A 93,044-nucleotide genomic window follows, 5' to 3' on the forward strand; every position below is an offset into this window, starting at 1 on the left:
AGCGACGAAGACGAGGAATTCACCGACGACATCCTCGATATGGTGACCGGCCTCGATTCGAAAATGGAGATCACCTACCTGCAGTGAATAAGGGGAATCGTTGAAGGAGCAATGCCATGCGTATCGTGATACCACTGTCCTGCCTGCTGCTGGCGGTTTCCGCACAGGCCGCGGGCGACCCCAAGCTCGGCAAGGCGCTGCATGACAAGCAGTGCGTGGCCTGCCACGTCAAGCTGCTGGGCGGCGACGGTTCCGCCATGTACACGCGCAAGCCGCGCCTGATCAACAACGCGGCGGCACTCAAGCAGCGCGTCGCGACCTGCAGCGCGCAGACCAGCGCCGGCTGGTTCCCCGAGGAAGAGGAGCACGTCGCCGCCTGGCTGAACCAGACTTACTACAAGTTCAAGTAGGAAGCACCGGCCGATGCGGCGGGAGGGCGCATCGCCACATATAGAGCGACAGGAAATCGAGATCACTGCGTTCAGCCAGGGATTTCGATACCCTGACTTCCGCAACTGCCTCGAAATCTCGCAACAACGCATGAATTTCGGTCGGAAATAGGCGATCCCGATTCGGGATTGGAACACCGCGCTGACTCGCTTTGCTATCCAGCTTGAAGATCGGATGACGCAGCATCAATCTCAAACCCGTTTGTACGAAATTTCGGACATTCTCCAACGCAGAAGGAATACGAACATTTCATGGCGGTGATACTTGGTCACATCGATAAGAGATTGAGACAGAACCTGCCAAAGCTGGAAGGTATTCTCTTTCCGTTAGGTCGAAGTACTAGTTATCGGCTTGCGATCGTGCTGTTTCTGGTGATAGTCGCATTTTTCGTGCGGCGTCTGATTGGCCCGCCCGAATTTGGGGCGCCGTTCCTGACCTTTTTCCCCGCCGCGGCGATCTCGGCGGTTTTCGGCGGATTCTGGGCCGGCATGCTGGCGACGGCGTTGGGTTCGGTAATGGCAACGTTTTTTTTCCTGCCGCCGTACTCCATGTTCTCGTTCGAGTTCCGTTACGAAACGGTGTTCAGCAACATCGTCTATATCCTCGACGAAATCGTGGTCTGTTCGGCAATCGCTGCCCTGCATCGTTTTTACCGAGTTAGCAAGGATCAGAACGCAGAACTGAAGACATTGATCCAAACCATTCCCGACCTGATCTGGTTGAAGAATCCCGAGGGTGTCTATCTGGAGTTCAATCCTGCCATGGAGCGGTTCTACGGATTGCGCAGGGATGTGGTCGTCGGCAGGAAAACGAGGGACTTGTTTCCAGGCGCGATGGCCGAGTCCATTCATCAGCAGGATCAGGCGGCACTATATGCGGATGGACCTTGCACCACCGAGGGCTGGGTTACCCACGCCAGTGATGGAGGCCGTGTACTGCTGGAGACCACCACGACTCCGATGCGTACCGTCGATGGCGCGCTGATCGGCGTGCTGGGTATTGCACGCGACATCACCGAGAGCCGGCTTCTGGAAGACCAGCTTCGTGCGCACGCTGTTGAACTGGAGCGGGAACGCACTTTTCTCGGGGCGATTTTCGAGCACACCGGCGACGGCATACTGGCGGTGGACGGCGCGGGCAATATCACTCTGGCGAACCAAAGTGCGCGGCGTTTGCTGGGCATGACCGAGGGCGACGAACGCCGCCTGGTCGAATTTTGGCCCGAGTGGCAGGCAATTGCAGACGACACCGCCGATGGTGCCGCAACACGTCGCGATCTGGATGCCGCCGGGCATGTTCTGGCACTATCGGTCACGCTCACCGGCGAACCACGGGATACCCGCTACGTGATCGTCGCCCGTGACGTTAGCGAGGAACACCGCCTCGCTGACGAGCGCCGCGAACTCGATCGCCAGATGTTCCAGATGGAGAATATGGCGACCCTGGGCGAACTGGCGATGGGTGTGGCCCATGAAATCGGCAATCCTCTCGCCGGCATGAAGGCGGTGGCTCAGTCATTGCAGTACGAGGACGATCTGCCAGCGGATGCGCGCGAAGCGCTGCGCAGGCTGGAGGCGGAGATCGACCGGCTCGGCGACTTCCTGCGCGGGTTTCATGGTTTTGCCGCTCCGCAACGCGCACATCCCGTCCCTTGCCGCTTGCACGACATCGTCCAAGACATCCTGTTCTGGATTCGCAAGGAGGCCGTATCCCACGATGTGGCCCTCGGTCTGAGCATCGACGAGCATCTGTCGGTGCGCGCCGATCCGAACCAGATCAAGCAGGTATTGCTGAACCTGGTCGTCAACGCCATCCACGCCATGCCTCTGGGCGGCACGCTGCGCATCGCCGCAACCCATGACAGCGATCTCGGCGTGCGCATCGAAGTCACCGATACCGGAGGCGGGATAGCCGCCGAAGTCCTGCCGAAAATTTTCGACCCCTTCTTTACCACTCGCGAGACAGGCTCAGGCCTCGGCCTGGCGGTCGTGAAAAAGATCGTCAGCGAGCATGGCGGACGCATCGAAGTGCAGAGTCAGCCAGGGCATGGATCCTGCTTCACTTTGCACTGGCCTGCTGCCTAGAGTCTTAAGGAGTTGTCTGCATGACCGCCATGCTGATCGTCGAGGATGACACTACCATTCGTGTCACCCTGGGCAAGTTTCTCGCTCGCCTGGGCTATACCGTTGACGTCGCGGAAGATGCCGCGGGCGCTCTCAGGCAGGCGCGCAGCAGGCGTTACCGGCTGATCTTGCTCGACTTGCACCTGCCTGACGGCAACGGCCTTGATCTGATCGGCAAGTTCCGCGAACTGGATGAAGACACGCTGGTGGTCATCATGACCGCGTTTCCCGAGGTGCGTACCGCCGTGGCGACGCTCAAGGCTGGTGCCTACGACTACATCATCAAGCCATTCGACCTCGAAGACGTGCGCGAACTGGTTGGCCGCGCCGTGGAAACCAGCCGCTTGCGCCATGAGGTTGCTTGGCGGCGGGCTCAGTCGAGCGTCTGCGAGGTGGAGGGTGTCGGCGGCGAGAGCCAGGCATGGCAGCGACTGACGGAGGTAACGCGCAAGATCGCCGGCGCCGAGCACGTTCCCGTGCTGATCTGCGGTGAATCCGGCTGCGGCAAGGAGCGCGTGGCCCGGACCATCCACTGTGGCTCACCGCGGGCAGCCGGTCCGTGGGTGACGATCAACTGCTCGGCGCTGCCGGAAAACCTGCTCGAGTCCGAAATGTTCGGTTACGAGAAGGGCGCCTTTACCGATGCGCGGCAGCTTAAACGTGGCTTGCTCGAACTGGCCGATGGCGGCACTCTTTTCCTCGATGAAATCGGCGATCTTGCCCTGACGCTGCAACCCAAGCTGCTGCGGGTGCTGGAAACTCAGACCTTCCGCAGACTGGGCGGCAATCGCGAGATCAGCGTCGACGTGCGTTTTGTCGCCGCGACGCACCGCAATCTGCCGGAAATGGTCAAGAACGGCCAGTTTCGCGAGGATCTCTACTATCGCCTCAATGTCGGCGCCATCGATGTGCCGCCCTTGCGCGCGCGGCGGGAAGATATTCTGCCTCTGGCGCGGCACTTTCTCGCCGAAGCGGCGCGGGCCGTCGGCTCGCCCTCATTGACGCTGGCTCCGGCGTTGGAGCCGATGCTGGAAAACTACGCATGGCCTGGCAACATACGCGAGTTGCGCAACGTACTGGAGCGTGCCGCCATACTCTGCATTGAAAGCAGCGTCACCAGTGTGCAGTTGCCGCACGAGATCGTTGGCCGCGCAGTCCCTGTCGTTTCGCCAGAAGAGCCCGACCAGTCCGTCGTGGACTTGGGCGAGATGGAACGCAGGTACATTCAGCGTGTTCTCGACTCGGTCAGCGGCAACAAGACGCGTGCCGCCGAACTCCTCGGCATCACCCGTTTGACCTTGCGCAACAAGCTCAAGCACCACGATCTCGACGACAACCCGGCCATTTCCTGACCGGTCTGATTTCGATCGAACGGTCATTTATTGACCGTATCAGCTTTACCAACCTCCCTGAAACCCGCCACTGCCTTGCGCAAGTGGTTCTTTTCGCGCTGGCATAAACCATGCTGAGAAAAGGGTGGAAGCATTTTGGTCAAATCAATTGTGCAAGGAGAGCTGAAATCATGAAAGCGTCGCGCAGGGAGTTTCTAAAGGCCACGGGTGCGTCATCGCTCAGTTTCATGCTGGGCGGCGCGTATTCGTTGCGGGTCCTGGCACAGAGCCAGGGGGCGATGGTGCAGCACGAATATGCGGGGTGGGAAAACTTCCACCGCAATCAATGGAGTTGGGACAAGAAGACGCGCGGCGCCCACCTTATCAACTGTACGGGCGCCTGCCCGCATCATGTCTATACGAAGGACGGCGTAGTCCTGCGCGAGGAAGCATCCAAGGACATGGCGCCGATGCCCGGCCTTCCCGAGTACAACCCGCGCGGATGCAACAAGGGCGTCTGTGGTGTGGACTACCAGTACGGACCGCATCGCATCAAGTACCCGCTGATTCGCGTCGGCGAGCGCGGCGAGGGCAAATGGCGTCGCGCCAGTTGGGACGAGGCCCTGGAAATGATCGCCGACAAGATCGTCGATACCATCAAGAACGAAGCGCCCGATTGCATCAGCGTCTTTTCGCCGGTTCCTGCCGTGGCGCCGGTCTCCTTCTCCGCCGGCCACCGCTTCGCCCACTACATCGGCGCCCACACGCACACCTTCTTCGACTGGTATGGCGACCACCCGACGGGCCAGACCCAGACCTGCGGTGTTCAGTTCGATACTGCTGAGACCGCCGACTGGTTCAACGCCAAGTTGATCGTTGTCTGGGGTGCCAACCCGTCGATCACGCGTATTCCGGACGCCCACTACCTGTCTGAAGCTGCCCTCAACGGAACGAAAATCGTCAGCATTGCGCCGGACTACAACGCCTCCTCCATCAAGGCCGACCAGTGGCTGCATCCGAAACCCGGCACGGACGGTGCACTAGCCTTGGCCATGGCCCACGTGATCATCAAGGAAAACCTCTTCGATGTTCATGGCATGAAGGAACAGACCGACCTGCCCTATCTGGTGCGCAAGGACAACAAGCGCTTCTTGCGCGAGTCCGACGTGGTGGCCAATGGCTCCACCGGCAAGTTCTACGCTTGGGACATGAAGACCGGCAAGGCGGTGATCATGAAGGGAAGTTGGGGCGACGAACCCGCTCAGAAGGGGCCGCCCGTGGCATTCATGGGTCGCAACACCCACACCTTCCCCAAGGGCTACATCGATCTCGGTAACCTGGATCCGGCCCTGGAGGGCACCTACAAGGTTCAGCTCAAGGATGGTTCCACGGTCGAGGTGCAGCCGGTCTTCGACATCCTCAAGCCACGCATCATGAGCCAGCACACGCCGGAGAAGGCCGCCGCGATCACCGGCGTTTCGGCCAAGGTCATCGTGCAACTGGCCAGGGATTTCGCTACCGCCAAGCCGGCCATGATCATCATGGGTGGCGCCGCCAACCACTGGTACTACAGCGATGTGATATTGCGCGACCTTCACCTGCTGACGGCTCTGACAGGGAACGAAGGAAAAAACGGCGGTGGACTCAATCACTACATCGGCCAGGCGAAGGTTCCCTTGCTGCCGGGCCTCGCCGCGCTCTCTTTTCCGGAAGGGGCGGGCAAGCACCGCTTCTGCCAGACCACCATCTGGACCTACGTGCATGCCGAGGTCAATGACGAGATGCTGAACGTCCAGATTGACACCAACAAGTATCTGCGGCAGAGCATCGCGACCAAGCAGATGCCTCTGCTGCCAGCTAATGGACGCGACCCCAAGGTGTTCATCGTTTATCGCGGCAACTGGCTGAATCAGGCGAAGGGACAGAAGTACGTGCTGCGCAACCTGTGGCCGAAGCTCGAGTTGATTGTCGACATCAACATTCGCATGGACTCGACGGCGCTCTACTCCGATATCGTCCTGCCCTCGGCTCACTGGTACGAGAAGACGGACCTCAATGTCACGGAAGAGCACACCTTCATCAACATGACCGAGCCGGCGATCAAGCCGATGTGGGAGTCCAAGACTGACTGGCAGATCTTCCAGGCATTGGCGAAGAAGGTCGAAGACGCGGCGCGGCGCAAGAAGTTCGAGAAGTACAACGACGAGCAGTTCAAGTGGGTGCGCGATCTGACCAACCTGTGGAACCAGATGACCATGGACGGCAAGCTGGCCGATGACGAGGCCGCCGCACAGTTCATCCTCGACTCCGCGCCCCAGTCGAAGGGCATCACGCTGCAGATGCTGCGTGAGAAGCCACAACGCTTCAAAGGCAACTGGACCTCGCCGATGAAGGAAGGGATTCCCTACACACCGTTCCAGAACTACGTGGTCGACAAGAAGCCGTGGCCCACCCTAACCGGGCGCCAGCAGTTCTATCTTGACCATGACACCTTCTTCGACATGGGTCTGGAACTGCCAACCTACAAGGCCCCGATCGACGCCGACAAGTTCCCGTTCCGTTTCAATACGCCGCACAGCCGCTACGCGATCCATTCGACCTTCAAGGACAACGTGCAGATGCTCAGGCTCCAGCGCGGCGGTCCGTCGGTCGAAATATCGCCGGCGGATGCCAAGGCACGCGGCATCAACGACAACGACTGGGTCGAGGTCTGGAACGACCACGGCAAGGTGATCTGCCGGGTCAAGGTGCGCAAGGGCGAGCAGAGCGGCCGCGTCTCGATGTGGCACACGCCCGAGCTCTACATGGACCTGATCGAAGGCAGCACCCAGAGCCTTTGCCCAGTACGTATCAATCCCACGAGTCTGGTCGGTAACTACGGGCACCTTGTGTTCCGGCCGAACTACTACGGGCCGGGCGGCGTTCAGCGCGATACGCGGGTGGACATCAAGCGCTACATCGGCGCCACCCCGATGCCCCTCTGATCGCCACCATCGGACAATAAGGAAGGAAATTAATCATGGCAACAGTTATGAAAGCGCCCAAGCGGCAACTCACGTTCGTGACCGATCTCAACAAGTGCATCGGTTGTCAGACCTGCACGGTGGCCTGCAAGAAGCTATGGACCAGCGGTCCCGGCCAGGATTTCATGTACTGGCGCAATGTGGAGACCGCACCGGGCATGGGCTATCCGCGTAACTGGGTCAGCAAGGGCGGCGGCTATAAGGACGGGCAACTGCAGAAGGGCAAGACTCCGGCGATGATCGATTACGGCGTTCCGTTCCAGTTCGATTATTCGGGCCGTCTGTTCGAGGGCAAGCCAGGCCGCGTGCGGCCCAGCCCGACGCCCAAATCGGCGCCGAACTGGGACGAGGACCAGGGCGCCGGCGATTACCCGAACAATTCGTACTTCTACCTGCCACGCATGTGCAACCATTGCGCCAAGCCCGCCTGCCTGGAAGCCTGCCCCAATGACGCCATTTACAAGCGCGAGCAGGACGGGATCGTGCTGATCCATCTCGACAAGTGCAAGGGATCGCAGAACTGCGTGTCGGCCTGCCCTTACGCCAAGCCCTACTTCAATCCCGTATCGAACAAGGCGAACAAATGCATAGGCTGCTTCCCGCGCATCGAGAAGGGGGTCGCCACCGCTTGCGTCGCTCAGTGTGTCGGTCGCGCCATGCACGTAGGCTTTGTCGACGACGTCAATAGTTCGGTTTACAAGTTGGTCAAGCAGTGGAAGGTGGCGCTGCCCTTGCACCCGGAATTCGGCACCGAGCCCAATGTCTTCTACGTGCCGCCGGTGCTTGGACCGCGCAAGGAGGATTCCCAGGGCAATGTCTTCGAGGACCCGAAGATCCCTCTTGCGCAACTCGAGGGCCTGTTCGGCAAAGGAGTGAAGGACGTGCTGAAGCTCCTGGCCATGGAGCGCGAGAAGAAGGTCAAGGGGCAGGCATCCGACTTGATGGACGTCCTGATCGGACGCCGCAGTGTCGACATGATGATATCGCCGATGACCTGAAGCCATGCGGGGGCGGCTGGCGCCACCCCCGCTATTTTCCTGAACCCAGATACTTTCCAAAATGAATATCAAGCTTCTCGTCATTGGTGGCTGGCTGTTGGCGGCCATCTCGTTTGCGACGCCCGTCGGTGCCCAGACTCCGGAATACACGGGCAATCGCGTTTGCACCAAATGCCATTTTTCGCAGGGCGACGCCTGGCGTACGAGCGCCCACGCCAAGGCATTCGACTCGCTCAAGCCCAATGTCAAGACTGCTGCAAAAACCAAGGCTGGACTCGATCCGGCCAAGGATTACAGCGTGGATCAGAATTGTGTCGCTTGCCACGTGACTGGTCACGGCGAAATCGGTGGTTACAAGACGGGCATGAATCCGGATGATGCCAAGTTGGTGGTCGGGGTGAGTTGCGAGTCGTGTCATGGCGCGGGAAGCATCTATCGCAAGGCGCACGGCGAGGCAGTCGATAAGCTGAAAAGCTCCGGTATCGCCACCGATCGCCAGCTACTGGTCGAGGCGAAGCAGAACTTCGACTACGAAAAGGCCTGTGCCCGGTGCCATCTCAATTACCAAGGTTCGAAATGGGCCGGGGCAAAGCCGCCCTATACCCCATTTACGCCAGCCGTCGATCCCAAGTACCAGTTCGACTTCGACAAGGCGGTGCGAGTCGTCGGCGACAAGAATCCAGCTCACACACATTACAAGCTGCGCGGCGTGTTCAAGGGCGGGACCGTTCCGGCGATCCGGGCCGAGATTCAGCAGAATGCGCTGGAGGAACCCGAGGAATGAGAGCCGGGAACTTCCTGACGCGGACCGACCAACGATGCAATCGAAAATTACCTGGACGGAATAATCATGAATGAAATGATCTCAGCGATCAACATCAGCCGAATCGAGAACACGATGGCACGAAACCGCATTTATGCGTTGCTTGCCATGGGCTTTCGTTATCCCGACGAGGAGAGCTTCTCGCAAATGGCGGATGGGTCGTATGCAGAAGCAATTGCCGCTGCTCTTGATGTGTGCGCGGCGGACTTGACTGTCTATTTCCGGGAAAGTCTGGCGCCTGTTCTGCAGGCAACAAGCTCCCGCGAGGAGCTGGAATCCGCCTACCTCAGCGCCTTCGAGACGAACATGCCGGAGCCGAGCCTGTCGCTGTATGAGGGAAGCCACCATCTGCAGGGCAACAAGCCAGGACTGCTGCTTGAACTCAAGGGCTTCTATCGAACTTTCGGCCTGTCCATGGCGGACTCGGAAAACGATCTGGAGGATGCGCTGACGGCCGAACTCGAATTCATGCAATTCCTGACCGCCAAGCAGGCACAGGCCGAGGAAGGTGCGCTGGACAAGTCGCCGTATCTGCGGGCGCAGCGGGATTTTCTGCAGCGCCATCTGGCCGTTTGGCTACCGGCATTGCAGGCGGAAGCGGAGGGAAAGCTGAAGCACGCCTTCTATCGGGCGCTCACCGTGCTGGCCAATGATTTTGTGGCTTTCGACGTCAAGGCGGTAGCGCGCGATGTCGCAAGTCTCGATGGGTAATTTGGCAAGTGATCAAGCTGACGACCAGGCTTGGATCCATGCCGCCAACATTTTTAGAAGATTATCGACAAACTGTAAAGGAGCTAGTTATGACCAGGAAATACATTAGGCGCTCGCGCGCGACCGTGGTGATTGGTGCGGCAATTGCCGCTCTGGCGGCCGGGATCCCTTCATTTGCAGCCGCCCAGCAGCCGGCCGGCGAGAACATGATGATCGAACGGGCCAAGATTCTCGTCCAGCCAGGCGTCTTCGGCGTCTTCACCATGTTCAAGCTGCGGCCGGAGTGGTTCAGCGTGCCCGCAAAAGAGCGTATGAAAGCAGCTGCCGAAGTCAAGCAACTGATCGAAAAGCACAAGAACAACGTGCTGGTCGATGCCTATCTGACCCGTGGCCTGGAGACTGGCTCCGACTTCTTTTTCCGCGTTCATGCCTATGATCTGGCCAAGGCCCAAACCTTCATGCGCCAGTTTCGCTCGACAGGGATCGGCAGGAATGCCGAGGTCTCCGAGACGCTGGTTGGTCTGACGAAGCCCTTGAACTACATCACCAAGAGCGATTCGCCCGGCCTTAATGCTGGCCTGAGTTCGGCCAGTTACACGGGACCGGCTCCTCGCTACACGGTGGTGGTTCCTGTGAAGAAGAGTGCCGAGTGGTGGAATATACCGGTCGACCAGCGGCTGCGGGAAATGGAAGCCCATACGGCGCCGACACTGGCCTATCTGGTGAATGTCAAACGCAAGCTCTATCACTCCACCGGGATCGACGACACCGATTTCATCACCTACTTCGAGACAAACGACCTTGCCGCCTTCAATAACCTGATGATCTCGCTGGCCTCGGTCCCGGAGAACAAGTATCACGTTCGCTGGGGTAGTCCTACGGTGCTGGGAACGATCCATAGCCCGGAAGACGTCTTCAAAGCCTTGGCGGAGTAACTTGGGCAATTCGTCGGACCACCCGGCTCCAGCGCAACTGGGGCCGGAGTGTGCATCGCATCCCGGAAGATTGAAATCTCCAAATGACAGATAACGACAACAGGCCGGGCGCACTAGCCGGACTGTGGGCAACATTGCGCCAACCCAGTTCGAAGTATTCCCTGCTGACCATCGTTGTGATCGCCTTTTTCGGTGGCATCACGTTTTGGGGCGGGTTCAACACCGGGATGGAAGCCACCAATTCCCTTGAATTCTGCATCGGCTGTCATGAGATGCGCGATAACGTCTATCAGGAATACAGGAAGACCATCCACTACACCAACCGCACCGGCGTGCGCGCCATCTGTTCCGACTGTCATGTGCCGAAGGACTGGACGCACAAGATGGTCCGCAAGATCCAGGCGAGCGGCGAGGTCTGGGGCAAGATCACCGGCAGCATCAGCACTCCCGAGAAGTTCGAGGCCAAGCGTCTGGAGCTGGCCGAGCATGAATGGGCGCGGATGAAGGCCAACGATTCGCGCGAATGCCGCAACTGCCACAGCTTCGAAGGCATGGATGTCGAGAAGCAGAAGTTGCGCGGTTCGAAGATGCACAAGATCGGCATTGCCGAGAAGAAGACCTGCATCGACTGCCACAAGGGTATCGCCCACACGAAACCCAAAGGGATGAAGGAAGATGACGACGAGTGAGTCATCGTTCCGATCGAGTCGAGTTCAATTTCCAAGCGCAATATTTCGAAGGGGCATCAAATGAGCAAGTCCATCGTTCCCGTGGCAGTCGCGGGCATCCTGTGCGCACTGGGTTCTCTGGCGGCGGTCGCAGCGCCCGACTGGAGCAAGGTGCCCAAGCGTGACCTCCACGTTTTCCATGCCGGCGTCACGCCGATTGAATGGGCGACCAAGAAGTCCGATCACAGCGGGTCGGCAGGTATGCGCAAGGGCGAAACCTGCGCCGGCTGCCACGAGGAAAAGGGCGCCCTGAATTTCAATTTCAAGCGCTTGGCCGACAAGGAACTGGAGCCCAAGGGCGCACCGAAGACCATGACCTTCCCGCTCGGGTTCCAGGCCGCTTATGACAAGGACAATCTCTATATCCGCCTCAGCTTCAAGGCCCCTTCCGGTGGCGCAGACAAGGGCGACAAGGACAACGAGGTCAAGGCGACCATCCTGTTCGCGGACGCCAAGGTTCCGCAAGCGGCGCAGTACGGCTGCTGGCAGACATGTCACACGGACGCCCGCAGCATGCCCGGCGCCGACGACAAGAAGACCAAGTACACGAAGGAAGGCGCCTATGAACTGGTGCAGTGGGCCAGCAAGGGCAACAAGGTGTCCGACGGCAGCGTCACCACGGAACGCAAGATGAGCGGCGGCGGCACCGGCGCCAAGGCCGAAGCCAGCAAGAGCGGCGATACCTACACCGTCACCTTCATGCGCAAGAACCCGGGTGAAGGCAAGGCGCTGCCTTTCGGCATTGCGATCCATGCTGACAACTCCCATGGGCGGTTTCACCACGTTTCGCTCGGTTACACGCTGGGCGTCGGTGTCAATGCCGATATTTCCGCGGCGAAGTTCTGAATTCAATGTTGGCCGCATTCTTCCGTCATTTGATGAAATTGAGCGGCTAGTGGGCTTATTTGCTCGCCTCGGCCCAAAACGAATCCGGTTGATTGGAGGTCGGCTGTTACTTACACAGGCGAAACCTTGCCATCCTAGCCAATGGCGATATGACGAAGAATTGTTGTGTCGACAAGGTCGCCCTGAAAGAGCGGCCCGACTGCTGTTGCGTCTTGATTGTCGTCGCATCGACGCCGACTTTTCCTGCCATGACCCGATTCCTTAGATTTATTCTCGTTCTGGGGTTGCTGAGCTTGAATGCGCTGGCTACCGCGGCCGACACCATCGTGCTGGGCATGGGTTGTTTTTGGGGTGCGGAAAAGCGCATGAGCGAGTTGTCCGGCGTCATTGATGTCGAGGCCGGCTACGCCAACGGCGACATCGGCGGCGAGTATGACGCTGTTTTGGCTCTCGAACGTGCCTTGCAGCGAGGCCAAACCAGCAAACGCAACCATGCCGAAGTGGTCAAGGTCACTTTTGAGCCGGCAAAAGTCGGTCTCGAGACCGTGCTGAAGCGTTTTTGGGAAAGCCATGATCCGACGCAGGGCAACCGACAGGGCAATGATATTGGCACGAACTACCGTAGCGCTATTTACACGAACAATGCGGCGCAACAGGCTATCGCCCTGAAGTCCCGAGACACCTATCAGGCGGCGTTGACGAAGGCCGGCTACAGGACCATCACCACCGAAATCGCGCCACTGAAACGATTCTTTTTGGCCGAAACCTATCACCAGGATTACCTGAAGAAAAACCCCAATGGTTACTGCGGTCTGGGCGGCACCGGTGTGCGTTATCCCGGTACGCCGCAAGCCGCGGCAGCAGTCTCTCTGGATATCCGGCCGCTGGATGCGAAGGCCTTGAATTCACGACGCCAGCTGATCGTATTCGAGGCGGCGGATTGCGCCTACTGCAAGCAATTCGAGACCGAGATTCTCGACCGCTGGAAATCGGAAGTCGCAGTGGCGCGCACTTTCAGCGCTCAGCCACCTGTAAGTTGGGCTTTGGAAAAGGCCCTGTTCGCCACACCCACCATAGTCCTGTTCGAAAACGGCAAGGAGGTCTCGCGCTTCACCGGATACAACGGCGACAAACCGCGCTTCTGGAAGTGGCTGGGCTTTCATCTGCTTACGCCGAAGCAACAGAAAATTGCCTTTGAGCGGGGCACCGAACGCCCGGGTACCGGTTCGCATCTCGACGAAAAGCGCGCAGGAACCTTCGTCGATCCGATCACCGGCGCGCCGCTGTTCCGCAGCGATGCCAAGTTCGACAGCGGCACGGGCTGGCCGAGTTTCTTCAACCCGTTGCCGGGTGCCCTGACCGAGCATGTTGATTCTTCCCATGGTACGCGTCGTGTCGAGGTCAGGAGCTCCAGTTCAGGGATCCATCTGGGCCATGTCTTCGACGACGGCCCGCCGCCGACCGGCAGGAGGTATTGCATCAACGGCAATGTGCTGAAGTTCGTGCCGGACTGACACGTCCTAGGTTTGGTCGCCCAAGTCTTCGTTCAAATCTGGCAATGTTGGCGAAACTTGAGGCGACGATAGCGCGTGCTTCCCATTGCACTCGTTCAATCGTGAGGTGCGCCCAATTTGGGTGATGGGCTGCATAATCGCCCGAATCATGAAGCAAACGCGACAACTCACTCCCGGCGCCTCCCTGTTGTTCGGCCTGCTGTTCGTCGCCAGCGGCATTTTCCCCATGCTGGCCGCATTCGACATCGGGCCGCTGGGCCGCGAAGACATACAGGGTCCGCCCTGGCTGGGCTTCGTCGCCGGCGGCATTTTCGTCGCGGCGGGCCTGGCGATCATCGCCGGGCCGCGGGCGCTCCTGGTGAACAGCCTGTTCGCCATCCTGGCGCTGGCGGGGCTGGCGGCGCTGGGCAACTGGGTGGCTTTCGGCGCCGGCGAGCGCGTCTGCTCGGGCAGCCTGGCGCTGCCCTGGCTGTGGGGCGAAGGCGATTTCTCCGGGCTGGCTTGCCGCATCCCGTTCGGCCTCGGCGCCGTCATTACCGATGCCTTCCTCTGCTGGATGATCGTCGCGACGCTGCAAAAAGCCCTCGGCGGCCCGCCGCGGCTGGCAGGGCTGTTGAAGGCGGCGCAATGGCTGATCCTGGCCAGCCTGCTGCCGATCCTGCTGCCGCTGCTCATATTCCTCCTCGCGGGAGTCGCCCTCGGGGCGGTCAAAACCCGCGTCACCACGGGCGCCTGGCCGCGCAACGAGGGCTTCGTCGCGCGGCAGAAGGCCAAGGGTCTGCTGCGCGGTTTCGGTCCGAAGCGTCCGATGGAATGAAGTGAGAGGCTCTATCATTCGCGCATGGACATCCTGACTCACGCCGTGATGGGCGCGGCGCTGGCGAGCGGCGTGGCGGCGTTGCGCCATCGCGGCGAAGAGTTGGCGTTGGCGACACGGCGCAGCGCGGCCATCGTCGGCGCCGCCGGCCTGCTGCCCGATGCCGACGCGCTGATCCAGAGCGGCAACGATGCGCTGCTGGTGCTCGATTACCACCGCCATTTCACCCACGCCCTGGCCTTCGTGCCGGCAGGCAGCCTGATCGCGGCGCTGCTGCTGTGGCCGCTGCTGCGGCGGCGCATGGGTTTCGGCGCGCTCTATCTGTATGCGCTTGCCGGTTACCTGCCGCATCCGCTGCTGGATGCCTGCACCAGTTACGGCACCCACCTGTGGCTGCCGTTTTCGGAACGCCGGGAAGCCTGGAATTTGATCGCGGTGGTCGATCCGCCGTTCACGCTGCTGCTGGCGCTGCCGCTGTTCTTCTTCCTGCGCCGGCCCGATTCGCAGGCGTTGCGCTGGGGGCTGGTGCTCGGACTGGCGTATTTCGGCCTGGGCTTTTTCCAGCAGCAGCGGGCGCAAACCGCGGCGACGGAACTGGCGCTGGCGCGCGGCCATCAGGCCACGCAGTTGTCGGTCAAGCCTTCGATGGCCAATCTGGTGTTGTGGCGTTCGCTCTATGTCCATGACGGGCGGGTGCAGGTCGACGCCTTTCATCTGGGATCGAGTCTGCGCCACTATCCCGGCGCTTCGGCGCCGCTGCTCGACGCGGCCGGCGCGCGGCAGGTCGCGGCGGGTGAGGCGCGGCGGCTGCAGGATATCGAGCGCTTCCGGGTGTTTTCCGACGGCTTCCTGGTGGTCGATCCGCGGCGTCCGGGCTTTGTCGGCGACGCGCGCTATGCCATGCAGCCCACCGCGATCGCGCCGATCTGGGGCATAGCATGGCGCGGCGCCGGGGCGGCGACGGAATTCGTCAGCCATCACGACTTTTCGCCCGCGATGCGCCGCGATTTTTTCGCTATGCTGCGGGGCCGCGAGCTTGCCGCGACCCGATAACCCATGCTGGCCTACATCATCCGCCGCCTGCTGTATGCGATCCCGATCCTGATCGGCGTGAATCTGTTGACCTTCGCCCTGTTCTTCGTCGTGAACACGCCCGACGACATGGCGCGCATGCAGCTCGGCGTCAAGCGCGTGACGCCCGAGGCGATCCAGAAGTGGAAGGCCGAGCGCGGCTACGACCAGCCGCTGGCGTGGAACTCGGCGGCGGCAGGCGGCGCCAAGCTGACCGAAACGATTTTCTTCAGCAAGTCGGTGCGCATGTTCGTCGGCGATTTCGGCCGCGCCGACGACGGCCGCGACATCGCGCGCGAGATTGCCACGCGCATGGGGCCGAGCCTGGCGATTGCCGTGCCGACCTTCGTCCTGGGACTCTTCGTGGCGATTTCCTTTGCGCTGCTGCTGGTGTTCTTCCGCGCCACGGCGCTGGATATTTCGGGCGTGGTGCTGTGCGTGGCGATGATGTCGATCTCCGGCCTGTTCTACATCATCGGCGGCCAGTGGCTGGTGTCCAAGGTCTGGCACCTGGTGCCGATCTCGGGCTACAGCGGCGGCTTCGACGCGGCGAAGTTCCTCATCCTGCCGGTGATCATCGGCGTGATCGGCGGCATCGGCGCATCGACGCGCTGGTATCGCACCATCTTCCTCGAAGAAATCAGCCGCGACTACGTGCGCACCGCGCGCGCCAAGGGCCTGCCCGAGCGCGTGGTGCTGTTCCGCCACGTGCTGAGGAATGCCCTGATCCCGATCCTGACCGGCGTCGTGGTGGTGATCCCGACCCTGTTCATGGGCAGCCTGCTGACCGAATCCTTCTTCGGCATTCCGGGCCTGGGCAGCTACACCATCGACGCCATCAACGCCCAGGATTTCGCCGTGGTGCGTTCGATGGTGTTCATCGGTTCGGTGCTCTACATCGTCGGCCTGTTGCTGACCGACCTGTCCTACACCCTGGCCGATCCGCGGGTGCGGCTGCAATGACTGCAAGACCGTTAGCCACAGAGGACACAGAGATCACAGAGGAAAAGCCCCAAGCCTTTCTCTGTGCCCTCTGTGTCCTCTGTGGCTCAAAAAGGTTTTCCGCGTGAGCGGCATGCCCATGCAGCCCGTGCTGCTCTGGTCCGACGCGCTGCTGTTCGTGCTGATCGCGGCGATAGTGGCGCTGACGCTCTGGGCGCGGCGCCAGGACGCCCTGCGCGCGGCCTGGGGGCGCGTGCTGAAGGACGGCATGGCGATGGCGGCGGCGACGGTGCTGGCGGTGTTCGTGCTGATCGGCCTGCTCGATTCGCTGCACTACCGGGCGCGCCTGCCGGCGCAGCCGGGGGCCGAAGCACGCTATGCGGTGGAAGTGCACTCGGCGCTCGATGCCTTGTTGTCGGACATGCGCCAGCGCAGCGAGAAGACTTATTCGGCGCCGCTGGCGACCCACTTGTTTGCCCGGGAGGCGCTGGAGAATTCGACGCAGCGCGAATTCCCGCGGCTCAAGCATGGTGGCGCGCATCTCGGCGCGGACCTGTCCGGTCATGAGTTCGACATCGCCGTGCGCGTCTCGCGCGGCTGCGCCGGCGGAATGCTGGTCTGGCTGCTGCTGGTACTGGCGGTTCGCTACCTGGGGCCTGTAGGGCCGACTTCAGCCGGCCAGGGTGGATGGCCTGTAGGGCCGGCTTCAGCCGGCCAGGGAGGATGGTCTGTAGGGCCGGCTTCAGCCGGCCAGGGAGGATGGCCGACTGAAGTCGGCCCTACGGTCGGCCCTACGGTCGGCCCTACGGTCGGCCCTACGGTCAGTCCCACGGTCAGTCCCACGGTCAGTCCCACGGTCAGTCCCACGGTCAGTCCCACGGTCGGCCACCGACGTTCACTGCAGCAATTATTGAAAGTTGGCGCTGGCGGTACGGCGACCGGCGCGGTGCTGGTCACGCTGCTGCCGATCCTGCTGCTGTTCGGCATCGCGATCGCGGTGGGCGGCGGCTACCACGTCTTCGGCACCGACAAGGTGGGCCAGGACGTGCTCTACCTCTCGCTCAAAAGCATACGCACCGGCTTGCTGATTGGCACGCTGACGACGCTGGTGATGCTGCCGCTGGCGGTGCTGCTCGGAATACTGGCCGGCTACGTCGGCGGCTGGGTCGATGATGTGATCCAGTATCTCTACACCACGCTCTCCTCGATCCCCGGCGTGCTGCTGATCGCGGCCGCGGTGCTGATGATGCAGGTGGTGATCGATACTCATCCCGAGTGGTTCGCCACTTCGGCCGAGCGCGCCGACGCGCGTCTTTTGGCGCTCTGTCTGATCCTCGGCATGACCAGTTGGACGGGTGTCGCGCGCCTGCTGCGCGGCGAGACGCTGAAGCTGCGCGAGCTGGAATTCGTCCAGGCGGCGCAGGCCTTCGGCGTCGGGCGGTTTGCCATCATGCGCCGCCACATCCTGCCCAACCTGATGCACATCGTGCTGATCGCACTGGTCATGGATTTCTCCGGCCTGGTGCTGGCCGAGGCCGTGCTGTCCTACGTCGGTGTCGGCGTCGATCCGAGCACGATATCGTTCGGCACCATGATCAACACCGCGCGCATGGAACTGGCGCGCGAACCCATGGTCTGGTGGTCGCTGGCGGCGGCCTTCAGCCTCATGTTCGCCCTGGTGCTGGCCGCCAACCTGTTCGCCGACGCGGTGCGCGACGCCTTCGACCCGAGGTCGTCGGCATGAGCATTCTCGAAGTACGGGATCTGGCCATCCACATCCGCGAAGCGCGCCCGGTCGATGGCATCAGCTTCGACATCGCCGCCGGCGAGTGCTTCACGCTGCTGGGCGAATCCGGCTGCGGCAAGTCGATGACGGCGCTCGGTCTGATGCGTCTCTTGCCGGCCGCGGCCCGGGTCGTCAGCGGCAGCGTGGGCTTCGAGGGCACGGATCTGCTGGCCCTGCCCGAAGCGGACATGCGCGACATCCGCGGCGGCGGCATCGGCATGATCTTCCAGGAACCGGCGACCAGCCTCAACCCGGTGCTGAGCGTCGGCCGCCAGATCGTCGAGGCGCTGGAACTGCACGCCGGCCTGCGCGGCGCCGCGGCGCGCGCACGCGCGGCCGAGCTGCTCGACCAGGTCGGCATTCCCGATCCGCGGCGGCGCCTCGACGAGTTCCCCTTCCAGCTCTCGGGCGGCCTGCGCCAGCGCGTGATGATCGCCTGTGCCCTGGCCGGCTCGCCCCGATTGCTGATCGCCGACGAGCCGACCACCGCGCTCGACGTGACGATACAGGCGCAGGTGCTGGACCTGCTCGACGAGCTGCGCCGCAAGCAGGACATGGCGCTGCTCTTGATCACCCACGACCTCGGCGTGGTGGCGCGCATGGCCGATCGCATCGGCGTCATGTATGCCGGACAACTGGTCGAGGAAGCGCCGCGCGCAGCCTTCTTTGCCCAGGCCGCGCATCCCTACTCGGTGCGCCTGTTCGCCGCGCTGCCCGATGCCGAACGGCGCGGCGGCCGCCTGGCGACGATACCCGGCAGCGTGCCGGCGGCCGAAGTGCGGCACGTCGGCTGCCGCTTCGCCGACCGCTGCAGCGAAGTCATGGCCGAATGCCGCAGCGCGCCGCCGCCCTGGCGCGAAATCGCCGGCGGCCAGCGCGTGCGCTGTTTCCTGCCGGGCGCCGCGCCGGCAGTCGCCGCAGGAGTTGGCGCTGGCGACACGGCGGCTCACGCCGAGACCAGGCCGCTGCTCTCGGTCCACGACCTGCAGGTGCATTTCCCGATCCGCCGCGGCCTGCTGCAGCGCGCCGTGGGCGCCGTGCGCGCAGTCGACGGCATGTCGCTGCAACTGATGCCGGGACGCACGCTGGCCCTGGTCGGCGAATCCGGCTGCGGCAAGACCACGGCCGGCAAGGCCATGCTGCAACTGATCCGGCCGACCGCCGGCAGCGTGCAACTGGACGGCGTCGAACTGACCACGCGCTCGACCGGCGCACTGCGGCCGCTGCGCGCAAAAATGCAAATGGTCTTCCAGGACCCGTTCGCCTCGCTCAACCCGCGCCTGCGCATCGGCGACATCATCGCCGAGGGCATGCAGGCCCTTGGTATCGGTGGCACCGGCGGCATGGGCGACAGTGGTGGCGTGGGCAGCGACCGCGACACGGCGGCGAAGGTCGGCCCGCTGCTGGAGCAGGTCGGCCTGCGCGCCGACATGGTGAGCCGCTATCCCCACGAATTTTCCGGCGGCCAGCGCCAGCGCATCGCCATCGCGCGCGCCCTGGCGGTCCATCCGCAATTGCTGATCTGCGACGAGCCGACCTCGGCGCTGGACGTCTCGGTGCAGGCGCAGATCCTCAACCTGCTCTCCGACCTGCAGCGCGAGCTGAAGCTGGCCTATCTGTTCATCACCCACAACATCGCCGTGGTGGACTACCTCGCGCACGAGGTGGCGGTGATGTATCTCGGCCGCGTGGTCGAGTACGGCTCGGCGGATGAAGTCCTGCGCTCGCCGCGCCATCCCTATACCAAGGCCTTGCTCGCCGCCGTGCCGCGCGTCGATGGCGCCAAGAGCGAGGTGCCGAAGCTGGCCGGCGACATGCCCTCGCCGGCCAATCCGCCCTCGGGCTGCCATTTCCATCCGCGCTGCCCGCTGGCCGACGAGGCCTGCCGGCAGAGCTATCCGGGCGAAACGCGCTTCGCTGCGACGCAGGTGGTGCGCTGCTTCAAGGCGCAGTAACCAACACGGCACAATGCCGAAATGCTACTTGCGTCGCATATTGGCGAGGTGATACGGTAGTACCCATTCATGCAGGATGGAATGGGTCGACGCCCTGAGTCGGCCGGTCATACGAAGGCGCAAGACTTTGGACCAATTTCGACAGATCGGCATGGCGGTGACCGTCGAAATCAAAACCGGCAAGCGGCGCGTGATCGAGTAATTCCTGAGTCCGCTGTTGCTTACCGGAACGAGGGTTTGAGAGAACGGTGAAGATCGCGAAGAATTCATTCCAAGTCAAATCGATGCCCCGTCCCCGGATCAAGTCCGGGGCAAGCTATTCTTGGCTCGACCCGCAAACTCGGCATTCCGGGCTTGACCCGGAATCCAGCGTTTTCCCTCTGGATACCTGCATGCGCCGGTATGACGAAGTCAAAGCGTGCCTTTCCGGATGCTCCACGTCAACGAGTCGGCGCTCGCCGGCCCGCGGTTTCGACACACCCGGGATTCCGCTTCGCGGCGGGCGAGCGGAATTCCCGACGGACAGAGTCCAGCACGGCGGCCGGGACATTCGTGGCGGCTCCAAATGCTTGTGCGGCCCTCGCGTGGCAATCTCAGGCGGCGTGCAATTCCTCGCGCAGCACCTGACGCAGAGTAGCGATTGTCACGGGCGCATTGCTTTGCGCCAGCGATGCGGAGAGCGCCTCGTTGATCAAAGTCTGGTAGCCCTTTCCTTCCTTCTCTGCGCGTTGGCGAAAGGCTTCCAGAATTGCATCGTTCAGGTAAATCGTGATGCGCGTTTTGCCGGCGGCAGGCAGCACGGCGCCACGTTTGGCCTTGGTCATGTCGTAATTAGCTTTCATAGCATTTCCTTTCGTGGGCAGTGGCCAGTCGTACCGAAATCAGGCGGATGGCCGGTCCGCGTTCCGTCCAGCACATCGCCAGAACCCGGCCAAGTGCGCCAGTACCCACCGTTACAAAGCGCCGCTCCGCAGCCACATCGGTGTCTTCTCGCGTCAACGCCCGCGGGTCAAAAAGCACCGGCTCGGCTTCCGCGAACGAAACGCCATGCTTGCGCAGATTGGCGGCCGCCTTCTTCGGGTCGAATTCGAAACTCACTCGCCGATGATACATATAATGTATGTATTTCTCAAGAAGAGAGTTCACTCGTGTCGAGAATTCACTCCGTGCGCACCGTCGGCGGCGTGGTCACCGCGGCGCAGGCACTGATGGTCAGCCTGCAGAAAGACGACGCACTGGAAGTTGAAGCCTTCCTGGAGGACAAGGACATCGGCTTCGTCAATGCCGGGCAGCAAGCGGAGGTCAAGATTGAGACCTTCCCCTTCACCAAGTACGGCATCATCCCAGCGAGCCTGATCCATGTCTCGCACGACGCCATCAACGACGAGAAGCGAGGGCTGATCTATTCTTCGTCTTGCAACCCCAGGGCACCATGTGTCGCCAATTGCCGCTCGTGCTGCGGGGGTAATGATGACAGGGTGAAGCGGAGAACAGGCTTTGGCCTGTCTTTCCTTATCACTCGGCGGTGCGACGCAGAGGTGCGCTGCTTCAAGGCCTAGCGTCGCTTCGGCTTGACTGCCGGTTTGGCGGCTGGTTTCCTGATCTTTACATTGATCGCGCGCGGCTTGCCGCCGGACTTGCCCTTCTTCCACTTGGTGGCCTTCGGCGGGCTGACCGGCGTTTGCGGCAGGCGGGCGGCGATCGAGTCGTAGCCGATGGCATCCTTGCCCGGTACCAGCAGGGCGAAGCCGGGGACGATCTTGGTCCGCGCGTTTATGCCGTTCAACTGCTTGAGGCGCGCCGCGCTGATGCCGTGGCGCTTGGCGACCGCGTCGAGCTTCTCGCCCTGCTTCAGCTTGTGCGTAAGCCAGGCCGACAGCGGCTTGTCCTGAGCCTCGTGGTTCTGCAGGTTGTCGAGGAAGGTCTGCACCTTGTCGGCCGGCAGCACCAGCGGGCTGTTGGCCGCGGTCGGCATCACCGGGCGGCTGTAGGCGGGATTCAGCGCAATGAACTCCTCCACCGGAATTTCCGCCAGGCGTGCCGCCAACGCGATGTCCATGTTGCCGTTGCGTTCCACCATGCCGAAGTAGGGCCGGTTCGGAATCGGCTCCAGGCGCAGGCCGAACAGATGCGGCTGCGCGATGATGTTCTTGATCGCCTGCAGCTTGGGCACGTAGTAGGCCGTCTCGGCCGGCATCTTGAGGCTGCGGTAATCGGTCGGCAAACCCTTGGCCTGGTTCTTCGCCACGGCGCGGCCGACGGCGTTTTCGCCCCAGTTGTAGGAGGCCAGCGCCAGATGCCAGTCGCCGTGCATTTCGTAGATGTATTGCAGGTAGTCGAGCGCGGCGCTGGTCGAGGCGACGATGTCGCGGCGCTGGTCCAGCCACCAGTTCTGCTCCAGCTTGTAGGTCTTGCCGGTGGCGGGTATGAACTGCCACATGCCCAGCGCGCGGGCCGAGGAGTAGGCCAGCGGGTTGTAGGAGCTTTCGACGATGGGCAGCAGGGCCAGTTCGGTCGGCATGCCGCGCTTTTCGAGTTCGTCGACGATGTGATGCAGATAGCGCCGGCTGCGTTCGAAGACGCGCTGCAGCAGATCCGGCCGGTTCAGGTACCAGGCCTGGCGGTCGGCCACCAGCGGGCTGTCCAGGTCCGGCATCGAGAAGCCGTTGCGCATGCGCTGCCACAGGTCGTCGGGCGGCGTGGTGAGGTCGATGGTCGGGATCGGCGGCAGCTCGTCCTGCACTTCGCGCGAGGGATCGGGCAGCAGGGCCACCGCGGGCGGCGATGCCGGGCTGTAATTCAAGGTCGGCGCGGGCGCCAATTCCGGCGACAACTGGAGTGCCTGCTCGGCGCGTGCGGAGCCGCTCAGCAGAATCAGCAGGATTGGAACGAGGCAGCGAAACAGGGACATTGGGCGGGGCAGGGTAGCAGGCAAGCTGCACGTGAAGGCGGCGCATCTTAGCACCTGCAGCGGCTTCACTTGAGCACCGGGGCGGATTCGGTGCGGCGGATTCCGCCGCTGCGCGCTTCGATCAGCCGGCAACCAGGGTCTGCTGGCGCAAGGCGACCAGTTCCTGCCTTTCGGTCTGGCGGAACTGCCCCTTCTTGTTGCGGACAACCTGTTCGCGCCGGATTGCGAAATTGATACCCGGCACCAGCCATAGCTTGACTTCGAGCCGCTGGTTCTGCGTCAGGTTCCAGCCCGTTCCTTCGATCCGGAAGCTGTCGAAGCTTCCTGCCGGCACGACTATGGTTTCCCTGCCGGTGATATGCATGTCGAAGTAGGCATTCGAAGTCTTGCCGCGCTGGGTGCGATGGAATGCCGCCGTCCATTTCTTGCCCACCTGAAACTCGGCCGGCGTGAATTGCACCGGGGTGTCGAACTCGGCCTGTCCCATCTTGATCGGGTTGCCCATGAGGTCCGTGATCGTGATGCCCTTGTTGTATTCGACGCGGTCGGCGTCGTAATCCACCTGCGTCACGATCACATGGCGGGTCTGTTCCTCGATGCCGGTCAGGATGTCCGAGATGCGGATGGTCGCGGCGTCGCCGACGGCAAATACGCGGCTGAGCGGATAGCGTCCGGCGGAATAGGGGTTGGCCGACGGCGCGATCAGCGTCGGCACGGCGACGCCGGCGCTGATTTCGAGCATCGGTGCGGTGGCTGACGCGGCAACTGGCGCGGCAGTTGGCGCGGTAGCCGGCGCGGTAGCCGGCGATGAAGCGGGGGCCGCCGCCGGCGGCGGCTCCGGCTTGACGCTTGCCGCCGCGGCAAGCTTTTCCCGTTCCAGGCGACGCTGGTCCTCTTCCAGTTGTCTTTGCGCAGCGGCGAGGCGCTCGGCTTCGGCGCTGCGCTGCCGCTCGCGCGCGATTCGTTCCTGCTCCTGGCGGCGCTGGAGTTCGAGGCTTTTCTGCTCGGCCAGACGCCGGCGCTGTTCCTGGGCCTGGAGTTCCGCCAGCTGCTTCTGCTCGGCCGCCTGACGCTGTTCTTCGGCAAGCCGCCGTTGCTCGGCCAGGCGTTGTTCCTCGGCGACGCGAATCCGTTCGCGTTCGATGCGTTCCTGCTCCAGGCGCTGCTGTTCCTCGCGGGCCTTTTGTTCTTCGCGGGCTCTCTGTTCCGCAAGCGCCTGCTGTTCCTCCCGGGCCTTCTGCTCTTCCTGCCGGCGCTTTTCCGCCGCAAGTTTCTCGGCCTCGGCCAGCAGGCGGTTCAGGCGCATCTGGGCAATTTCGGCGAAGCGGCCGTTGGGAAAATTGCGCAGGTAGCCGACCCAGTCTTCGATGGTCTTCGACGACTTGATGCGCGTCCATTCCGTCACGTCGGCTTCGAGCTGCTTTTCGATCTCGGTTTCGCTGAGCTGGCTCGGCCCGCCGTTGAAAATGAACACGTCGCTTTCCAGCGAGGTGGTTTCCCAGGGAATTTGCGCGCCGTGCGAGGCCAGCCGCACGTTCAGTCGCACGCGCTTCAGGGCATCCTCGATGCGGGTGCCGTGCCGTCCCAGTTCGCGCACCAGATGCTCGGTGTAGAGGCCGTTCTGTCCTTCGCCGTCCGAGGCGACGTTGCCCGGTGCCGTGGCATAGGCCAGCAGGCTGCCGACCGGGGCATCGAACTGCGACAGGCCCTTCTGCTCGGGCCGGTAGGCGGCGCCGAAGGGATTGTTGCGGCAAGCGTCGAGAATGATGACGAAGGTCTTGTCCTTGGCGGCATTCAACTGGCCCAGCAGCAGGCTCAGGTCGATGCAGCGCTGTTTCATGTGCTCCTGTTTTTCCACCACGGCGTCCACCGGCAGCAGATAGTTGCGCCAGTCGAGCTGGGCGCCGTGGCCGGCGTAATAGAACACCGCCAGCCGGGTGTCGGCGCGCTTGGCCGCCGCGCCGAAGCGCTCGATGGCCGCCATCATGTCGACGCGCGTGGCGTCGAGCTGCGAGTCCACGCTGAAACCGGCACTGGCAAACAGGCCGCCGACCGCTCGGGCGTCGTTGGTCGGATTGGTCAACGGCGCATTCGCGTAGGCGCTGTTGCCGATGATCAGCGCCAGACGCGAGGCATCGGGCGCGGGAGTGGCGCCCCAGCTGCGGCGCAAGGACAGCGCCGGCGGCAGCGCCGCGAGGGTCTTGATGAAGCTGCGGCGTGTCGTCACGGGGTGGATTCGGGTCGCGGCGGCGTCAGAAGCGGTTCTTCCACTCGCGGATGGCGGCGAAAGTCTCCACCGCGTCGGCCGGCATGTGGCCGAGGCGGCTGGCGGCGGCGGCGCGCACGGCCGGTGCATCCCAGCGCAGGAAGGGATTGGTATCAAGCTCGGTGCGGATGCACGTCGGGATCGTCGCGCGGCCTGCCGCGCGCTCCGCCGCGACGTCCTCGCTGCGTCGCTGCACGACGATGCTGTCGGGTTCGACGGCGACGGCGAAACGCAGGTTGCTTTGGGTGTATTCGTGGGCGCAGTACACGAGAGTTGGCGCTGGCAAGGCGGCGAGTTTGGCGAGCGATTCCTGCATCTGCGCCGGCGTGCCTTCGAACAGGCGTCCGCAGCCCGCGCCGAACAGCGTATCGCCGCAGAACAGCGCGCCGTCATCGCCAAGAGTTGGGCCATAATAGGCGATGTGGCCGCGGGTATGTCCGGGTACGTCGATGATCTCGAATTCGGTACCGATCTGCGGCAGTTCGATGCGTTCGCCGCCGGCCAGCGCCCGCGTCACGCCGGGGATGTCCTCCAGCAGCGGGCCGAAGACGGGAACGGGAAAGCGGGTGACAAGTTCCGCCAGGCCGCCGACGTGGTCGCCGTGGTGGTGGGTGGCGAGAATCGCACAGAGGCGGTCGCCGCTGGCTTCGAGATGGCGCAGCACCGGTGCTGCGTCGCCCGGGTCGACCACCGCGACATGGCCGCCGGCGCGCAGCAGCCAGATGTAGTTGTCGTCGAAAGCGTGCAGGGCGAGTATTTCAATCATGAATCAATTTTCTCCCAACGGGGCGCAATGTCAATTCAGGGTTTCGAGGACTGGTTGAACACCCCGGCCGGCCGGTATGTGCTCGACTGGGAACAACAGAAGCACGACCTGCTGGTGGCGGACATCTTCGGCTTCAACGCCGTGCAGCTGTCCCTGCCCAGCCATCCGTTCCTGCGCGCCAATCGCATGCCGCTGCGCTTTCGTTGCGACGACGGGCGTTACGACGGCGCCTCGGAAGTGCGCTCCGACCTGCATTATCTTCCCTTTGCGGCGAACAGCATCGATCTGGTGGTGATGCCGCATACCCTGGAGTTCGACGCCAACCCGCATCAGGTGCTGCGCGAAGTGGAGCGCGTGCTGGTGCCGGAAGGCCATGTGATCGTCACCGGTTTCAATCCCTTCAGCCTGTGGGGCGCCAAGCGCAGGTTGTCGCGGCGCCAGGCCATGCCGCCCTGGCGCGGGGCGTATCTGAGCGTGCCGCGCCTGAAGGACTGGTTCTCGCTGCTCGGCTTCGAGATGCAGGCCGGCGCCTTCGGCTGTTATGCGCCGGCCGTGACCCAGGAAAAATGGCTGCGCCGCTTTCAGTTCATGGATGTGGCCGGCGATCGCTGGTGGCCGATTGCCGGCGCCGTGTATATCGTCCAGGCGATCAAGCGCCAGCATGGCATGCGCCTGATCACCCCGACCTGGAGCGACCGCAAGGCGCGCGCCAAGGCCCTCGTAACCGTTACGCAAAGAGTGGATCAATGATAGAAATATTTACCGACGGCGCCTGCAGCGGCAATCCGGGCCCCGGTGGCTGGGGCGCCATATTGCGCAAGGGCGACACGGAAAAGGAACTGTTCGGCGGCGAACTGCTGACCACCAACAACCGTATGGAAATGATGGCCGTCATCGAGGCCCTGCGCGCCCTCAAGGGGCCGGTGCAGGCGCGCGTGCATACCGATTCGCAGTATGTGCAGAAGGGCATCAGCGAATGGATCCACGGCTGGAAACGGCGCGGCTGGAAAACTGCCGGCAAGCAGCCGGTGAAGAACGAGGACCTGTGGCGCGAACTCGACCGCCTCGCGGCACAGCACAAGATCGAATGGATCTGGGTCAAGGGCCATGCCGGCCACGTCGAGAACGAACGCGCCGACGTGCTGGCGCGGCGCGGCGTGGATCTCGCCCGCAACGGAGGCTGACCAATGCGCAAGGTCATACTCGACACCGAAACCACCGGGCTGGATTTCCGCACCGGCGACCGTGTCATCGAAATCGGCTGCGTCGAGCTGCGCGGCCGCCAGCTCACCGGCCAGCGCTTCCACGCCTACCTCAATCCCGAACGCGAAATCGATCCGGGCGCGATCGCGATCCACGGCCTGACCAACGAGTTTCTGGGCGACAAGCCGAAGTTCGCCGAGATCGCCGCCGACTTCATGGAGTTCATTCGCGGCGCCGACCTGGTGATACACAACGCGGCCTTCGACGTCGGCTTTCTCAACAACGAGCTCGGACTGCTCAAGCTGGATGGCATCGAGCAACTCTGCCACGAGGTGATCGACACGCTGCGCATGGCGCGTGAAATGCGGCCGGGCAAGAAGAACAACCTCAACGCGCTGTGCTCCGAGTTCGGTGTGGACAATTCCGGCCGCCAGTTGCACGGCGCGCTGCTCGATGCCGAACTGCTGGCCGAGGTTTATCTGGGCATGACGCGCGGCCAGAACTCGCTGGAGATCGAGTTCGACAGCCCGGTCATCGACTACACGGCCGGCGGCACGCGCCAGCGCCCGCCGCTGGTGGTGCTGCGCGCCAGCGCGGATGAGTTGGCCGAGCATGAGCGCGTGCTGGCCGAGATCGCCAAGGAGAGCAAGGGGCGCTGCCTCTGGCGCGATCTTGAGGTGACGCCGCCGGGTTGAGCCGCTGCGGCGGAGTGAGCGACCCAAGTGACCTGCCTGAGTCCTGAACGATGAACTCCGCCCCCGCCTCGCAGAAAGAAGAAGCCGCCGCCCCGCAGCGCAGGACGGCGTTCCGCTTCCGCCTGCTGCGCTATTTCACGATAGCCGGCCTGAGCTCCTTCCTCGTCATCGGCGCCATTCTTTCCTTCCTCCAGGCGCGGGAAGTTGCCTTCTTTGCCGACGTCCAGCGCAGCCAGTCGGCGTTCTTGCGCGAAGTTCAGTCGGATCTGTCCGGCAAGACCGAGCAGACTGCCAGGGGCAGCCTGGTGGCGACGCAGCAGGAGGCCAACGTCAATCTGACCAAGCTGTTTGCCAACATGCTCTGGGACTCCGACTTTGCCCCGTTTGCGACGCGCGTGCAGACGCTGCGGGCCGGAGACTGCCGGGCTGCCGCGCGGCGGGACTGCGCAGCCGAACTGGGCGGCAGGATCCGGGCGCTGCCCGGCTTCGCCGCGCTCGACCGGCGCACCGTCGCCGCCATGCAGGACAGCAGCGTGTTCAAGATCAAGGTCTACGACATGCGCGGGCTGACGATCTATTCCTCGGAACATGCCCAGATCGGGGAAGACAAGGCCGACAACGCCGGCTGGCGTAACGCCGCGGCGGGAAAGACGGCCAGCGAACTCACGCATCGCGACCAGTTCAGCGCCTTCGAGGGCCTGGTCGAGAACCGGGATCTGCTGTCGAGCTACAGCCCGGTGCGCCGTCCCGGCAGCAAAGAGGTGGTCGGCGTGTTCGAAGTTTATGCCGATGTCACTCCCTTCCTGCGCCAGGTGAATGCCAGCTCGGCGCAGATCGCCGGCATCGTGGCGGCCAACCAGGAAAAGATCGAGCAGAGCGCGAAGCGCAACGCGGATAAGGTTGCGGAAAGTTCCATCGAATTGCTCGGCATCGTCGGCGGCGTGCTCGCCATGCTGTTCCTGGCGCTGTTGTTCATCGTGCGCCGCGGTCAAGGCAACATCGACGCCCAGGCCCTGGCCCAGGAACAGGGCGCCGAGAAGGAGCGGCTCTGGCATCGCGAGAGGATGGTGAACATAGCGGCGGTGGCGGCGGCGCAGGAAGATGCCCTGCACCGCCTGCAGCGCATCGCCAGCCGGGTGCCGGGAGTCGTGTACGAATTGCGCCGGCGTCCCGACGGCCGTTCCTGCGTTCCTTACGCCAGCGACGCGCTGCGCGAGATCTACCGCATCGGCCCTGAAGACGTGCGCGACGACGCATCGCCGCTGTTCGCCGCGGTGCATCCGGACGACCTGGCGCAGCACCTGGCCTCGCTCGACGAGTCGGCGGCGAAGCTGACGCCGTGGCACAACGAGTACCGGCTCAGCTTCGCCGCCGAGGCGCCGCTGTGGTTGCTGGGCAACGCCATTCCGCAGCGCGAAGCCGACGGTTCGGTGCTCTGGCACGGATTCATCAGCGACATCACGGCACGCAAACTGGCCCAGGCCGAACTCGACCAGCATCGGCACCACCTCGAGCAACTGGTGTTCTCGCGCACCGCCGAACTGGCGCAGGCCAGGGATGCCGCCGAAGCCGCCAACCGTGCCAAGAGCGTGTTCCTGACCAACATGAGCCATGAACTGTACACGCCGATGAACGCGATCATGGGCATGACCGGCCTGGCCCTGCGCCGGGCGACAGATTCGCGGCAGATCGACCAGCTCGGCAAGAGCATGGCGGCGGCGCAGCACCTGCTCGCCGTGATCGACGACGTGCTCGACATTTCCAGGATCGAAGCCGACCACATGACGCTGGCGGAAAGAAACTTTTCCCTGCCGGACGTGATCGACGAGGTGCTGCGCATGCTGGAGGCGGCGGCGCAGGCAAAGGGACTGCGGCTCGCCAGGGAGATCGACCCCGCGCTGCCCGCGATGCTGCGTGGCGATGCCTTGCGTCTGCGCCAGGTGCTGCTCAATTATGTCGGCAATGCGCTCAAGTTCTCCGACCACGGCGAGATTCGGGTGCGCGCCGACGCCGTCGAGCAGGACAGCCTCAGTGTCCTGCTGCGGATCGAGGTCAGCGACCAGGGCATAGGCCTGAGTGCCGCGCAGCAGGAGCGGCTGTTCAGCGCCTTCAGCCAGGTCGATGATTCCTCCACCCGCAAGTACGGCGGCACCGGGCTCGGCCTGGCCATTTCGAAGCGGATTGCCCGACTGATGGGCGGCGACGCGGGCGTGGCCAGCGAGGAAGGCGTCGGCAGCCGCTTCTGGGCGACTGCGCGGCTGCGGCGTGGCGTCGACGAGGCCGGCACGGTCGCGGAGGATCTGCCGGCGCGGGAAATGTTGGCCCAGGGCTTTGCCGGCACGCGCGTCCTGGTGGTCGATGACGACCTGGTGAGCCGCGAAGTCGCGGTCTTCCTGCTGGAAGACGCAGGCCTGGCGGCGGACGTCGCCGGCAACGGGGCGGCGGCGGTCGAACTGGCGAGCCAGGCCGATTACGCGCTGATCCTGATGGACATGCAGTTGCCGGTCATGGACGGACTCGAAGCCACTCGCGCGATCCGGCTGTTGTCGGGACTTGCGGCGATTCCGATCCTCGCCATGTCCGCCGACGCCAGCGACGAGGATCGCCAGCGCTGTCTCAAGGCCGGCATGGACGACCACGTCGGCAAGCCACTGAAGCCGGAAGTGTTCTATGCAAGCGTGCTGCGCTGGCTGCAGGACACGGCCGCCGCCGATCCGGGCCGGCGCGCCGGCCCGCTTGGGCCATAATTGCCGCTTTCCTGCCTGCCCTGTGGTGCCCATGCAAACTCCCGCTTCCGATCGTGTGCTGGTTTTCCTCGCCCTCGCGCTGCTCGGGGTCGGTTGCATTCTGGTGCTGTGGCCCTTTCTCACCGCCCTGGTCTGGGCCGCCATCCTGGTCTCGACCAGTTGGCCCGGCTTCCTCTGGCTGGACCGCTTGGCGGGTGGGCGGCGCATCCTTGCCGCCCTGCTGATGACGCTGCTGGTGACCCTGGTGCTGCTCGGGCCCCTGGCGGCAGTCGCCCTGGCCCTGGCGGACAACGTCGCCGAACTCGGTCGCGCCGCCTCTGCGCTGTTCAAGGACGGCCTGCCCGACGCGCCGGGATGGCTGGCGGATCTGCCGCTGGTGGGGCAGTCGATGCACGACTACTGGCAAAGGTTTGCCCACAACGGGCAGCGCCTGATCGAGGAACTGGAAAAGCTGGCCAAGCCGGCCCAGGAGGTGGCCCTGTTGGCCGGGCGGGTGGTCGGGCGGGGTGTGCTCGATATCGCCATTTCGATCTTCCTGGCCTTCTTCTTCTTTGTACATGGCGAGGCCCTCGCGCGGCGCCTGATCGTCGCCCTGAAGCGCCTCACGGGAGAGCGTGCGTCCCATTTCATGGGTATTGCGCGCGGCACGGTGAGCGGGGTGATCTACGGCATCCTCGGCACCGCACTGGCGCAGGGGGTGCTGGCCACCGTCGGCTTCGCCGTCGCCGGCGTGCCGGGTGCCGTGCTGCTGGGCGTGGCGACCTTCTTCCTGTCGGTGGTGCCGGTGGGGCCGCCGCTGGTCTGGGGCGGCGCCGCGGTCTGGCTGTTCCAGCAGGGCCAGCCGGGCTGGGCGGCATTCGTCGCGGCCTGGGGTTTCTTTGTCGTCAGCATGGTCGATAACCTGATCAAGCCGCTGATCATCAGCCGCGGCGCCAGCCTGCCGTTTGCCATCGTGTTCCTCGGTGTGCTGGGCGGCGTGGTGGCCTTCGGCGTCATCGGCGCCTTCCTCGGGCCGACCCTGCTCGCCGTCGGCTACCGCCTTGTCATGGAATGGACCTCCGCCGAACTGGTGCCGCCGGCGCTGGCCGCGGAAAAGGAGGCCGCGACGTGAAGCGCCGGCAGCCAGGTCTTGCGTCCTGCGCGGGCGGACGCCGAATTTCTTGCATGCGAGCATCCTGATGCAGCCCGATCGCCAAGTCCGCCTCGGAGCCATCATCGACACGCTGGAATCCGGCATGATCGAGCGCTGCCAGAGCGTACGGCTCTGCCTGCTTGCCGCGCTGGCCGGCGAGCACACCCTGTTCATCGGCCCGCCCGGGACCGCCAAGAGCGAGTTGGCGCGCCGCCTGCACACGGCATTTCGCGATGCCGGCTATTTCGAGCGCCTGCTGACGCGCTTCTCGGTGCCCGAGGAGCTGTTCGGCCCGCTCTCGATCAAGGCGCTGGAGGAGGACCGCTACGAGCGGCACACCGCCGGCTTCCTGCCCGACGCCTCGATCGCCTTCATCGACGAGGTGTTCAAGGCCAACAGCGCGATCCTGAATGCCCTGCTGACCCTGCTCAACGAACGCGAATTCGACAACGGCGCCGGCCGCCAGCGCTGCCCGCTGATCAGCGCCGTCGGCGCCACCAACGACGTGCCGGAAGACGAGATCGCCGAGGCCTTCTTCGACCGCTTCCTGGTGCGCCTGCCGGTGGCCGCGGTCAGCGCCGACGGCTTCGCCGCGCTGTTGGAAGCCGGGCGCGGCAAGAGCTGGACGGCGCCGCCGCGCGAGCTGGCTCTGGCCCGCGAGGATCTTGCCCGGCTGGCGGCGGACGCCGCCGGTGTCGCCATCTCCGACGCATTCGTCGCCGTGCTGGCCGAACTGCGCGAGCGTTTCGCCGGGCAGCAGATTTACGTCTCGGACCGGCGCTGGGTCAAGATCGTCTGGCTGTTGCGCGTGGCCGCGGCGAGCGAGGACCGCCCGGCCGTGGCGCTGTGGGACCTGCTGCTGCTGCCCTGGCTGACCGCGCCCGATGCGCCGCGCCAGGCCGCCGTGGCCGACTGGCTGGCGGCCCGGCTCGGAGTGCGCGAGGCGTTTTCGCCGCAACGCCTGACGCGCGTGGTCGAGGCCTTCGAGGGTCAGCTCGACGTGGAACTCAAGGCGAATGATCTCGACTACGACGAGACCGGGCGCCTCAAATTCAGCGCCACCGAACTGGCCGACCAAGTCGGCGACGCCAAGGGCGGCGCCGCCGCGCCGCGTATGAGCTACAGCCGGCGCCGCCGCTACGGCGAGTCGCACATCGGCGCCCGCGTGCGCCAGGTCGATGCCCTGCTCGAACGCATCGGCGGCTATGCCGCGGAGATTGCCGCGCAGCGCGCGCAGCTCGCCGACTACGCCGCGCGCAGTCTCTGGCTCGATCGGAAGCTCACGGCGCGCGCCGCGATGAACCTGGCGGCCACGGCCGCCGCGATCGACGAACTCGCGGCGCGTGCCGCTGCGGCGCGCAGCGGCTTCCTCGACCTGCCGCGCCTGCCGCAGGACAACGGCGCCGTGCCGGAACCGGTGGCGCACGAAGTCCTCGACGCGCCATGAGCGCCCCGCACGGCCGCCCGAAGGGGCGCCAGTCATTACACGGAGCCGCGCCGCGGCGAACCGTTGTCACTCCCTCGCTTGGCGAGGGGGCTGGGGGGAGGGTCGTCCCGTGAGCGCGCCGCACGGCCGCCCGAAGGTGCGCCAGTCATTACACGGAGCCGCGCCGCGGCGAACCATGGTCACCCCCTCTCCTGGGGAGGGGGCTGGGGGGAGGGTCGTCCCGTGAGCGCGGCTGCGTTCGCTGCCTTGCCGGCGCCCATGCTGTTCGCCGCCGGGGAGGGCCGCCTGGCGGCGCTGGATGGCCTGGTGCGCGCGCTCTGGCTGGGCGGGCTGACCAATTCGCAGGGCAGCCTGGAGCCGCGCCTGGCCGCGTTGGCGACCTTGCGCCGCGAGCTGCTGGCCGGCGCCGCGCCGTCGGCAGAAGACTGGCCCTGGCCGCCGCCGCCGGTCGCGCAGGCGCTGGCCGAGGCCCTGGCCGGTCTGGGCCTGCAGCGCTATTGCAGCGGGCAGCAGGAACTGACCGACACGGTGCTGCTGAGCATCCTGTTCCATCTCGATTTCATCGTCGATTATGTCGATCGCGGCGCCGCCGAAGAAGCCGCGCTGCGCATGGCGATCGAGGCCTTTGCCGCCGACTGGCGGCAGCATTGCGGCCAGATCGACGAACTGGTCGAGGTCTTCGGCATGGTGCCGGACGACTGCGAGCACCAGCGCTGGGACCGCATGCGCGGCCTGCTGCAGTCCTCCGGCTGGCAAGAGGTGCTGCGCATCCGCCGCTTGCTGGAAGGCCTGCCGGAACTGGTGAAAATCATCCGCGCGCTGGGCCGCTCGCGCCCCTCCGAGGAGGGCGCCGCAGCCAGCCAGGCCGTCGTCGAGATCATGCAGCCGGCCACCGCCCAGCGCGCCGAGGCGCGCACCGTGCGCGTCCCCGACATGCCCGGCGAGACGCGCGGCATCCACCGCTCCGACCGCATCGCGCGCATGCTGCCGGCCGAGGCCATGCTGCTCGGCCATCCGCGCCTGCGCCTGGTGTGGCACGCGCGGCGTGCCGAGCGCACGCTGCTGAGCTACGAGGACGACGACCGCCTGACCGAGATCCGGCTGCATGAGGCGCCGGTGGTCGAACCGCGCCCCGGCCTGCAGCCCGGCAAGCGCCTCGAATTGGGGCCGATCCTGGTCTGCGTCGACACCTCGGGTTCGATGCAGGGCGGCGCCGAAGCCGTGGCCAAGGCCGTCGTGCTCGAAGCCATGCGCGCGGCCCATGCCCAGCGGCGGCCCTGCCATGTGTTCGCCTTCGGCGGTCCCGAGGAGCTGGTCGAGATGGAACTCGCCGTCGATGCCGATGGCATCGAGCGGGTGACGCAGTTTCTCGGCCAGGCGTTTCGCGGCGGCACCGACATCTGCGGCCCGCTGGAAAAAGTCATCGCCAAGCTGGAGCAGGAGCGCTGGCAACTGGCCGACCTGCTGATCGCCAGCGACGGCGAATTCGGCGCCACGCCGCAAATCGCCGCACGCCTGGCGGCCGTCAAGCGCGAGCTGGGCCTGCGCGTGCAGGGCGTGCTGATCGCCGACCGCGAAACCGTCGGCCTGCTCGAAGTGGCCGACAGCATCTATCCCGTGCGCGACTGGCGCCGCTATGGCGGTGCCAACGTCGATTCGCCGATCCATACCCACCGGCTCACCGCATTGTATTTTCCCGGCGCCTTGCGCAACGCGGCCAACCAGCAGGCGACCGTCTCCGGCGCCGCGGCCTCGGCGGCGCTGCTCGATGGCGAGCGTCGGGCCGATCCGGGCGCGCAGCGCAGGAACGGCGACGAACCAGACGGGAGCAAGAACCCGTGAGCGCCCCGCACGGCCGCCCGAAGGGGCGAAGGCGGGGTTTCGCGAAGCACTGCTTCGCGCCGCCGGAGCCGGCCGGCTGTGCAAAGCCGGCCGTGGAACGCCAGTCATCACACGAAGCCGCGCAGCGGCGCACCGCAGTCACCCCCTCGCCTGGCGAGGGGGGCGGGGGGAGTGCTGTCCCATGAGCTTCGCCGCCGACTATCTGGCGCAGCTCGAAACCTTCGCCGCGCATGGCCCGCTGCCGCGCGTGCGCGCCCTGCACCTGCCGCCGCCGAGGGTAAATGGTTGCGACGGCGACAATCGCGGCGAATTCTGCGCGCTGGAACTCGATGACGGATCGCTGGGCCTGTCCTACGTCCTGCTCGACGACACGCTGGCGCGCCTGCGCGACGGCGGGGAGGGTGCGGATCTGGCCGGCGCCGATGCGCTGGCCCTGGCGCGCCGTTACGCCAGCGCCAACTCTTGCGCCCGGACTCTGGGCTTCGCCGCGGCCAACGCGCTGACCCGCTGCCTGTTCGACCGTGCGGGCTTCCGTCCCGACGACAGCCGGGATTCGATCGGCCAGATGAACCCGCAGGCCGGCGAGCAGATCGGCATGATCGGCCTGTTCCGGCCGCTGCTGGGCCGCATACTCGCCAGCGGTGCGCGGCTCACCGTGGTCGAACTGAGGGCCGAACTGGCGGGCGAGGACGAGGGCTACCGCGTCACGCTCGACGCGGGCGAACTCGCCGCCTGCAGCAAGGTGGTGTCGACCAGCACGCTGCTGCTCAACGACACCCTCGATCGCATGCTCGACCATTGCCGCAATGCGCGCTGGTTCGCCATGGTCGGCCCCAGCGCCGGCTGCCTGCCCGACGCCCTCTTCGCGCGCGGTGTGACCTTGCTCGGCGGCAGTTGGATCAAGGACGGTCAGGGCTTTGTCGATGCGCTGCTGCGCGGCGAAACGCGCAGCGAATTCGCCGGCAAGTTCGCCCTCACCGCCGACAGCTATCCCGGCTTCACTGCCCTACTGGCGCGCGCCTGCGGCGTCGGCAACTGAAGCCGCGCTGCGAGCTGCAAAGGATTGAACGTCACCGAGGCCGGTCCTATCCGCATGCTGCGGGATGGGCCAAATGGATCAGCGCATGACCTTGAGCAATTCCACCTCGAAGTTCAGCGTTGCGTCCGGCGGCACCGCGGAACCGGCGCCGCGTGAGCCGTAGGCGATGCCGGGCGGACAGGTCAGTTTGGCTTTGCCGCCTTCCTTCATTTTGGAGACGCCTTCGGTCCAGCAGGGAATCACGCGATTGAGCGGGAAGGTCGCGGGCTGGCCGCGCTTGTAGGAGCTGTCGAACTCGGTGCCATTGACCAGGGTGCCGCGATAGTGCACCTGCACGCTGTCGGTCGGCGTCGGCTTGGCGCCGCTGCCGTCCTTGAGGGATTCGTAGATCAGCCCGGACGGGGTCTTTTCCGGCATCCCGGCTTGCACGCTTGCGGCGGCCAATCCTGCCAGTCCCGCCAGCCCGCTCAGGACGATTTTCTTCCACGGTTTCATTGTTTGCTCCGGCGCTTGCGCGCAACTGTTTGTCGAGCGCGGAAAGCTACAGGGAAGTCGCGCGCCGGGCAAGCCCGCCGCAGCTCGGCTATTGGCGCCGGCGTTCCGCCAGCAGGTCGCGCAGGCGCTTTCGCGCCGGGATCAGCGGCGTGCGGATGCCGGTCCAGGCGCCTTGCGTCCTGGGCGTCAGGCCGCGGCCGCGGCTCATGGCCCAGGTGACCAGGCGATAGAGCGCGGGGTGGCTGTAGACCGCGGCCCAGGCGCGGAAGATCGCGCTGACCAGGGCGCTGCGCGCCTCGCCGGCGCCGCGCAGCGAGCCGACAGCGGCGGGCCGGGCCTGGGCTTCGTTGCGCAGGCGGATCAGGATCTCGGTGATGGGGATGCGCACCGGGCAGACTTCGTTGCAGGCGCCGCACAGCGTCGAGGCCGTGGCCAGCGCGGCGGTGGCGCCGATGCCGAGCAGGTGCGGCGAGATGATGGCGCCGATCGGGCCCGGATAGGTGGTGCCGTAGGCGTGGCCGCCGATGCGCGCATACACGGGGCAGTGGTTCATGCAGGCGCCGCAGCGTATGCATTGCAGCGTGGCGCGCAACTGCAGGTCGGCATGGGCCTGGCTGCGACCGTTGTCGAGCAGGATCAGGTGCACCTCGTCCGGCCCGTCGAGTTCGTCCGCCTTGCGCGGACCGCTGATGAAGTTCTGGTAGGTCTCCACCGCCTGGCCGGTGGCCGAGCGCGGCAGCAGGGTGTTCAGTAGCGGCACGTGGTCGAGCCGGGCGATGACCTTCTCGATGCCGGTGATGGCGATGTGCACGCGCGGCACGGTGGTGCACATGCGGCCGTTGCCTTCGTTCTCGACCAGGCATAGCGTACCGGTGTCGGCGGCGGCGAAGTTCACGCCCGAGAGCCCGATGTCGGCCGCGGCAAACTTGCGCCGCAGCACCTCGCGGCCGATGCGGATCAGCTCATCGACGTTCTCGGTGTATTCGACGCCGGGCAGCCGGGCGGCGAACAGTTCGGCGATCTGCTGTTTGGTCTTGTGGATCGCCGGCATGATGATGTGCGATGGTCCCTCGCCGGCGAGCTGGACGATGTATTCGCCCATGTCGGTCTCCATCGCCTCGATGCCGGCGGCTTCCATGGCGTGGTTGAGGCCGACTTCCTCGCTGACCATGGACTTGCCCTTGACCATGCGTTTTGCATCGATGCGGTGCGCAATGTCGAGCACGATGGCATTGGCCTGGGTCGGCGTTTCGGCCCAATGCACCTGGACGCCGTTGGCGACCAGTTTGGCTTCGAGTTGTTCCAGCAGTTGCGGCAGGTTCTCCAGCGCGTGGCGGCGGATCGCCGCGCCGAGGTCGCGCAGGGTCGCCAGATCGCCGGCATCGGGAAACTGGGCCAGGCGCTTGGCCTGCAGGAAATCCATGGCGCCGCGGAAACCGCTGCGCAGCGCGGGGTCGCCGGCCGCGGCGCGAGCGCGTTCGGCGAAGCCGGTGGTCGGCCGGAAGTGGATGGTCTCACTCACGATGCTTCTCCCTCGCGGCACAGCAGCACGATCACTTCGCGCGGACCGTGGGCGCCGTAGGCCAGGGTCTGCTGGATGTCGGCGGTCTTCGACGGGCCGGAGATCACCAGCGCGTTGGTCGGCATGCCGGCGGCCCAGTTCTCGTCCGTCATCGCGGCGTGCAGGTCGGCATGGATCGCCCGCGCGGCTAGCAGCACGAAATGCACCGGCGGCACCAGCGACATCAGGCGCGGTTCCTGCGCGTTGGGCCAGAGGATCAGGCTGCCGGTGTCGGCGATGGCGCTTCTGGCGGTGGTCAGCGCGGCGTCGATGTCGTCGAACAATTCGTCGCACCAATTGGCGGCAGGCTGCTGGTAGCTGCGGATGTGCACCGCGTCCTGCGCCCGGTCGGCGAGCGCTGCGCCGTGGCGCGTGCCCTTGCCGACCAGCAGCGTGCGCAGGCCTTTGGCGGCGGCGAGGTTCAGCAGCAGCTCGGGCCATGTTGCCGCGTCGGTGTCATGCACTTCGGCGCGCGCGGCCCGGATGTGGGTCTTGAAGCGCTCGATCAGCGCCTCGCGGTCGTCGCTGCGGCGCGCGGCGAACCAGGCGCCGACATCGGGCAGCGGCGCCGGCGCGCCTGCCGGGCTTCGGCGCAGCCGCGCCAGGATGTTGTCGCGGGCGCTCATAGGCCCACCCCCCAGCCCCCGCCCCAAGGGCGGGGGTGACTTTGGTTCGGCCGCTGATGCGGCCTCCGGAATGGTGGCTGGCGCCGGCTTGGGGCGGCCCTGCGCACGGCGCTCATCCCTGTTCTCCCGCCGTGCGCCGCCAGAGGAAGCTGGCGAGATGCTCGCCGGGCAGCGAGGGCTCGCTGCGTCCGGCGGCGCGATCCAGGTGTTCGGCATGGCCGAGGATATTGAACAGGCAGCCGCAGTCGGCGCTGACGACACGGCCTGCGCCGCTGTCCTTGAGGCTGGCGACCTTGTCGCTGACGATGGCTTCGGAAATCGCCGGATGGCGGATCGCGAAGGTACCGCCGAAGCCGCAGCATTCCTCGGCGCGCGCCTGTTGCGCCACCGTCACCCCGGCCAGTCCGGCGAGCAGGGCGGCGCTGGTTTCGTGCGCGCCCATTTCGCGCCGCGCATGGCAGGAGGTATGCAGCGCGACGGTGCAGGGCTCGCCGCGGTCTTCGCGGCGGAAGCCGACGACATGGACGAGGAATTCCGTCAGTTCGAAAATCCGCTCGCCCAGCGCCCTGGCCCTGGGCTCCAGTACCGGGTCGCCGGCGAACAGCTTGGGGTAGTGGTGGCGCATCATCGCGGCGCAGGAGCCGGACGGCACGATCACCGGCCAGGCTTCGGGGAAGAGTTCGATCTGGCGCCGCGCCACGGCGCGCGCCTCGTCGGGATAGCCGCTGGTGTAGGCGGGCTGGCCGCAGCAGGTCTGTTCTTCGGGAAAGTGGATGGCGATGCCTTCGCGTTCCAGCAGGCGCACGGTATCGAGGCCGGCCTCGGGGGCGAACTGGTCGACCAGGCAGGTGGCGAACAGGTAGGCGTCGGCCGGTTTTTGCGGATAGCTGCGGGTGTCGTGCGTCATGAAGACTTTCCTCGGAGTTCGCTTAGGGATCGGTGCTCGCGGTAAAGAGGTAAGACCAAATAAAGACGGCGACTATAGGCAAACGGCCTCCCAATGTCAATTGATCAGGTATTGACGGATCTTCCGGTCGTCAATATCATACAAGTGGTCTTACCATAAATGACTCCAATGAATCAACGCCGTCCCGCAATTCCCCGGGTTTCCGACGTCGCCGCCGCTGAGCTGGAAGCCCGCATTCTCGAAGCCTCGCTGAAGCCGGGCGATCGCCTGGCGCCGGAGCGCGAGCTTGCCGTCGAACTCGGCGTGTCGCGCCCCTCCTTGCGCGAGGCGATCCGCAGCCTGGTCTCGAAAGGCCTGCTGACCACGCGCCACGGCGGCGGCACCTACGTGACCGACTGCCTGGAGGCGAGCTTTGTCGATCCCTGGCAGGAAATGCTGAACGGGCATCCGGGCCTGCAAAGCGATCTGCTCGAATTCCGCCACATGCTCGAAGGCCAGGCGGCCTGGTTCGCCGCCGAGCGGGCGACCGATGCCGACATCCTGCGCATCGATGCCGCCTTCGCGGCGCTCGATGCGGTGTATGCGAACCGGGATCTCGCGGCCGCCGTCGATACCGACGTGGCATTCCATCAGGCGATTGCCGAGGCCGCCCACAACGTGTTCATCGGCCAGCAGACGGCCAGCCTGCTGCGCGTCATCCATGGTCATATTTCACGCAATCTCGAACATCTGCATGCGCGCAAGCTGCGCTGGGACCAGTTGCAGCAGCAGCACCGTGCGATCTGGCTGGCGATCCGCGAGCGCCGGCCGGAGGCGGCGGCGCGCGCTGCGCGCGAGCACGTGGAGTTCGTGCGCCAGAGCATGGCCGACACCGCCCGGGAAACCGAACGCCGGCAAAGCGCCCTGCGCCGCCAGGGGACTTGAAGCACCGCAACAAAGAGTTGGCGCTGGCGATACGGCGATAGCCCGGGCGCATTCGGCCCGATTCGGCCCGATTCGGACCTATTCGGCTTTATTCGGACTGAACTTTGTGGCTGCAGCGGAAGTCGAAAAAGTTCGTCGTCCTGCACAATATGCGCGCTGCGCATCGAGCTGGACGCGGCACGAGCCACGGTGGCGGTCAGGGTTCGGCAGGTTTCCGCTGCAGGGGCGTCAATAATCCAAAGAAGCCAAGGAGACAATCATGAATAGCGCCTTCAAGAAGATGATGTGCCGTTTTCTCGCCGTTGCCTTGATTACGCTGCCCTTCCAGACCGGGCAGGCCAGCATGATCAGTACCGACCAGGTGAGTGCCGCCGCGACGGTGCAGGCGAATCGCAGCCTGGTGTTGAACCACCTCAACCGCGCGCAGACCGTCAACGAGTTTCAGGCCCTGGGACTGGACGCGCAGCAAGCCCGCGACCGCGTGGCGGCGATGACCGACGAGGAAGTCGGTAACCTTGCCGGCCAGATCAATGCGGTTCCGGCCGGTGGCGATGGCCTCGTTGCGCTTATCCTGGTCGTATTCTTCATCTGGTACTTCGCCTTCCGCCGCTAGTACGCAGACATGTTGAAACCGATGGATGTAGGAGCGAGCTTGCTCGCGATAGCGGCTTATCGCGAGCAAGCTCGCTCCTACAGGGAATGCGCCTTTTCCCTGTTGACTGACTACTAGCATCATGTCGACGGCATGCGGCGCAAGCGGCGCCGAGCGCGGGCGCTCGTGAGCCTGCGTTGGCCACCCTGGCAGCAAGGCGCCCGCCTCGTCGCGGGCGCTTTGCTGTTGCTCGCCGGCCTGGGCGGCTGTGCCTCGCTGGTGCCGCAGACCATGGCGTTGCGCGAGGCGTGGCCGGCGGGTGTCGCGCTCAGCAGCGAAAACGCCGGCGTACCCTTCTTTCCGCAGCAGGATTACCAATGCGGTCCCGCCGCACTGGCGACCGTGCTGGTCGCCGGCGGGGTAAAGCTCAGCCCCGACGATCTGGTCAAGAGCGTTTACCTGCCCGCGCGCCAGGGCAGCCTCCAGGTCGAAATGCTGGCTGCGCCGCGTCGCTACGGCCGGGTCTCCTATCCGCTCGCGCCGCGCTTCGACGCCTTGCTGCAGGAGGTCGCGGCCGGCAATCCGGTCGTCGTGCTGCAGGATACCGGGGTCGGGCCTCTAGTCAATTGGCATTACGCGGTGGTGGTCGGCTTCGACTATCCGGCGGGCGAACTCTACCTGCGTTCAGGGGAGACGCGGCGCCTGGCGCTTCCCTTCACGGTCTTCGAGTACACCTGGAAGCGCGGCGGCTATTGGGCGATGGTCGCGCTGCCGCCCGAGCGCATCCCGGCCAGCGCCGACGCAGCCGGCTACCTGGCGGCGGTTGCGGCCATGGAACGCGTCGCCGCGCCGGAGGCCGCCTTGCTGGCATATGCGACAGCCTTGCGGCGCTGGCCGGACAATGCCACCGCCAGCATCGGCCTGGCGAACCGGCAATATGCGCAGGGCGCGCTGGCGGCAGCCGAGGCCACCTTGCGCCATGCGCTTGCGCAGCATCCGGATGCCGTGCCGGTGCTGAACAATCTTGCGCAAGTGCTGTCGGACCTCGGACGCAACGACGAGGCGCTGGCGCTGCTCGAACGGGCGGTGCGCGCCGACGCGAGCCCCGAAGCGAGTCCCGAAGCTAGTTCTTTTGCCGCGGCCGTGCGCGAAACCCGGGCGCTGGTCCTGCAGCGCATGGGCAGGAGCAGGTAAGCGGTTTTTGTGGTCTGCTGCGCAAGTGCCGTGACCACTGTAGGCTCAGGGCTTCGGCGCCGGCCTGAACTGCATGGCCTTGTATTCGAGGAAATCCTCGAGGCCGTACTTGCCCAGTTCGCGGCCGTTGCCGGACTGCTTGTAGCCGCCGAAGGGGGCGTAGATGTTGAAGGGGCCGCCGTTGATTTCGACCTGGCCGGTGCGCAGGCGGCGCGCGACTTTTTCCGCGTGCTCGTCGCTGCCCGACCAGACGCCGCCGGCGAGGCCATAGACGGTACCGTTGGCAATGCGTACGGCATCGTCTTCATCCGTGTAGCTGATGATGGACAGCACCGGGCCGAAGATTTCTTCGCGGGCGATCGTGGCGTCCGCCTTGACCTTGCCGAAGATGGTCGGCGCGACGTAGTAGCCAGCGGGGTTCACGCCGGCCGGCAGTGCCGCGCCGCCGGTCAGCAACTCGCAGCCTTCGGCGATGCCCTTGGCGATGTAGTCGCGCACGCGGTCCTGCTGCATTTTCGAGGCCAGCGGGCCGAGCGTGATGCCCTCGGCCATCGGGTCGCCGGGGCGGTAGGCCTGCGCCGCCTCGACCGCGAGCTGCGCGGCTTCGGCGTAGCGCGAAGCAGGCACCAGCATGCGCGTATGCGCGGTGCAGGTCTGGCCCGAGTTGAGGTAGCAGTTGCCGACCACGCCCTTCACCGCCACGGCGAAGTCGGCGTCGTCGAGGATGATCGCGGCCGACTTGCCGCCGAGTTCCAGCGCGACGCGCTTGACCGTGGCCGAGGCGAGTTCCGAGACGCGGGTGCCGGCGCGGGTCGAGCCGGTGAAGGAAACCATATCGACCTCGGGGTGCGTCACCAGCGCTTCGCCGATCATCGGGCCGAAGCCGGTGACCAGGTTGAAGACGCCGGCCGGCACGCCCGCGGCGTGGATTATCTCGGCCAGCAGGAAGGCGTTGAGCGGCGCGACTTCCGAGGGCTTCAGCACCACCGTGCAGCCGGCGGCCAAGGCAGCTGCGACCTTGGCCGCGATCTGGTGCAGCGGGTAGTTCCAGGGCGTGATGGCGACCACGACGCCGACCGCCTCGCGCACCACTTTGGAATTGCCGACCTTTTCCTCGAATGGAAAATCGGCCAGCATTTTCGAATACATGCCGAAGCTGGCGGCCGGCGAGCCGACCTGGATGCGCTGCGAGAGCTTGTAGGGCATGCCCATTTCGAGCGTGATGGTCCGGGCGATTTCATCCGTGCGGGCCTTGAGGCCATCCTGGATCTTCTTCAGATACGCGGCGCGTTCGGCCGGCGGCGTCGCGCTCCAGGCATCGAAGGCGCGGCGCGCGGCCATGACGGCGGCGTCGGCGTCGGCCGCATTGCCCTGCGGCACGGTCGCCAGCACGGCGCCGTCGGTGGGGGAAAAGACTTCGATGCTGCCTGTGCCGGCCGGGGCAAGCCACTGGCCGTCGATGTAAAACTGCGTGCGCTGTTCCATGTGTTTCCTTGTTGAAAGGGAAGGGAAAAACATTAGCCACAGAGGACACAGAGGTCACAGAGAAGAGCAGAACGGGGTTTTCCTCTGTGTCCTCTGTGGCTAAAAAGCCTTCAGATTTGTTCAGTCATTTGGGATAACAACGATCTTGCCCTTGACCTGGCGATTGGCGATTTTTGCAATCGCCTCTTTCGCCGCGGCGAGCGGAAAACGTTCGCTGACCACGGGACGAATCACGCCGGCGGCGAACCATTCATTGAGCTGCTGCAGGTTGGCCAGATGCCCGGCCGGATCGTGTTTGGTCGAATCGCCCCAATACACGCCGATCAGCGAACGTTCCTTGAGCAGCGCGAGATTCAGCGGAATCTTCGGTATCTCGCCGGCGGCGAAGCCGACGATCAGCAGCCGCCCGCGCCAGGCCAGGGCGCGCACGGCGGGCTCGGTGTAGGGGCCGCCGACCGGATCGTAGACCACGTCGGCGCCTTTGCCGCCCGTGAGCTCGTTGATGCGGTCCTTGAGATTTTCGGTCGAGTAATTCACCGTCTCGTCAGCGCCAACTTTCCTGCACAGTTCCAGTTTGTCGTCGGTGGACGCGGCGGCGATCACGCGCGCGCCCATGGCCTTGCCGATCTCGATCGCCGAGATGCCGACGCCGCCGGCGGCGCCGAGCACCACCAGGGTCTCATTGGGCTTGAGGTGGCCGCAATCCTTGAGTGCGTGCAGCGAGGTGCAGTAGGTCAGCACCAGCGCCGCGCCGGCCTCGAAATCCATGCCGGCCGGCAGGGGCATCACGCGATGCGCTTCGGCCAGGCATTCCTCGGCGAAGCCGCCGGTGCTGGTCAGCGCGATGACGCGGTCGCCGGCCTTGAAATGCTTGACCTCGGCGCCGACCGCCTTGACGATGCCGGCGATCTCGGCGCCCGGCGTGAAGGGCAGCGGCGGCTTGACCTGATAGAGGCCCTGCACCATCAGCGCATCGGGGAAGTTCACGGCCGCGGCCCTGACTTCGATCAGCAGCTGTTTGGGGCCGGGCAGGGGGGAGGGGATGTCCTTGACGACGAGGGTGTCGATCGGACCGTAGGCTTCGCAGATCAGGGCTTTCATTGGGGGGCGTCCTTGCTTATGGTGTGAAGGTTCGGTGTGGGCCTGCTTCAGCCGGCCAGATTGGAGGGCGTTGTAGGGCCGACTTCAGTCGGCCAGGGTGGATGGCGTTGTAGGGCCGACTTCAGTCGGCCAGGGTGGATGGCGGACTGAAGTCCGCCCTACGGTTCGCCCTGCGATCGCATGCATATATGACACGTACTACCCCAGCGGCGTCGGATTGCGCTGGTTCATGATGTCGTCCATGCGTAGCTGGATGGCATTGTTGATCTTGCGGTGGGGAATCACGTAGAAGCGCCCCTCGCCGACCGCGTCGAACACCGCGCCGGCCATGTCGGCGGCGGTCAGGCGCCCGGACTTGACCGCCTGTCCCATGCGTTCTTCATAGGCGGCGGAAAGGCCGGCGGCGGGTGCCGCGCTGCCGAAGCGGTCGGGCCGGTTGCGTGCCGACTGGTGGATCGCCGTCGGCACCCAGGCCGGGCACAGCACCGAAACGCCGACTTTGGCCTGCGCCGCGGCGAGTTCGCCGTAGAGGGTTTCGGACAGCGTCACGACGCCGTGCTTGCTGACGTTGTAGGCCGCCATGCCGGGCGTGGACAGGAGTCCGGCGACCGAGGCGGTGTTCACGATGTGGCCTTCGTCGCCCTGTTCCAGCATCTTCGGCAGGAAGTGGTGAATGCCGTGGATCACGCTCCACAGATTGACGCCGAGCACCCATTCCCAGTCGGCCGTCGAGTGTTCCCAGGTGACGCGCGTGAGGCCGACGCCGGCGTTGTTGCACAGCAGATGCACGCCGCCGAAGCGGGCGAAGGCGGCGGCGGCCAGCGCGGCGACTTCGTCCTCGCGGCTGACGTCGGTCTTCTGCAGCAGCAGGCGTTCGGCCGGAAGATTCAGCGTCGCTGCCGCGGCGTCCAGCTTGGCCGCCTCGATGTCGGCCAGCACCAGATTCATGCCCTCGGCGGCGGCGCGGCGCGCCAGTTCGAGGCCGATGCCGCTGGCGGCGCCGGTGATGACCGCGCTGCGGTCGCGAAACTGTTTCATTTGAGCATCCTCCGTGGGTGTGGGTTTTTTCGTGTTGTCGCGGGACGGGCCGGCGGCGGGCGCAGGCCGATCATCTTGCACAGCGTGGCGGTCAGGCGGCTGACCAGTTCCTCGGGCGTCAGGCGGCCTTCGGGGCGGTACCAGGTGTACATGAAACCGACCGCGCCGCCCATGGCCATGGCCGTGACCGTGGTGTCCTCGAAGGAGAGCTTGCCCTGGCGCCGGCCTTCCTCCATCAGCGCGCCGAGGTCGGCGTAGAAGTCATTGGCGAGCCGGCGCAGTTCGTCGCGGAATTCCGGACGCAGCGAGGCGGTGACGCGAAAGGCCAGGGCACTGGCGCGAAAATGCGTGACGCAGGCCGCGACCCAGCGCTGCAGGCCCTCGGCCAGCTTGAGGTGGGCCGGCCGCGCATCGCCGGCGGGAAACTTCATGGTCGACAGGCAGGCGACCGAGGCGCGCCAGGCCAGGGTCTCGACGATCGCGTGCTTGTCGTGGAAGTAGTAATAGACGAAGGGCTTGGTGACGCCGAGTTCGGCGCAGATCATGTCCATCGTGGTGCCGGCGAAACCGTTGCGGTAGAACAGGTCTTCGGCCGCGGCCAGGATGCGTTCGCGCTTGTCGAGGCAGGCCTGGGTTTCGCCGGGCCTGGGGGCGGCGGCTGCGGATGTTCGAGCGGCACTGCGCGTGGCGGGCATGGGCGAATGGCGGCAGCAGGGAAGGGCGGGAGGAAGCGGATTATACTGGGCGGTACAAAATAATTATACCGATGGGTATGAAATTGTTGCGCGCCGGCCCAGGGGGATGCGGGGCTGGCAAAATCGCCTGCGCACGGCTTGCCGTGACCGCCACCTCGCCGGAGCCGTAAATGCCTCTTCGTCGTTCCGTAGTTCGCCATGCCCACGTCGGAAAGCCGCGTGCGCTGAATTCGCTGCTGGAGCCGCGCGCCCTGCTCGAAATTGCGCTGCTGCCGGCTGCGTTGCCGCTGCTGCTGCAGGCGCCGCGCGGCGACGGCCATCCGGTGCTGCTGCTGCCCGGCTTCCTCGCCGATGAAAATTCGCTGATCGCCCTCAGGCTGTTCCTGCAGCGCAAGGGTTACGCGGTGCACACCTGGGGCCTGGGGCGCAACCTGGGTTTTCGCAGCAAGCACGCCAGCGCGCTGCCGCAGAAAATCCGCTACCTGCACCACGTCACCGGGCGCAAGGTGAGCCTGGTCGGCTGGAGCCTCGGCGGCGTGTTCTCGCTCTACGGCGCCGAAAGCACGCTCGATTGCGTGCGTTCGATCATCACCCTGGGCAGCCCGGTCAGCGTCGATGCCGCCGGCAGCCAGTCGCCGACGGCGATCAAGGCGCTCTACCGGCTGGTCTCGCATCGCCTCGGGGCGGCCGCGCACGTCATGCAACCGCGCGCCAAGACGCTACGCGAGCGGCGTCGGCTGGCGGTTCCCACCAGTTGCCTGTATTCCCTGGGCGATGGCGTGGTGCCGCCGCAGGAAGCCACCATCGACGGCGACCCGGCCCTGCACGAGAACATCCGGGTGCCGGGCAGCCATCTCGGCCTGGGCTTCAACGGCATCGTGCTGGCCGTCGTCGCCGACCGCCTGGCGCAGCCGGAAGGCGCCTGGCTGCCGTTCCGGCCGCAGGGCCTGCTCGGCCGCGTCTGGCGCATGAGCACCGGTTCGGCGCATGATGGCGCAGGATCCGAGGCGATTTAGGAAGGAAGCACATGCGACAACTCAGCGAGCACGATGCCGCGTACATCTATTCGGACAGCGCCCACGCCAACTCGAACGTCACGCTGCTGCACATCTACGACCAGTCCACCGCGCCGGGCGGCATGGTGCGCTTCAAGCAGATCCTGGCGCATGTCGAGAGCCGGCTCGACCGCCTGCCGGTGTTCCGCCAGAAGATCCTGCGCGTGCCGCTCGATCTCGACTACCCGTGGTGGATCGAGGACGAGAGTTTCGACATCGAATACCACGTGCGCCACATCGCCCTGCCCAAGCCCGGCGACTGGCGCCAGTTCTGCATCCAGGCCTCGCGCATCCACGCCCGTCCGCTCGACCTGCAGCGTCCGCTGTGGGAAATGTATGTGATCGAGGGCCTCGACAGCTTTCTCGATCTGCCGGTGGGCAGCTTTGCGGTATTGCTGAAGATCCACCATGCCGCGATCGACGTCACCCAGGGCAATGCGATCACCACCGTGCTGCATGACCTCGCGCCGGATGCGCCGCCGTCCGCGCCGCCCGTGCCCTGGTTTCCCGAATCGGCGCCGGGCACGGTCGGCCTGCTGGCGCGCGCCGGGTTCAACGTCGCCACCTTTCCGCTGCGCATGGCGCAGCCGCTGGCGCGCAGCTGGACCACGCTGAAATCGGCCGCGAGCACCCTGGTCGGCGAGTTTCTCGGCCGGCCGCAGGAATTTCCCGTGACGCGCTTCAACAGCGTGGTGTCGCCGCATCGCGTGTTCGACACGCGGCGCTTTGCGCTGCGGGATTTCAAGGCGATACGCGAGCTGGCGCCCGGCGCCACGGTCAATGACGTGGTGCTGGCGGTGTGCGCCGGCGGCCTGCGGCGCTATCTCGAACTGCAGGGCGAACTGCCGGAAGAAAGCCTGGTCGCGGCGGCGCCGATCGCCGTGCGCGGCGCCGGCCAGCCGGACGCGCCGGCCAGCTTCGCCTGGGTGCGCCTGGGGCTGGCCACCGACATCGTCGATCCGGTCGCGCGCCTGGCCGCGATCCAGGCCATCAGCTCGTCCTCGGAAATCATGACGCGGGCCGTCAGCGCGCGCGAACTGATCGAGCTGGCCGAACAGGCGCCGTCGGCCGCCATCGCCGCCACCAGCAAGATGCTGCGCTCGGCCTCGGCCCTGCTCGGCGACTGGGCGCCGCTGGCCAACTGCGCCATCGCCAACGTGCCCGGCCCGCAGATGCCGCTCTACCTGCAGGGCGCGCGCCTGTCCTACGTCTCGGCCATCATGCCGATTTCCGACGGCATGGGCCTGGTGTTCTCGGTCACCAGCTACAGCGAGACGATCGTGATTTCCTTCACCGCCTGCTACGAGCAACTGCCCGATCCCGAGCTGCTGGCCCGGTGCCTGCGCGACAGCTTCAAGGAATATCTCGCGCTGCTGCGGCCCGCCACGCGCCGCAAGCCGCACGCGACCGCGCCCAAGGCGTCGCGCCGCAAGCCCGTCGCCGCGGTGCCGCCGACGCCGCGACGCAAAGCCGTGGTGCGCGGCGCTGTGCACTGAGCATGGACGCAGTGCCGCTGCACATCGAATACGAATCGCTGGGCGATGCGACCCATCCCGCCGTCGTCCTCATCATGGGCCTCGGCATGCAGCTGACGGCCTGGCCCGACAGCTTTTGCCGGGCGCTGGTGGCGCGCGGCTACCGCGTGATCCGCTTCGACAACCGCGATTGCGGCCTCTCCGGTCGTGCGCCGGGGAAGAAGCGCGCCAAGCTGATGCTGGCGATGGCTGCCTCGGCGCTGGGCCTGCCGGTGCGCACCCCCTACACGCTGGAAGACATGGCCGGCGACACGATAGCCCTGATGGATCGTCTCGGCATAGCACGCGCGCATATCGTCGGCGCCTCGATGGGCGGCATGATCGCCCAGGTGCTGGCGGCGAAGCATCCGCAGCGCGTGCTGAGCCTGACTTCCATCATGTCCACCTCGGGCAACCGCAAGGTCTCGAAGCCGACCAAGCCGGCGCGCAAGGTGCTGCTGGCACGGCCGGCCGATCCGAAAAATCCCGATTCCGTGATCGAGCACCTGGTCGAGATGTTCGGTGTGATCGGCAGCCCCGGCTATCCCTCGACGCGCGAAGAACTGCGCAGCCGCATCGGCAAGAGCGTGCGCCGTGCCTACGATCCGGCAGGCGTTGCGCGCCAGTTGCTGGCGGTCATCGCCTCGGGCGACCGGCGCAAGCTGCTGCACACCATCGCCGCGCCGACGCTGGTGATCCACGGCGCCGCCGACCCGCTGGTGCCGCTGGCGGCCGGCCGCGACACGGCGCAGAACATCCCCGGTGCAGCGCTGCTGGTGATCGACGGCATGGGCCATGATTTCCCCGAAGCATTGATGCCGCGCCTGGCCACGGCCATCGCCGATCATTGCGAGCGGAATGGCCCCCTGCAGCAGGCGGCCGCCTGAGGGCGGCTTCGGTTATTCTGGACGCACTGTAGGGCCGGCTTCAGCCGGCCAGCGGTGGATGGCGTGTAGGACCGACTTCAGTCGGCCAAAGGTGGATGGCGTTGTAGGGCCGACTTTAGTCGGCCATTGATGGATGGCGGACTGAAGTCCGCCCTACAGCCCGCCCTACAGCGCGCCGTACAGTCGGCCACATACTGCGGGAGATAACTCATGACGCGCGTCGGTCTCTACTTCGCTTCAGTCCAGTTCCTCTTCGTCACCTGCTGGACGGTGTATGTGATTTACCTGCCGCAGCTCGCGGCACAGGCCGGCATCGAAAAGAAATGGGTCATCTACATCCTGATGGCCGACCAGGCGATTTTCACGCTGATGGATTTTTCCATCGGCGTCGCCGCCGACCGTGTCGGGCGTACCCTGGGCCGGCTCGGCCGGCTGCTGGTGGTGCTCACCGCCGTGTCCTGCGCCGCCTTCCTGCTGCTGCCGCTGGTCGCGCCCGGCGGCTCGCCGCTGCCCTTCCTGGCTCTGATCGCGGTCTGGGCCGTGACCTCCTCGGCCCTGCGCGCACCGCCCATGATGATGCTCGGCAAATATGTGCCGGCGCCCGGCGTGCCCTGGGTGGCCACGCTGATGCTGGTCGGCATGGGCCTCGCCGGCGCGATCGCGCCCTACCTGACGGTGAGCCTGCGCGGCCTCGATCCGCGCCTGCCCTTCGCCCTGTCCTCGATCGCCCTGATCGCCGCGGTGAGCGGCATGCTCTGGGCCGAGAAGCACCTGGCGGCGTCCGCCGCGGCGCCGCCCGCGACACCCACACCGAGGAAGCCGCTGAATGTCGACGTGGTGCTGTTCTTCGCCGCCGCCGCGCTGCTCGGCCTGGGCTTCCAGGTGCATTTCGCGCTGAACTCGGCGCCGCTCTACCTGCGCTTCGCCAAGCCGGTGGAACTCGACCATCTGATGCCGGTGTTTTGGGTCGGCTTCAACCTGCTGATTTTCGTCGCCTGCCGCGCCAACCAGCGTTTCGGCGGTGCCGCGGTCATGGCCATCGGCGCCGTGCTCGGCGCGCTCGCCTCGTCGCTGGCGGCCTCCGCCGGCTCGCTGGAAACTTTGCTGGTGCTGCAGGTCCTCGCCGGCGGCGCCTGGGCCGCCGTGCTGGTGAGCGCGATGACGGCGGCCATCGCCATCGGTCACGTCGGGCGCGAAGGTGCCGCCACCGGCGGCCTGTTCGCGTTGCTGGCGCTGGCCACCTTTGCGCGCATGGCGCTGGTGGCGGCACAACTCAACAAGGATCCCGGCGTCAGTGCGCTACTGGTAATGCTGCCGGGGTTGGCCTGGGCGGCAGCGGGACTGCTGCTGGCGTGGCTGGCACTGCGGGCGCGGGCCGCCGCCGCCGCTGCCGGCTGAGGGTTCGGCTACAGCCTCAAACCGCCGTCCCGCCAGCGCCAACTTTCCCGCGATAAGAGGCCGGCTTCGGATTGGTTTGCGCGACATTGGAGGTTTCCAGGAAGTCGACGCTGCTTGGGCGGCGTTTCTTGCGAGCTTGGAAAGCAATCGCACACTGACCCCCTTTGGCTGCAGCACGCGAGGCGAGGCGGCAAGCCGTCCAACGTTCTCAGCGTGTTGTTTATGCTTAGGTCTTTGTACCTAATGTTGTGCGAAACGATCTGCCGGAAGCTCGGCTTCTTCCCGAAGTGCCCGGGGAAAAGAATATCGGTCAACGCTCGTTCGAACTCCGATTCCGTAAGATCGATACGGACAACGGCCTGGCCAACGATAGCTATGAACGTCAAGTCTCCCGACAATTCTTGGTGACCAGCAGGTGTTCGCCTCTGACCCGACCTTCATCTGACAGAAGTAAATGACCGTTCAGGCCGAGTTGTGTGAATTGGCTCTACAACAGCTTGCCGGCCGGACAGATAAAGATCCCCGCGACAGCGTCATAAGTGAAGTCGGTGGGCCCATAGCACTTGGGCACTTGGCGGGTTTCTTCGGATGCACCTTGTCGTAGAGCGGGTCGGGCTTGGCTTTGTGGTGTGCCTGATTTTTGAAACCTTCGTCGCGGCTGTGCATGCTGTTGTCGGCGCCAGCACCCCGGATCCTTGAACTGCTGAGAAGCACTTTTTTCACTGGGGAAATCCGATAATAGCGGCCAATTCGTTTTGAACGCTGGGATTCCCGCATGGAAATTAAGGTCAACTTTCTCGACAAGCTTCGTCTTGAAGCCAAGTTCGATGACTTCACGGTGGTGGCCGATCAGCCTATCCGCTATAAGGGCGATGGCTCGGCGCCTGGTCCGTTCGATTACTTTCTGGCTTCATCGGCTTTGTGTGCGGCTTACTTTGTGAAGTTGTACTGCGAAACTCGCAATATTCCTACCGATAACATCCGCCTGTCGCAGAACAATATTGTTGATCCGGAAAATCGCTACCAGCAGATATTCAAGATTCAGGTCGAGTTGCCGGCGGATATTTCCGCCAAAGACCGCCAGGGAATTTTGCGTTCCATCGACCGTTGTACGGTAAAGAAGGTGGTGCAAACCGGGCCTGAGTTTGTGATTGAGGAAGTAGAAAATCTGGATGCCGATGCTCAGTCATTGCTGATGCGGAATCCAGCTTCGGAAGTGACTACCTATATTGCAGGCAAAGATCTGCCGCTGGAGCAAACCATCGCCAATATGTCGGGGGTTTTGGCGGGCTTGGGCATGAAGATTGAAATCGCTTCGTGGCGCAATCTTGTTCCCAATGTATGGTCGCTGCATATCCGCGACGCGCACTCGCCGATGTGTTTTACCAACGGCAAGGGAGCGACCAAGGAAAGTGCCTTGGCATCGGCGTTGGGAGAATTTATCGAGCGGATGAATTGCAATCACTTCTACAACGACCAGTTTTGGGGGGAAGACATTGCCAACGCGGCGTTCGTGCATTACCCGAATGAGCGCTGGTTCAAGCCGGGTCGTAAAGATGCGCTGCCGGCTGGAATACTCGATGAATACTGCCTGAAAATTTACAACCCCGATGGCGAGTTACGCGGCTCGCATCTGGTCGACACCAACTCCGGCAATGTGCAGCGCGGCATTTGTTCGCTACCGTATGTGCGCCAGTCGGACGGCGAGGTGGTGTATTTCCCCACCAACCTGATCGACAACCTGTTCCTCAGCAATGGCATGAGTGCCGGTAATACGCTGGCTGAAGCGCAGGTGCAATGCCTGTCGGAAATCTTCGAGCGGGCGGTCAAACGCGAAATTCTGGAAGGCGAAATCGCACTGCCTGATGTGCCGCACGAAGTGCTGGCGAAATACCCCGGCATTCTGGCCGGGATTCAGGAGTTGGAAAAGCAGGGCTTTCCGGTGCTGGTGAAGGATGCGTCGCTGGGCGGGGAATTTCCAGTGATGTGCGTCACCTTGATGAACCCGCGCACGGGCGGTGTGTTTGCGTCGTTCGGGGCGCACCCCAGCCTGGAGGTGGCGCTGGAGCGCAGTCTTACCGAATTGCTGCAGGGGCGCAGTTTTGAAGGCCTGAACGATTTACCTCGGCCGACCTTTGAAAGCAACGCCGTGACCGAGCCGAATAACTTCGTTGAACACTTCATCGATTCCAGCGGCGTGGTGTCGTGGCGCTTTTTTAGCGCCAAAGCGGATTTCGATTTTGTCGAGTGGGATTTTTCGGGCCAGGGTGAAGAATCCAATGCCGAGGAAGCCGCGGCCTTGTTCGGCATTCTCGAAGACATGGGCAAGGAAGTGTACATGGCGGTGTATGACCAGCTTGGCGCAACGGCCTGCCGCATCCTGGTGCCGGGTTATTCGGAAATTTATCCGGTCGAGGATTTGATCTGGGATAACACCAACAAAGCGCTGTCGGTCCGCGCCGATATTTTGAACTTGCATCGCCTGGATGACGCCAGCCTGGAAGCATTGCTCGAACGTTTGGAAGACAGTGAGCTTGATGATTACACCGACATCATCACCTTGATCGGTGTCGAGTTTGACGAGAATACGGCCTGGGGTCAGCTAACGATTCTGGAGTTGAAGCTGCTGATTTATCTCGCCTTGCGGCAATTGGAAGCGGCGCAAGCGCTGGTGGGAAGCTTCCTGCAATACAACGAAAACACGGTCGAGCGCGGATTGTTTTATCAGGCTTTGAATGTGGTGCTAGAGGTTCTGCTGGACGATGACCTGGAACTGGACGATTACGTGGTCAATTTCCGCCGGATGTTTGGCAACCAGCGGATGGATGCGGTGATGGGGTCAGTGGACGGCAGCGTGCGCTTCTTCGGCTTAACGCCAACGAGCATGAAACTGGAAGGGCTCGATAGGCACCAGCGCCTGATCGATAGCTACAAAAAACTGCACATGGCGCGGGTCAATGTGGGGGCTCCGTCTGGATCTGTCTGATGCTGAACGGCAGCTATTCGAGGCATTGCGGACCTAAACGATCAAGCACTTGAACGTCTGCAAAGGCCGATTATGCACAGTCGTCTCACCAGCGCCAACTTTCATCTTTCCTGTCTCGGCCCTACCAGCGACACAGCGCGTCCGACCTGTCCAGCCCGATACCGCAACGCTCCAGTCCGGCGTCGACCTCGGGCGCGCGGCGCGCTTCGCGTGTTTCGCGGAACGAGACGTCAGTTCCCGGTCGGCGCCGCAGCGCTGATCGGCACCATCTCGGCGGCAGGCATCGGCCGCGCGAACAGGTAGCCCTGCCCGTAGTCGCAGCCGGCGGCTTTCAGCAGTTCGCATTGCTCCTGAGTTTCGATACCCTCGGCGATCACCTGCAGGCCGAGCTTGTGGGCCATGACCACGATGGCTTCGACTATCGCCTGGTCGTCGTGATCGGTGGCCATGTCGCGCACGAAGGACTGGTCGATCTTGATGAAGTCGAGGGGGAAGCGTTTCAGGTAGGACATCGCCGAATAACCGGTGCCGAAATCGTCGAGCGACACGCGGAAACCGGCGGCGCGGAACTGCCTCAGCTTGGCGGCGACTTCGGGCCGGTCGTCGAGCAGCAGGCCTTCGGTGATTTCGATGGCGATGCAGCGGGCCGGCAGCCCGATCTCATTGAGGTAATCGACCCAGGTCTCATGGGTATTGCCCGAAAAAAACTGGCGCGGCGACTTGTTCACGCTGATCTGGATCAGCCCGTCGTCGCTCGCGTCGAGCAGGCCCAGGTCGTACCAGCGCTTGGCCGTGCGCGCCGATTCGCGGAATACCCAGTCGCCGATTTCGTTGATCAGGCCGGTTTCCTCGGCGATCGGAATGAACTGCGCCGGCTCGACCATGCCGTGGGTCGGATGACGCCAGCGCAGCAGCGCTTCGGCCTTCATGATGCGGCCGGTGGCCAGTTCCACGATGGGCTGCAGATGCACCTCAAGCTGCCCGGCGGCGATGGCGTTGCGCAAATCGTTGCTCAGCAGCAGCCGGGTTTGTGCCGCCGCCTGCATCGACGCGGTGAAATAGCTGAAGCGGTTGCGGCCCTGTTCCTTGGCCGCATACATGGCCTGGTCGGCATGCTTGAGCAGGGATTCGACATTGTCGGCGTCGCTCGGGTAAATCGTGATGCCGATGCTGGCGGATACGTAGACCGTCTCGGCGCCGAGCGTGAATTTCGCGGACAGCGCCTGGAGCATGGCCTGGGCCACCTCGCCGACGCGGTCGGTGTCGGCAAGGTCGGACATGATGACGGTGAATTCGTCGCCGCCGAGACGCGCGACGGTATCGGTGGCGCGCACGCAATCGCAGACGCGGCGCGCCGCCTCGATCAGCAGGATGTCGCCGCTGTGGTGGCCGAGGGTGTCGTTCACTTCCTTGAAGCGGTCGAGGTCCACGAACAGCAGCGCCACGGCAAGGCCAGCGCGCTGCGCTTTCAGCAGTTCCTGCTGCAGCCGGTCGCGGAACAGGCGGCGGTTGGGCAGGTCGGTCAGGGAATCGTAGTTGGCCTGGCGCCAGATGGTTTCCTCGTTGCGCTTTTTTTCGGTGATGTCGGAAGACATCGCGATGCGCCGCAGCACCTTGCCGTTGGCGTCGCAGATGGTGCTGATCGACAGCCACTCCGGGTATTCCTCGCCGCACTTGCGCCGGTTCCATATCTCGCCCTGCCAGCGGCCGGTGGTTTCCAGCGCATGCCACATCTCCTGGTAGAAGGGCAGGTCGTGGCGTCCGCTCTTGAGCAGGTTGGAGTCCTGGCCGATGGCTTCGTGCGGTGCGTAGCCGGTCACCTGGGTGAAGGCCGGATTGATGGCGATGATGCGGTTGTCGGCATCCGTCACCGCGATCGCTTCGCTGACCGCCTGGTGCACCGAGGCGGCGATCTGCAGTTCGTTTTCGGTGCGCTTGCGCTCGATGGCGAGTCCGGCCAGCTGGGCTGCTTCGTGCATCAGCTCGATGTCGCCGGCATCGGGTGCGGCCGGATGTATCCAGAAGAACGCGAAAACGCCGAGCACGTCGCCGTTGATGGCGAGGATGGGTTCCGACCAGCAAGACACCTGCTCGCCCTCCAGGGCCGGGGGCCGGCACTCGTCGCAGACGGAATGCACGCTGATGTCATCGACGATCAGGCGCTTGCCGCGATTCTTGGCCGTCAGGCAGGTGGCGCCGTCGTCAGGGGTTCCGGTGCCGCCGACGCGCTCCGGCAGGTTCGCGGCGGCGCCATAGACCAGTTGATGGCCGGGCTCGTCCAGGTGCAGGATGGAGCAGGCCATGCCATGGGTCTGGCGCTCCGCGCCGACGGCGATCAGATGGAGTATCTCGGGCAAGTCGGCGTCCTCGGCGAGGCGGCCGGTGACCGTGCTGCGCGTGAGTTGCCGCTCTTCGCCGCGCTTGCGTGCGGTGATTTCGAGATTGTTGCCCAGATATCCGGTGACCTCTCCCCTGGCGTTGTGCAAGGCGATCGCGTTGCCATTCACCCAGACGATCCTGCCATCGGGCCTGAGGAAGCGGTAGTCCATCGACCACTCGCCCGCGGTCGCCAGGGGGCCGCGCCAGATCGCTTCGACGGCTTCCCGGTCGTCCGGATGCAAGGTCCGCGTCCACCCCTGCCCGGTGGCTTCGTCGGCGGCAAGGCCGGCGATTTCGCACCAGCGGCGGTTCACAAAAAGGCAATTGCCTTCGGTGTCGATCTGGTAGATGCCCACCGGCGCATGGGTGGCCAGCATGCGGAAGCGTTCCTCGCTGTCCCTGAGTTCGGACACCCGCTCGCGGATTTTCAGCTCCAGCATCAGTTGATTGGATTCGAGCTGGCGACGCTGACGGTAAAGCTCGCAGAAGACTTTTACCTTGCTCTGCAGGATGTGGGGCTCGAAGGGCTTGATCAGGTAATCGACGGCACCGAGTTCATAACCCTTGAACTGCAGCTGGATGTCCTTCATCCCGGCGGTGACGAAGATGATCGGCAGATGCCGCGTCTTGGGATTCGAGCGCATCAGTTCGGCCGTCTCGAAGCCGTCCATGCCGGGCATCTGCACGTCGAGCAGCACCAGTGCAAAATCCCGCTTCAGGGTATGGCGCAGCGCATCGTTGCCGGACGTGGCCTTGACCAGATCGAGCCCCTGATTGCCGAGAACCGCCTCCAGCGCCACCAGGTTTTCCGGGCGGTCGTCGACCAGCAGCAGCGCCACGTTCTCAGTCATCTCGCCCTTTTTCGTCGTGCGGAATCGTGTTGCGCCTAGCCGCCAGCTTCTGCAACAGGGTCGCGATGCCATCCAAGGCAACCACGTAGTCTACCCCTGTCGCCGCGATCGCGGCCTGCGGCATTTGCGGGGCTTCGGCGTCGGCCGGGTCCTGGACGATGGCCACGCCGCCTTTTCTCTTGATGGTCTTCAAGCCCCGGCTGCCGTCGAAATTCGCTCCGGTCAGGACGACGCCGATCAGGCCCGGTCCGAAGACCGCGGCGGCCGATTCGAACAGGACATCGACCGAAGGACGGGCGAAACTCACATAGGGGTCGGCGGAAAGCGACAGGAAGCCCTCGAGCTCCACCAGCAGGTGGTAATTGGGGGGCGCCAGGTAGACCGTACCGGGCAGGATTTCGTCCTGTTCGTCGGCTTCCTTGACACTCAGGGAACAGCGCTCGTCGAGCAGCCTGGCCAGGCCGCCGTCCGCATCCGCACTGATGTGCTGGACGACCAGGATCGGCAGCGGGAAAGCTGCCGGCAACTGGCCGAGCAGCGTTTGCAGCGCGTGTACGCCACCGGTGGAAACGCCGACGACCACGGCCTGGAAGGTCCTAGCCATAGCGCTTCCGGTAGATGCGCAGGGGGGCGGCCAGTTCCTCGTAGCGTTCGCCCATTTTCCTGCGCTCCAGGCTCTCCTTGAGGCCGAGGCAGAGGAAGCCGCCCGGCAGCAGGCTGCTGTCGAACAGTCGCAGGCAGCGTTCCTTGAGCGCGGGCTTGAAATAGATCATGACATTGCGGCACAGGACCAGGTTCATTTCGCCGAACTCACCGTCCGTCGCCAGATTGTGCGGGGCGAAGACGATGTGCTTCTTCAGGGCGGGCGACAGGATGGCGCGGTCGTAGCGGGCGGTGTAGTAATCGGCGAACGAGGCGCGGCCGCCGGACTTCTGGTAGTTGCGGGTGAAGCGCTGCATCTCCGCGATCGGCATCACGCCCTCGCCGGCCTTCTGCAGCACCGCCTCGTTGATGTCGGTGGCGTACATGCGATAGCGCCCGGCCATGCCCTCCTCGGTCAGCAGTATCGCCATGGAATAGGCCTCCTCGCCCGTGGCGCAGCCGGCGTGCCAGATCTTGACGAAGGGGTAGGTCTTGAGAAAGGGCACCACCTGTTCGCGTACGGCGCGGAAAAACGTCGGGTCGCGGAACATTTCGGTGACATTGACCGTAATGCCGCGCAACAGCGATTCGAACACGCTGCGTTCACGCAGCAGTTGCGACTGGGCCTGGGACAAGGTGTCGAAGCCCGACTCGGCCAGCCAGTGGTTGAGCCGGCGCTTGATCGAGGCGTCGGCATAGTCGCGGAAGTCGTAACCGTAGATCCGCTGCACCCCTTCCAGCAGGAGCCGGATTTCCACGTCTTCGACTTCGTCGGCTTTCATCTGAAAACCTCAATCAACCGCTGTCGACGCAGAGGACGCAGAGACGCAGAGAACGCAGAGGAATTCAAGCCTGGGTTTTCTCCGCGTACTCTGCGTCTCTGCGCACTCTGCGTTGAAGGAGTCTGGGTTTGCATTTGCGGCCTCGGGGTCATATGTGCTGGAAGATCCAGACGCGGATCAAGGACAGCAGCTTATCCACCTCGATCGGTTTGGCGATGTAGTCGCTCGCCCCCGCCGCCATGCACTTTTCCTGGTCGCCGCGCAAGGCCTTGGCGGTCATGGCGATGATCGGAATATTCACCAGCCGGGGATTCTTGCGGATTTCGCGCATGGCGGCATAGCCGTCCATTTCCGGCATCATGATGTCCATCAGTATTATGCCTATGTCTTCATGCTGCTCCAGCCGGGCGAGCGCCTCGCGGCCGTTTTCGGCCTCGATCACCACCATGTGCTTCTCCGCCAGGACGCTGGAGAGGGAGAAGATGTTGCGCATGTCGTCATCCACCAGCAGCACCTTCCTGCCCTCCAGCATCGCTTCCTTGTCGATCGCGGTGCGGATCATGCGCTGCTTGTTCGGGTGCAGGTTGCTCTCCACCAGGTGGAGGAACAGCGTGACTTCGTTGAGCAGGCGCTCCGGGCTCTTGGCGCCCTTGATGATGATGCTCTCGGCGTAACGCCGCAACTTGCGCTCGTCCTCGTGGCTCAGGTCGCGGCCGGAGTGGATGATGACCGGAATGCGCCGCGCCCCTTCCATGTTCTGGATGTATTCGAGCAGATCGAAACCGGACATGTCGGACAGGCCGAGGTCGAGCACCATGCAATCGAAGGTCTGGGTTGCCAGCAGGCCGATGGCCTCGTTGCCCGTCGCCGCCACCACGATATCGACGCCGCCTTCCTCGAGCAGGGCGACCATGCTGCTTGCCTCGTCCCGGTTGTCCTCGACGATCAGCAGCCGGCGCACCGACTTGGCCAGCGAACCCTCGATCGACTGCAGCACCTCGTTGATCTGTTCCATGCTGACCGGTTTGGTGGCGAAGCCGATGGCGCCCATCGCCATGGCCTTCTGCCGGTCTTCCATGCAGGTGATGAAATGCACCGGAATATGCCGCGTGCGCGGGTGGTCCTTGAGGCTACGCATCACGCCCCAGCCGTCGATGTGGGGCAGCATCACGTCGAGAATGATGGCGCTCGGCCGGCAGCGCTCGGCCATGGCGATGCCGGATTCCCCATCGACGGCGACCAGGGCGGCAAAGCCGCGTTCCTTGACCATGCCCTGCAGGATCCTGGCGAAGTTGAGATCGTCCTCGATGATCAGGATGGATTTGTCGCCTGCCGCCAGGCTGGCCCGGTCGTCCGGCAAGGGCGCGGGGAAGGACGGGGCTTCCACGCCTGCCGTGCCGCCGGCGCGCGCTGCCGGCGTTGACGCAGGCCGTGGCGCCGCGGGCGGCGGGCGCAGGAGGGCGGCGGGCGCGGCTGTCGCGGCGGCCTCCTGGCCCGCCGCTGCGGCGAGCGGCATATACAGCGTGAACACGCTGCCGCGTCCCTCTTCGCTGTGCATGCGGATTTCGCCATGCATCTTGTGCGCCAACTGGAGCGAGATCGAAAGGCCCAGTCCGGTGCCCCCGTACTTGCGGCTGATGGAACCGTCTCCCTGCTGGAAAGCTTCGAAAACCAGTTGCTGCTTGGCCGCCGGAATGCCGATCCCGGTATCGCTGACGATAAAGGCCAGCACCGGCACCGGCAGCGGGTTTTCCTGCGCCGCCGGCGTGGCGACGCGCAGGCTGACCTCGCCCTGCTCGGTGAATTTCAGGGCATTCGAAAGCAGGTTCTTGAGTATCTGCTGTACCCGCTGCTCGTCGCCGTGGAACAGCGCCGGAACGCCGGCAGCGGCCTCGACGCGGAAGGCGAGCCCCTTTTGCTCTGCCAGCGGCTCGAAAGTGGCGCGGATGGAATCGCAAAGATCCGCCACCGGCAGTGCGGCGAAACTGAACTGCATCTGGCCGGCTTCGACCTTGGACAGGTCCAGGATGTCGTTGATCAGATTGAGCAGGTCGGTGCCGGCGGAATTGATGGTGGCGGCGAACTCGACCTGCTTCTCGCTCAGGTTGCCGTCCTTGTTCTGCTTCAGCAGGCTGGAGAGAATCATCAGGCTGTTGAGCGGGGTGCGCAACTCGTGCGACATGTTGGCGAGGAACTCCGACTTGTAGGTGCTGACCCGCTCCAGTTCCGCTAATTTCTCCTGCAGGATCCGGCTGGCGGCCTCGATCTCCTGGTTCTTGAGGCGGATTTTCTCGCGCTGCTGCTCCAGCATCTGCGCCCGTTCCTCGAGTTCCTCGTTGCTTTGCTGGAGTTCCTCCTGCTGCACCCGCAATTCCTCGGCCTGTTGCTCGGTTTGTTCGAGCAGTTCGGCGGTCTTCTGGTGGGCGAGGTTGGCGTCGATGGCGATGGCGATGGTTTCCCTGGCCAGTTCGACGAACTTCAGCTCGATCTCGCTGAACTCGCGGAACGTGCCGATCTCGATCACGCCGACCAGGCGGTTGCCATGCAACAGCGGAATGGCGGCGACGAGCTTGGGCGCCGAAGCGCCGAGGGCCGAACCGATCGGCATATAGCCGGGCGGCACGTCGGCCAGGCAGATGATTTTCTGTTCCCGCGCCGCCTGGCCGATCACCCCTTCGCCGAGGCGGAACTGCTCGCCGGGTTTCATGTCCCTGGCCAGGGCGTAGGTGGCGGCGAGGGAAAGCTTCACTGCGCGTTCGTCGAACAGGTAGAGGGCGCCCACGCCGGCCTTGAGGTAGCTCACCATGAAGCCCAGCACCTTGTCGGCGATCTCGGCCGTGCTCTGTTCCTCCCGGATCAGGAAAGTGAGTTCGTTGCGCCCGGTTTTCAGCCAGTCGCGTGCCGCTTCGTTGTCGCGCGCCATGCGCAGGGAATTGGTCATGTCCAGGAAGGATTCGTCGAGCGCGCACTGAACCTCGCTGAGGTGCGATGCCGTCTTCATGAGGACGCCCAACTCGTCGCTGGGCAGGCTGTCCAGATCGATTTGCAGCGGTTCGGAGACGATGATCTCGCGGCCCAGGTCGCCCGCGCCGACGGCTTGCGCGGCGAGCACCTTGTCGGCGCTGTCGGCGATCAGGCCATGCACGGCGGCGACCGCTCTTTGCAGCGATTGCCTGACGCTGCGGGTGATCAGGAAAGCCACCACGGCACCGCCGGCGATGATCATGGCCAGCATCCCGGCGATGGTCGCCATCGCCGCGTTGCGCTCGCTCAACGCCTCCTGTTCGAGCTCGGCAGCCTTGGCGTTGGCGGCATCGGCAACGTGGCTTACCTCCTTGAAAGCGATATCGACCAGGCGCGCGTCGCGGCCCTGGTCGAGCGCCGCCGCTTCGGTGCGGCGGCCGTTCTTCGCCAGGGCCAGGGTCTCGTCGCGGGCGGCATGCCAGTCGGCCAGCGCCTTGTCGATGTGGGCAATTTCCAGCGGGTTGCCGAGGAAGCGCTGGCGCACCGTGGCCATGTTGGCTTCGAGGCGGGTTCCCGTCGTGGCGAGCTGTTGCCGCAGTGCGTCGATCTCGGCCGCGTTGGTCTTGCTCACGAGGGCGGTCGCCATCTTCTGGCTGGCGAGGATATCCGATTTCACATTGAGTGCGGCGCTCGTCACGGCGAAGGGGTGGCGCAGGATATCCGAGCTGATCGCGGACAGCTGGGTGATGCTGCGGGTTCCCAGGATACCCAGCACCAGGGCGCCCAGCAGCATCAGCGAGAATCCGATGGACAGACGGGTGACAATCTTCATTCGATTCAACATCGCCTGGTTCCGATCCCGCAGTGGCGTTTGGCAAAAATCTGCGGCGCATCGAACGTGGCGACGATGCACCGCAAAGGTGGAGATCCAGCGCCTGGCGCATTTCCGAACACCTGGGTGCCGGAGGGCGGGGCGGTGGTTTCCTTCTTTCTCCCGAAGAAGGGACAAGCTCGATGCGTCTTATGGTTGTTGTGATACACGACCCTGTCAATCATAGCGTCGAATTTCATGGCAGTCATTGATCGCAGTCATCATTCATTTCGATGTTGCCCATAGCCTGGATTCCTTGGGTCGGGGAAGCCCGCTCAGCGTTCCGTGGCCGCCGTTTTGCTGCCTGGCGTCAGCTTGCTTGCGCGTGCGTCGGCGCCAACTCGATGCCGCCGCGTTCCAGCGCCGCGCTGATCCCTGTCGCGCAGCGCGCTTCCCGCACTGCGCCGAACAAGCGCAGTGCCTGCGGATAGCTGCGCTGCATCAGGCCCAGCCATTGCTTGAGGCGGCCTGGCGACTGGTGCGGCGGCAGTTTTTGCTGCACCCGCAGCCAGAACTCGGCGATCATGGCCTGCAGCAGCTTCCAGTCGGCGGCCGCGTCCCGTGTTTCGCCGTCGGCGCGGATGCGCTGCGCCAGCAGGGGATCGGCGACCGCGCCGCGGCCCAGCATGACATCCGCGCAGCCGGTGGCGGCACGGATGTTGCGGTAGTCGGCGAGCTTCCATACCTCGCCGTTGGCGATGATCGGCAGCTTTACCGCCTCGCGGATGCGCGCGATCCATTCCCAGCGCACCAGTGGCCGATAGCCGTCCTCTTTGGTGCGGGCGTGCACCACCAGTTCCTGCACGCCGCCGGCCTCCAGCGCCAGCGCGCAGTCCAGCGCGCGATCGGTGTTCTCGATGCCGAGGCGCATCTTGGCCGTCACCGGAATCGATGGGGGCACGGCGGCGCGCACCGAGCCGGCAATGCGCCGCAACAACTCCGGTTCGTCGAGCAGCGCCGCGCCGCCGCGATTGCGATTGACCAGCGGCGTCGGGCAACCGAAATTCAGGTCGATGCCGAATGGCTTGAGCAGCGCCAGATGGGCGGCGTTGGCCGCCATCAGCGCCGGGTCGGCGCCGAGCAACTGGATCCGCACCGGCGTGCCGCTGGCGGTGCGCGAGCCCTGCGTCAGTTCGGGACTCAGGCGCGTGTAGCAGGAATGCGGCAGCACGGTGGTGGTGACGCGCACGAACTCGGTGACGCACCAGTCGTAGCCGCCGGCGGCGGTCAGCACCGCGCGCAGCACGTCGTCGGCGAGGCCTTCCATGGGGGCGAGGACGATTTTGCCCGATGCGTTGCCCAATGCGCGGCTCATCGCCGGGGTGCCAGCGCCAACTCTTGTGCGCCGCTCAAGGCGCCACGGGCACGATGCTGATCTGCCGGCCCTTCCTGAGCTTGCCGATGACGTGCATTTCGCATTTCTTGCAGTCGAAACGCAGGGTGAGCTTTTCCTTGCCATTGACCAGGGTCATCGGGTCGGGGCGGATGCCTTTCACTTGCTTGGGGCACAGGTTGTAGCTGTAGCGCAGGCAGTGGCGCGTGATCATCAGCGAGACCTCGCCCTTTTCGCTGTTGGTCTCGTAGGCGTCGGCGATCAGCGTCACGCCGTGCTTTTCATAGAAGCTGCGCGCCGCGCTGTTGAGCACGTTGCCCAGATAGCTGAGTTCGTTTTCCGGATAAGTTGGCGCTGGCGATGCGGCGATTCTTCGCGCCGGGCGCTCACGCGCCGCCTCGCGCGCCACTTCGAGCGCGGCGATGGCCTCGCGGCGCAGGCCGTTCACGGCCGAGGCGGGCAGGAACCAGGGCTGGCTCAACGCCAGCGAAATTTCCGTCGCGTCGAAGATAGTGTTGCCCAGCTTGCCGAGGTGCTCGCGCAGGCCGGCATAGGCGCGCTCGGCATGCTTTGCCGGCTCGCGGGCGTGGGGCAGGGCGGCGCGCGCGGTAATGCCGTCTTCATCGGTCAGCGTCAGGGCGAAGCCGTCGGGCGTCTCGCTCAATTGCAGGTGCAGGCCGATGCGCCGCGCGGCGGATTTTCGTTCCAGCGCGCGCTCGAATTCCTGGTCGCGGTTGCGGTAGAGCGCGGTGCCGACGGTCAGGTCGTCGGGCATCTGCATGGGAAACAGACGCGCGCCGTCGACGCGGTTGATGCGCAGGCCGACCAGCTCGTGATGGCTGTCGTAGTAGCTGAGGCCGTCGCCGTTGTGCAGCGGCGCGCCGGCGTCGACCTCGAAGCAGTCGGGTGCAAGATGCGTGACCGTGCCGATCGCCTCGCCGGAAAACTTCGGCGTATCGAAAGCGCCGATGTCGGCCTGGCGCTCATTGACGAAGTAATCGGTGGCGCCGCGGTTGAAGGTCTTTTCCGGGCGCGGCGTGAACGTGTAGCTGCAGCGCCCGGACGAGGCGCGCCGGAATGCCGGCGCCTGGTCGAGGAAGTCGTCGAGCAGGCTGCGGTAGTGCGCCGTGATGTTCTTGACGTAGGAGAGGTCCTTGAGCCGCCCCTCGATCTTGAAGGAGCGGATTCCGGCTTCGATCAAAGCCGCCAGGTTGGCGCTCTGGTCGTTGTCCTTCATCGACAGCAGGTGCTTGTCGTGGGCGACGATGCGGCCGGCCTCGTCTTCCAGCGTGTAGGGCAGGCGGCAGGCCTGCGAGCATTCGCCGCGATTGGCGCTGCGCCCGGTGTGGGCGTGGCTGATGTAGCACTGGCCGCTGTAGGCCACGCACAGCGCGCCATGCACGAAGAACTCCAGCGTTGCCGGCGTATGTCTTCCCTCGCCCTCAGGGAGAGGGACCGAGGGAGAGGGTGGGGCGACGATCAGACCCGCCGAAACCTTCGCGATTTCCTTCAGCGTCAGTTCGCGCGCCAGCACGATCTGCGAGAAGCCGACGTCCTGCAGGAAGCGCGCCTTTTCGAGCGTGCGGATGTCGGTCTGGGTGCTGGCATGCAACTGGAGCGGCGGCAGGTCGAGCTGCAGCAGGCCCATGTCCTGCACGATCAGCGCATCGGCGCCCGCTTCGTGGATCTGCCAGGCGATGCGCCGCGCTGCGTCGAGTTCATCGTCGCGCAGTATGGTGTTGAGCGTGACGAAAACTTTGGCGTGATAGCGGTGCGCATGCGCCGCCAGCCGTTCGATGTCGGCCACGCTGTTGCCGGCATTGGCCCGCGCGCCGAAGGCCGGCCCGCCGATATACACGGCGTCGGCGCCGTGATCGATTGCCTCGATGCCGAAGTCGGCGTTCTTGGCGGGGGCGAGGAGTTCGAGCGTGGCGGGTGTCATCGGATGGGACAAATAGGCATGGAAATCCGGGCCGCCTCGCCTATGATTAACGTCATGTCGGGGCGCCTTGGTCGGGCAAGGCCAGTAAGGGGCGGCGCGTGGCCCGGAATGATGCCATGCGCCGGCCTGAAATGCTCCAAAAACCGTTCCGCTAAACCCTACCGCAATGAGTGCTTCACGTCATCTTCGACTGGCATCGATCCTGGCCCTGATCCTGCAGGGCTGTGCCGGCACGCCTGCGGAGCCGCCGAAGATCGAGCGTATCAGCGCCGAACAGCTGGAGGCCAGCCTGCCGCAGCCGTCTGCCGCGTTGCCGCTGGAGCAGATCGTGGCACTGGCGCGCCAGGGCGTCGGCGCCGAGGATCTGATCGGCCGCATCACGGCCTCCGGTTCGCGTTATCGGCTGTCGGCGACGCGGCTCATCGAACTGGCCGGGCAGGGGGTGCCGACTGCGGTGCTCGACCACATGGTGTCGGCCGAACGCCGGCAGATCTTCGACGACATGGCCGCCGAGGCCTACAAGCGCGACCGGGCCTGCCAGGACAGGATCGAGCAGGAAATCCGCTGGTGCCGCAACCAGGCGTTTGGACCCATGTTCATGCCCGGGCCGTATCCCTATCCCATGATCAACTGCTTTCCGCTGACGCCGGGCTCGCCTTTCTGGCGCTGCCTGTAAGCTTGCGGTGCCGGCCTCCCATAGCTCTTCACCCATTGCCAGGATTCGACCATGAAACGAACTCTTTCCCTGCTCCTGCTTTGCCTCGCATCCTCGGCGCTGGCGGCTCCGCCGCCCGGCCATCCCTCGCCGGTCCAGGCCATGGACCTCTTGATGCCGATCAAGCCGCCGGCGCCGGGCGAACTGCCGAACCAGGGCAAGGTGCTCAGCACGGTGGACGCCAACGATTTCACCTACATCGAGGTCGCTCATGCCGGCAGCACCGAGTGGATCGCCGCGCCGAAGATGGTGCTCAAGCCCGGCAACACGATCCGTTATGAAGACGGGGCGGTAATGACCAACTTCTACAGCAAGCTGCTCATGCGCAGCTTTCCGAAGCTGATCTTTGTCGGCCACGTGGCAGTGACGGGCCAGTAGCAGCTTTCCAGACGGTCGCCGGCGGCGCACCGAGGCCAGGCGTACAGCGGCGTTTTGCCGCACCCAGGCTGTCCAAGGCGCGCCCGCCGCTGCGTTAGAATGCGGCAGATCAAGTCTGATTAACTTTTCCTGTTGAATCCGCATGAATACTCATCCCACTCTTCACCGCATCAAGTTCAGCGATGTAAGCCTCGGCCAGCGCTTCTATGATCCGATCAGCGCCGAATATTTCGTGAAGCAGAGCGATACCCTGGCTGCCATGGTCACCGGCATAGGCGACGGCACGGTTCCGGACGAATTCGAGGCGGACGACGTGGTCGGCATCGACCGCTAGGGCGTCACAGGGCATCGTATCGGTCCCGATGCCGCGGGCAAGTTGCTCGTGTTTCAAGAGCTGGGGGAAAAGGAATGTCGCATGCAGGCAACGTTCACCCGTAATATTAAAAAGACGCTGAGCGAGCTTTCACTGTTCGCCGATCTTGCGCCGGAACAACTTGGCGAACTGATCGCAGCGACGCGCTGCATCGTCTTTCAAAAGGATCAGCCGATATATCGGGCCGGCGATCCCGTCAACGAAATGTATGTGCTGTTGTCGGGCCAGGTCACGCTGTCGCTGTCATCCAATCGGGGCAATGAGAAGGTCATCGACGTGCTGGGCGCCGGTCAGTCCTTCGGCGAGGCCGAGCTGTTTGCAAGCGATCCCTGCATCGTCGCCGCGGTGGCGGCAAGGCCCTCGCAGGTGCTGGGCATACGACGTGAGGGCCTGTGCCAGGTCATGGCAGCGGATCCGCGGCTGGCGCTGCGCCTCATGGGGGTGCTGGCGCGGCGGCAAGTCGACATGGAGACGGAATTCGCGACGCGGCATTTCTGTTCCGGCAGCCGGCGGGTGCTGGATTTCATGCTGCAACTGGCGGGACCGAACCGCGACCTCGTGGGTGAAACCACGGTGACGCTTGCCGTCAGCAAAAAGGTATTGGCTTCGCGCTTCGACATGCAGCCGGAGACCCTGTCGCGAACCCTGCGCGACCTCGCCGATTCCGGTTTGATCGTGGTTGACGGATGCCGCATACGGCTCAGGAACAGCGCGGTCGCACGTTATCTCGACGATGAAGCCCTGCCGCAGCCGGTGAATTTCCCCAATCTCCGGCGTCTTCCGCGCCTGGCCGGAAATGGCGGCGCCAGGGCGGCTTCGACCCTGGCGGCGCGGAGCCAGGCCAGGGATTCGAGGTCCTACTGCGATTCCATCAACCAGGCGGGACGCCTGCGGATGCTGTCGCAGCGCATGGCCAAGTCATGGTTGATGCTGGAGACAGGGCTGCTGGCGCGCCAGTCACGATTGATCCTCAGGCAATCGATGGACTCCTTCGGTGGCCAGTTGCAGGCGCTCGAACCGAGGGCGAACGGCGCCGAGAGTGCCGCCGCGATAGCCGAACTCACCCGGCTATGGCCGCGTTACCAGGCATTGCTCGATGCCGACCCGTCCCAGAACGCGGCACGCGATCTATTCAGCATCAACGAGGATGTTCTCGAGGCGGCGCAAACCCTGACCTTGAGTTTCGAGAAGGACGACGGCACACGCAAGGGCCGGCTGATCAACCTGGCGGGGCGGGAACGCATGCTGTCGCAGCGCGTGGCCAAGTTCTTCATGTTTCGGCACATGGGCATCAAGGTGGCGAGATGCCGCGTGGAACTCGACGATGCGAGCCAGGAATTTTCCACCGCCCTCGTCGAACTGACTTCGGTCGCGCAGGACCGGCACGTCATTCTCGGTGAATTGGAATCCGTGGCAGGGCACTGGAACACCATGCAATCGACGCTGGCGATGCGCAATGGAAAGGACTTTGCGCCGACCGCGCGCAAGCTGTTCACCACCAGCGAGAACCTTCTCCGGCGCATGGAAGCCGCCGTGGATTTGTACGCCCGGCTGCCGGGCTGACGCGACGCCAGGCGCCGCGTGCCGCGGCTACTGCTGCGGCCGATCCGGCAATTTCGGCAGGAGCCAGATCAGCAGCAGCGGGACGACGGGAATCGTGAGGGCGAGGATCAGCCAGCCGGCGACCGACCGGCCCTTGCGCTTCGCCAGGATCGCCGTGGGTATCGCCGCCACCACCGACAGGACCGTGAGGACGATCAGGCCGGACAGCGCCGACTCGATGGTTTCGGCGCTGATCCCCAGTTGATTCAGCTGCGCAACGGTATTTGCATCGAGCATAGCGGATTGCTCCCGGTCGTTCGTCTGACTTCTGGCACTGCACATGACGCCGCGGCGCGGCGCGACAGCATGAATCGCCGTTGCCTGCCCGCGAAGCGGAATCCCAGGTACGCAGAGCGCGCCAGCGCCAACTTATACCTATTTGCCCAGCGGCGCGCGCAGCCGGGCGAACTCGGCGGGGGCGACGTACTGCAGCACTTCCTTGCCCTTGCTGTCGAGTACGATGTCCAGGCCCTGTGCCGGATAGAGGAAATGTTCCAGCGTCTCTCCCTGGCGGATGCGCTCCGCCGGCATGCCGAAGCGATCCAGGATGACGGCCTCGTCGAGCCGGGCCGAGGGAATGAAGGCGATCGCCGCGAGCGGCAGGCGTTCGGCACGCTGCCGGTCGGCCTCGTGCAGTACATATTTGCGGATGCCGGTTTCCAGGTGATCGGTCTTCGCCGCATTGCCGCGCATCGATTCCAGTTCGCCCGGCGCGGCCGCGATGCTCAGCACCAGCTTGCCGGTCAGGGCGCCGAGCGACACGCTCTCGAAATAGGCTTCGAGGGCCGCCGGCGCATCCTGCGGCGTCAGCAGCGCGAGCGTGGGCGCTTCCTTGGAAAGGCGCAGCGCATCGGCCAGCGTGCCGGCCGCGCCGCCGCCCAGCGTCAGGCCGAACACCCGCGACTGGCCGGGGCCGGGATGCTCGATCTGCCAGGGCATGCCGTGCGTCATCGCCGGCGCCGGCTGTTGCTGCGGCGCGAACAGCATCTGCGCCAGCAGCATGGCGACCAGCAGGGCGAAGACGCCCGCCGCGACTTTGAGGCCGGTCATTGCCTGCCTCAACGCGTGATCGGCTTGTAGCGAATCCGCTTCGGCTTGGCGCCTTCCTCGCCGAGGCGCTTCTTCTTGTCTTCCTCATACTCGTGGTAGTTGCCGGCGAAGAAGCTCCATTGCGACTCGCCCTCGCAGGCCAGGATGTGGGTGCAGATGCGGTCGAGGAACCATCTGTCATGGCTGATGATCATGGCGCAGCCGGCGAATTCGAGCAGGGCGTCTTCGAGCGCGCGCAGGGTTTCGACGTCGAGGTCGTTCGAGGGTTCGTCGAGCAGCAGCAGGTTGCCGCCGGTCATCAGCGTCTTCGCCAGGTGCAGGCGTCCGCGTTCGCCGCCGGAGAGGTTGCCGACGTTCTTCTGCTGGTCGCCGCCCTTGAAATTGAAGCGGCCGATGTAGGCGCGGCTGCCGATCTCGAGCTTGCCGATGGTGATGATGTCGGCGCCGTCGGCGAGTTCCTGGAACACGGTCTTGCTGCCGTCGAGGCAGTCGCGGCTCTGGTCGACGTAGGAGATCTTCACCGTCGGGCCGACGACGACTTCGCCGCTGTCGGGTTTGTCCTGTCCGGTCAGCATCTTGAACAAGGTCGACTTGCCGGCGCCGTTGGGGCCGATGATGCCCACTATCGCTCCGGGCGGCACGGTGAAGGAAAGCTTGTCGATCAGCAGGCGATCGCCGAAGCCCTTGCTGACGTCATGGAACTCGACCACCTTGTCGCCGAGGCGGTCGGCGACGGGGATGAAGAGTTCGTGGGTTTCGTTGCGCTTCTGGTAATCGGTTTCCGACATTTCGTTGAAGCGCGCGAGGCGGGCCTTGCTCTTGGCCTGACGCGCCTTGGGGTTGCTGCGCACCCATTCCAGTTCCTGCTTCATGGCCTTCATGTGCGCGTCTTCCTGCTTGGCCTCGGTCTCCAGCCGCGCTTCCTTCTGCTCCAGCCAGTTGGAATAATTGCCCTTCCACGGGATGCCGTGGCCGCGGTCGAGTTCGAGGATCCATTCGGCGGCGTTGTCGAGGAAGTAGCGGTCGTGGGTCACGGCGACCACGGTGCCGGGGAAGCGGGTGAGGAACTGCTCCAGCCATTCCACCGATTCCGCGTCGAGGTGGTTGGTCGGCTCGTCCAGCAACAGCATGTCGGGGCGCGAGAGCAGCAGCTTGCACAGCGCGACGCGGCGCTTCTCGCCGCCGGAAAGATTCTTGATGCCGGCATCCCAGGGCGGCAGGCGCAGGGCGTCGGCGGCGAGATCGAGCTGGTGTTCGGTGTCGGCGCCGGAAGTGGAAATGATGGCTTCGAGCCGCGCCTGTTCCTCGGCCAGCTTGTCGAAGTCGGCATTCTCTTCGGCGTAGGCGGCATACACGGCTTCGAGCTTGGCCTGGGCTTCCATGACTTCGCCCATGCCGGATTCGACTTCCTGGCGCACGGTCTTGTCGGGATCGAGCTGCGGCTCCTGCGGCAGGTAGCCGATCGACAGGTTCGGCATCGGCGTCGCTTCGCCGATGATGTCCTTGTCGATGCCGGCCATGATCCTGAGCACGGTCGATTTGCCCGAGCCGTTCAAGCCCAGCAGGCCGATCTTGGCGCCGGGGAAAAAGCTGAGGGAGATGTCCTTGAGGATCTGGCGCTTCGGCGGCACGATCTTGCCGACGCGGTTCATGGTGAAGACGTATTGGGCCATGGTACTTTTCTGTAGTTGATGGATCAGTGTGAAATAACTCGTTCGGAGCGACAGGTGATCGTCGAGCGACGCGAGCTGATTGGTAGCCCCGCCCTGGGGCGGGGATGGGGGTGGGGGGCCTTCAATTTGTCTTTCGCGTGTTTCATCATCAGGGGTGCCGAGATCCGCATGAAAGTTAGAAGCCGGTGAACAGGAAATCCAGCGCGGCGACGATTTCGTCGCGCTGGGGGGAGAGGTTGGCAACGGGGTTCCGCAGCAGGCGGTTTGACACCGAGGCCATGTCTTGTGTCAGCGCGACAAGCGCCGTGTCGCCGACGCCGACTGTCGGGTTGAGGCGCAGGATGGGGGTCTCGATGGCGTCAGGATAGGCTAATGGGACGACGACGTGGGTCGGCAGGCCCGCGAGCAGTTCGCTCTGGACATCGACTACATAGGGGATGACGCTTGCCGTCGTGGCGTCCGGGTTGCGAAATACGTCGAGGTGCGCCATCAACTCTCGCGCATGAAGTTGCGGAAGCGGTCGGAGAACACGCCGTGCTTTTCGACGAAACGGCCATAGGCCGCGATGCCCTCTTTGTTCTGCTCCAGCCATTCGGCTTCGCGCTGCCGCTTGAGTTCGGCGGCGAGCGCGACTTCAAGTGTGTGCGAGAGGTTGATCTTGCGTGCGCGGGCTTCTTCCAGCAGGTCGGCGCGTACCGTCAGGTTGGCGGCTTTCTTGGCTGGCGTGCTCATGGTTGTGCTCCGCGTATTGGATGCGCGCAGCTTACGCGCATCAGTGATGCGCGTCAAATTGCATCGAGGTAGTTGTTCGAACTGCCTCGTGCACCACGGCCTCGACTTCGCACCACCAATGGCCTCGAACGCATCAATCGTGAGATCAAGTGCCGCATTCGCGTCGCCCCGATCTTCCCCAACTCCGCGTCCTGTTTGCGCCTCGTCTCAGCTTTGCTGGCCGGGAGCGACGAGGACTGGATGGCCTGCAAAATCCACCTCGACTTGAAAGGCCGATCACATCATCCCAATGGAATCGCCTGGGAACTTTCGCAGAAATGAAGTTGCACTGCCGGCTTCCGGCAAGGCTATCAACGCGGATTGCCCGATCTTTATGGGCCTGGCGGGATTGTAGTAGTCTGCCGAAACCGATCCGAACAGGTGTCGGCTTTATAAGAAATCCACCCACAGGAGAAATGACATGAATACCGACTTCACTTGCTTGCCCAAATTGCTTGGCGCCTTCGCGCTGGGAATGTTTGTTGTCTGCTCGACCGGAGTCCGGGCCGCTGACGACAGCGCGGCGCTGAAAGGACTCAAGGAGGGCAAGATCGCATTCGACATCCATGAAGGCAATCCCAAGCTGCTGCTGGCCCGGCTCGACGTCATCGACGAGACCCGGCAATCGCTGATCCAGCAGGGCGTGGCCCCGCATTTCATCCTGGCGTTCCGTGGCCCGGCGACAAAATTGGTGCAGACCGATCAGGAAAAGATCAAGCCTGAAGACCGCGTGTTGGCCGCGAAAGTCGCCGCCCGCATCAAGGAGATGAGCAAGGCGCCGGGGGTCGAAGGATTCGAGCAGTGTGCCGTCGCATCGCGTTCGCAGGAAACCAAGACCGAACTCGTTCTGCCCGAGATTCGCGTCGTCGGCAACGGTTTCATTTCGCTGATGGCATACCAGGCCAGGGGCTACGCCTACATTGCGCCGTAACCTCACGTCGGGTCCATTGCCGCTCGCGGTCGGTAGATCGCCTTGGGCCTGAGATGCACGTCCGCCCCAAGCTTGCCGGGCGGACATGTATTCTCAGGCGGTTTCCAGGGTCAGGATCAGCGTACGTTCGGCGACTTCATCGCCGGCCGCGACCATGACCTCGACCACGCGCCCGGCGTGGGGCGACTGGATGTCGAGCGCGACCTTGCCGGTTTCGAGGACGATCACGTTGTCGTCGAACTGGATGATGTCGCCGGGTTTGACCAGCACTTCATCGACGGTGACGTCGCCCTGGGCGCAACTGCCGCAGGTCTCCCAACACTCGGGATAGATCGGGATGCGGACCTCGACAATCTTGCCCATCGAGCCTAGTTGTCAGTCAACAGGGAAAAGGCGCATTCCCTGTAGAAGCGAGCTTGCTCGCGATAAGCCGTTGTCGCGAGCAAGCTCGCTCCTGCATCCATCGGTTTCAACATTAGAGGTACTTCGCGACGAAGGCGCCTTCACAGTCAGGCGGCAGGGCGATGCGCATCAGGTGGCCGCTGCCGGGCGCGACCGTGACCGCTTCGCCCTCGCGGTTCTGCATGGCCTCGATGACCAGTTCGAGGTTGCCGGCGGGGCGGATGATCTCGATGCGGTCGCCGACCGCGAAATGGTTCTTCACGGCGATTTCGGCCAAGCCCTCGGCGTCGTAGCCGAGCACGTCGCCGACATAGAGACTGCGGCTGGATTCGGAACTGCCGGAGAGGTAGTTCTGGTAGTCGCGGTCGGGGTGGCGATCATAGAAACCGGCCGTGTAGCCGCGATTGGCGAGGCCGTCGAGCTGGCCGATCAGTTGCGCGTCGAAAGGCCTCCCGGCGACGGCGTCGTCGATCGCGCGGCGGTAGCTCTGGCAGGTGCGCGCAACGTAATAGGGCGACTTGGTGCGGCCTTCGATCTTCAGCGAATCGACGCCGATCTCGGTCAGCTTGGCGACGTACTCGATGGCGCGCAGGTCTTTCGAGTTGAGGATGTAGCTGCCGTGCTCGTCCTCCTCGATCGGCATGTATTCGCCGGGGCGTTCCTTCTCTTCCAGCAGCCAGGTGGCGCCGGGGCGGCGCAGTGTGCCCGGCCTTGCGGCGCCCGGCAGAGTTGGTGCTGGCGCCACGGCGGGCGGCCGCGGCGAGGCGAGGGCGACATCGCCGCCGCCGTCTTCGCTGCCCTCAAGAACCTTGTAATCCCAGCGGCAGGAATTGGTGCAGCTGCCCTGGTTCGGGTCGCGGTGGTTGAAGTAGCCGGAGAGCAGGCAACGGCCTGAATAGGCGATGCACAGCGCGCCGTGCACGAAGACTTCGAGTTCCGTGTCCGGGCATTCCTGGCGGATTTCGGCGACTTCGTCGAGCGACAGTTCGCGCGACAGGATCACGCGCGAGACGCCGACACTGCGCCAGAATTTCACCGCCGCATGATTGACCGTGTTGGCCTGCACCGAAAGGTGTAGCGGCATCTCCGGCCAGCGCTCGCGGATCATCATCATCAGGCCCGGATCCGCCATGATCAGCGCGTCAGGCTTGAGCGCGATGACCGGCGCCATGTCCTCCAGGTAAGTTTTCAGCTTGGCGTTGTGCGGCAGGATGTTGCTGACAAGATAGAAATGCCCGCTGCGCGCGTGGGTCAGTGCGATGCCCGCGGCGAGGTTTTCCAGCGTGCCGAAATCGTTGTTGCGCACGCGCAGGCTGTAGCGCGGCTGGCCGGCGTAGATCGCCGTGGCGCCGAAATCCAGCGCCGTGCGCGCCATCAGGAGCGAGCCGGCCGGCGCCAGCAGTTCGGGGGTGTTCACGAGCGCGGCGCGGCGCGGAAATCCGCGCTGACGCGGCCGGCGTTCGCCAGTTCGGCCTCGTGCTCCGCTTCGCGGAAGTCTTCGGCCAGCGCGGCGGTTTCCCATTCCAGCAGCGCCGGGTGGGCGAGCATGGTTTCGAGGTAGCCGGCGGCGGCGCCATTCATGGTGACGCCGTAGCTGCGGAAGCGGAACACCACGGGGGCGAAGAAGGCATCGACGGCGCAGAATTCCTTGCCGGCGAGAAAGGGGCCGCCGAAGCACGACAGGCCTTGCTGCCACAGCTCGACGATGCGCGCGATGTCGGCCGCCACGGCTGCGCTGCGCTGACTCACCGCCACGCGCACGCCGACGTTCATGCCATGCTGGTTGCGTAGCGCGGCGAAGCCGGAATGCATTTCCGCACAGGCGCAGCGCGCCCAGGCGCGGGCCTGCGGATCGGCCGGCCAGACGCCGGCATGGTGCTCGGCCAGGTATTCGACGATGGCCAGCGAATCCCAGACCACGGTCTTGCCGTCTTCGAGGCAGGGCACCCGGCCCGAGGGCGAAAAACTGCGGAACTCGCCGGTAACGCCGAGCCGGTGCAGGCGTTCCGCGAACGAAATGTCCAGCGCGCGCAGCAACGCCCAGGGCCGCAGCGACCAGGACGAGTAATTCTTGTTGGCGATGTGCAGGGTGTACATGGCGCTCATGCCCGGATGGTTTCGTCCAGCGTGATATCGACCATCAGATCGTTGGAGATGCGTTCCAGTTCCCCGGTCAGCGCGCCGACGTCGAGGTCGGGTGCGGCGGTCAGTTCGGCCACGGCATGGAACAGCACGGCGGCCGACATCGGCGCGCTGGAGGTGTGGGTGTCAAGGCTTTCGACGTTCACCGCGTGGTGCGCCAGCACCTGCGACACCTCGCGCACGATGCCGATGCGGTCGTGGCCGACCAGCGCGAGCTTCAAGCGCCGTCCCTTCAGCGCCGACTTTCGGGCGGCAGCCGATTCGACAGTGACTTTCAGCCCGGCGAGCTGGCCGAGCGCGTTACGTAGCGCATCGGCTTGTGTGGCATCGACGCTGACTTCGACGATGCCGGCGAACTTGCCGGCCAGCTGCGCCATCGAGGATTCCAGCCAGTTGCCCTGGTGGGCGCTGATCGCGGACGAGAGTTCGCCGACCAGGCCGGGGCGGTCGTCGCCGATGACGGTAAGTACGAGATGTTGTGTCATGGTTTTCCTTCGGAATGGCCGCTTGCGGCCGCTTCGCATTTCAGCCGGAGAGACGGTCGAGCCAGATTTCCTGCAATGGTAAGAGATTGCCATCGTCCGCGGCTCGCAGCGCCGAAAAATACGCCTGCGCCGCCTCGCCGTGCGCCGCGGGATCGACTGGGGGCAGGCCGAAGCGATAGCACAGCACCACCAGCAGAATCCGTCCGACGCGTCCATTGAAGTCGCGGAACGGGTGTATCCACTGAAAGCGCCAATCAACCCAGGCCAGCAGGCCGGCGATGGACTGCGCGTCGCCGACATGGCGCAGGCGCTCTTCCAGATCGAGACAGAAGTTCTGCATTTGGACGGCGATCTCGCGCGGGGGTGGCGGCAGGTGCGTGCCGACCTGGACCTCCGTGGCCCGCCAGCGGCCCGCCCAGTCGGGAAACAGATCGCCGGCGATGTGTTGGTGGATTTCCCGTATCCACTCGGGGGTGACGGCGATGCTTGATGGAGGAGCATCGAGCAGTTCGTCGAGACAGTCGGCTGCCTTGGCGGCAAGGCGCTCTGAAACTTCGGTGTAGGTGAGCGGCCCCGCCGCACTGGCGAGTTCGCGCGTCGCGTCTAGCGGCTGGGTCGAGTCCGCAGCGCCTGCACCCGGTCGCGATCCACTGGCTCGTTTTCCAGCGCCATCGAGCTCAGCGTGAACTCCAGCACCTTCTTCCGATAGGCGGCGCGCAGGCTGGCCGCGTCCGCGTGGCGGGCGCGCCATTGGCTCAGGCGTTGGTCGAGTCGCTGTATCTGGCTGGGCTTCATGGGCGTTATCGTCGCACGGTATGGTGTTTGCGGCAAGCGTCGAGCTGCCCTCGATCAGGGCGATTTCGTCGGCGGTGAGATTGAACAGGCGATAGACCTCGGCGTCGATCTCCCTTTCGCAGCGCGCGATTTCCGCAGTGAGTTCCGCAACCCGCGCCTTGTCGGCGTCGAAGCGTGCCTGCCAGTCGTCGCGCTCGGCGAGCGGGATGGGCTGTTTGAACTGCTTCTTGATCTCGTCGTGAAAGGCCTTGAAATCGAGTGCCGGCCAGTCGAACAGCTTGTTTGTGAGTTTTGCGGAATGGCCACCTGGAGCGAGGTCGGTGAGGACGCGGAAGCGGAATTTCTGTTGCAGGTCGCGGCGCGCTTCGGCGGCGCGCTGGGCAGATTCGGCGAGGGTGCCGAGGCGGGAGTGGGTGGCGGCGTCGGCTTTGGGGATGGGTAACAATTCGATGTATTGCGTTTTCAACCGATGAAATCCGCCACGCACGAAAGGCGTTACTTGCTGAATCAACCACCACACTGCCCGAGAATTCAACAGCGCCAGAACCCAAGGTTTCGACACCTCGATGCAGAAACAGGTTGTGGCGAGAAATGAGCCATTGTTCAAAGAAAAACTTGAATGATCGGTAATGTCTGGGAAGACAATTTTTTCTTTGGAAAATGCGGTCGAATATCGCTCCTGTGATTGCTGCAGCTCAAACCATTCTTGGTTTGTCGCTCGATTTTCGAGTGCCGTCTTGAAAGGACGCAAATGGCGCTCGATGGCTGGAAAGTCGGCGATGGCAATACGGCGTTTGGGGATGTAGATCAGCCATAAATCCTGCGTGTCAACGTGCCAAGTTTTTAGGTCCTTGCCCTCAAGGTAGGGCTTCAATAGCTCTTTGCTACGCGGGTCTTCACCGATCAACCGATCTCGAGTAGCGCGATCAACCACGAATGCGCGTTCAAGGCCGGTCTTGATGCCATACAGCGGCGACCCATAAACTTCCTTCAGCGTCGGATGGCCCTGTATCAGTTTCTCGCGCAGGCGGGCCAGCACGTCGCTTTCCAGTCGCCACGCATCGTTGCCGAGCTGGCCTTGCGGCATGGTGCCGGCGTGTTGCCGGAACTCTGCCGCCAGGCTCTCGGGCATGGCCTGCCCCAATGCGAGGAAGCGGATCGGCGCCTGCGGATCGGGACTGTCTGCGCGATCCACGACGACGATGGCCGGGTAGGTGGTGACGCCTTCGAAGACCTGGATGTCGCCGAAATCGACCAGGGTACGGACTTGCGCGTGGGTCAGCAGATGACGGCGCAAGGCTGCTCCGGAACCGGTCTTGAAGAAGGTCGAGGATGAGATGTAACCCAAGCGGCCACCGGGCTTGAGCAGGGAGAGACCGAGTTCGTAGAAATAGCAGTAGAGATCGGCACGATCGCTGGCCACGGCATAGTGCTGTTCCAGATAGGGCTTGACCGGCTTGAGGCGTTCCATGCGGACATAGGGCGGGTTGCCGAGGACGACATCGAAACCGCCGTCGGCGAAGACATCGGGAAAGACGGCATGCCAGTCGAAGGGGCGCGTGGTGAATTTGCCGTCGGCAATCAGGCTGTTGCCGATGCGCAGGTTGGCCTCCAGGCTCTCCAAAGGCTTGCCGTGCTGGGCGGTCTTGAGCCACAACGACAGCTTGCTGATCTCTATGCTTTCGGGATTGAGGTCGACGCCATAGAGATTGCTGTTGAGGATTTCGCGATTGATGTCGAAAAAGTCGGGGTTGCCGGTGATGGCCTGAATCTGCTCGTTGACGCGGCGGTACTCGGCATCGAGCAGGTCGAAGGCGGCGACCAGGAAGGCGCCGGAGCCGCAGGCCGGATCGACCACGCGCAACGTGTGCAAACGGTCGCGCCAGGCGTTCCAGAAGAGAAATTCGACCAGGCGCTCCTGCGATTTGAGCTTGACCTGTTTCTTGCGCCCGGCAAGCTTCTTTTCGTCTTCAGTCGGCTTGCGCCAGCTCCCATCGTTCGTGGCGAAGCGGGCGCGCAGTCGACCCTGTTGCTCGGCGAGGAAAGTGCCGAGACTCTGATCGACGATGAAGCGGGTGATCGGGTCGGGTGTGTAAACAATTCCATCCTGCTTGCGCTTGCCGGAGATGGAGGTCGCCGATTCCCTGACCTGGGCTTCCAGCGCGCCCAGCGTGAAACCTTCCGTGCCGGCCAGTTCCTTGAGTTGCTCGATATCGCTGACCGACTGCTCGAAGATGTGGCCCAGCACGGTAACGGACACATCCTCGGCGAAGTCGTAGCCGCCGAGTTCGGCGAACATCCGGCAGGCGTCGTCGGGCACGGCGAGCGCGTCGAGCACGGGATCGGCAGCGAACAGGCCGCCGTTGTAGGCCGGTATGGAAAGCGCCGGGTTGCCCTTGTCGATGGCGCGAAACAGGGCTTGAAAGTTGTCCCAGACCGGACGCGGGTGATAGGGGTCGCGATGCGACCAGGCCTGGCTCAGCGACTTCGACGGCAGGAGCCCGCGATGTTCGGCGAAGGCAACGAACAGCACGCGGTCGAGGAGCTTCTGCACCGGCTCGATCAACTCTTCGGCGGATTTTTCGGTGCTTTGCATCAGGGCGATCAGCAGATTGATGCGCCAGGTTTTGTAGTCACGATACAGCTTCTGCGTGATTTCCTTTTCGGCCAGCGCGCTTTCGCGCAGCAGCGTTGCGGTTTCCCCGGACAGCAGGCGATCGGCGGCAAGCAGGAGGCGGAAGCGCTGGTAGGCCGCATCGGAGTCGGCCAGTTCGAGAATCTCGAAGCGCTCGTAGACCTGCCGGGTGTAGCCGATGGCATACAGGCGGATCTCGACCATGTTCGACACCAGCAGGAACTTGCAGCCCGGGGTGTCCATGGCGTATTCCCAGACCTGCTGCACGGGACTCTTGTGCCGGCCGGGCATGATGGCGTCGAGGTCCGGAGTATCGGCGCCCTTCAGTTCAACCGGAGCAATGACTTTCTTTCCGGTGCTGCTGAAAAGCCCCAGCACGGTGTCCGCCGAGCCGCTGCCGGTGCGCTTCTCATCGTTGAGCGTCCATTCGAGGCCACTGCCGAACGGGCGATAACCCAGGAGTTCGACGAACACGCGCTGGATGAATGGGCCGCGCAGTTCGGATTCCTTTTGCTTGCGGATGCTGCCATTGCGTATCGTCGCCGCCCAGTCGAGGAGCAGCCTTTTGTGATCCGCGGGCGTTGGCTGGCTTGCCGCGCGCTGGGCAAGCAAGCGCTGATTGAACAGGGGTTGGTGGAAAAGGGTCACGGACGCAGACCGATCTTCTTGACGACAGTCACGCCGGGCAGCTTTTCGAAGTGCGTGTCACAGGTCAGCAAATCGGCGCCGAACTCCCGCGCAGTGGCATACACCACGGCGTCGGCTGTCGCCAGCTTGTATTGGCGATGCAGGTCGACGGCAAGCAAGGCGATGCGGGTGTCAAGCGGTGCCACGACGCATTTCTGCGTAAAGGCAATCATCTGGTCCGCCTGGTCTTCGCCGGCTTCCCGCGTAAGCCATTTCGCCAGCTCCAGTTGCACGATGGTGGGCACGATGCATTCCGCTTTGTCCGGAATCTCCCGCGCCAGCTTCTTGCCCAAAGGGCTGTCGATCAGCCATTCGATCCAGACGGACGTGTCGATGACACGCATCAATAGCGATCCTGCCGGTCTCGATAGCCCCCGGTTTTTGCGCCACGAGCGATGCCGGCGAGCTGCTTCAGTTCGGGGACCGGCATGAGCAACACGCCCTTGCCCTTGGGAATGAAAACAAATTCCTGGCCGGCTTCCCAGTGCAGATCGTCGCGAATCGCTTTGGGAACCGATATCTGATATTTGCTGGACAGGGTGGCGGTCGAAGTCATTGTCTTACCTTTATCCAATCGATAGAGTTCTGGTAAGAGTATCACGACGGAGCGCTGAAAGCCAAGTTTCCATGGGAACCTGGCGCAAGCATTGCGACAAACGCTGAAAGCGTTTGCAATGAACAACAGCCAAGCGTCAGGCAACCGGGCGTAGCCGGCGTGTGCTACTGGAGGGGGAAGTGAAAAAGCGCTGCAGCGCCCTGGCCGGGAGGGGATTCCGGCTCGGAGATGGAGGGGGGATGGGCTGCTGCAGCGAAGGGGAGGACTAAATCAGGACGCGCCGCCGGCGACTGCCGGAACGGCCTTCGGGAATTCGGGCGCGGCGCTGCGTTGGGTCAGGGTCGGAGTGGCCGCCTCGGATGCCAGCGAGCGCACGTCACCTGAAATCTCGCCACCTTCTTCGATCAGGATCTTGCCGTAGCGGATGGTGCCGCTGACGCGGCCGGTGGCGTGGATGATCAGTTGGCTGCGGGCGGTGAGCTCGCCCTCGAAGCGGCCATGGATTTCCGCCACGTCGATACCGACCTTGCCCGAGAACGATCCGTTGCCGGCGATGTTGATGACCCGGCTGTCCATCGTCGCTTCGACGCGGCCTTCGACCACCAGGGTGTCGCAATCGAGGATTTCGGCACCCTTGAGTTTGACGTCGGGCCCGACCATGAGACGGTTGGCGGAAACGTTTTCGTTGCTTTTGCCTGTCTTCGCGTCGGCGGCTGTCGTCGTCACGGTGGCCGAGTTGGCCGCGTTCAGGCTGCCGGCGGAAGTGCCGGTCGGGCTTGGGGTGCTGCCGGGGTTCTGGCTGTATCCGGCAAGACGCGGATCGCGGGTGACGACGTTGTCTTCACGTTTGTTGCTGAACAGGTTCGATTTTGCGAGCATGGGTTCTCCTTGGGTCGATTGGCGCCGCTTGCCATTTGGGCGGCAAGCGCGACGCAATGGCCAACTGCAAGCGCCGTGCCGGTCGTCTTTTATCAATTAATACAATAAATTATCGCCATCGGCCGGAGTCCGGTGGGTGACGATCTGTCGGGCTGTGGCGACAAGATTCCAGGCCGAATCGACAAGCGGCTGTTTATCCAAAGAAAACTATGTCGCCGATGAGCGACGGTGCATCGCGTGGCATGCTCGATGCCGTGCCGGGCGATCAATCCGGCGCCGCATAAAAATGCGGGCCGTGCATCGAGGATGCACGGCCCGGTACTTCAGCCCTGTCCCGGGCGGCTCGTCAGGGGGTGGGCGAACAGCCGCAGAACAGGTTGCGGTCGCCGTATACGTCGTCGATGCGATTCACATAAGGCCAGAACTTGTTCTCCGCCACCCAGGGTAGCGGGAACACCGCCTGCTCACGCGAGTAAGGCCGCGTCCAGTCGCCCATCACATCGGCTTCGGTGTGCGGGGCCTGCTTCAAGGGGCTGGCCTCGAGCGTCCATTCGCCGTTCTCGATCCTGCGGATCTCGTCGCGGATGCCGATCATCGCGGCGCAGAAGCGGTCGAGTTCGGCCTTGTCCTCCGATTCCGTGGGTTCCACCATCAGCGTGCCGGCCACCGGAAAACTCACCGTCGGCGCGTGGAAACCGTAGTCCATCAGGCGCTTGGCGATGTCGATTTCGGCGACGCCGGTGGCGGCCTTGATGGCGCGCACGTCGAGGATGCATTCGTGGGCGACGCGGCCCTGGCTGCCGGTGTAGAGCACCGGGTAGTGGTCCTTGAGTTTCGCCGCGACGTAGTTGGCGTTGAGGATCGCGATTTCGGTGGCGCGCGTGAGTCCCGTGCCGCCCATCATGGTGATGTACATCCAGGAGATCGGCAGGATCGAGGCCGAGCCCCAGGGTGCGGCCGAGACCGACCCCATCCCCTCCCCAGCCCTCCCCTTGAAGGGGAGGGAGTCCAGTTCCTCCCCCTTCAAGGGGGGCGAGGCGGGAATTTGCGACGCATGCGTCGCGCCGCCGCAGCCGGCTGGCTGTGCAAAGCCAGCCGTGGGCCGCGCAGCGGTCAGGAGGGGGATGGGGAGGGAGAAATGCCCCGGCACGTAGGGCGCCAGGTGCGCCTTGAGGCCGATCGGCCCCATGCCCGGCCCGCCGCCGCCGTGCGGGATGGCGAAGGTCTTGTGCAGGTTGATGTGCGAGACGTCGGCGCCGATGTCGGCCGGGCGGCAGAGGCCGACCTGGGCGTTGAGGTTGGCGCCGTCCATGTACACCTGGCCGCCGTGGGCATGGACGATGGTGCAGATGTCGCGGATGCTTTCCTCGAACACGCCGTGGGTCGACGGGTAGGTGATCATCAGGCAGGACAGATTCGCCGCGTGCTGCGCGGCCTTGGCCTTGAGATCCTCGACATCGACGTTGCCGCTGTCGTCGCAAGCCACGGCCACCACGTCGAGGCCGCACATCTGTGCGGTGGCCGGGTTGGTGCCGTGGGCCGACTTCGGAATCAGGCAGATATTGCGGCTGCCTTGACCATTGGCGGCCTGATAGCGGCGGATCGCCACGAGACCGGTGTATTCGCCCTGCGCGCCGGAGTTCGGCTGCATGCATACGGCATCGAAGCCGGTGATGGCCTTGAGCTGGTCTTCGAGGCCAGTGATCAGTTCGCGATAGCCCTGCGCCTGGTCCAGCGGCGCGAAGGGATGCATCTGGCCGAATTCGGGCCAGGAAACGGGAATCATCTCGGCGGCGGCATTGAGCTTCATGGTGCAGGAGCCGAGCGGGATCATCGCGTGATCGAGCGCCAGGTCGCGGTTCTGCAGGCGCTTGAGGTAGCGCAGCATGCCGTGCTCGGTGTGATGCGTGTTGAATACCGGATGGCTCAGGATAGATTCGCGCCGCTGCAGCGAAGCCGGGATCGCGCAGGGGCGTGCGGCGTCGAGTGCTTCGACCGGCGTGCTTTTGCCGAAGATATTGAGCAGCGCGGCGACGTCTTCGCGCGTGGTGGTTTCGTCCACGCTGATCGCGATTGTGCCGTCATCGACCCGGCGCAGGTTGTAGCCGGCGTCGCTGGCGGCTTTCATGTAGTTTGCCGTCTCGCCAGCGCCAACTTTCAATTCGAAGCTGTCGAAGAAGCAGCGCCCGCTGACGCCCAGCGCGCCGGCCAGCAGCGCGGCCAGGCGATGGATGCGCCCGGCGATGCGGCGCAGGCCCTCGGGGCCATGCCACACCGCGTACATGCCGGCCATGTTGGCCAGCAGCACCTGCGAGGTGCAGATGTTGGAATTGGCCTTCTCGCGCCGGATGTGCTGTTCGCGGGTCTGCAGCGCCATGCGGTAGGCAGTCTTGCCGCGTGCGTCTTTCGAGACGCCGATGATGCGCCCCGGCATCGAGCGCACATGGGCTTCGCGTGTGGCGAAGAAGGCCGCGTGCGGGCCGCCGAAGCCCATCGGCACGCCGAAGCGCTGCGAGGAGCCGAGCGCGATGTCGGCGCCCATTTCGCCGGGCGATTTCAGCAGCACCAGCGCCATCAGGTCGGAGGCCACGGCAACCACGCCGCCACGGCCCTTGATCGCGGCGATCGTCGCGGTCAGGTCGGCGATTTCGCCGCGCGCGTTGGGGTATTGCAGCAGGGCGCCGAACAGCTCGTGCTCATTTGCCAAACTCGTCGCTTCTTCCGGGCGTCCGAGCACCACGTCGAAGCCGAACCAGGCGGCGCGCGTCCTGATCACGTCGATGGTCTGCGGGAAGGCCGCTTCATCGACGAAGAACACATTGCCTTTGGATTTGGAGATGCGCCGCGCCATGGTCATCGCTTCGGCGGCGGCCGTGGCCTCGTCGAGCAGCGAGGCGTTGGCGATTCCCAGCCCGGTCAGGTCGACCACCATCTGCTGGTAGTTGAGCAGGGCCTCCAGCCGGCCCTGCGCGATCTCGGCCTGGTAGGGCGTGTAGGCGGTGTACCAGCCGGGATTCTCGAACAGGTTGCGCAGGATCACCGGCGGCGTGTGCGTGCCGTAATAGCCCTGGCCGATCAGCGATTTCTTGACCACGTTCTTCGCCGCGATGGCTTTCAGGGCGGCCAGCGCCGCGTGCTCCGGCACGGGCCCCGGCAGATCCAGCGGGCGCTGCAGGCGTATGGTCGCCGGCACCGTCTCGGCAATCAGCGTGCCGAGCGAGGCAGTGCCGATCGAGGCGAGCATGCCGCCCATGGCATGCTCATCGGGGCCGATGTGGCGGCCTATGAATTCGTCGCGGTGTTCGAGGGTGGTGAGAGGAAGCGAAAGATTCTCTGCGTGCATGTCAGTGTCTGCTTTGTAGGGTCAATGACTACTGTAGGGCCGGTTGTAGGGCCGACTGTAGGGCCGACTTCAGTCGGCCATCGTTCACCGGCGGACTGAAGTCCGCCCTACAGTCTGCCCCACAGTGGGGCCGCTGTTTCGCAAGCGCTATGTGAGCGCTGTGTCAGAGCGTCGCGGCGTAGGCGTCGGCGCTCAGTAGCGCATCGAGTTCCGTCGCGAGTTTGGCAGCATCGGCCGGCTTGATGCGGAACAGCCAGGCGGCATAGGCATCGGCATTGACCGATTCCGGCGCGTCGGCGGCAGCTTGGTTGATGTCCACCACTTCGCCCGACACCGGCGAATAGATGTCCGAGGCGGCCTTCACCGATTCGACCACCGCGCATTCCTCGCCGGCCTTGACCACGCGGCCGACGGCCGGCAGTTCGAGGAAGACGATGTCGCCCAGCGCTTCCTGGGCGTGGTCGGTGATGCCGATGGTGATCGTGCCGTCGGCTTCGGGCCTGGCCCATTCGTGCGAGGCGGCGTATTTCAGGTTGGCGGGACTGTTCATTTATAACCTCCAAAAATCATGGGCCACAGAGATCACAGAGAACACAGAGAAGACCTGGAGGTGTTTACCTCTGCGCCCTCTGTGTCCTCTGTGGCTAAATCAGACTTTTGCCGTTGCGGACGAAAGTGGGTTTGACGACGCGTGCCTTGAGCAGCTTGTCGCGGATTTCGACGTCCACTTCGCTGCCGATTGCGACGCCCACCGGCAGGCGCGCCAGTGCGATGGATTGATTCAGGGTCGGCGAAAAGCTGCCGCTGGTGGTCTCGCCGCTCCCCAGCGGCGTGATGACTTTCTGGTGGGCGCGCAGCACGCCGCGATCGAGCAGCAGCAGGCCGGCGAACTCGTTGTGCAAGTGCCGGGCACTGTCGCCGACCAGCGCCGACTTGCCGATGAAATCGCGCGCGGGGTCCTTCAGGTCGACCGTCCACTTGAGGCCGGCCTCGTAGGGCGAGATGCTCTCGTCCATGTCCTGGCCGTAGAGATTCATGCCCGCTTCGAGCCGCAGCGTGTCGCGTGCGCCCAGGCCGCAGGGCTTCACCCCGGCCGCCAGCAGCGCCTGCCAGACGTCGGCTGCCGCCTCGGCCGGCACGGTGATTTCGAAACCGTCCTCGCCGGTGTAGCCGGTGCGGGCGACCAGCCAGTTGCCCTGCGTCGACGCAAATTCGGCGGCCTGGAAATTCTCCAGTTTCTCGGTGGCAGCGCGGCTGTCGGGGAAGGCCGTCCAGAAACGCTCGCGCGCCTGGGGGCCCTGCACGGCGATCATCGCCACGGCATCGACGCCGGTGCTGCGGCGCTCGTGCGCATTGGGGCCCTGCAAGGCAATCAGGGTCACCGCATCCTCGCTGCCCTTGCGCCGTACCATCACCGTGGCATTGAAGCCGCCGTCCACCCCGCTGAGCTGGGCGCGCATCCAGGCGACATCCTTGTCCGTGGTGCCGGCGTTGACCACGACGCGGTAATGCTCGGGGCTGAAGTAGTAGACGATCAGGTCGTCGATCACGCCGCCCGCCCTGTTCAACATGCAGGAGTAAAGCGCCTTGCCGGGCGTGACGAGTTTCGCCACGTCGTTGGCCAGCAGATGGCGCAGGTAGGCGCGGGCATCGGGACCGGCGAGATCCAGCGCGCACATGTGGGAGACGTCGAACATGCCGGCGTCGCGGCGCACGGCGTGGTGTTCCTCGATCTGCGAGCCGTAATGGATGGGCATCTCCCAGCCGGAGAAGTCGACCATTTTGGCGCCGGCGGCGAGATGGGAGTCGTAAAGGGGAGTACGTAGCGGCATGGCGATCCTCGGGCTGATGGCGGCAAGAAGCGCAACGGGGTTCCGTCGCATCCCCATCTGTCCTTGGCGCCTGAGAGATTTACTCCGTCGGCGGGCAGGCTTCACGATGCTGCAATGAGCTGCCGCTCTCCAGATTTGTGCAGCGTCGTCGGTCCTTTTGCCTGAGCGGTTCCTGGGGGTTGCGCCTTCGGCGGTGACGGTGGGAGTCACTCTCTCCCGACGACCGGGGCGAATTATCCTATAAATGGCCGCATCGCGCTCAGGGGCTTGCCGACCGGCCGAATGCCTTGCTATTGCAGCTTTTTTTGGGATCGGTATGCATTTCGGCTTTCTTGACTTTCATTCGGCATAAGCGTACAAGGCGAAATAACCTCAGCATAACCGCGGTTGCTGCGGTGCGTTGAACTCGATATCGAATTGCAATTCGAAAGGAGGCAACATGTTGAAGCGCATTATTTCCGCTTTGCTAATCGCCTTGTCACTCGGGGCGGCAATGTTCCCTACGGCGAGCTTTGCGTGCGGCAGCGATGATACGAGAGACTGTACAAGTCCTCGTCCCGATCCACCTCCCGAGCCACCCAAGCCGATCTGACTTGACGCAAGAAGCAGACCGCATAGCGACTTGCCTGGTGTTTTCGGTTCGGTTCGCGCGGTTTGCCCAGCGTCATTTGTGTAGTCGTGAAGTCACCCCGTTTCTAAAAATGACGTATCCGTATGCACGGCCTCGTCGCTGTAACCACAGCAAAAGCCAATCAACTACTCCAATCTGCTGCTGGCCGAGGGTACTGAGTTGTATGTAGTGGAATCAACGCATGAAATAGGATACCAACGACCTGCTCTCGTGAAATGTCCTGACCAGTTTTGACTGAATGATTCATCGTCATCGGGAGGGGATCATGAATGCATCGGACGACGAATATGCGAGGCTGAAAACCCAGGAAGCGCTCGAGTCGGAGTTCGGATGCCTGCACGGTTCGGGTGCGGCGTTCCGCATCGATGGCACGCTCGAACAACGGCAGCAGCAGCTGCGTGAGTTGATCCACGGCCTCGACGAAGAAAAAGCTCCATGGGCGCTCTGCCTGTCCGGCGGAGGCATCCGCAGCGCGACCTTCAGCCTTGGTGTGCTGCAGGGTCTTGCCAGTCGCCGCATTCTCAGCCGTTTCAACTATCTCTCCACCGTCTCCGGCGGTGGTTACATTGGAAGCTGGCTTTCGCGCTGGATCGAGACGTCCGGCGGCAAGGTCGACGATGTCCAGAAGGAGCTATCCGGCGGAACTGAAGAATCATCCGCCCTCGAGGCAAAGCAGGTATCCCAGCTTCGCAGCTACAGCAATTATCTCAGCCCGGTCTGGGGCCTGTCCTCGGATTTTTTCACGCTGATCTCGATAGTCCTGCGCAACATGATCCTCAACTGGTTCGTGCTGCTGCCGGTGATCGCCGCTGCGCTGCTTGTACCATACCTCTATATCGGACTGCTCAACTCGACGTCTCTCACGGCATGGTGGAATCCAGTGATGATGGCGCTTGGCAGCATATGTCTTGTCGTCGGCATCCGGTATGTGGTGGCCGATCTGCCGGAAAAGCAGAATGGCGGTCCGCTGCCCGTCAACCAGTTCACCAGCTTCTGTTTTTTACCGATCCTTGTCGCGGCGATTCTGCTGAGCGTCAGCCTGAGCCGGCTCGAGCTCCCACCGGTTCACGGATGGTTTGACTGGCATATCGGGTGGTGGTTTGGCGTTGGGGGGGCGGTGGTGCATCTGGTTGGCTGTGTCGCCGGCATGCTGTGGAGAAGAGCCAGCGTCGCGCCTGCTGAGATCCGGTCCGCCCGCTCGGAGAGCGCCGGCGATCAGAAGCAAACCAGAAATTCCCTGAAGACCCTGGCGTTCGTGCTCGTGGGCGGCTTGGCGGGCGGCGGCCTTGTCTATCTCTTTACCCAGTGGCTACCGCAGGAGTATCTGGCCTTTCGTTCGTCCCTGTTCTATGCGACGGTCACCGTTCCTGCGCTTCTGATGAGTTTCTGGATGGCGACGACGCTCTATGTCGCCCTGAATCGCGGCCAGTCTTCGGAAGACCAGCGCGAATGGTGGGCACGCTCGGGAGGTTGGTGGATTCGCGCAAGCGTTTTCTGGGCCGCTGGCTTCATCCTAGTGATCTATGTGCCGCAATTGATGCTTGGTCTCCCCGCCTATGCAGCCGCGGACGGCACCACTCTGATCGCGGGCGGCGGGCTTTGGGGCATTGTCACCGGCCTGATCGGCTATTGGTCAAAGAACGGTGCGGAAATCACCGGCCGTGCGCGTGGAGTGGCCTCAGCCATCGGCGCACGGCTCCTTGATCTGGCCGCCATCGCGTTCATCCTGGCGCTGCTGACAGCTATCTGCCTCGTACTTGCATTGGGGCTGGCGATGTTGCACGGTAAACCGGCGCCCATGAAACATCCTTGGTTGCAAAATTCCACGAGTGCGCTTGCGGTCGAGAGCGCAGCGCGTGCCACCGAAGCCGCCGCGCGCGCGACCGAAGCCGCCGCGCGCGCGACCGAAGCCGCCGCGCGCGCAGTCGACTTCCTGCACCGTCCCGGCGCGCAGGGAAAGCAGAACAAGGGCAGGCAGACACCGCCCGCCGATATATCCGCCACCCTCGTCACCGCCGCGAAAGCCACCGATCTGGCCGCGGGGGAACTCTTGATGATCACCAAGGAAATGCACGGCGACGAAACCGAACTGCACCGTGTCGCCGGCGCGGTCGTCCGCTCCGCACAGACCGTTGCTACCGCCGCGGCCCAGATTCCCGCGTCGGAAGAAGCGGCGCGTGCGACGATCAGCCTTGCTCTGGGCTCGGTGTCCGCGGCTGCGACCAATCTCGGCGCAAGGGTGGCACACGCCGGCGAACCCGCACCGACGCTCGTCTACGCTGCAGAACTCACCCGAGCAGGATGGCGCGCGTGGGCTCTGTTTGTGGTGTTGGTCATCCTCGGCTGGGGATCTTCGAGGTTCGTGGGGGTGAACACGTTTTCGATTCACAGCATGTACGGTAATCGCCTCGTTCGCGCCTACTTTGGCGCGGCGCGTGCCGGCGAAGTACGCAAACCACACTGGTTCACCGGGTTCGACAACAACGACAACATCTCAATGTCGCAGTTGCGCACCGCAAAGGACGCCGGCGGAACGCCGCGCCTCTTTCATGTGGTCAACCTTGCCTTGAACCTTGTTGCTCCCTCGAGCGGGCGGCTTGAATGGCAGCAGCGCAAGGCGGCGTCGTTCTCGGTCACCTCGCTCCACACCGGAAGCACCGCGGTTGGGTATGTGCCGTCACGGGATTATGCGGGCCCCGAGGGGCAGGGCATTTCACTTGCCCGCGCGATGACCATCTCTGGCGCGGCCGCCTCGTCCAACATGGGTTATCACTCATCGACCCCGGTGGCATTCGTGATGACCCTTTTCAACATTCGCCTCGGATGGTGGTTGCCTAATCCTGCACCGGTCGGGGAAAAAACCTGGCGCCGTAGCGATCCGGCCATATCGTCGTTGCGCTTGCTGCTGGCCGAAGCACTCGGCCTCACCACCGCGGACAAGCCCTATGTCTATCTTTCCGACGGCGGCCACTTCGAGAATCTTGCACTCTACGAAATGGTGCGGCGCCGTTGCCGGAATATCCTCGTGGTCGATGCGAGCGCAGATCCTGGGCTCGGTTACGGCGATCTGCAGGACGCGATACGCAAGATTCGGATTGATCTCGGAATCTCCATCGAGTTCGATGAAGGAAATTTCGAGTCACAGCACCGCTATCGCGTAGGCACGATTCGCTACCGGGACGCGGATCCCGGCGGGAAGGATGGTGTGCTTTGTTACCTGAAGCCGATGGTGTTCGGCGATGAACCCCTCGACGTTCTGTGTTATGCAGCCCTTAGCCGCGAAAACGACGGAACGGAAGCCTTCCCGCATCAAACGACGGCCGATCAGTTCTTCGACGAGGCACAGTTCGAGAGCTATCGTATGCTCGGATATCACATGGTCGCGAAAGCCTTCGCAAACTCGGGCAAATGGCCGACAAAGTCCGTTCCCGGCGAGCAAATGTGGCAGCAAGTATCGCCCTCGCTGTCATCAGACTCTGTCAGGAATGCCACTGGTCATGGTGCCAGCGAAAATGGTAGCCTGGTTTCGAAGATCGCAAACTCGGTGCAGAACATGAGTCAGGGCGCCATCCTTGCCTCGGCCATCACCGTGGGAGGCGTGCTGGGAGTAAGCGGCACGGTGGCGCTGAAGGACTCCACCGTGACGGTGAAGCCGGGTGCGGAAATCAACATCAGCCAGAAGAGTCTCGAAGAACTGAGGGCAACGGTGAATACGCCACGACCCGATGACCGAGCGCCCGCGGATCTTAAACCGCTCACCGAGCAGGTTCGCGCGATCGCGGCTGAACTCGAGACTGTAGCCGACACGCAGAAAGCTACCGTAAAGACGGTGGCGAGACTTGAAAGCGTGGTTAACGCGCTCGGCACGCGGATCACGGCCATTGAGTCGTCAAAAACAACGGGAGCCCTGCCTTCGAAGGAGTCGATCGACGGGCTGAAAGCCGCCGTATCTAACCTGACCGCTGCGATCAATAAATTTCCTGATGTGATTAAGGACGGAGTGGAGGCGAAGGGTGTTCTGAGTGTGCTATCGAAGATTGATAAGACGCTGAACAACATCAATAACTCGGTGCAGGAAATTCCTCCCCGGCGGAACATCCGCGGGGTCGAAGGAGGTGGACGATGAAAGCCTGGGTGGCGAGTCTCGCGGTTCTTGTGTTTGGTGGTTGCGCCGCACTGCCGGCGCCGCCCCTGCATTCCGCTTGGTACATGCAGTACGAAACCGGAAGCGCGGGCGAGAAAATACAGCCACAGTCGCAGCCGCAGCTATACGTGGCGCTGCTCAATCGCAGCGGACGTGATATCGAAGTGAAGGATGTAATCCTCAATCGCGGCGACGACGAGAGCGGTATCGAATGGAGACTGTGTATCGCTTCAACGGAATTGCCCTCCAAAAAGATGGGCAAACTCGTGCTCCATCCCGGGCGCTTGGTTGTGTTTCCCTCGAAAAAATTCAAACGGACCGTCAAGGGCAACGACGGAAAGCCGAAAGAAGAGGAGTTCGCCGACAAGTGCCTTCTTCCGGTGGAGGTTGCCGTCGAGCTTGTGGCCGAGCAGCCCTGGTTCGAGCAATGGCTCAGCCGGGCGCATGGTGATTCGAAGGGAATTATTCGGGCAGAACTCGCTGGCCGCATGCCGAGTTCTCTCCCCGACGGCTGGGATACCGCCTGCGAACCGACCACAGATAAATGGTAGATTCCTGCCGGGTTGCGTTGACCGTGGTGCAGCATGTATAGGACCGGCGTTAGCCTTTACTGACGCTGTGCTTTACTGTACTGTACGAAAAAATGGGGTATCCACTTAGCTCCACTAAGCGGTTTTCCTTGCTTTTTTGCTCTTGA

76 protein-coding genes, 1 pseudogene and 1 riboswitch (1 of these 78 running past the window's edge) are annotated in these 93,044 nt (G+C 64.2%); of the genes and pseudogenes, 42 read left to right on the plus strand and 35 right to left on the minus strand.

The genetic code is table 11. The features are described from left to right. The 17 genes from RMO95_RS10350 to RMO95_RS10430 all read left to right on the plus strand — a co-directional run. Window positions 1-87: the end of a hypothetical protein gene (locus tag RMO95_RS10350; protein WP_310450541.1), read on the plus strand. It extends 165 nt beyond the left edge of the window; only the last 87 of its 252 coding nucleotides appear in the window; its start codon lies off the left edge, out of view; its stop codon occupies window positions 85-87. A gap of 29 nt (window positions 88-116) precedes the next feature. Beyond that, window positions 117-410: a cytochrome c gene (locus tag RMO95_RS10355; protein WP_310450542.1), complete on the plus strand. Its 294-nt coding sequence runs from the start codon at window positions 117-119 to the stop codon at window positions 408-410. A 291-nt stretch (window positions 411-701) separates the two neighbouring features. Then, on the plus strand, window positions 702-2,534 hold the full coding sequence (locus tag RMO95_RS10360) for an ATP-binding protein (protein WP_310450543.1): 1,833 nt from the start codon (window positions 702-704) through the stop codon (window positions 2,532-2,534). Window positions 2,535-2,554: 20 nt separating this feature from the next. Then, window positions 2,555-3,925 (plus strand): sigma-54 dependent transcriptional regulator, encoded by a 1,371-nt coding sequence (locus RMO95_RS10365; protein WP_310450544.1) that lies wholly within the window; start codon window positions 2,555-2,557, stop codon window positions 3,923-3,925. Between the two features lie 170 nt (window positions 3,926-4,095). Beyond that, the gene (locus RMO95_RS10370) at window positions 4,096-6,888 is read left to right on the plus strand and encodes a molybdopterin-dependent oxidoreductase (protein ID WP_310450545.1); all 2,793 of its coding nucleotides are present in this window, start codon (window positions 4,096-4,098) and stop codon (window positions 6,886-6,888) included. A gap of 35 nt (window positions 6,889-6,923) precedes the next feature. Then, window positions 6,924-7,925 (plus strand): 4Fe-4S dicluster domain-containing protein, encoded by a 1,002-nt coding sequence (locus RMO95_RS10375; protein ID WP_310450546.1) that lies wholly within the window; start codon window positions 6,924-6,926, stop codon window positions 7,923-7,925. Between the two features lie 61 nt (window positions 7,926-7,986). Continuing rightward, window positions 7,987-8,709, plus strand: a complete 723-nt coding sequence (locus RMO95_RS10380) for a cytochrome c family protein (protein WP_310450547.1) — start codon at window positions 7,987-7,989, stop codon at window positions 8,707-8,709. A gap of 66 nt (window positions 8,710-8,775) precedes the next feature. Continuing rightward, window positions 8,776-9,459: a molecular chaperone TorD family protein gene (locus tag RMO95_RS10385; protein WP_310450548.1), complete on the plus strand. Its 684-nt coding sequence runs from the start codon at window positions 8,776-8,778 to the stop codon at window positions 9,457-9,459. A gap of 8 nt (window positions 9,460-9,467) precedes the next feature. Continuing rightward, a complete protein-coding gene (locus tag RMO95_RS10390; RefSeq protein WP_310450549.1) occupies window positions 9,468-10,394 on the plus strand; it encodes a chlorite dismutase family protein in 927 nt (308 codons plus the stop codon). 83 nt (window positions 10,395-10,477) lie between these two features. Beyond that, window positions 10,478-11,083 carry a NapC/NirT family cytochrome c gene (locus RMO95_RS10395; protein WP_310450550.1) on the plus strand — a complete coding sequence of 202 codons (606 nt, stop codon included), beginning with the start codon at window positions 10,478-10,480 and terminating at the stop codon, window positions 11,081-11,083. A 60-nt stretch (window positions 11,084-11,143) separates the two neighbouring features. Further along, on the plus strand, window positions 11,144-11,968 hold the full coding sequence (locus RMO95_RS10400; protein WP_310450551.1) for an ethylbenzene dehydrogenase-related protein: 825 nt from the start codon (window positions 11,144-11,146) through the stop codon (window positions 11,966-11,968). 149 nt (window positions 11,969-12,117) lie between these two features. Next, window positions 12,118-13,482: a peptide-methionine (S)-S-oxide reductase MsrA gene (gene msrA / locus RMO95_RS10405; protein WP_310450552.1), complete on the plus strand. Its 1,365-nt coding sequence runs from the start codon at window positions 12,118-12,120 to the stop codon at window positions 13,480-13,482. Between the two features lie 148 nt (window positions 13,483-13,630). After that, a complete protein-coding gene (locus tag RMO95_RS10410) occupies window positions 13,631-14,299 on the plus strand; it encodes a hypothetical protein (RefSeq protein ID WP_310450553.1) in 669 nt (222 codons plus the stop codon). 24 nt (window positions 14,300-14,323) lie between these two features. After that, a complete protein-coding gene (locus tag RMO95_RS10415) occupies window positions 14,324-15,352 on the plus strand; it encodes a metal-dependent hydrolase (protein ID WP_310450554.1) in 1,029 nt (342 codons plus the stop codon). A 3-nt stretch (window positions 15,353-15,355) separates the two neighbouring features. Next, complete coding sequence (locus RMO95_RS10420; RefSeq protein ID WP_310450555.1) at window positions 15,356-16,333, plus strand: ABC transporter permease; 978 nt, start codon at window positions 15,356-15,358, stop codon at window positions 16,331-16,333. A 112-nt stretch (window positions 16,334-16,445) separates the two neighbouring features. Beyond that, window positions 16,446-18,056: an ABC transporter permease subunit gene (locus tag RMO95_RS10425; protein WP_310450621.1), complete on the plus strand. Its 1,611-nt coding sequence runs from the start codon at window positions 16,446-16,448 to the stop codon at window positions 18,054-18,056. After that, the gene (locus RMO95_RS10430) at window positions 18,053-20,053 is read left to right on the plus strand and encodes an ABC transporter ATP-binding protein (RefSeq protein WP_310450556.1); all 2,001 of its coding nucleotides are present in this window, start codon (window positions 18,053-18,055) and stop codon (window positions 20,051-20,053) included. The genes RMO95_RS10425 and RMO95_RS10430 overlap by 4 nt, the downstream gene beginning before the upstream one ends. Window positions 20,054-20,646: 593 nt before the next feature. Here the strand turns inward: RMO95_RS10430 and RMO95_RS10435 are convergent. Together RMO95_RS10435 and RMO95_RS10440 are read right to left on the minus strand one after the other, a co-directional pair. Next, entirely contained in the window at window positions 20,647-20,877 is a 231-nt protein-coding gene (locus RMO95_RS10435; protein ID WP_310450557.1) for a BrnA antitoxin family protein, read from the minus strand. A gap of 7 nt (window positions 20,878-20,884) precedes the next feature. Continuing rightward, the gene (locus tag RMO95_RS10440; protein ID WP_310450558.1) at window positions 20,885-21,151 is read right to left on the minus strand and encodes a BrnT family toxin; all 267 of its coding nucleotides are present in this window, start codon (window positions 21,149-21,151) and stop codon (window positions 20,885-20,887) included. A gap of 68 nt (window positions 21,152-21,219) precedes the next feature. On the opposite strand from RMO95_RS10440, the gene RMO95_RS10445 reads away from it, so the two are divergent. Next, complete coding sequence (locus RMO95_RS10445) at window positions 21,220-21,612, plus strand: HlyD family efflux transporter periplasmic adaptor subunit (RefSeq protein ID WP_310450559.1); 393 nt, start codon at window positions 21,220-21,222, stop codon at window positions 21,610-21,612. On the opposite strand, the gene RMO95_RS10450 is transcribed toward RMO95_RS10445, so the two are convergent. The 3 genes from RMO95_RS10450 to gloB form a co-directional block, all read right to left on the minus strand. Beyond that, window positions 21,609-22,964: a transglycosylase SLT domain-containing protein gene (locus RMO95_RS10450; protein ID WP_310450560.1), complete on the minus strand. Its 1,356-nt coding sequence runs from the start codon at window positions 22,962-22,964 to the stop codon at window positions 21,609-21,611. The two genes, RMO95_RS10445 and RMO95_RS10450, sit on opposite strands and share 4 nt — an antisense overlap. A 121-nt stretch (window positions 22,965-23,085) precedes the next feature. Beyond that, window positions 23,086-25,191, minus strand: coding sequence for a caspase domain-containing protein (locus tag RMO95_RS10455; RefSeq protein ID WP_310450561.1), 2,106 nt, complete (start codon window positions 25,189-25,191; stop codon window positions 23,086-23,088). Between the two features lie 25 nt (window positions 25,192-25,216). Next, on the minus strand, window positions 25,217-25,996 hold the full coding sequence (gloB, locus tag RMO95_RS10460; RefSeq protein ID WP_310450562.1) for a hydroxyacylglutathione hydrolase: 780 nt from the start codon (window positions 25,994-25,996) through the stop codon (window positions 25,217-25,219). Between the two features lie 27 nt (window positions 25,997-26,023). On the opposite strand from gloB, the gene RMO95_RS10465 reads away from it, so the two are divergent. The 8 genes from RMO95_RS10465 (at window position 26,024) to RMO95_RS10500 (ending at window position 36,101) form a co-directional block, all read left to right on the plus strand. Continuing rightward, a complete protein-coding gene (locus RMO95_RS10465; protein WP_310450563.1) occupies window positions 26,024-26,746 on the plus strand; it encodes a class I SAM-dependent methyltransferase in 723 nt (240 codons plus the stop codon). Then, window positions 26,743-27,180, plus strand: coding sequence for a ribonuclease HI (gene rnhA / locus RMO95_RS10470; protein ID WP_310450564.1), 438 nt, complete (start codon window positions 26,743-26,745; stop codon window positions 27,178-27,180). The genes RMO95_RS10465 and rnhA overlap by 4 nt, the downstream gene beginning before the upstream one ends. Window positions 27,181-27,183: 3 nt before the next feature. Further along, on the plus strand, window positions 27,184-27,894 hold the full coding sequence (dnaQ, locus tag RMO95_RS10475) for a DNA polymerase III subunit epsilon (RefSeq protein ID WP_310450565.1): 711 nt from the start codon (window positions 27,184-27,186) through the stop codon (window positions 27,892-27,894). A 50-nt stretch (window positions 27,895-27,944) separates the two neighbouring features. Next, window positions 27,945-30,641, plus strand: coding sequence for an ATP-binding protein (locus RMO95_RS10480; protein WP_310450566.1), 2,697 nt, complete (start codon window positions 27,945-27,947; stop codon window positions 30,639-30,641). 31 nt (window positions 30,642-30,672) lie between these two features. Then, complete coding sequence (locus RMO95_RS10485; RefSeq protein WP_310450567.1) at window positions 30,673-31,752, plus strand: AI-2E family transporter; 1,080 nt, start codon at window positions 30,673-30,675, stop codon at window positions 31,750-31,752. A gap of 67 nt (window positions 31,753-31,819) precedes the next feature. Beyond that, the gene (locus RMO95_RS10490) at window positions 31,820-33,220 is read left to right on the plus strand and encodes an AAA family ATPase (protein ID WP_310450568.1); all 1,401 of its coding nucleotides are present in this window, start codon (window positions 31,820-31,822) and stop codon (window positions 33,218-33,220) included. A gap of 222 nt (window positions 33,221-33,442) precedes the next feature. Next, a complete protein-coding gene (locus RMO95_RS10495) occupies window positions 33,443-35,062 on the plus strand; it encodes a VWA domain-containing protein (protein ID WP_310450569.1) in 1,620 nt (539 codons plus the stop codon). 181 nt (window positions 35,063-35,243) lie between these two features. Next, window positions 35,244-36,101, plus strand: a complete 858-nt coding sequence (locus tag RMO95_RS10500; RefSeq protein WP_310450570.1) for a Rossmann-like domain-containing protein — start codon at window positions 35,244-35,246, stop codon at window positions 36,099-36,101. A 78-nt stretch (window positions 36,102-36,179) separates the two neighbouring features. Here RMO95_RS10500 and RMO95_RS10505 read toward each other — a convergent pair whose 3' ends face one another. The 4 genes from RMO95_RS10505 to RMO95_RS10520 form a co-directional block, all read right to left on the minus strand. Further along, window positions 36,180-36,596: an FKBP-type peptidyl-prolyl cis-trans isomerase gene (locus RMO95_RS10505; protein WP_310450571.1), complete on the minus strand. Its 417-nt coding sequence runs from the start codon at window positions 36,594-36,596 to the stop codon at window positions 36,180-36,182. 88 nt (window positions 36,597-36,684) lie between these two features. Next, window positions 36,685-38,118, minus strand: coding sequence for a LutB/LldF family L-lactate oxidation iron-sulfur protein (locus tag RMO95_RS10510; protein WP_310450572.1), 1,434 nt, complete (start codon window positions 38,116-38,118; stop codon window positions 36,685-36,687). Then, a complete protein-coding gene (locus tag RMO95_RS10515) occupies window positions 38,115-38,783 on the minus strand; it encodes a lactate utilization protein (RefSeq protein ID WP_310450573.1) in 669 nt (222 codons plus the stop codon). Before RMO95_RS10515 ends, RMO95_RS10510 begins: the two co-directional genes overlap by 4 nt. Before the next feature lie 112 nt (window positions 38,784-38,895). Beyond that, entirely contained in the window at window positions 38,896-39,690 is a 795-nt protein-coding gene (locus RMO95_RS10520) for a (Fe-S)-binding protein (RefSeq protein ID WP_310450574.1), read from the minus strand. Between the two features lie 168 nt (window positions 39,691-39,858). Between RMO95_RS10520 and RMO95_RS10525 the strand changes: the two genes are divergently transcribed. The 3 genes from RMO95_RS10525 (at window position 39,859) to RMO95_RS10535 (ending at window position 42,400) form a co-directional block, all read left to right on the plus strand. Then, complete coding sequence (locus RMO95_RS10525; protein ID WP_310450575.1) at window positions 39,859-40,614, plus strand: FCD domain-containing protein; 756 nt, start codon at window positions 39,859-39,861, stop codon at window positions 40,612-40,614. Window positions 40,615-40,873: 259 nt separating this feature from the next. Beyond that, window positions 40,874-41,227: a PA2779 family protein gene (locus RMO95_RS10530; protein ID WP_310450576.1), complete on the plus strand. Its 354-nt coding sequence runs from the start codon at window positions 40,874-40,876 to the stop codon at window positions 41,225-41,227. Window positions 41,228-41,392: 165 nt separating this feature from the next. After that, window positions 41,393-42,400: a PA2778 family cysteine peptidase gene (locus RMO95_RS10535; protein ID WP_310450577.1), complete on the plus strand. Its 1,008-nt coding sequence runs from the start codon at window positions 41,393-41,395 to the stop codon at window positions 42,398-42,400. 45 nt (window positions 42,401-42,445) lie between these two features. Here the strand turns inward: RMO95_RS10535 and RMO95_RS10540 are convergent, their stop codons facing one another. The 4 genes from RMO95_RS10540 to RMO95_RS10555 all read right to left on the minus strand — a co-directional run bounded on the left by RMO95_RS10540 (window position 42,446) and on the right by RMO95_RS10555 (window position 46,719). Further along, on the minus strand, window positions 42,446-43,885 hold the full coding sequence (locus RMO95_RS10540) for an aldehyde dehydrogenase family protein (protein WP_310450578.1): 1,440 nt from the start codon (window positions 43,883-43,885) through the stop codon (window positions 42,446-42,448). Between the two features lie 120 nt (window positions 43,886-44,005). Continuing rightward, a complete protein-coding gene (locus RMO95_RS10545; protein WP_310450579.1) occupies window positions 44,006-44,986 on the minus strand; it encodes an NADPH:quinone oxidoreductase family protein in 981 nt (326 codons plus the stop codon). A gap of 198 nt (window positions 44,987-45,184) precedes the next feature. Further along, a complete protein-coding gene (locus RMO95_RS10550) occupies window positions 45,185-46,024 on the minus strand; it encodes an SDR family NAD(P)-dependent oxidoreductase (RefSeq protein WP_310450580.1) in 840 nt (279 codons plus the stop codon). Next, window positions 46,021-46,719: a TetR/AcrR family transcriptional regulator gene (locus RMO95_RS10555; RefSeq protein ID WP_310450581.1), complete on the minus strand. Its 699-nt coding sequence runs from the start codon at window positions 46,717-46,719 to the stop codon at window positions 46,021-46,023. Before RMO95_RS10555 ends, RMO95_RS10550 begins: the two co-directional genes overlap by 4 nt. A 170-nt stretch (window positions 46,720-46,889) precedes the next feature. On the opposite strand from RMO95_RS10555, the gene RMO95_RS10560 reads away from it, so the two are divergent. The 5 genes from RMO95_RS10560 to RMO95_RS10580 all read left to right on the plus strand — a co-directional run bounded on the left by RMO95_RS10560 (window position 46,890) and on the right by RMO95_RS10580 (window position 54,559). Beyond that, window positions 46,890-47,735, plus strand: coding sequence for a hypothetical protein (locus tag RMO95_RS10560; protein ID WP_310450582.1), 846 nt, complete (start codon window positions 46,890-46,892; stop codon window positions 47,733-47,735). A gap of 11 nt (window positions 47,736-47,746) precedes the next feature. Next, entirely contained in the window at window positions 47,747-49,270 is a 1,524-nt protein-coding gene (locus RMO95_RS10565) for a wax ester/triacylglycerol synthase family O-acyltransferase (protein ID WP_310450583.1), read from the plus strand. Window positions 49,271-49,272: 2 nt separating this feature from the next. Beyond that, complete coding sequence (locus RMO95_RS10570) at window positions 49,273-50,175, plus strand: alpha/beta fold hydrolase (protein WP_310450584.1); 903 nt, start codon at window positions 49,273-49,275, stop codon at window positions 50,173-50,175. Window positions 50,176-50,385: 210 nt separating this feature from the next. After that, window positions 50,386-51,573 (plus strand): hypothetical protein, encoded by a 1,188-nt coding sequence (locus tag RMO95_RS10575; RefSeq protein WP_310450585.1) that lies wholly within the window; start codon window positions 50,386-50,388, stop codon window positions 51,571-51,573. Window positions 51,574-52,348: 775 nt separating this feature from the next. After that, a complete protein-coding gene (locus RMO95_RS10580) occupies window positions 52,349-54,559 on the plus strand; it encodes an OsmC domain/YcaO domain-containing protein (RefSeq protein ID WP_310450586.1) in 2,211 nt (736 codons plus the stop codon). Between the two features lie 230 nt (window positions 54,560-54,789). Here RMO95_RS10580 and RMO95_RS10585 read toward each other — a convergent pair whose 3' ends face one another. The 6 genes from RMO95_RS10585 to RMO95_RS10610 form a co-directional block, all read right to left on the minus strand. Beyond that, complete coding sequence (locus RMO95_RS10585; protein WP_310450587.1) at window positions 54,790-57,789, minus strand: EAL domain-containing protein; 3,000 nt, start codon at window positions 57,787-57,789, stop codon at window positions 54,790-54,792. After that, window positions 57,782-58,393: a chemotaxis protein CheB gene (locus RMO95_RS10590; RefSeq protein ID WP_310450588.1), complete on the minus strand. Its 612-nt coding sequence runs from the start codon at window positions 58,391-58,393 to the stop codon at window positions 57,782-57,784. The genes RMO95_RS10585 and RMO95_RS10590 overlap by 8 nt, the downstream gene beginning before the upstream one ends. Then, the gene (locus tag RMO95_RS10595) at window positions 58,386-59,213 is read right to left on the minus strand and encodes a protein-glutamate O-methyltransferase CheR (RefSeq protein ID WP_310450589.1); all 828 of its coding nucleotides are present in this window, start codon (window positions 59,211-59,213) and stop codon (window positions 58,386-58,388) included. The genes RMO95_RS10590 and RMO95_RS10595 overlap by 8 nt, the downstream gene beginning before the upstream one ends. 148 nt (window positions 59,214-59,361) lie before the next feature. Beyond that, window positions 59,362-63,009: a response regulator gene (locus RMO95_RS10600; RefSeq protein ID WP_310450590.1), complete on the minus strand. Its 3,648-nt coding sequence runs from the start codon at window positions 63,007-63,009 to the stop codon at window positions 59,362-59,364. A 349-nt stretch (window positions 63,010-63,358) separates the two neighbouring features. Further along, on the minus strand, window positions 63,359-64,363 hold the full coding sequence (locus RMO95_RS10605) for a tRNA dihydrouridine synthase (protein ID WP_310450591.1): 1,005 nt from the start codon (window positions 64,361-64,363) through the stop codon (window positions 63,359-63,361). 34 nt (window positions 64,364-64,397) lie between these two features. Further along, window positions 64,398-66,323, minus strand: coding sequence for a U32 family peptidase (locus RMO95_RS10610; protein ID WP_310450622.1), 1,926 nt, complete (start codon window positions 66,321-66,323; stop codon window positions 64,398-64,400). Between the two features lie 166 nt (window positions 66,324-66,489). Here RMO95_RS10610 and RMO95_RS10615 point away from each other — a divergent pair, with 166 nt between their 5' ends. The 4 genes from RMO95_RS10615 to RMO95_RS10630 all read left to right on the plus strand — a co-directional run bounded on the left by RMO95_RS10615 (window position 66,490) and on the right by RMO95_RS10630 (window position 69,352). Then, window positions 66,490-66,999 (plus strand): hypothetical protein, encoded by a 510-nt coding sequence (locus RMO95_RS10615; RefSeq protein WP_310450592.1) that lies wholly within the window; start codon window positions 66,490-66,492, stop codon window positions 66,997-66,999. Window positions 67,000-67,050: 51 nt separating this feature from the next. Continuing rightward, a complete protein-coding gene (locus RMO95_RS10620; protein WP_310450593.1) occupies window positions 67,051-67,416 on the plus strand; it encodes a hypothetical protein in 366 nt (121 codons plus the stop codon). A 142-nt stretch (window positions 67,417-67,558) separates the two neighbouring features. Continuing rightward, the gene (locus tag RMO95_RS10625) at window positions 67,559-67,750 is read left to right on the plus strand and encodes a hypothetical protein (RefSeq protein WP_310450594.1); all 192 of its coding nucleotides are present in this window, start codon (window positions 67,559-67,561) and stop codon (window positions 67,748-67,750) included. 81 nt (window positions 67,751-67,831) lie between these two features. After that, complete coding sequence (locus tag RMO95_RS10630; protein WP_310450595.1) at window positions 67,832-69,352, plus strand: cyclic nucleotide-binding domain-containing protein; 1,521 nt, start codon at window positions 67,832-67,834, stop codon at window positions 69,350-69,352. A gap of 27 nt (window positions 69,353-69,379) precedes the next feature. Here the strand turns inward: RMO95_RS10630 and RMO95_RS10635 are convergent, their stop codons facing one another. The 5 genes from RMO95_RS10635 to RMO95_RS10655 form a co-directional block, all read right to left on the minus strand. After that, window positions 69,380-69,628, minus strand: coding sequence for a hypothetical protein (locus RMO95_RS10635; protein WP_310450596.1), 249 nt, complete (start codon window positions 69,626-69,628; stop codon window positions 69,380-69,382). A 138-nt stretch (window positions 69,629-69,766) separates the two neighbouring features. After that, window positions 69,767-70,441 carry a hypothetical protein gene (locus RMO95_RS10640; protein WP_310450597.1) on the minus strand — a complete coding sequence of 225 codons (675 nt, stop codon included), beginning with the start codon at window positions 70,439-70,441 and terminating at the stop codon, window positions 69,767-69,769. Window positions 70,442-70,449: 8 nt separating this feature from the next. Continuing rightward, window positions 70,450-72,114, minus strand: coding sequence for an energy-dependent translational throttle protein EttA (gene ettA / locus RMO95_RS10645; RefSeq protein WP_310450598.1), 1,665 nt, complete (start codon window positions 72,112-72,114; stop codon window positions 70,450-70,452). A gap of 175 nt (window positions 72,115-72,289) precedes the next feature. After that, window positions 72,290-72,604: a CcdB family protein gene (locus RMO95_RS10650; RefSeq protein WP_310450599.1), complete on the minus strand. Its 315-nt coding sequence runs from the start codon at window positions 72,602-72,604 to the stop codon at window positions 72,290-72,292. Further along, window positions 72,604-72,846 carry a type II toxin-antitoxin system CcdA family antitoxin gene (locus RMO95_RS10655; protein WP_310450600.1) on the minus strand — a complete coding sequence of 81 codons (243 nt, stop codon included), beginning with the start codon at window positions 72,844-72,846 and terminating at the stop codon, window positions 72,604-72,606. The genes RMO95_RS10650 and RMO95_RS10655 overlap by 1 nt, the downstream gene beginning before the upstream one ends. A gap of 72 nt (window positions 72,847-72,918) precedes the next feature. On the opposite strand from RMO95_RS10655, the pseudogene RMO95_RS10660 reads away from it, so the two are divergent. Together RMO95_RS10660 and RMO95_RS10665 are read left to right on the plus strand one after the other, a co-directional pair. After that, a pseudogene (locus tag RMO95_RS10660) lies at window positions 72,919-73,167 on the plus strand (transposase); the annotation flags it as partial. Between the two features lie 139 nt (window positions 73,168-73,306). Next, window positions 73,307-73,816, plus strand: a complete 510-nt coding sequence (locus tag RMO95_RS10665; protein ID WP_310450601.1) for a hypothetical protein — start codon at window positions 73,307-73,309, stop codon at window positions 73,814-73,816. A gap of 93 nt (window positions 73,817-73,909) precedes the next feature. Here RMO95_RS10665 and RMO95_RS10670 read toward each other — a convergent pair whose 3' ends face one another. From RMO95_RS10670 to RMO95_RS10720, 11 genes are all read right to left on the minus strand, one after another. Then, the gene (locus RMO95_RS10670) at window positions 73,910-74,179 is read right to left on the minus strand and encodes a biotin/lipoyl-containing protein (RefSeq protein ID WP_310450602.1); all 270 of its coding nucleotides are present in this window, start codon (window positions 74,177-74,179) and stop codon (window positions 73,910-73,912) included. A 112-nt stretch (window positions 74,180-74,291) separates the two neighbouring features. Then, window positions 74,292-75,635 (minus strand): tRNA 5-hydroxyuridine modification protein YegQ, encoded by a 1,344-nt coding sequence (gene yegQ, locus RMO95_RS10675; RefSeq protein ID WP_310450603.1) that lies wholly within the window; start codon window positions 75,633-75,635, stop codon window positions 74,292-74,294. Then, entirely contained in the window at window positions 75,632-76,324 is a 693-nt protein-coding gene (locus tag RMO95_RS10680) for a glutathione S-transferase family protein (RefSeq protein WP_310450604.1), read from the minus strand. Before RMO95_RS10680 ends, yegQ begins: the two co-directional genes overlap by 4 nt. Next, on the minus strand, window positions 76,321-76,845 hold the full coding sequence (locus RMO95_RS10685; RefSeq protein WP_310450605.1) for a glycine cleavage system protein R: 525 nt from the start codon (window positions 76,843-76,845) through the stop codon (window positions 76,321-76,323). Before RMO95_RS10685 ends, RMO95_RS10680 begins: the two co-directional genes overlap by 4 nt. Before the next feature lie 40 nt (window positions 76,846-76,885). Then, on the minus strand, window positions 76,886-80,923 hold the full coding sequence (locus tag RMO95_RS10690) for an Eco57I restriction-modification methylase domain-containing protein (RefSeq protein ID WP_310450606.1): 4,038 nt from the start codon (window positions 80,921-80,923) through the stop codon (window positions 76,886-76,888). Further along, on the minus strand, window positions 80,920-81,306 hold the full coding sequence (locus RMO95_RS10695) for a type II toxin-antitoxin system VapC family toxin (RefSeq protein ID WP_310450607.1): 387 nt from the start codon (window positions 81,304-81,306) through the stop codon (window positions 80,920-80,922). The genes RMO95_RS10690 and RMO95_RS10695 overlap by 4 nt, the downstream gene beginning before the upstream one ends. Continuing rightward, window positions 81,306-81,518 carry an AbrB/MazE/SpoVT family DNA-binding domain-containing protein gene (locus RMO95_RS10700; RefSeq protein ID WP_310450608.1) on the minus strand — a complete coding sequence of 71 codons (213 nt, stop codon included), beginning with the start codon at window positions 81,516-81,518 and terminating at the stop codon, window positions 81,306-81,308. Before RMO95_RS10700 ends, RMO95_RS10695 begins: the two co-directional genes overlap by 1 nt. Window positions 81,519-81,788: 270 nt before the next feature. Further along, on the minus strand, window positions 81,789-82,397 hold the full coding sequence (locus RMO95_RS10705) for a polymer-forming cytoskeletal protein (RefSeq protein ID WP_310450609.1): 609 nt from the start codon (window positions 82,395-82,397) through the stop codon (window positions 81,789-81,791). Window positions 82,398-82,743: 346 nt separating this feature from the next. Further along, on the minus strand, window positions 82,744-85,740 hold the full coding sequence (gcvP, locus tag RMO95_RS10710; protein WP_310450610.1) for an aminomethyl-transferring glycine dehydrogenase: 2,997 nt from the start codon (window positions 85,738-85,740) through the stop codon (window positions 82,744-82,746). A gap of 163 nt (window positions 85,741-85,903) precedes the next feature. Further along, window positions 85,904-86,290: a glycine cleavage system protein GcvH gene (gcvH, locus tag RMO95_RS10715; RefSeq protein ID WP_310450611.1), complete on the minus strand. Its 387-nt coding sequence runs from the start codon at window positions 86,288-86,290 to the stop codon at window positions 85,904-85,906. Between the two features lie 94 nt (window positions 86,291-86,384). Continuing rightward, complete coding sequence (locus RMO95_RS10720) at window positions 86,385-87,572, minus strand: glycine cleavage system aminomethyltransferase GcvT (protein WP_310450612.1); 1,188 nt, start codon at window positions 87,570-87,572, stop codon at window positions 86,385-86,387. A 139-nt stretch (window positions 87,573-87,711) separates the two neighbouring features. Beyond that, a riboswitch (glycine riboswitch) is annotated at window positions 87,712-87,801 on the minus strand. Window positions 87,802-88,468: 667 nt separating this feature from the next. Here RMO95_RS10720 and RMO95_RS10725 point away from each other — a divergent pair. Together RMO95_RS10725 and RMO95_RS10730 are read left to right on the plus strand one after the other, a co-directional pair. Continuing rightward, a complete protein-coding gene (locus RMO95_RS10725; protein ID WP_310450613.1) occupies window positions 88,469-92,329 on the plus strand; it encodes a patatin-like phospholipase family protein in 3,861 nt (1,286 codons plus the stop codon). Then, on the plus strand, window positions 92,326-92,898 hold the full coding sequence (locus tag RMO95_RS10730) for a hypothetical protein (RefSeq protein WP_310450614.1): 573 nt from the start codon (window positions 92,326-92,328) through the stop codon (window positions 92,896-92,898). The genes RMO95_RS10725 and RMO95_RS10730 overlap by 4 nt, the downstream gene beginning before the upstream one ends. Window positions 92,899-93,044 lie beyond the last annotated feature (146 nt).

Source organism: Sulfuritalea sp. (assembly GCF_031426875.1).
Taxonomy (GTDB): Bacteria; Pseudomonadota; Gammaproteobacteria; order Burkholderiales; family Rhodocyclaceae; genus Sulfuritalea.

Coding starts and splice junctions, on each gene's coding strand:
- RMO95_RS10355 (WP_310450542.1), top strand. CDS start 117: ATGCGTATCGTGATACCACTGTCCTGCCTGCTGCTGGCGGTTTCCGCA.
- RMO95_RS10360 (WP_310450543.1), top strand. CDS start 702: ATGGCGGTGATACTTGGTCACATCGATAAGAGATTGAGACAGAACCTG.
- RMO95_RS10365 (WP_310450544.1), top strand. CDS start 2,555: ATGACCGCCATGCTGATCGTCGAGGATGACACTACCATTCGTGTCACC.
- RMO95_RS10370 (WP_310450545.1), top strand. CDS start 4,096: ATGAAAGCGTCGCGCAGGGAGTTTCTAAAGGCCACGGGTGCGTCATCG.
- RMO95_RS10375 (WP_310450546.1), top strand. CDS start 6,924: ATGGCAACAGTTATGAAAGCGCCCAAGCGGCAACTCACGTTCGTGACC.
- RMO95_RS10380 (WP_310450547.1), top strand. CDS start 7,987: ATGAATATCAAGCTTCTCGTCATTGGTGGCTGGCTGTTGGCGGCCATC.
- RMO95_RS10385 (WP_310450548.1), top strand. CDS start 8,776: ATGAATGAAATGATCTCAGCGATCAACATCAGCCGAATCGAGAACACG.
- RMO95_RS10395 (WP_310450550.1), top strand. CDS start 10,478: ATGACAGATAACGACAACAGGCCGGGCGCACTAGCCGGACTGTGGGCA.
- RMO95_RS10400 (WP_310450551.1), top strand. CDS start 11,144: ATGAGCAAGTCCATCGTTCCCGTGGCAGTCGCGGGCATCCTGTGCGCA.
- msrA (WP_310450552.1), top strand. CDS start 12,118: ATGACGAAGAATTGTTGTGTCGACAAGGTCGCCCTGAAAGAGCGGCCC.
- RMO95_RS10410 (WP_310450553.1), top strand. CDS start 13,631: ATGAAGCAAACGCGACAACTCACTCCCGGCGCCTCCCTGTTGTTCGGC.
- RMO95_RS10415 (WP_310450554.1), top strand. CDS start 14,324: ATGGACATCCTGACTCACGCCGTGATGGGCGCGGCGCTGGCGAGCGGC.
- RMO95_RS10420 (WP_310450555.1), top strand. CDS start 15,356: ATGCTGGCCTACATCATCCGCCGCCTGCTGTATGCGATCCCGATCCTG.
- RMO95_RS10425 (WP_310450621.1), top strand. CDS start 16,446: ATGCCCATGCAGCCCGTGCTGCTCTGGTCCGACGCGCTGCTGTTCGTG.
- RMO95_RS10430 (WP_310450556.1), top strand. CDS start 18,053: ATGAGCATTCTCGAAGTACGGGATCTGGCCATCCACATCCGCGAAGCG.
- RMO95_RS10435 (WP_310450557.1), bottom strand. CDS start 20,877: ATGACCAAGGCCAAACGTGGCGCCGTGCTGCCTGCCGCCGGCAAAACG.
- RMO95_RS10450 (WP_310450560.1), bottom strand. CDS start 22,964: ATGTCCCTGTTTCGCTGCCTCGTTCCAATCCTGCTGATTCTGCTGAGC.
- gloB (WP_310450562.1), bottom strand. CDS start 25,996: ATGATTGAAATACTCGCCCTGCACGCTTTCGACGACAACTACATCTGG.
- RMO95_RS10465 (WP_310450563.1), top strand. CDS start 26,024: ATGTCAATTCAGGGTTTCGAGGACTGGTTGAACACCCCGGCCGGCCGG.
- rnhA (WP_310450564.1), top strand. CDS start 26,743: ATGATAGAAATATTTACCGACGGCGCCTGCAGCGGCAATCCGGGCCCC.
- dnaQ (WP_310450565.1), top strand. CDS start 27,184: ATGCGCAAGGTCATACTCGACACCGAAACCACCGGGCTGGATTTCCGC.
- RMO95_RS10480 (WP_310450566.1), top strand. CDS start 27,945: ATGAACTCCGCCCCCGCCTCGCAGAAAGAAGAAGCCGCCGCCCCGCAG.
- RMO95_RS10485 (WP_310450567.1), top strand. CDS start 30,673: ATGCAAACTCCCGCTTCCGATCGTGTGCTGGTTTTCCTCGCCCTCGCG.
- RMO95_RS10490 (WP_310450568.1), top strand. CDS start 31,820: ATGCAGCCCGATCGCCAAGTCCGCCTCGGAGCCATCATCGACACGCTG.
- RMO95_RS10500 (WP_310450570.1), top strand. CDS start 35,244: ATGAGCTTCGCCGCCGACTATCTGGCGCAGCTCGAAACCTTCGCCGCG.
- RMO95_RS10505 (WP_310450571.1), bottom strand. CDS start 36,596: ATGAAACCGTGGAAGAAAATCGTCCTGAGCGGGCTGGCGGGACTGGCA.
- RMO95_RS10515 (WP_310450573.1), bottom strand. CDS start 38,783: ATGAGCGCCCGCGACAACATCCTGGCGCGGCTGCGCCGAAGCCCGGCA.
- RMO95_RS10520 (WP_310450574.1), bottom strand. CDS start 39,690: ATGACGCACGACACCCGCAGCTATCCGCAAAAACCGGCCGACGCCTAC.
- RMO95_RS10525 (WP_310450575.1), top strand. CDS start 39,859: ATGAATCAACGCCGTCCCGCAATTCCCCGGGTTTCCGACGTCGCCGCC.
- RMO95_RS10530 (WP_310450576.1), top strand. CDS start 40,874: ATGAATAGCGCCTTCAAGAAGATGATGTGCCGTTTTCTCGCCGTTGCC.
- RMO95_RS10540 (WP_310450578.1), bottom strand. CDS start 43,885: ATGGAACAGCGCACGCAGTTTTACATCGACGGCCAGTGGCTTGCCCCG.
- RMO95_RS10545 (WP_310450579.1), bottom strand. CDS start 44,986: ATGAAAGCCCTGATCTGCGAAGCCTACGGTCCGATCGACACCCTCGTC.
- RMO95_RS10550 (WP_310450580.1), bottom strand. CDS start 46,024: ATGAAACAGTTTCGCGACCGCAGCGCGGTCATCACCGGCGCCGCCAGC.
- RMO95_RS10555 (WP_310450581.1), bottom strand. CDS start 46,719: ATGCCCGCCACGCGCAGTGCCGCTCGAACATCCGCAGCCGCCGCCCCC.
- RMO95_RS10560 (WP_310450582.1), top strand. CDS start 46,890: ATGCCTCTTCGTCGTTCCGTAGTTCGCCATGCCCACGTCGGAAAGCCG.
- RMO95_RS10565 (WP_310450583.1), top strand. CDS start 47,747: ATGCGACAACTCAGCGAGCACGATGCCGCGTACATCTATTCGGACAGC.
- RMO95_RS10570 (WP_310450584.1), top strand. CDS start 49,273: ATGGACGCAGTGCCGCTGCACATCGAATACGAATCGCTGGGCGATGCG.
- RMO95_RS10575 (WP_310450585.1), top strand. CDS start 50,386: ATGACGCGCGTCGGTCTCTACTTCGCTTCAGTCCAGTTCCTCTTCGTC.
- RMO95_RS10580 (WP_310450586.1), top strand. CDS start 52,349: ATGGAAATTAAGGTCAACTTTCTCGACAAGCTTCGTCTTGAAGCCAAG.
- RMO95_RS10585 (WP_310450587.1), bottom strand. CDS start 57,789: ATGACTGAGAACGTGGCGCTGCTGCTGGTCGACGACCGCCCGGAAAAC.
- RMO95_RS10590 (WP_310450588.1), bottom strand. CDS start 58,393: ATGGCTAGGACCTTCCAGGCCGTGGTCGTCGGCGTTTCCACCGGTGGC.
- RMO95_RS10595 (WP_310450589.1), bottom strand. CDS start 59,213: ATGAAAGCCGACGAAGTCGAAGACGTGGAAATCCGGCTCCTGCTGGAA.
- RMO95_RS10600 (WP_310450590.1), bottom strand. CDS start 63,009: ATGAAGATTGTCACCCGTCTGTCCATCGGATTCTCGCTGATGCTGCTG.
- RMO95_RS10605 (WP_310450591.1), bottom strand. CDS start 64,363: ATGAGCCGCGCATTGGGCAACGCATCGGGCAAAATCGTCCTCGCCCCC.
- RMO95_RS10610 (WP_310450622.1), bottom strand. CDS start 66,323: ATGACACCCGCCACGCTCGAACTCCTCGCCCCCGCCAAGAACGCCGAC.
- RMO95_RS10615 (WP_310450592.1), top strand. CDS start 66,490: ATGAGTGCTTCACGTCATCTTCGACTGGCATCGATCCTGGCCCTGATC.
- RMO95_RS10620 (WP_310450593.1), top strand. CDS start 67,051: ATGAAACGAACTCTTTCCCTGCTCCTGCTTTGCCTCGCATCCTCGGCG.
- RMO95_RS10625 (WP_310450594.1), top strand. CDS start 67,559: ATGAATACTCATCCCACTCTTCACCGCATCAAGTTCAGCGATGTAAGC.
- RMO95_RS10630 (WP_310450595.1), top strand. CDS start 67,832: ATGCAGGCAACGTTCACCCGTAATATTAAAAAGACGCTGAGCGAGCTT.
- RMO95_RS10635 (WP_310450596.1), bottom strand. CDS start 69,628: ATGCTCGATGCAAATACCGTTGCGCAGCTGAATCAACTGGGGATCAGC.
- RMO95_RS10640 (WP_310450597.1), bottom strand. CDS start 70,441: ATGACCGGCCTCAAAGTCGCGGCGGGCGTCTTCGCCCTGCTGGTCGCC.
- ettA (WP_310450598.1), bottom strand. CDS start 72,114: ATGGCCCAATACGTCTTCACCATGAACCGCGTCGGCAAGATCGTGCCG.
- RMO95_RS10650 (WP_310450599.1), bottom strand. CDS start 72,604: ATGGCGCACCTCGACGTATTTCGCAACCCGGACGCCACGACGGCAAGC.
- RMO95_RS10655 (WP_310450600.1), bottom strand. CDS start 72,846: ATGAGCACGCCAGCCAAGAAAGCCGCCAACCTGACGGTACGCGCCGAC.
- RMO95_RS10665 (WP_310450601.1), top strand. CDS start 73,307: ATGAATACCGACTTCACTTGCTTGCCCAAATTGCTTGGCGCCTTCGCG.
- RMO95_RS10670 (WP_310450602.1), bottom strand. CDS start 74,179: ATGGGCAAGATTGTCGAGGTCCGCATCCCGATCTATCCCGAGTGTTGG.
- RMO95_RS10680 (WP_310450604.1), bottom strand. CDS start 76,324: ATGAGCGCCATGTACACCCTGCACATCGCCAACAAGAATTACTCGTCC.
- RMO95_RS10685 (WP_310450605.1), bottom strand. CDS start 76,845: ATGACACAACATCTCGTACTTACCGTCATCGGCGACGACCGCCCCGGC.
- RMO95_RS10695 (WP_310450607.1), bottom strand. CDS start 81,306: ATGCGTGTCATCGACACGTCCGTCTGGATCGAATGGCTGATCGACAGC.
- RMO95_RS10700 (WP_310450608.1), bottom strand. CDS start 81,518: ATGACTTCGACCGCCACCCTGTCCAGCAAATATCAGATATCGGTTCCC.
- RMO95_RS10705 (WP_310450609.1), bottom strand. CDS start 82,397: ATGCTCGCAAAATCGAACCTGTTCAGCAACAAACGTGAAGACAACGTC.
- gcvP (WP_310450610.1), bottom strand. CDS start 85,740: ATGCACGCAGAGAATCTTTCGCTTCCTCTCACCACCCTCGAACACCGC.
- gcvH (WP_310450611.1), bottom strand. CDS start 86,290: ATGAACAGTCCCGCCAACCTGAAATACGCCGCCTCGCACGAATGGGCC.
- RMO95_RS10720 (WP_310450612.1), bottom strand. CDS start 87,572: ATGCCGCTACGTACTCCCCTTTACGACTCCCATCTCGCCGCCGGCGCC.
- RMO95_RS10725 (WP_310450613.1), top strand. CDS start 88,469: ATGAATGCATCGGACGACGAATATGCGAGGCTGAAAACCCAGGAAGCG.
- RMO95_RS10730 (WP_310450614.1), top strand. CDS start 92,326: ATGAAAGCCTGGGTGGCGAGTCTCGCGGTTCTTGTGTTTGGTGGTTGC.